At 72.2% G+C, this 112,668-nt stretch carries 101 protein-coding genes, 2 tRNA genes, 3 pseudogenes and 1 riboswitch (2 of these 107 running past the window's edge); of the genes and pseudogenes, 41 read left to right on the plus strand and 65 right to left on the minus strand.

The window, feature by feature from the left end:
- Both ACIP93_RS05480 and ACIP93_RS05485 read left to right on the plus strand, forming a co-directional pair.
- Positions 1 to 781, plus strand: partial view of a helix-turn-helix transcriptional regulator gene (locus ACIP93_RS05480; RefSeq protein ID WP_401756004.1) — the 3' portion only. It extends 299 nt beyond the left edge of the window; the window shows 781 of its 1,080 coding nt (coding positions 300–1,080); its start codon lies beyond the left edge, outside the window; it ends in the stop codon at positions 779 to 781.
- A 409-nt stretch (positions 782 to 1,190) separates the two neighbouring features.
- The gene (locus ACIP93_RS05485) at positions 1,191 to 4,529 is read left to right on the plus strand and encodes an RHS repeat-associated core domain-containing protein (RefSeq protein WP_401756007.1); all 3,339 of its coding nucleotides are present in this window, start codon (positions 1,191 to 1,193) and stop codon (positions 4,527 to 4,529) included.
- Positions 4,530 to 4,962: 433 nt separating this feature from the next.
- On the opposite strand, the gene ACIP93_RS05490 is transcribed toward ACIP93_RS05485, so the two are convergent.
- Positions 4,963 to 5,352: a hypothetical protein gene (locus ACIP93_RS05490; protein ID WP_401756010.1), complete on the minus strand. Its 390-nt coding sequence runs from the start codon at positions 5,350 to 5,352 to the stop codon at positions 4,963 to 4,965.
- A 588-nt stretch (positions 5,353 to 5,940) separates the two neighbouring features.
- On the opposite strand from ACIP93_RS05490, the gene ACIP93_RS05495 reads away from it, so the two are divergent.
- Positions 5,941 to 7,218, plus strand: a complete 1,278-nt coding sequence (locus ACIP93_RS05495; protein ID WP_401756012.1) for a hypothetical protein — start codon at positions 5,941 to 5,943, stop codon at positions 7,216 to 7,218.
- Positions 7,219 to 7,240: 22 nt separating this feature from the next.
- Here ACIP93_RS05495 and ACIP93_RS05500 read toward each other — a convergent pair whose 3' ends face one another.
- From ACIP93_RS05500 to ACIP93_RS05540, 9 genes are all read right to left on the minus strand, one after another.
- Positions 7,241 to 7,447 carry a DUF397 domain-containing protein gene (locus tag ACIP93_RS05500; RefSeq protein WP_401756015.1) on the minus strand — a complete coding sequence of 69 codons (207 nt, stop codon included), beginning with the start codon at positions 7,445 to 7,447 and terminating at the stop codon, positions 7,241 to 7,243.
- Positions 7,444 to 7,665, minus strand: coding sequence for a Scr1 family TA system antitoxin-like transcriptional regulator (locus ACIP93_RS05505; protein WP_401756018.1), 222 nt, complete (start codon positions 7,663 to 7,665; stop codon positions 7,444 to 7,446). Before ACIP93_RS05505 ends, ACIP93_RS05500 begins: the two co-directional genes overlap by 4 nt.
- 88 nt (positions 7,666 to 7,753) lie before the next feature.
- Positions 7,754 to 8,620 (minus strand): GNAT family N-acetyltransferase, encoded by an 867-nt coding sequence (locus ACIP93_RS05510; RefSeq protein ID WP_401756020.1) that lies wholly within the window; start codon positions 8,618 to 8,620, stop codon positions 7,754 to 7,756.
- Positions 8,621 to 8,696: 76 nt separating this feature from the next.
- Complete coding sequence (locus tag ACIP93_RS05515; RefSeq protein ID WP_401756023.1) at positions 8,697 to 9,275, minus strand: hypothetical protein; 579 nt, start codon at positions 9,273 to 9,275, stop codon at positions 8,697 to 8,699.
- A 93-nt stretch (positions 9,276 to 9,368) separates the two neighbouring features.
- Positions 9,369 to 9,956, minus strand: coding sequence for a Clp protease N-terminal domain-containing protein (locus tag ACIP93_RS05520; RefSeq protein WP_345229147.1), 588 nt, complete (start codon positions 9,954 to 9,956; stop codon positions 9,369 to 9,371).
- Positions 9,956 to 10,165: a helix-turn-helix domain-containing protein gene (locus ACIP93_RS05525; RefSeq protein ID WP_345228470.1), complete on the minus strand. Its 210-nt coding sequence runs from the start codon at positions 10,163 to 10,165 to the stop codon at positions 9,956 to 9,958. Before ACIP93_RS05525 ends, ACIP93_RS05520 begins: the two co-directional genes overlap by 1 nt.
- Before the next feature lie 537 nt (positions 10,166 to 10,702).
- Positions 10,703 to 12,115, minus strand: a complete 1,413-nt coding sequence (locus ACIP93_RS05530) for a glycoside hydrolase family 5 protein (protein WP_401756026.1) — start codon at positions 12,113 to 12,115, stop codon at positions 10,703 to 10,705.
- Positions 12,116 to 12,196: 81 nt separating this feature from the next.
- On the minus strand, positions 12,197 to 13,162 hold the full coding sequence (locus ACIP93_RS05535; RefSeq protein WP_401756029.1) for a zinc-binding dehydrogenase: 966 nt from the start codon (positions 13,160 to 13,162) through the stop codon (positions 12,197 to 12,199).
- 277 nt (positions 13,163 to 13,439) lie between these two features.
- Entirely contained in the window at positions 13,440 to 14,645 is a 1,206-nt protein-coding gene (locus ACIP93_RS05540; protein ID WP_345228473.1) for an NADP-dependent malic enzyme, read from the minus strand.
- Between the two features lie 676 nt (positions 14,646 to 15,321).
- On the opposite strand from ACIP93_RS05540, the gene ACIP93_RS05545 reads away from it, so the two are divergent.
- The 3 genes from ACIP93_RS05545 to ACIP93_RS05555 all read left to right on the plus strand — a co-directional run bounded on the left by ACIP93_RS05545 (position 15,322) and on the right by ACIP93_RS05555 (position 18,525).
- On the plus strand, positions 15,322 to 16,284 hold the full coding sequence (locus tag ACIP93_RS05545) for an ABC transporter substrate-binding protein (protein WP_345228474.1): 963 nt from the start codon (positions 15,322 to 15,324) through the stop codon (positions 16,282 to 16,284).
- Positions 16,285 to 16,804: 520 nt separating this feature from the next.
- A complete protein-coding gene (locus ACIP93_RS05550) occupies positions 16,805 to 17,746 on the plus strand; it encodes an amino acid ABC transporter permease (protein WP_380837321.1) in 942 nt (313 codons plus the stop codon).
- Positions 17,743 to 18,525 carry an amino acid ABC transporter ATP-binding protein gene (locus tag ACIP93_RS05555; RefSeq protein ID WP_401756034.1) on the plus strand — a complete coding sequence of 261 codons (783 nt, stop codon included), beginning with the start codon at positions 17,743 to 17,745 and terminating at the stop codon, positions 18,523 to 18,525. Before ACIP93_RS05550 ends, ACIP93_RS05555 begins: the two co-directional genes overlap by 4 nt.
- Before the next feature lie 118 nt (positions 18,526 to 18,643).
- On the opposite strand, the gene ACIP93_RS05560 is transcribed toward ACIP93_RS05555, so the two are convergent.
- On the minus strand, positions 18,644 to 19,429 hold the full coding sequence (locus ACIP93_RS05560) for a class I SAM-dependent methyltransferase (RefSeq protein ID WP_401756036.1): 786 nt from the start codon (positions 19,427 to 19,429) through the stop codon (positions 18,644 to 18,646).
- Between the two features lie 83 nt (positions 19,430 to 19,512).
- On the opposite strand from ACIP93_RS05560, the gene ACIP93_RS05565 reads away from it, so the two are divergent.
- Positions 19,513 to 20,142 (plus strand): CGNR zinc finger domain-containing protein, encoded by a 630-nt coding sequence (locus ACIP93_RS05565; RefSeq protein ID WP_345228477.1) that lies wholly within the window; start codon positions 19,513 to 19,515, stop codon positions 20,140 to 20,142.
- Here ACIP93_RS05565 and sodX read toward each other — a convergent pair.
- Positions 20,046 to 20,498 (minus strand): nickel-type superoxide dismutase maturation protease, encoded by a 453-nt coding sequence (gene sodX / locus ACIP93_RS05570; protein ID WP_345228478.1) that lies wholly within the window; start codon positions 20,496 to 20,498, stop codon positions 20,046 to 20,048. The two genes, ACIP93_RS05565 and sodX, sit on opposite strands and share 97 nt — an antisense overlap.
- A gap of 155 nt (positions 20,499 to 20,653) precedes the next feature.
- Here sodX and sodN point away from each other — a divergent pair, with 155 nt between their 5' ends.
- The gene (gene sodN / locus ACIP93_RS05575; RefSeq protein WP_189820622.1) at positions 20,654 to 21,049 is read left to right on the plus strand and encodes a superoxide dismutase, Ni; all 396 of its coding nucleotides are present in this window, start codon (positions 20,654 to 20,656) and stop codon (positions 21,047 to 21,049) included.
- 289 nt (positions 21,050 to 21,338) lie between these two features.
- Complete coding sequence (locus ACIP93_RS05580; protein WP_401756041.1) at positions 21,339 to 22,880, plus strand: DUF2079 domain-containing protein; 1,542 nt, start codon at positions 21,339 to 21,341, stop codon at positions 22,878 to 22,880.
- Positions 22,881 to 22,914: 34 nt separating this feature from the next.
- Here the strand turns inward: ACIP93_RS05580 and ACIP93_RS05585 are convergent, their stop codons facing one another.
- Both ACIP93_RS05585 and ACIP93_RS05590 read right to left on the minus strand, forming a co-directional pair.
- Positions 22,915 to 23,091, minus strand: a complete 177-nt coding sequence (locus tag ACIP93_RS05585; RefSeq protein WP_345228480.1) for a hypothetical protein — start codon at positions 23,089 to 23,091, stop codon at positions 22,915 to 22,917.
- 149 nt (positions 23,092 to 23,240) lie between these two features.
- Positions 23,241 to 24,221, minus strand: coding sequence for a LysR family transcriptional regulator (locus tag ACIP93_RS05590; RefSeq protein ID WP_345228481.1), 981 nt, complete (start codon positions 24,219 to 24,221; stop codon positions 23,241 to 23,243).
- A gap of 240 nt (positions 24,222 to 24,461) precedes the next feature.
- Here ACIP93_RS05590 and snpA point away from each other — a divergent pair, with 240 nt between their 5' ends.
- Entirely contained in the window at positions 24,462 to 25,088 is a 627-nt protein-coding gene (gene snpA / locus ACIP93_RS05595; protein WP_345228482.1) for a snapalysin, read from the plus strand.
- A gap of 119 nt (positions 25,089 to 25,207) precedes the next feature.
- On the opposite strand, the gene ACIP93_RS05600 is transcribed toward snpA, so the two are convergent.
- The 3 genes from ACIP93_RS05600 to ACIP93_RS05610 all read right to left on the minus strand — a co-directional run bounded on the left by ACIP93_RS05600 (position 25,208) and on the right by ACIP93_RS05610 (position 27,213).
- The gene (locus ACIP93_RS05600; protein ID WP_401756046.1) at positions 25,208 to 25,960 is read right to left on the minus strand and encodes a DUF6304 family protein; all 753 of its coding nucleotides are present in this window, start codon (positions 25,958 to 25,960) and stop codon (positions 25,208 to 25,210) included.
- Positions 25,961 to 26,035: 75 nt separating this feature from the next.
- Positions 26,036 to 26,623 carry a dihydrofolate reductase family protein gene (locus ACIP93_RS05605; RefSeq protein WP_401756049.1) on the minus strand — a complete coding sequence of 196 codons (588 nt, stop codon included), beginning with the start codon at positions 26,621 to 26,623 and terminating at the stop codon, positions 26,036 to 26,038.
- Between the two features lie 5 nt (positions 26,624 to 26,628).
- Entirely contained in the window at positions 26,629 to 27,213 is a 585-nt protein-coding gene (locus ACIP93_RS05610; RefSeq protein ID WP_401756052.1) for a dihydrofolate reductase family protein, read from the minus strand.
- A 123-nt stretch (positions 27,214 to 27,336) separates the two neighbouring features.
- Here ACIP93_RS05610 and ACIP93_RS05615 point away from each other — a divergent pair, with 123 nt between their 5' ends.
- Positions 27,337 to 27,918 (plus strand): TetR family transcriptional regulator, encoded by a 582-nt coding sequence (locus ACIP93_RS05615; RefSeq protein ID WP_345228486.1) that lies wholly within the window; start codon positions 27,337 to 27,339, stop codon positions 27,916 to 27,918.
- Between the two features lie 91 nt (positions 27,919 to 28,009).
- Here the strand turns inward: ACIP93_RS05615 and ACIP93_RS05620 are convergent, their stop codons facing one another.
- From ACIP93_RS05620 to ACIP93_RS05630, 3 genes are all read right to left on the minus strand, one after another.
- Positions 28,010 to 28,615: a GNAT family N-acetyltransferase gene (locus ACIP93_RS05620; protein ID WP_345228487.1), complete on the minus strand. Its 606-nt coding sequence runs from the start codon at positions 28,613 to 28,615 to the stop codon at positions 28,010 to 28,012.
- A gap of 163 nt (positions 28,616 to 28,778) precedes the next feature.
- Complete coding sequence (locus ACIP93_RS05625; RefSeq protein ID WP_401756056.1) at positions 28,779 to 29,831, minus strand: family 2 encapsulin nanocompartment cargo protein polyprenyl transferase; 1,053 nt, start codon at positions 29,829 to 29,831, stop codon at positions 28,779 to 28,781.
- Between the two features lie 105 nt (positions 29,832 to 29,936).
- Complete coding sequence (locus ACIP93_RS05630; RefSeq protein WP_345228489.1) at positions 29,937 to 31,355, minus strand: family 2B encapsulin nanocompartment shell protein; 1,419 nt, start codon at positions 31,353 to 31,355, stop codon at positions 29,937 to 29,939.
- Positions 31,356 to 31,563: 208 nt separating this feature from the next.
- Between ACIP93_RS05630 and ACIP93_RS05635 the strand changes: the two are divergent.
- From ACIP93_RS05635 to ACIP93_RS05650, 4 genes and pseudogenes are all read left to right on the plus strand, one after another.
- Positions 31,564 to 31,989, plus strand: a pseudogene (locus tag ACIP93_RS05635) (RrF2 family transcriptional regulator); the annotation flags it as partial.
- 209 nt (positions 31,990 to 32,198) lie between these two features.
- A pseudogene (locus ACIP93_RS05640) lies at positions 32,199 to 33,362 on the plus strand (FAD-binding oxidoreductase).
- A 132-nt stretch (positions 33,363 to 33,494) separates the two neighbouring features.
- A complete protein-coding gene (locus ACIP93_RS05645) occupies positions 33,495 to 34,085 on the plus strand; it encodes an N-acetylmuramoyl-L-alanine amidase (protein ID WP_345228491.1) in 591 nt (196 codons plus the stop codon).
- 285 nt (positions 34,086 to 34,370) lie between these two features.
- Positions 34,371 to 35,261 (plus strand): pyridoxal-phosphate dependent enzyme, encoded by an 891-nt coding sequence (locus ACIP93_RS05650; RefSeq protein WP_345228492.1) that lies wholly within the window; start codon positions 34,371 to 34,373, stop codon positions 35,259 to 35,261.
- Between the two features lie 19 nt (positions 35,262 to 35,280).
- Here the strand turns inward: ACIP93_RS05650 and ACIP93_RS05655 are convergent, their stop codons facing one another.
- Positions 35,281 to 36,873: a Na+/H+ antiporter gene (locus ACIP93_RS05655; RefSeq protein ID WP_345228493.1), complete on the minus strand. Its 1,593-nt coding sequence runs from the start codon at positions 36,871 to 36,873 to the stop codon at positions 35,281 to 35,283.
- Positions 36,874 to 36,942: 69 nt separating this feature from the next.
- Between ACIP93_RS05655 and ACIP93_RS05660 the strand changes: the two genes are divergently transcribed.
- The 3 genes from ACIP93_RS05660 to ACIP93_RS05670 all read left to right on the plus strand — a co-directional run bounded on the left by ACIP93_RS05660 (position 36,943) and on the right by ACIP93_RS05670 (position 38,902).
- A complete protein-coding gene (locus ACIP93_RS05660; RefSeq protein ID WP_401756061.1) occupies positions 36,943 to 37,203 on the plus strand; it encodes a UBP-type zinc finger domain-containing protein in 261 nt (86 codons plus the stop codon).
- A 197-nt stretch (positions 37,204 to 37,400) separates the two neighbouring features.
- Positions 37,401 to 37,814, plus strand: coding sequence for an anti-sigma regulatory factor (locus ACIP93_RS05665; protein ID WP_345228495.1), 414 nt, complete (start codon positions 37,401 to 37,403; stop codon positions 37,812 to 37,814).
- Positions 37,811 to 38,902 carry an RNA polymerase sigma factor SigF gene (locus tag ACIP93_RS05670; RefSeq protein ID WP_401756064.1) on the plus strand — a complete coding sequence of 364 codons (1,092 nt, stop codon included), beginning with the start codon at positions 37,811 to 37,813 and terminating at the stop codon, positions 38,900 to 38,902. Before ACIP93_RS05665 ends, ACIP93_RS05670 begins: the two co-directional genes overlap by 4 nt.
- 88 nt (positions 38,903 to 38,990) lie before the next feature.
- Here ACIP93_RS05670 and ACIP93_RS05675 read toward each other — a convergent pair whose 3' ends face one another.
- Complete coding sequence (locus ACIP93_RS05675; protein WP_401756067.1) at positions 38,991 to 39,533, minus strand: hypothetical protein; 543 nt, start codon at positions 39,531 to 39,533, stop codon at positions 38,991 to 38,993.
- An 87-nt stretch (positions 39,534 to 39,620) separates the two neighbouring features.
- On the opposite strand from ACIP93_RS05675, the gene ACIP93_RS05680 reads away from it, so the two are divergent.
- Positions 39,621 to 40,592 (plus strand): diacylglycerol kinase family protein, encoded by a 972-nt coding sequence (locus tag ACIP93_RS05680; RefSeq protein ID WP_345228497.1) that lies wholly within the window; start codon positions 39,621 to 39,623, stop codon positions 40,590 to 40,592.
- Between the two features lie 316 nt (positions 40,593 to 40,908).
- Positions 40,909 to 41,166 (plus strand): WhiB family transcriptional regulator, encoded by a 258-nt coding sequence (locus ACIP93_RS05685; RefSeq protein WP_004937597.1) that lies wholly within the window; start codon positions 40,909 to 40,911, stop codon positions 41,164 to 41,166.
- A gap of 191 nt (positions 41,167 to 41,357) precedes the next feature.
- Here ACIP93_RS05685 and ACIP93_RS05690 read toward each other — a convergent pair whose 3' ends face one another.
- From ACIP93_RS05690 to ACIP93_RS05700, 3 genes are all read right to left on the minus strand, one after another.
- On the minus strand, positions 41,358 to 42,824 hold the full coding sequence (locus tag ACIP93_RS05690; protein WP_345229150.1) for a PAS domain-containing sensor histidine kinase: 1,467 nt from the start codon (positions 42,822 to 42,824) through the stop codon (positions 41,358 to 41,360).
- Between the two features lie 271 nt (positions 42,825 to 43,095).
- Positions 43,096 to 43,701 (minus strand): TetR/AcrR family transcriptional regulator, encoded by a 606-nt coding sequence (locus ACIP93_RS05695; protein ID WP_401756070.1) that lies wholly within the window; start codon positions 43,699 to 43,701, stop codon positions 43,096 to 43,098.
- 54 nt (positions 43,702 to 43,755) lie between these two features.
- Positions 43,756 to 44,835, minus strand: a complete 1,080-nt coding sequence (locus tag ACIP93_RS05700) for an SIS domain-containing protein (protein WP_401756995.1) — start codon at positions 44,833 to 44,835, stop codon at positions 43,756 to 43,758.
- A gap of 258 nt (positions 44,836 to 45,093) precedes the next feature.
- On the opposite strand from ACIP93_RS05700, the gene nagB reads away from it, so the two are divergent.
- Positions 45,094 to 45,879 (plus strand): glucosamine-6-phosphate deaminase, encoded by a 786-nt coding sequence (gene nagB, locus ACIP93_RS05705; protein ID WP_401756073.1) that lies wholly within the window; start codon positions 45,094 to 45,096, stop codon positions 45,877 to 45,879.
- Between the two features lie 113 nt (positions 45,880 to 45,992).
- On the opposite strand, the gene ACIP93_RS05710 is transcribed toward nagB, so the two are convergent.
- From ACIP93_RS05710 to ACIP93_RS05725, 4 genes are all read right to left on the minus strand, one after another.
- Positions 45,993 to 47,507, minus strand: a complete 1,515-nt coding sequence (locus tag ACIP93_RS05710; protein WP_401756076.1) for a glycoside hydrolase family 3 protein — start codon at positions 47,505 to 47,507, stop codon at positions 45,993 to 45,995.
- A gap of 6 nt (positions 47,508 to 47,513) precedes the next feature.
- Entirely contained in the window at positions 47,514 to 48,344 is an 831-nt protein-coding gene (locus ACIP93_RS05715) for a carbohydrate ABC transporter permease (protein WP_401756079.1), read from the minus strand.
- Entirely contained in the window at positions 48,341 to 49,324 is a 984-nt protein-coding gene (locus ACIP93_RS05720; RefSeq protein WP_345228501.1) for a sugar ABC transporter permease, read from the minus strand. Before ACIP93_RS05720 ends, ACIP93_RS05715 begins: the two co-directional genes overlap by 4 nt.
- Positions 49,325 to 49,462: 138 nt before the next feature.
- On the minus strand, positions 49,463 to 50,743 hold the full coding sequence (locus ACIP93_RS05725; RefSeq protein WP_345228502.1) for an extracellular solute-binding protein: 1,281 nt from the start codon (positions 50,741 to 50,743) through the stop codon (positions 49,463 to 49,465).
- 370 nt (positions 50,744 to 51,113) lie between these two features.
- Between ACIP93_RS05725 and ACIP93_RS05730 the strand changes: the two genes are divergently transcribed.
- The 6 genes from ACIP93_RS05730 to ACIP93_RS05755 all read left to right on the plus strand — a co-directional run bounded on the left by ACIP93_RS05730 (position 51,114) and on the right by ACIP93_RS05755 (position 58,902).
- Positions 51,114 to 51,899 carry a GntR family transcriptional regulator gene (locus ACIP93_RS05730; protein WP_345229152.1) on the plus strand — a complete coding sequence of 262 codons (786 nt, stop codon included), beginning with the start codon at positions 51,114 to 51,116 and terminating at the stop codon, positions 51,897 to 51,899.
- A 176-nt stretch (positions 51,900 to 52,075) separates the two neighbouring features.
- Positions 52,076 to 54,304 (plus strand): carbon starvation CstA family protein, encoded by a 2,229-nt coding sequence (locus tag ACIP93_RS05735; protein WP_401756083.1) that lies wholly within the window; start codon positions 52,076 to 52,078, stop codon positions 54,302 to 54,304.
- Positions 54,301 to 54,519 carry a YbdD/YjiX family protein gene (locus tag ACIP93_RS05740; RefSeq protein ID WP_345228504.1) on the plus strand — a complete coding sequence of 73 codons (219 nt, stop codon included), beginning with the start codon at positions 54,301 to 54,303 and terminating at the stop codon, positions 54,517 to 54,519. Before ACIP93_RS05735 ends, ACIP93_RS05740 begins: the two co-directional genes overlap by 4 nt.
- An 89-nt stretch (positions 54,520 to 54,608) precedes the next feature.
- Positions 54,609 to 55,142 carry a GNAT family N-acetyltransferase gene (locus tag ACIP93_RS05745; RefSeq protein ID WP_401756087.1) on the plus strand — a complete coding sequence of 178 codons (534 nt, stop codon included), beginning with the start codon at positions 54,609 to 54,611 and terminating at the stop codon, positions 55,140 to 55,142.
- A 72-nt stretch (positions 55,143 to 55,214) separates the two neighbouring features.
- Positions 55,215 to 55,356, plus strand: a riboswitch (cobalamin riboswitch).
- A 145-nt stretch (positions 55,357 to 55,501) separates the two neighbouring features.
- Positions 55,502 to 57,886 carry a ribonucleoside-diphosphate reductase subunit alpha gene (locus tag ACIP93_RS05750; RefSeq protein WP_345228506.1) on the plus strand — a complete coding sequence of 795 codons (2,385 nt, stop codon included), beginning with the start codon at positions 55,502 to 55,504 and terminating at the stop codon, positions 57,884 to 57,886.
- Entirely contained in the window at positions 57,886 to 58,902 is a 1,017-nt protein-coding gene (locus tag ACIP93_RS05755; RefSeq protein WP_401756092.1) for a ribonucleotide-diphosphate reductase subunit beta, read from the plus strand. The genes ACIP93_RS05750 and ACIP93_RS05755 overlap by 1 nt, the downstream gene beginning before the upstream one ends.
- 177 nt (positions 58,903 to 59,079) lie before the next feature.
- On the opposite strand, the gene ACIP93_RS05760 is transcribed toward ACIP93_RS05755, so the two are convergent.
- From ACIP93_RS05760 to ACIP93_RS05780, 5 genes are all read right to left on the minus strand, one after another.
- On the minus strand, positions 59,080 to 60,384 hold the full coding sequence (locus tag ACIP93_RS05760; RefSeq protein ID WP_401756095.1) for a sensor domain-containing protein: 1,305 nt from the start codon (positions 60,382 to 60,384) through the stop codon (positions 59,080 to 59,082).
- Complete coding sequence (locus ACIP93_RS05765; RefSeq protein WP_401756098.1) at positions 60,381 to 61,718, minus strand: FtsX-like permease family protein; 1,338 nt, start codon at positions 61,716 to 61,718, stop codon at positions 60,381 to 60,383. Before ACIP93_RS05765 ends, ACIP93_RS05760 begins: the two co-directional genes overlap by 4 nt.
- Entirely contained in the window at positions 61,712 to 62,506 is a 795-nt protein-coding gene (locus tag ACIP93_RS05770) for an ABC transporter ATP-binding protein (RefSeq protein WP_401756101.1), read from the minus strand. Before ACIP93_RS05770 ends, ACIP93_RS05765 begins: the two co-directional genes overlap by 7 nt.
- A 73-nt stretch (positions 62,507 to 62,579) precedes the next feature.
- Positions 62,580 to 63,227 (minus strand): response regulator transcription factor, encoded by a 648-nt coding sequence (locus tag ACIP93_RS05775; RefSeq protein ID WP_345229153.1) that lies wholly within the window; start codon positions 63,225 to 63,227, stop codon positions 62,580 to 62,582.
- Positions 63,228 to 63,303: 76 nt separating this feature from the next.
- Positions 63,304 to 63,483, minus strand: coding sequence for a hypothetical protein (locus ACIP93_RS05780; RefSeq protein WP_345228511.1), 180 nt, complete (start codon positions 63,481 to 63,483; stop codon positions 63,304 to 63,306).
- Positions 63,484 to 63,564: 81 nt separating this feature from the next.
- Here ACIP93_RS05780 and ACIP93_RS05785 point away from each other — a divergent pair, with 81 nt between their 5' ends.
- Complete coding sequence (locus ACIP93_RS05785) at positions 63,565 to 64,533, plus strand: helix-turn-helix domain-containing protein (protein WP_345228512.1); 969 nt, start codon at positions 63,565 to 63,567, stop codon at positions 64,531 to 64,533.
- Positions 64,534 to 64,686: 153 nt separating this feature from the next.
- Here the strand turns inward: ACIP93_RS05785 and def are convergent, their stop codons facing one another.
- The 8 genes from def to ACIP93_RS05825 all read right to left on the minus strand — a co-directional run bounded on the left by def (position 64,687) and on the right by ACIP93_RS05825 (position 72,226).
- Positions 64,687 to 65,319: a peptide deformylase gene (gene def, locus ACIP93_RS05790; protein ID WP_345228513.1), complete on the minus strand. Its 633-nt coding sequence runs from the start codon at positions 65,317 to 65,319 to the stop codon at positions 64,687 to 64,689.
- Positions 65,320 to 65,398: 79 nt separating this feature from the next.
- A complete protein-coding gene (locus tag ACIP93_RS05795; protein ID WP_345228514.1) occupies positions 65,399 to 66,382 on the minus strand; it encodes a hypothetical protein in 984 nt (327 codons plus the stop codon).
- A gap of 104 nt (positions 66,383 to 66,486) precedes the next feature.
- Positions 66,487 to 67,728 (minus strand): HD domain-containing protein, encoded by a 1,242-nt coding sequence (locus tag ACIP93_RS05800; RefSeq protein ID WP_380837197.1) that lies wholly within the window; start codon positions 67,726 to 67,728, stop codon positions 66,487 to 66,489.
- Positions 67,725 to 69,158, minus strand: a complete 1,434-nt coding sequence (locus ACIP93_RS05805; RefSeq protein WP_401756108.1) for an HD-GYP domain-containing protein — start codon at positions 69,156 to 69,158, stop codon at positions 67,725 to 67,727. The genes ACIP93_RS05800 and ACIP93_RS05805 overlap by 4 nt, the downstream gene beginning before the upstream one ends.
- A gap of 171 nt (positions 69,159 to 69,329) precedes the next feature.
- Positions 69,330 to 69,671, minus strand: a complete 342-nt coding sequence (rsrA, locus tag ACIP93_RS05810; protein ID WP_345228516.1) for a mycothiol system anti-sigma-R factor — start codon at positions 69,669 to 69,671, stop codon at positions 69,330 to 69,332.
- On the minus strand, positions 69,668 to 70,336 hold the full coding sequence (locus ACIP93_RS05815) for a sigma-70 family RNA polymerase sigma factor (RefSeq protein WP_189821317.1): 669 nt from the start codon (positions 70,334 to 70,336) through the stop codon (positions 69,668 to 69,670). Before ACIP93_RS05815 ends, rsrA begins: the two co-directional genes overlap by 4 nt.
- Before the next feature lie 239 nt (positions 70,337 to 70,575).
- Entirely contained in the window at positions 70,576 to 71,208 is a 633-nt protein-coding gene (locus ACIP93_RS05820; RefSeq protein WP_401756112.1) for an alpha/beta family hydrolase, read from the minus strand.
- A gap of 196 nt (positions 71,209 to 71,404) precedes the next feature.
- Entirely contained in the window at positions 71,405 to 72,226 is an 822-nt protein-coding gene (locus tag ACIP93_RS05825; RefSeq protein ID WP_345228518.1) for an SOS response-associated peptidase, read from the minus strand.
- A gap of 50 nt (positions 72,227 to 72,276) precedes the next feature.
- Between ACIP93_RS05825 and ACIP93_RS05830 the strand changes: the two genes are divergently transcribed.
- From ACIP93_RS05830 to ACIP93_RS05845, 4 genes are all read left to right on the plus strand, one after another.
- A complete protein-coding gene (locus ACIP93_RS05830) occupies positions 72,277 to 72,999 on the plus strand; it encodes a M50 family metallopeptidase (RefSeq protein WP_345228519.1) in 723 nt (240 codons plus the stop codon).
- Between the two features lie 52 nt (positions 73,000 to 73,051).
- Complete coding sequence (gene aroA / locus ACIP93_RS05835; protein ID WP_345228520.1) at positions 73,052 to 74,395, plus strand: 3-phosphoshikimate 1-carboxyvinyltransferase; 1,344 nt, start codon at positions 73,052 to 73,054, stop codon at positions 74,393 to 74,395.
- A 17-nt stretch (positions 74,396 to 74,412) separates the two neighbouring features.
- Positions 74,413 to 75,429, plus strand: coding sequence for a ribosome small subunit-dependent GTPase A (gene rsgA, locus ACIP93_RS05840; protein WP_401756997.1), 1,017 nt, complete (start codon positions 74,413 to 74,415; stop codon positions 75,427 to 75,429).
- A gap of 111 nt (positions 75,430 to 75,540) precedes the next feature.
- Positions 75,541 to 75,864, plus strand: coding sequence for a multidrug efflux SMR transporter (locus ACIP93_RS05845; RefSeq protein ID WP_345228522.1), 324 nt, complete (start codon positions 75,541 to 75,543; stop codon positions 75,862 to 75,864).
- A 40-nt stretch (positions 75,865 to 75,904) separates the two neighbouring features.
- On the opposite strand, the gene ACIP93_RS05850 is transcribed toward ACIP93_RS05845, so the two are convergent.
- Positions 75,905 to 76,468 (minus strand): TetR/AcrR family transcriptional regulator, encoded by a 564-nt coding sequence (locus ACIP93_RS05850; protein WP_401756117.1) that lies wholly within the window; start codon positions 76,466 to 76,468, stop codon positions 75,905 to 75,907.
- Between the two features lie 94 nt (positions 76,469 to 76,562).
- On the opposite strand from ACIP93_RS05850, the gene hisN reads away from it, so the two are divergent.
- On the plus strand, positions 76,563 to 77,363 hold the full coding sequence (gene hisN / locus ACIP93_RS05855) for a histidinol-phosphatase (protein WP_345228524.1): 801 nt from the start codon (positions 76,563 to 76,565) through the stop codon (positions 77,361 to 77,363).
- A gap of 181 nt (positions 77,364 to 77,544) precedes the next feature.
- Positions 77,545 to 77,949: a CBS domain-containing protein gene (locus ACIP93_RS05860; protein ID WP_345228525.1), complete on the plus strand. Its 405-nt coding sequence runs from the start codon at positions 77,545 to 77,547 to the stop codon at positions 77,947 to 77,949.
- Between the two features lie 82 nt (positions 77,950 to 78,031).
- Here ACIP93_RS05860 and ACIP93_RS05865 read toward each other — a convergent pair whose 3' ends face one another.
- A complete protein-coding gene (locus ACIP93_RS05865; protein WP_401756121.1) occupies positions 78,032 to 79,507 on the minus strand; it encodes a catalase in 1,476 nt (491 codons plus the stop codon).
- A gap of 149 nt (positions 79,508 to 79,656) precedes the next feature.
- On the opposite strand from ACIP93_RS05865, the gene ACIP93_RS05870 reads away from it, so the two are divergent.
- Positions 79,657 to 80,070, plus strand: coding sequence for a Fur family transcriptional regulator (locus tag ACIP93_RS05870; RefSeq protein WP_345228527.1), 414 nt, complete (start codon positions 79,657 to 79,659; stop codon positions 80,068 to 80,070).
- A 145-nt stretch (positions 80,071 to 80,215) separates the two neighbouring features.
- Here the strand turns inward: ACIP93_RS05870 and ACIP93_RS05875 are convergent.
- The 4 genes from ACIP93_RS05875 to ACIP93_RS05890 form a co-directional block, all read right to left on the minus strand.
- Positions 80,216 to 80,289, minus strand: a tRNA-Met gene (locus ACIP93_RS05875).
- A 65-nt stretch (positions 80,290 to 80,354) separates the two neighbouring features.
- Positions 80,355 to 82,250 (minus strand): tetratricopeptide repeat protein, encoded by a 1,896-nt coding sequence (locus tag ACIP93_RS05880; RefSeq protein WP_345228528.1) that lies wholly within the window; start codon positions 82,248 to 82,250, stop codon positions 80,355 to 80,357.
- A 163-nt stretch (positions 82,251 to 82,413) separates the two neighbouring features.
- Positions 82,414 to 82,487, minus strand: a tRNA-Met gene (locus tag ACIP93_RS05885).
- 53 nt (positions 82,488 to 82,540) lie between these two features.
- Positions 82,541 to 85,462: a UPF0182 family protein gene (locus ACIP93_RS05890; protein ID WP_345229155.1), complete on the minus strand. Its 2,922-nt coding sequence runs from the start codon at positions 85,460 to 85,462 to the stop codon at positions 82,541 to 82,543.
- 166 nt (positions 85,463 to 85,628) lie between these two features.
- Here ACIP93_RS05890 and ACIP93_RS05895 point away from each other — a divergent pair, with 166 nt between their 5' ends.
- Positions 85,629 to 86,210: a PPA1309 family protein gene (locus ACIP93_RS05895; protein ID WP_345228529.1), complete on the plus strand. Its 582-nt coding sequence runs from the start codon at positions 85,629 to 85,631 to the stop codon at positions 86,208 to 86,210.
- Positions 86,211 to 86,234: 24 nt separating this feature from the next.
- Here the strand turns inward: ACIP93_RS05895 and ACIP93_RS05900 are convergent, their stop codons facing one another.
- The 4 genes from ACIP93_RS05900 to ACIP93_RS05915 form a co-directional block, all read right to left on the minus strand.
- Positions 86,235 to 87,323: a PDZ domain-containing protein gene (locus tag ACIP93_RS05900; protein WP_345228530.1), complete on the minus strand. Its 1,089-nt coding sequence runs from the start codon at positions 87,321 to 87,323 to the stop codon at positions 86,235 to 86,237.
- A gap of 152 nt (positions 87,324 to 87,475) precedes the next feature.
- On the minus strand, positions 87,476 to 87,646 hold the full coding sequence (locus ACIP93_RS05905) for a hypothetical protein (protein ID WP_345228531.1): 171 nt from the start codon (positions 87,644 to 87,646) through the stop codon (positions 87,476 to 87,478).
- Positions 87,647 to 87,808: 162 nt separating this feature from the next.
- Entirely contained in the window at positions 87,809 to 88,282 is a 474-nt protein-coding gene (locus tag ACIP93_RS05910) for a molybdenum cofactor biosynthesis protein MoaE (protein WP_401756127.1), read from the minus strand.
- Positions 88,283 to 88,431: 149 nt separating this feature from the next.
- Positions 88,432 to 89,580: an SDR family oxidoreductase gene (locus ACIP93_RS05915; RefSeq protein WP_345228533.1), complete on the minus strand. Its 1,149-nt coding sequence runs from the start codon at positions 89,578 to 89,580 to the stop codon at positions 88,432 to 88,434.
- A 191-nt stretch (positions 89,581 to 89,771) separates the two neighbouring features.
- Between ACIP93_RS05915 and ACIP93_RS05920 the strand changes: the two genes are divergently transcribed.
- Entirely contained in the window at positions 89,772 to 91,226 is a 1,455-nt protein-coding gene (locus ACIP93_RS05920) for a zinc-dependent metalloprotease (protein ID WP_401756130.1), read from the plus strand.
- Complete coding sequence (locus ACIP93_RS05925) at positions 91,223 to 91,753, plus strand: NUDIX hydrolase (RefSeq protein WP_401756133.1); 531 nt, start codon at positions 91,223 to 91,225, stop codon at positions 91,751 to 91,753. Before ACIP93_RS05920 ends, ACIP93_RS05925 begins: the two co-directional genes overlap by 4 nt.
- Positions 91,754 to 91,816: 63 nt before the next feature.
- On the opposite strand, the gene ACIP93_RS05930 is transcribed toward ACIP93_RS05925, so the two are convergent.
- From ACIP93_RS05930 to ACIP93_RS05945, 4 genes are all read right to left on the minus strand, one after another.
- Entirely contained in the window at positions 91,817 to 92,572 is a 756-nt protein-coding gene (locus ACIP93_RS05930) for an AIM24 family protein (protein WP_401756136.1), read from the minus strand.
- 16 nt (positions 92,573 to 92,588) lie between these two features.
- On the minus strand, positions 92,589 to 93,269 hold the full coding sequence (locus ACIP93_RS05935) for an AIM24 family protein (protein WP_345228537.1): 681 nt from the start codon (positions 93,267 to 93,269) through the stop codon (positions 92,589 to 92,591).
- Between the two features lie 14 nt (positions 93,270 to 93,283).
- Positions 93,284 to 94,984: a TerD family protein gene (locus ACIP93_RS05940; RefSeq protein WP_401756139.1), complete on the minus strand. Its 1,701-nt coding sequence runs from the start codon at positions 94,982 to 94,984 to the stop codon at positions 93,284 to 93,286.
- A gap of 144 nt (positions 94,985 to 95,128) precedes the next feature.
- Positions 95,129 to 95,671 carry a M48 family metallopeptidase gene (locus tag ACIP93_RS05945; protein WP_401756142.1) on the minus strand — a complete coding sequence of 181 codons (543 nt, stop codon included), beginning with the start codon at positions 95,669 to 95,671 and terminating at the stop codon, positions 95,129 to 95,131.
- A 382-nt stretch (positions 95,672 to 96,053) separates the two neighbouring features.
- Here ACIP93_RS05945 and ACIP93_RS05950 point away from each other — a divergent pair.
- Positions 96,054 to 97,194, plus strand: a pseudogene (locus ACIP93_RS05950) (ThiF family adenylyltransferase).
- A gap of 87 nt (positions 97,195 to 97,281) precedes the next feature.
- Positions 97,282 to 98,697 (plus strand): ABC1 kinase family protein, encoded by a 1,416-nt coding sequence (locus ACIP93_RS05955; RefSeq protein WP_401756145.1) that lies wholly within the window; start codon positions 97,282 to 97,284, stop codon positions 98,695 to 98,697.
- Between the two features lie 19 nt (positions 98,698 to 98,716).
- On the opposite strand, the gene ACIP93_RS05960 is transcribed toward ACIP93_RS05955, so the two are convergent.
- The 5 genes from ACIP93_RS05960 to ACIP93_RS05980 all read right to left on the minus strand — a co-directional run bounded on the left by ACIP93_RS05960 (position 98,717) and on the right by ACIP93_RS05980 (position 102,683).
- On the minus strand, positions 98,717 to 98,953 hold the full coding sequence (locus ACIP93_RS05960; protein WP_401756148.1) for a hypothetical protein: 237 nt from the start codon (positions 98,951 to 98,953) through the stop codon (positions 98,717 to 98,719).
- Positions 98,954 to 99,090: 137 nt separating this feature from the next.
- On the minus strand, positions 99,091 to 99,420 hold the full coding sequence (locus ACIP93_RS05965; protein WP_189820681.1) for a hypothetical protein: 330 nt from the start codon (positions 99,418 to 99,420) through the stop codon (positions 99,091 to 99,093).
- Positions 99,417 to 99,785 carry a WhiB family transcriptional regulator gene (locus tag ACIP93_RS05970; protein ID WP_345228543.1) on the minus strand — a complete coding sequence of 123 codons (369 nt, stop codon included), beginning with the start codon at positions 99,783 to 99,785 and terminating at the stop codon, positions 99,417 to 99,419. Before ACIP93_RS05970 ends, ACIP93_RS05965 begins: the two co-directional genes overlap by 4 nt.
- 172 nt (positions 99,786 to 99,957) lie before the next feature.
- Positions 99,958 to 100,308, minus strand: coding sequence for a hypothetical protein (locus tag ACIP93_RS05975; protein WP_401756152.1), 351 nt, complete (start codon positions 100,306 to 100,308; stop codon positions 99,958 to 99,960).
- Between the two features lie 191 nt (positions 100,309 to 100,499).
- Positions 100,500 to 102,683: an ATP-dependent DNA helicase UvrD2 gene (locus tag ACIP93_RS05980; protein WP_345228544.1), complete on the minus strand. Its 2,184-nt coding sequence runs from the start codon at positions 102,681 to 102,683 to the stop codon at positions 100,500 to 100,502.
- 178 nt (positions 102,684 to 102,861) lie between these two features.
- Between ACIP93_RS05980 and ACIP93_RS05985 the strand changes: the two genes are divergently transcribed.
- A complete protein-coding gene (locus tag ACIP93_RS05985) occupies positions 102,862 to 103,119 on the plus strand; it encodes a glutaredoxin domain-containing protein (protein WP_345228545.1) in 258 nt (85 codons plus the stop codon).
- Between the two features lie 176 nt (positions 103,120 to 103,295).
- Here ACIP93_RS05985 and nudC read toward each other — a convergent pair whose 3' ends face one another.
- The 4 genes from nudC to ACIP93_RS06005 all read right to left on the minus strand — a co-directional run.
- Entirely contained in the window at positions 103,296 to 104,231 is a 936-nt protein-coding gene (gene nudC, locus ACIP93_RS05990) for an NAD(+) diphosphatase (RefSeq protein ID WP_401756999.1), read from the minus strand.
- Between the two features lie 190 nt (positions 104,232 to 104,421).
- A complete protein-coding gene (locus ACIP93_RS05995) occupies positions 104,422 to 105,819 on the minus strand; it encodes a dipeptidase (protein ID WP_401756156.1) in 1,398 nt (465 codons plus the stop codon).
- A 10-nt stretch (positions 105,820 to 105,829) separates the two neighbouring features.
- Positions 105,830 to 109,576: a UvrD-helicase domain-containing protein gene (locus ACIP93_RS06000; RefSeq protein ID WP_401756159.1), complete on the minus strand. Its 3,747-nt coding sequence runs from the start codon at positions 109,574 to 109,576 to the stop codon at positions 105,830 to 105,832.
- Between the two features lie 76 nt (positions 109,577 to 109,652).
- Positions 109,653 to 112,668: the 3' portion of an ATP-dependent helicase gene (locus ACIP93_RS06005; RefSeq protein ID WP_401756162.1), read on the minus strand. Its footprint extends 539 nt past the window's final position; the window shows 3,016 of its 3,555 coding nt (coding positions 540–3,555); its start codon lies beyond the right edge, outside the window; the stop codon is at positions 109,653 to 109,655.

Genomic DNA, 112,668 nt, shown 5'->3' on the forward strand with positions numbered 1-112,668 from the left:
CGAGCTCGCCGCCGAGATCCGCGACGACGTACGGAGCGCCGCGGGCGACCTGCGCCGCGAGATGAAGGCCCAGGCCGCGGCCTCGGGCGCCTCCGCCGCATCGGGCAAGGAGTCCGGGGGCGACTGGGGCAACGGCCCCTGGGGCGACAAGGAGGCCTGGCGGCTGGCCAAGGAGGAGATGCGCAAGGCCCGCCAGGAGTGGAAGGAGCAGGCCCGCCGCGCGAAGGACGAGAGCCGCCGCGCCCGCCACGACGCGCAGGAGGCCCGCCGGCAGGCCAAGGAGACGACGGACCGGGCCCGCGAGCAGATGCAGCAAGCGGCCCGCCGGGTCGAGGAGCAGGTCCGCGAGCACGTGTCGCGCGGCGACTGGCCCTCCGCGGTACGGGACGGACTGGCCGAGATCGAGAGGGAGTTCAGCCGCGCCTGGGGCAAGGACTTCGGCCGCTTCGGCAAGGGCGGCCACGACGCCCCCAAGGAGTCCCCGGACATCACGGTGGAGCGGGCCGACAAGACCGCCCCGCCCTCCGGCGACGTCTGGGAGGACGCCGTCCGCGAGGACGCCCCCGCCTCGGCCCCCCTCCCCGACTGGGCCCACGAGGACGCCAAGCCCGGCACGGACCCGGCCCGCGAACTGGACCGCCTGCTGGACCGCTTCCGCGACGACATCCGCGACACGGCCCGCGACCACGGCGTGACCTCCGCCCAACTGGCCGACGCCCGCGCCCGGCTGGCGGGCACGGCGGCCCACATCGGCCGCCTGTTGCGAGGTACGCAGAAGTAACGGCCCCCACCACACAACTGGCCCACCCATGCCACTCCCGCACCCCGGAGCAAGACCGCTCCGGGGTGCGGGCTGTCAAAAAGTAGGACACTTCCTCAAGAAAGCGTCCCACTCCTCACGTGCATGGCACTCCCCACCAAAAGGTTCTCGGCAGCAAATTCCCCCCGCACACCCGAAGGCACATACAAGCCAATCCTCTCCCCGCCACCACCTGCGCCCTTTCTCGGAACCCCCGCTTCCGTCCCGAGATGTCAGGACTTACCCCTCCAAGAGAAGGGGCTGATTCTTGCGCGCATGTGTTCGAAAGATGGGGGCAGGGCGCACACATCCGTGAGGGATCTGTGTGAACGTGTGCGCCTCCGGTGGTCATTGGGACCGCCGGTATCTGACTTTCCGTGGGGGGAAGTTGATGCAGAAGCACACCCCTGCCCGTGCGCAGGTACGGGCCAGACGCACTCTCACCGTGGCCCTGGCGGTCCTGGCCCTGGGCGCGGGAGCGCTCCCGACCGCCATGGCGGACCCGGTGGAGCCGCCGCCGGTCCCCGCGAACTCGGTCTGGGGCAAGACCACCACCAAACTGCCCGTCCCGCCGGTCAAGGTGGGGACGAACAAGGCTCCCGCGCCGGTCGCGGAGGCGGCCCCGTCGAAGGACCGCGCCGCGTGGCGGGCGGCACAGAAGCAGCGCTCGCGCTCCTCGCAGAAGGCCCGCCTGGCCGCCCCGGCCGCGCCTCTGCTGGCGGAGATCCCCCAGGGACAGGGCGCGGTCCCCTGGCACAAGATCTCCGACTTCCGCATCACGGACGCCCTGGTCGCCCGGGTCAACTACTCGACCGGCAACCTGATGCTCGCCGCCACCGACTTCGACGTGCCCGGCGTGGGCCAGTCCCTCCAGCTCACCCGTACGTACAACTCGATGGACGCCCCGTGGGGCAAGGTCTCCCAGCGGTGGTGGCAGGGCTGGGAGCGGTACGCGCAGGTCAGTGACACGGAGTTCGCCTGGTTCGACTCCACCGGCGCCTCGGTCCGCTTCACCAAGAAGGCCGACGGCACGTACACGACCCCGGCCGGTTACTCGAAGGACCTGACGAAGAACGCGGACGGCACCTTCACCCTCACCGACCGCAAGTCCGGCTCGAAGGACACGTACAACGCGGGCGGCACCCTGACCAAGGTCACCGACCGCAACAACGGCACGATCACGGTCACCCAGCACGACGAGGGCGCCGAGCACAAGGGCTTCAAGCTCACCGAGACCCGCTCGGGCCGCTCGGTCGACCTGGTCAAGACGGACGCCTCGCAGTGGCAGGCCAAGGACCACACGGGCCGCACCGCCGTGTTCGACCTCAACCCGGCCGGCGACCTCGCGAAGACCACCGACACGGCCGGCAAGTCCACGTCCTTCGAGTACGACGCCTCGCGCCGTCTCACCCGGATCACGACCCCGGACGGCCGGGTCACCAACTTCGGTTACGACGCGCAGAACCGCGTCACCTCGATGCAGCGGGCCACGGCCTTCAACGGCGACGCGCACACGGGCCCGACGTACTCGTACGCCTACGAGACCGGGAAGACGAAGGTCACCGACCCGGAACAGCACACCACCACCTACGAGCTGAACAAGGACGGCGGCGTCACCAAGACCACCGACGCCCTGGGCCACTCCCGCTCGACGTCCTACGATGCGAACCACAACGTCAAGACGGCCACGGACGCCATGGGCACGGGGACGACCCCGGGCAATGAAACGGTCTACGGCTGGGACGCCCGCAACAACCCCACGTCCTCCAAGCTGCCGACCGGTGCCACCGCGCTGGCGGGCGGGTATACCACGAAGTCGGGCATGGACCTGCCCGGCAACCAGGAGACCCCGGACGGGGAGAAGACCAACTACACGTACGACGCGGCGGGCAACACCGAGTCGGTGGCCGTCACGGGCACCGGCGGCGGCACGGAGAAGTACACGTACAACAAGGGCACCCCGACCTGCGGCGGCTTCGAGGGCCAGCGCTGCACGCTCACCGACGCGCGTGGCAAGGTCACGAAGTTCCAGTACGACGCCAAGGGCAATCTGACCGAGGTGACCCCGCCCGCACCGCTGGGCAAGACGACCTACACCTACGACGCCCTCGGACGCATCGAGACGATGACCGACGGGCGCGGCGTCAACGCGGTCTACAGCTACGACAACCGTGACCGCATCACCGAGGTCTCCTCCTCCACGACCACGGTGCGCTACGTCTACGACGGTGACGGCAACCTCTCCCAGCGCACGGACGACGGCGGGCTGATCAAGTACGCCTTCGACCCGCTCTCGCGCGAGACGGTCCGCACCCTCCAGGACGGCTCCCAGACCGAGCTGACCTACACCCCGGCCGGCAACGTCGACACCTACAAGGACCCGGCGGGCCTGACCGACTACACCTACGACGCGGCGAACCGCCTCACCGCGCTGAAGGACCCGGCGGGCAAGACGACGACGTACGCCTACAACAACAACGACAAGCGCACCAAGACCACTTACCCCGGCGGCACGGTCCAGGACACCACCCTGGACAAGTCCGGCCGCCCGACCCTGATCAAGGCAACCTCGCCCAAGGGCACGCTCACCAACACCTCGTACACGTACTCCTACGTCGCCGGCACGGCGACCAAGGACGGCACGAAGATCCGCACCTCCACCGACGGCGTCATGGGCCTCGCCAAGACCTACACCTATGACAGCGCGGGCCGCTTCTCCTACTCCGAGGAGAAGAAGGGCACCACCCTCGCCGCGTCCTACCAGTACTGCTACGACGCAGCGGGCAACCTCACCTCCCAGGGCTCCGCGAAGGGCTGCCCCTCCGGCATCGCCCTGACCTACAACGACGCCTCCCAGCTCATCTCGCGTGCGGGCTCCACCGCGGGCTGGGGCTACGACAAGGCGGGCAACGAGACCGACGGCGCCAGCGGCGTCGAGCGGGCCCGCACGGGCGGGGTCTGGTCGGATCACTCGCAGCAGACCTCGGTGACCGTGGCCGGGAAGAAGTACACGGGCCTGTACGGCTCGACCGACCAGTCCGAGCGCCTCTTCTACGGCGACACCACGCTGCACAACGGCCCCCTCGGCCTGGCCGGAAAGACCGACCCGACCGGCGACATGGGATTCAACCGGGAAGCTTCGGGCACCCTCAACTCCATGACCACCGGCGGGAAGTCGTACTACTACCTCACCGACGCACTCGGCTCCGTCCTGGCCCTGGCCGACGAGACCGGCGCGAAGGTGAACGAGTACCGCTACAGCCCCCGCGGCGTCGACGGGGTCTTCACCGAAAAGGTCCCCCAGCCCTACCGCTTCGCGGGCGGCTACCAGGACCCGACCGGGCTCTACCACTTCAAGGCCCGCTACTACGACCCCCGCATCGGCCGGTTCACCTCGCCGGACCCCTCCGGCCAGGAGAAGAACCCGTACCTGTACGCCGAAGGCGACCCCGTCAACCGCATCGACCCCTCAGGCCTGCTGAGTCTGGGTGACGTGGTGGGGGCCGTAGCAGGAACGGTGGCCTCCACTCTCTTGGACGGCGCTTTCGGTCCCGTCGCCGGAGGCGCAGCGGGAGGGTGCATCGGAGGAGCTATCACAGCGGCCATCGACGGAAAGAACATTGCGCAATCCTGCGTCGAGCAGGGGGCGCTGGGAGCAGTAACAGGTGGGTTCGGAGCCGCTGCAAAGGCGGGCAAGGCAGCCTTTGCAGCGAAGGCTGCCAAGAAGTAAGACGTTGAACCAGCAGATCTGAAGCTGTGGGTGGAGGACGCTCCTCCACCCACAGCCGGCAGAAAGGTTATAGGTGGAGAATTATTCGGCACGACTAGCAGTATTCATCGGTGGACTCGTCGTTTTCGGGCTGATTGTATGGCCCATTCTCACGTGGATGCAGGGGCAGGCGTACGGGCTGAGACTGACTGTCGGAGTCATCCTGCTGCTCGTCCTTCTGGGATATATGTTCGCAGGAGGGATTTGGGCGAACAAGGGAAAACGTTCCACCTGATGAGTACCAGACAGTCTGAGGAATCGCGACGGCCCTACGGTCCTTTCGGAGAGCCGTCGCGGTTTTCGGCGCGGTGACTCGGCAGGTCCACGAATTAGACACAATCGGCTCCTTCCTGGTCATGACCAATGAGACCGGCGGGAAGGAGAACGAGTACCGCTACAGTCCCCGCGGCGTCGACGGTACCTTCACCGCGACGCCGAAGACGACCCCGTCCACCGCGCCGCCCCGGATGGCCTGCTTCCGGAGTTCATCAGCATGGCCGCCAGCACACTTGGAAACGCCATGGACGTGCACGAACCTTGCGAACATCGCCAGATCGTCAATTGATCCATCAGCCCCAAGAGGAGCAACCACTTCCTGGAGGAAAACATGCGGCTGGCTGATTCGATGCAGAACTTCGCGTACCGCGGTGCGGATCTCCTGCCGACATGGCTGCTTCTCACCATCCTTGGTGCAGTCGTGGTGATGATGATCGTCATTGTGGTGCGTCGGAGAAATGGCCGGCCTTAACTGACGATTTCCGGGCCCCACGCCCAATGTTTTCACTGACGCCGATAATTCTTTCGGTAGGTTTGTTGGTGGCGGCCAGGAAGAAGGATCGGGCGGGTCGATTATTCGGTACGTGCCCTGCGGAATGTGGAGAGGTTCAGCCAGGTGTGCGTTGAGGAATAGGACACTTTGCCAGGAAGGTGTCCTATTCCGCGCGAGCGTCGGATGTTCGTCCCACGTCGCACGGCTCGACCGGCCAGGCCGAGCATCTCTGCTGCGGTGACACCGCTCAGAGCCACACACTTCGCGATCGGCCGGGTCAGGGTCGTACGACTAATTCACCCTTCAAAGCGAGCCGTTGGCGGATGCGATGGACCGGCATTCCGCCGTCCTGCCTTCATGTGTCCCAGCCGTTCAAGAGCGAGAACATGGAGGACTCCTTGGCAGGATGGAAGAGTGTTGCGGTCGGCCTGATGGCGAGATGCGTACCCGCCACCTGCTCGGCTGTCGGCGGCCTGGCGGAGAAGACCCAGGGGCGGTACTGGACCCCGCCCCTCAACCCCTGCTGATTCACCAGCGTCACCTCCTTCCGTCCGGCACCCGCGACACCGGTGCCGGGCGTTTCTCCTGCTCAGGGAAGCCCCCGTGATCGAAGCCTCCGTCAACGCACTGCCCGGTGTGACCGTCTTCTTCCTCGTTCTGGCGGTACTCGTCGGCCCGCCCGCCGCCTTATGGGCCCGCGCCCGGGGCCGGTCCGCGCTCCTCGCGTCGGCGGCGGCGGTCCTGCTCGCCGGCGCGCTCGCGGTCACCCTCGCACCGGGGCGCAACACCGCTCCGGTGGAACGGGTGTGCGCCACCGGTACCTCCCTGCACGGCGCGCTGCAGACGGTCCCGGGACAGCTCAACGCGGTGATCTTCCTGTTCCCGTGCCTGCTGCTCGTACTCGCCACCCGACGTCCGCTCACTTCTCTCGGCGTCACCTGCCTGGTCGTTCCCGGCGTGGAGGCCGCTCAGGCGCTGCTGCCGCTCGGGCGCAGTTGCACCTTCATCGACCTCGGCCTCAACTGCCTTGGTGCTGGGGCAGGTTGGGGCGCTGGTGCGCTTCTCCTCGTGGTACGTGATCGGGCCGGGGCCTTCCCCCGTTCCGAGGTCGTACGAGGCGCGGCCTTCACCGCGGGCGGGGCCCTGGCCGTACTGGCACTCTTCCACAGCGCGATCACCCCCGTCGCGGGCCTCTCCGACGGCCAGGACCTGACCCCCGCCCAAGCCGACTGGGCCCGGGCGACCTCCACCGCCCTCTTCGGACCGCAGGCCCGCGTCATCAACGTCCAGCAGACTCCGCAGCTCGGCGAGCAGCCGTTGCGGATCGCCGTCTACACCGACAAGGGCCGCACCGAGCTGGACTGGGACCACCGCAGGATCTTCTCGGCCGAGTCCTACGATCACCAGGGCACCCGGGGCTCGCTGAACGTACGTCAACTGCGGGCATGGGCAGCGGAGTTCGGTTCACGCTGGTTTCCCGGGCAGACGCGCGGGCTCCAGCCCCGGGTCGAGCCTCTCGGCCCGGGCAACGGCCCCGTGCTGGCCAGCTACCGGCGTTACCGCCACCACGTCCTGATGCCGATGCGCCTCGACTTCACCCTCGCCCGGAACGGGAACCTCATGGCGCTCACCACCCGCTTCGCCTCCGACCCCGCCCTCCCCGCCCCGCGCCTCAGCCGCGCCGAGGCGCAGCGGCGTGCGGAGGCGGCGAGTGGGCGGACCGCCGTCGGTCCGGGCTTCCTGCTGGCCGAGCAGGTGGGCGGTCTGTGGCGTCCGCTGTGGCTGGTGAACGTCGGTACGGGCGGCAGGGCCGAGCGGGCGGTACGGGTGGACGCGGTGACCGGTGCGGTTGTCGTGCCCGACCCGCCCCGTGACTACTGAGCCGGGCTCGGGACGGTGCGCGCTAGCGGAAGGTGTCAGCCTTCACCGCGGTGAGGAATTCGCCCCAGGCGGCGGGGTCATGGAACTGGGTGTCCCGGGCACGGTCCTCGGTGTCCCATACGGCCCGGCCTCCGTCGGCCGTCTGCGCGACCTCCACGCATTCGTCGGCAGAGGCTCCCCCGGAGTGGGTCGACTTCGCGAAGGGGGTGACGATCTGCTGTTCGCTCACGTTTCCTCGTTCTCCGTGGCGATGCCGTTCATCAACTGCCGGATGAAGGTGAGACTCCTGTCCGGCGTCAGGGCCGCCGACCGCAGCGCCTCGTGGGCGTGCAGGTAGCCCGCCATGTCCTCGTGGTCTTCGAGGTTCACGCTGTTGGCCATGGTGTCCTGCACGACGGCCTCCGGGGCCGTACCCAGCGACGCGGGGTCGCCGAGATCGCCGCGCACGTCGGACTTCGGTGCGAGGACTCCCCTACGTCAACCGAGATTGAGGTCAAGTGCCAGCCGGGGTCCCCGCAGGGCCGCCGCCTGACGGTCAGGCGGGCCGGACGATGTCCAGTCGTTCGGGCGACGGCTCGTATCCGGCGGCCCTGTACGTGGCGGCGGCGCCCGTGTTCGAGCCCTCGGCGGCGACGAGCGCGCTGCACGCGCCCATCTCGCGCAGCGCCGCCGCGGCGGCGACGCTGATCGCCCTCCCGTGGCCGCGGCCGCGATGGTCGGCGTGCACGCCCATCGGCTCCAGCAGGCCGGGCTTTCCGGGGCCGGCCGACCAGACCGTCGCCGCGGCCACCGCATTGTCCTGGTCGTCGTAGCCGATCAGGCAGCGGGCGTCGGCGTACACCGGTCCGGCCGCCAGGACGTGCCAGACCTCCTCGGTGAACATCGGGCTGCCGAAGGCCGAGCGGTGCACCGCGGTCCGTGTCGCCGCCGTCCGCGGGCCGGCCACCTCGATGCGCAGCCCGGAGTCCTCCACCGGAGCGGTGAGGTCGCGGCGCAGCGGCGTCCACGGTGCGCCCGGATTCCAGCCCGCCTCCAGGAGGACCTCGCGGAGCAGGGCTCCGGTGGGGACCTCGAGACCGGCCTCTCCGGGCGGGAGCACTCCGCGCCCCGGGTCGCTGAAGTCCGCCAGCAGTTGCCGCGCCAGAGCCTCGTCCTGCCGCAGGTCCGGCGCGGTCGTCAGGCGCAGCACATCGGGGCCGTCCAGGTATCCGACGGCGACGATCCGCCCGTCCGCGCTCCAGGTACGGACGGCGGCGGCCACCTTCTCCGCGCCCAGCGCCCACGCCCAGCCGAGGTCTCCCGGGTGGAGCTGGAACGGCGTCCGGTCGTCCTGCCAGGCGCGGAGCGCGTCCACGGCTTCGGTCAGTCCGTCGACACCGGGTTCGTTCACAACGATCGTCATGACTCCGCACCCAACATCACCGGGACGCCCCGCGGCACCCGGTTTTCTCCGGCCGGCCGGCGCGGGAGGGTGTGCTCTAGGCGCACTGCCAGAGGAAGCGGCCCTCGCCTCCGTCCGGGGACAGGAACGCGTAACCGATGCCCGCGTCACCGAAGTCGACGTCCACCGGCAGGGCCGTCGCGTCGAGCTGGACCAGCAGGGTCCATGGTTCCCCCGCTTCCTCCCCCGGTGTCTCCTCGCCCTGGAGCCACAGGGGCTCCACGCCCGGACCGCCGAGGAACTGCCAGGTCTCCCCGTCCTCGTCCGGCTTTCCCGGTACGGCCAGGTGGTCGTCCCCGACGGAGGGGCCGGAGGTCAACTCCCGTACGCCTGCGACGAAGGGCGGCATCCGGCCGCCCGGCTGCACGACCACCGCGTTCTCCCCGGCGTCCGGGGCGAAGGTGTCCGAGGCGTCCCCGGTCATGAAGACGTACGCCAGGCGGTCGCCCGGCAGCTCGAACTGGCCGATGAATTCCATCGGTTCGCCGGACTCCGCGGAGAGCGGCCACTGGGGGGCGTCCAGCCACACCGGCCGGCCGCCCACCTTCGTGACCGGCTCCGCGACCGCCCGGCCCGCGGGCACGAACTCCACCGGAACCGGAACCGGATCTGCCACCACCACGAACCTCCCGCAAAGCGACGAAACGAGCGTTGTCGACCGACCATAGCGGTCGGGTCCGACAACGCCCGTTCCGAGCGGGTGGCGAGGCTACTCGCCGTCGCTCCCGAACATCACCCGCTCCACGTCCCCGTACCCCGCCCCGAAGTCCGTCAGGGCCTCCGAGACGACACCCGGGCGCACCGTCAGCGCCAGGAGGAGGTGCTCTTCGCCGATGTACTTGTCGCCCCGGCCCAGCGCCACCCTCAGCGACTGCTCCAGCACCTTCTTCGCGCCCGGGGTGAACGGCCGGTGGTCCAGCAGTGCCCGCCTGCGCCGCGTCCGGGGGCGGCGGGCGGGTTCGGCCTCGGGGGCGCCCGGGCCGAGCACGCCCGGCCCGTGCGTCTCCTCGACCTTGGCGACGATGGCGTCCACGTCGATCCCGAGGCCGGCGAGTGCGTCCGTGTCGGCCTTCGACATGCCGCCCCTGCGGCGGGCCGCCGCCAGTGCCGCTTCGATGTCGGTGCGGCGGTCGCGCACGCCGAGCGCCGTGAAGGCGAAGTAGGCGCGGCCTTCCGCCGTGTCGAGGAGGGAGAGGAGGAGGTGTTCCTCGGTGACCTGGGGGTGGTCGAGCCGCTCGGCCTGGGCGACCGCGCCGGTCACCGTACGGCGGGCGCTCTCCGTGAACCGTTCGAACATCATCGACCCCCATGCTTCTTGTGCACGGCCTGCTTGCTGACGCCCAGTTCGGCGGCGATCTCCTGCCAGGACCAGCCCTGGTTGCGAGCGCCCCGTACCTGTACGGCCTCCAGTTGCTCCAGCAGGCGTCGCAGGGCGACGACTGCGCGGAGCCCGACCTTGGGGTCCTGGTCTCCCGCCCTGGCGGCGAGATCGGTTGCTTCGCTCATATCCGTCAATGTACGTTGACGATCCTCTCCCGTCAACCCCAATTGACAAGCCACCCCGCACCTTCCTTCCGAGCCTCCTTGGCGTCGTCCCCCTCCCCTTGGGCGGTGGGGCCGCCCTTCCCGTTTCCCCCGCCCCCTTGGGCGACGGGGCCGCCCCAAGGGGGCGAGGGGGGCACCCCCTGCTCGAGCGAAGCCGAGAGCTTGGGGGAGGGCGGGCAAGGGGGCGGCCCCTTCCGCTCCCGGCCCACCCGGGTACCGCCCCCTGCGCAAGCGCCTGCGCCGGACGCGCGACCCTGCCAGAGCTGTGAATCCAACCCCGGTACCGGACGCCTCAGCCTCGTTCTGCTCAGGCAGAGAGGCCCCGGGCCCGCCCCTTTCCCTAAAGCGCTCGCCGCGCGGCCAAGGGGAACGGTTCCGTGCAGGTGCGTCGTGGCTGGTCGCGCAGTTCCCCGCGCCCCTGAACGGGGCGCATCGCCGGGTAAGCCCGTGCGGGTGCGTTGGGGTTGGGGGCGTCGACGGTGTGCGGGGGCGCGGTGGTTATCGCTTCTGGACGGTCACCGTGACCTGGCCGCCCGGGAGGCCGTGCACGCGTACCCGCTCCGCCCGGCCCGGCGCGACCCCCCGTGTCGCCGTCCAGCCCCGGCCGCTCACCCGGACCCGCCAGCCCCTCGCGTCCGGCGGCACCGAGATCTCCGCGCCCGCGCCGCCGCGCGCGGACGGCTCGTAGGAGAAGGTGTACGTACCGTTCACGTACGTCTCCGAGCGCGTCCGGCCCGCGACGGCCGCCGCGTACGGGGCCGCGGTCTGCTGCTTGTGGCCGCGCAGCCTGCCCGACGCGTCGACCGCGCAGTAGCCGCCGCCGTAGCACCAGACGTAGCCCGCCCAGCCGGAGCTGTAGCGGCTGAAGGAGGCGAGGGCGTCGCGGTAGAAGGCGCCCATGTTCGGGCCGTCGTTGTTCAGGGGGCCCCACTCGCCGACGACGACCGGGACGCCGTACCGCTTCGGGTACTGGGTGACGGCGGCCTCGTAGCGTTCGATCCAGCCGTCGGCCGGGTCGTAGTCCGCGCCCGCCTCCATGGCGGTGTTGTAGAAGTGCGGCGCGTACACGACCTTCTTCTTCGGGTCCTTGATCCGGCCGAGGCCCGTCGGCACGCCCTCGCCGACGATCGGGGTCGGTTCGACGAACAGCCACTTCTTCGCGTCCACCGAACGGACCGCCGCCGCGAGGCGGTTGTGCATCGGGGTGATCTGGTCGCGTTCGATGCGGCGGGCGGCCGTGGGGAGGTCCTCGCCCTCCTTGAGCTCGCCCATGGGCTCGTTCAGGAAGTCGTAGCCGAAGACGGCGGGGTGGTCGCCGAAGCGGTCGGCGAGCAGCCGCCAGACCTTCGCCTGCGCCTGCTGGAGGTCCTCGTCCTCGTAGAGGTGGGTGAACGCGCGCTGCACGGCGGGCTGGAAGTACTCCGAGAACCAGTCGTCGGGGTTCGGGGTGAAGGGGAGGCCGTCCGTGCGGGTCGCCCATTCCGGGATGCCGCGGTGCCCGAAGGCGGGGCCGAAGACGTCCTGGTGGCCGTCGAGGAGGACCTTCACCCGGTACTTGTGGGCCCAGCCCAGGATGCGGTCGACCTTGCGGAGGTACGCCTCGCTGTACCTGCCGCGCACCGCCTCGATGTCGTCCCAATAGACGAGCAGGCGCGCGAAGTTGAAGCCCTGCGCGCTCATGTCGCGGAAGTGCTTCTCGGTGACGAGGGTGAGGGCCTGGTCGCCCCGGTTGGTCTTGTCCTCGACGTTCCAGCCGCGCAGGGTGATCGTGCGGCCCCGGTCGTCGGTGAGCCGGGGGACGGCGGGCTCGGCCGCCGGCTTCCGCTCCGCCGCGTGCGCGGCGGGGCCGGCCAGCAGGGCCGCACAGCTCGCACCGACAACAAGGGATCTTCCGTACGTGCTGCTGCGCATGGGGGCACTCCTCGGCCGTCCGGCGTCGCCGGTCACTCGCAAGTCAGGTGCCGGCGATCCAAACAGTGCCCCCGGGGACTCTCAAGACCCGGTGAGCACAATCTTTCCGAAGAGTTCGCCGCCCGCCATCCGCTCGAAGCCCTCCCGGGCGCGGTCCAGCGGCAGGACCCGGTCGATCACGGGACGTACACCGGTGGCCGCGCAGAAGTTGAGGAGGTCCTCCAGCTCGTCCTTCGACCCCATCGTCGAGCCGACGACCCTCAGCTCCAGGAAGAAGATCCGGTTCAGCTCGGCGTTGGACGGGGTCTGCCCGCTGGTCGCGCCCGAGATGACCAGTGTGCCGCCCGGGCGGAGGGACTTGACGGAGTGCGACCAGGTGGCAGCCCCCACCGTCTCGATGACGGCATCGACCCGCTGCGGCAGCCGCGCGCCCGGCTCGAAGGCGTCCACCGCGCCCAGCTCCACGGCCCGCTTCCGCTTGGCCTCGTCGCGGCTGGTGGCGTACATCCGCAGACCGGCGGCCTTCCCGAGGACGATCGCGGCGGTGGCGACGCCGCCGCCCGCGCCCTGCACCAGGACCGCGTCGCCGGGGCGCACGCCCGCGTTGGTGAACAGCATCCGGTACGCCGTCAGCCACGCGGTGGGCAGGCAGGCGGCCTCCTCGAAGCTGATGCCGCTCGGCTTGGGGAGGACGTTCCAGGTGGGCACGGTGACGCGCTCGGCGAAGGTGCCCTGGTACTTCTCGGTGAGGATCGAGCGCTTCTCGTACGGGCCGACGCCGTGCCCGGTCTCCCCGATGACGGAGTGGACGACGACCTCGTTGCCGTCCTCGTCGATACCGGCGGCGTCGCAGCCGAGGATCATCGGGAAGGCGTCCTCGGTGATGCCCACCCCCCGCAGCGACCACAGGTCGTGGTGGTTGAGGCTGGCGGCCTTCACTGTCACGGTGGTCCACCCGGGCCGCGCTTCGGGCTCCGGGCGCTCCCCCAGCTCCAGGCCGTTCAGCGGCTGGTCACGGTCGATGCGGGCTGCGTAGGCGGCGAACATGGGGTGACGATAGGCCCCGTCGGGGGCCCGGCGGAACCGCTCCCGGGTGTGACCCGCGCCGCGTCGCGCCGCTCCGACCGTCCTCGTCCGCCGTCGTCCGGCATCGTCCGTCTTCATCCGCTGTCGTACGGCGTCGTCCGCTGTCGTACGGCGTCGTCCGCCGGGCTCGCGTGCTCTCCGCCCGGGCGGCCCGCCCGCCGTGCCCCCCTGCGCGGACACGGGCCGCGCCCGTGCCCCCCGCACCGGGGACACGGGCGCGGCCCATAACGTAACGCGGCTAGCGGCGCGCCACACCCTCCGCGCGGGCGGCCGCGGCGACGGCGGCCGTGACCGCCGGGGCGACGCGCTCGTCGAACGGGGAGGGGATGACGTAGTCGGCGGCGAGCTTGTCTCCCACGACGTCGGCCAGCGCGTTCGCGGCGGCGATCTTCATGCCCTCGGTGATCGTCGTCGCGCGCACCTGGAGGGCGCCCGCGAAGATGCCCGGGAAGGCGAGGACGTTGTTGATCTGGTTCGGGTAGTCCGAGCGGCCCGTGGCCACGACCGCCGCGTACTTGTGCGCGATGTCGGGGTGGACCTCGGGGTTCGGGTTGGCCATGGCGAACACGCAGGCGTTGGCCGCCATGGAGGCGACGGCGGGCTCGGGGACCGTACCGCCGGAGACGCCGATGAAGACGTCCGCGCCCGCGAGGGCGGACTCCAGGGAGCCGGACAGGTTCGCCTTGTTCGTCAGCTCGGCCAGCTCGCGCTTGACCGGGGTGAGGTCGTCCCGGTCGCGGCTCACGATGCCCTTGCGGTCGGCGACGGCGACGTCGCCGAGGCCGGCCTCCAGGAGGAACTTGGCGATGGCCACGCCCGCCGCGCCCGCGCCCGAGATGACGGCGCGCAGGTCGCTCAGCGAGCGGTTGGTGAGGCGGGCCGCGTTGCGCAGGGCGGCCAGGGTGACGACGGCCGTGCCGTGCTGGTCGTCGTGGAAGACCGGGATGTCGAGGGCTTCCTTGAGCCGGTCCTCGATCTCGAAGCAGCGGGGAGCCGAGATGTCTTCGAGGTTGACCCCGCCGAAGGACGGGGCGAGGCGGACGACGGTCTCCACGATCTCGTCCACGTTGGTGGTCGCCAGCGCGATCGGGACGGCGTCGACGCCGCCGAACTGCTTGAAGAGGATGGCCTTCCCCTCCATGACCGGGAGGGACGCCTCCGGGCCGATGTCACCGAGCCCGAGGACCGCCGTGCCGTCGGTGACGACGGCGACGACGTTCGACTTCCAGGTGTAGTCGTTGACCAGGTCCGGCTGCTCCGCGATCGCGGTGCACACCTTGGCGACACCGGGCGTGTAAGCGAGGGACAGGTCGTCCTTGTCGCGCACGGGGACGGTGGCCTGCACGGCCATCTTTCCGCCCCGGTGGAGCGCGAAGGCCGGGTCGAAGGGCTCATCCAGCCCTGCGCCCGTGCCGGTCTCGGAATTGACGATCTCCGCTGCCATGTTCTTCAGACCCCTTAAGTCTTCATCAGTTGAGGGTGGCCACTCCTGGTTGAGGAGGGGTGGGCGGGTCCGCGTCCGCGCCCTGTCAAGGGGGGCAGGTCCGCTCCGTGAAGAGCGGTCGGCCCCGCCCCGGCCAGGGGGAGGTGCGAACGCGCGGGCGCGCCGCACACGCGCCCTGGGCCCCGGATGAGGGGTGTAAGGATCCTTCTTACCGGACCGAACGCACCGACGACGAGTCCGATTCCGGGTCGGCCGCCCCGCTGTGGCCGATCGCGAGTGCGGCGCGAGGAGGTCTGGGGGGACTCGTACCGCCATGTCGGACAAGTTCCGCGGAAGTCCAGGACATGTCCTGTTCTGCGACTTCTTTTGTGTCCGCATCGCGAGACTTGCCGCAGTTTCTCCGGCTGTACGGCCTCTGCTCCGCAGAAGGTCCGGCCTTCAGGTACCGGCCTGTTGAGGTTCGGGGATCACCCGTTATCTGATTTTGACATGGCCAGCCCCCTTCATGACCGGGTCCGAATGGCAAGATGCCGACATCACACCTGGTCGCGTCCGGGTCGTGCCACCCAGAGCCGCGTGCTCAGCCCTCGCGACCTGCCCGAATTCGTCCGGGCACCAGGCGTCCGGGGAAGACCCGGCCGCCCGCACGCTCACCCTCGTCTGCCGGAGGACCCCCATGACCGCTCGCACCCCCCGCCGCTCTGCCGCACGTTCCCGCATGGCCGCGGTCGGCGCCCTCGCGGTCGCCGGAGCCCTGGTACTGACCGGCTGCGGCGACCAGACCAAGGCCAAGGAGCCCGCCGCGGGCGGCGGCGACGGCAAGACCTCCGGGGCCCCGCTGGCCAACCTGCTGCCCAAGGAGATAGCCGCCAAGGGCGTCATCAAGGTCGGCTCCGACATTTCGTACGCCCCGGTGGAATTCAAGGACAAGGACGGCAAGGTCGTCGGCATCGACCCCGACATCGCCGCCGCCCTGGGCAAGCAGCTCGGGGTGAAGTTCGAGTTCCAGAACGGCGACTTCGACGCCCTGGTGACGGGTCTGCGCGCCAAGCGCTACGACATCCTGATGTCGGCGATGACCGACACCAAGGACCGCCAGGAGGGCATGGAGAACGGCAAGAAGGTCGGCGAGGGCGTCGACTTCGTGGACTACTACACCGCCGGCGTCTCCCTGTACACGCAGAAGGGCAAGTCCAACGGCATCAAGACGTGGGACGACCTGTGCGGCAAGAAGCTCGTCGTGCAGCGCACCACCGTCTCCGAGGACCTGGCCAAGACCCAGTCCGAGAAGTGCGAGAAGGGCGGCAAGGGCGCCATCAAGATCGAGGCCTTCACCAACGACCAGCAGGCCCAGACCCGCCTGCGCTCGGGCGGCGCGGACGCCGGTTCCTCGGACTCCCCGGTGACGGCGTACGCGGTGAAGACCTCCGGCGGCGGCAACGACTTCGAGAAGGTCGGCGAGGACGTCGACGCGGCTCCGTACGGCATCGCGGTCTCCAAGCAGAACAAGGAGCTCACGAAGGCCATCGAGGCGGCGCTGAAGGCGATCATCGCCAACGGCGACTACAAGAAGGCGCTCGCGAACTGGGGCGGCGAGGGCGGCGCGATCACCGAGGTCAAGGTCAACGGCGGTTCCTGACCGTCGACGCGCGGGGGCGGTGAGCGGGTCGGGTCCGGGCGGGGCGCGGGTTCGAACCGGGCGCGGGTCCGGGCCAGGGTCCATCGGGCGCCCGGAGCTCGTCGCGTGAGCGACTTCGGAACGGCTTCGGAGCAAGCTTCGGAACGGCTTCGGACGCGTTACGGAGCAGGCTCCGGAACGTGCTACGGAGCGGCCGCGCGGATCGGGCCCGCCGAGGCCGGCCTCCCGGCCCCCGCCGGCCGGACCCGGCGTCCCGGTTCCGGTGACCGGAGCCGGCCGTTCCGGACCCGGCCTGACCGGAGCCGACCGCTGCGGACCCGGCGTGACCGGTCCCGGCCGACCCGGACCGCGCGTCCCGGGTCCCAGGGCCCCGGCCCCCGCGTTCCGTCGGCCCGGATCTCCCGCCGCCCACGACCCGGCACCGCCCGCGCCCCCCGCACCCCCGCACCACCCCGCGATCCCCGTACCACCCGCCCAACGTCCCGTTCGGCGCTGAGAGGCACAACCTGTGACAGCTGACATGAACAAGAAGGGCCCCGAGGACTCCATACCGTCCCCGGGCGGCCCGGCCACCACCCCCGTGCCGCTGAAGGCGATCCCGGTCCGGCACTACGGGCGGTACGTCTCCGCGGTCGTCGCGCTCGCCCTGCTGGCGGCGATCGTCTCCGCGTTCGCCGGGGGCAGGATCAACTGGGGCGCGATCCCGGACTACTTCTTCGACGACCGGATCCTCAGCGGCATGGGCCAGACCCTGCTGCTGACCTTCCTGTCGATGGCGATCGGCATCGTCGGCGGCATCCTGCTCGCCGTGATGCGCCTGTCGAAGAACCCGGTGACCTCCTCCATCGCCTGGTTCTACATCTGGTTCTTCCGCGGCACGCCCGTCCTCGTACAGCTGATGGTCTGGTTCAACCTGGGCCTGGTCTTCGAGTACATCAACCTGGGTCCGATCTACAAGGACTACTGGTCGGTCTTCATGACCCCGCTGCTCACCGCGCTCCTGGGCCTCGGCCTGAACGAGGCGGCGTACATGGCGGAGATCTGCCGGGCCGGTCTGCTCGCGGTCGACGAGGGCCAGACGGAGGCGTCGCACGCGCTGGGCATGACCCACGCGAAGACGCTGCGCCGGGTGGTCATCCCGCAGGCGATGCGGGTGATCGTGCCGCCGACGGGCAACGAGGTCATCAACATGCTGAAGACGACCTCGCTCGTCTCGGCGGTCCAGTTCGCCGAGCTGCTGCGCCAGGCGCAGGACATCGGGCAGACCTCGGGCGCGGCGGTGGAGATGCTCTTCCTCGCGGCGACCTGGTACCTGATCCTGACCACCCTGTTCTCCATCGGCCAGTTCTACCTGGAGCGGTACTACGGGCGCGGCTCCAGCCGTGCGCTGCCGCTCACCCCGTTCCAGAAGGTCAAGGCGAACCTGGCCTCGCTGGGCAACCGCGCGGGAGCAATGCGATGACCACGACGAAGAATTCCACCGTCCCGATGGTGAAGGCCGAGGGCGTGCACAAGTCCTTCGGCGCCGCGCACATCCTCAAGGGCATCGACCTGGAGGTGGCCCCGCGCGAGGTGTTCTGCCTGATCGGCCCGTCCGGCTCCGGGAAGTCGACCTTCCTCCGCTGCATCAACCACCTGGAGAAGGTCAACGCGGGCCGGCTGTCGGTCGACGGCGAGCTGGTCGGCTACCGGCAGAAGGGCGACAAGCTCTACGAGCTGAAGGACAGCGAGGTCGCCCGCAAGCGGCGCGACATCGGCATGGTCTTCCAGCGGTTCAACCTGTTCCCGCACATGACGGCGATCGAGAACGTCATGGAGGCGCCGATCCAGGTCAAGGGCGAGACGAAGGCTGTCGCCCGGGCCCGCGCCGAGCGCCTGCTGGACCGCGTCGGGCTCTCCGACAAGGCGAGGAACTACCCCTCGCAGCTCTCCGGCGGCCAGCAGCAGCGCGTGGCGATCGCCCGCGCGCTCGCCATGGAGCCGAAGCTGATGCTCTTCGACGAGCCGACCTCCGCGCTCGACCCGGAGCTGGTGGGCGACGTGCTGGACGTGATGCGCGGCCTCGCCGAGGACGGCATGACGATGATCGTCGTGACGCATGAGATGGGCTTCGCCCGGGAGGTCGGCGACTCGCTGGTCTTCATGGACGAGGGCGTGGTCGTCGAGTCCGGCCACCCGCGCGACGTACTGACCAATCCGCAGCACGACCGGACGAAGTCGTTCCTGTCGAAGGTGCTGTAGCGCTCCGCCGGTGCCGGTGTGCGAGGAGGGGCGGTGCGGGACCGGTCCCGTACCGCCCCTCCTCGCTGGTCCGACACGTCACCTGCGCGACCCGGGCGGCCCGGGCGACGCGCCCGGCCTACTTGACCGCCAGCACCAGCGCGTCCGACGGCGACGCCCACACCGCCCGCGCCTCGGCGAAGCCGGCCGCGCGCAGGGTGGAGGCGTGCCACTCCGCCGAGGGGGTCTCACCGTCCGCGTGCTCACCGAAGACGGCGAACCGTTCGGCGGTCGGGGCGGCCAACTCCGGGTCGGAGGCCGCCAGGCGCCACCAGCCCGCCCAGTCGGTCACGCCCGCGTCCCCCTTCGTGCGCTCCATGAGCGCGTGCCGCTGCGCCCGCTCGGCGGCGTTGATGCGCGGGGTGGTGAGGTCCTTCATGCGGTCCGCGTTCATGAACACCCCGCCCTCGCGCACGAGTTCGGCGACCTGTCCGTAGAGGGTCGCGAGCGGGCCGAGCCTCAGCCAGTGCAGGGCGGTGGCGGTGAGCACCGCGTCGTACCGGTCGTACGGCACCTTGTCCCGCCACGCCGGGTCGGTGAGGTCGGCGCTCACGAACTCCGCGCGGGAGTCCCCCGCGAAGGTGCCGCGGGCGATGGCGAGCAGCGCCGGGTCGAGGTCGACGCCCGTACTCCTCGCGTCCGGGAACCGCTCCAGCAGCCTGCCCGTGATACTTCCCGTACCGCATGCGAGGTCGAGCACCCGGGCCTCGCGCCCGACGAACGCCTCCACCATGTCGAGCATGACCCGGAACCGCTCCTCACGGTCCGGCATGTACCACTCCTGCTGCCGGTCCCAGCTCGCCTGCCACTCGCCCCAGCCCTGCGGAATCCGCCCCGCGTCCGCCCCGTCCACCACGAGAACCACCCCTCCGTAATACCCTAGCTTGATAATCGCCCATTACTTTGAGCGCTCGCATCGAGACTAAACCGCCCCGGTAAGGACTACAAGTGGAACTGGCCTATTACGCGGACTACGCCGTGCGCCTGGTGAACACGGAGGAACCCGCCCGCAACAAGGACACGCTCACCTCCGTCGAGGCGGTCCGCGAGCTCTTCGGCTCCAGCCAGCAGGCCGCCCGCCGGGCGACCGACGCCGACGTGACCCGTTTCCGCTCCGTACGCACCCGGCTGCGCGCGATCTTCGAGGCGGCCGACACGGGCGACGAGACCCTCGCCGTGGACCTCCTCAACTCCCTCCTGCTGGAATTCCCGGTGAGCCCGCAGATCTCCGGCCACGAGACCCGTACCTCCGACGGCCGTCCGGACTGGCACATGCACCTCGCCGACCACCCGTCGAACGCGACCGCGGGCTTCGCCGCGACGGCCTCGATGGGCCTGGCCTTCCACGTCACCGAGTACGGCCCGGACCGCCTCGGCCTCTGCCAGGCGGCGCCCTGCCGCAACGCCTACCTGGACACCTCCACCAACCGCTCCCGCCGCTACTGCTCCGACCGGTGCGCCACGCGTGCGAACGTGGCCGCCTACCGCGCCCGCAAGCGCCTGGAGAGCGACCGGTCCGCCCACACCGGCCGCACCGCTCCCGCCAGCCACGACAGCACCACCCCCACCGACCGCTGACGCCCGGCCCGCACGGGCCGGTACCGCGCCCGCACCCGCCCGAGCACCAGGGCGGGCGGCACCACCCCGAACGCCCGGGAGTCCGAGACCTCCTCGTCCTGGTTGTCCCCGAGCACCCACCACCCCCCTTCCCTGCGCTCCACCGCCCTCTTCACCACCAGCAGGTCCTGCCGCAACGGATGCCTCAGCACCACCACGTCACCCGCCCGCACCGCGGCGCCCCAGTGCACCAGCACCTGGTCCCGGTGCCGCAGCGTGGGCACCATGGACAGCCCGGTCACCTCGGCCCTCCCGAACGGCAGCAAGCTCGCGGGCAGCCCCTGCTCGCGCGGCTGCCCCTGCCCGTAGTCCGCCATCTGCGGCACCTCCTCGTCCCGATCCCTGACCGCCCCCGGTCCCATACTGACCCCGGACTTTTGACGTAGGCCCATGGGGGCACTCGCGAAAAGCCACCTTCCACGGAGTAATCTCCCCTCTTGAGAAGACGATCACGAGGAAGGATGCGATTTACATGCTCTCCCGCCTGTTCGCCCCCAAGGTCAAGGTCAGCGCGCACTGCGACCTGCCCTGCGGCGTGTACGACCCCGCCCAGGCCCGCATCGAGGCCGAGTCGGTCAAGGCCGTCCAGGAGAAGATGGCCGCCAACGACGACGCGCACTTCCAGGCGCGCGCCGTCGTCATCAAGGAGCAGCGCGCGGAGCTCGCGAAGCACCACGTCTCGGTGCTGTGGAGCGACTACTTCAAGCCCCCGCACTTCGAGAAGTACCCGCAGCTGCACCAGCTCGTCAACGACACCCTGAAGGCCCTCTCGGCCGCCAAGGCGTCCACGGACCCGAAGACCGGCGAGAAGGCCCTTGAGCTGATCGCCGAGATCGACCGGATCTTCTGGGAGACCAAGAAGGCCTGACGCCTCCCCTCGCCGGCCGGGTTCGCGCCCGGGCCCGGCCGTTTCCCGACCGCACCCGGTCCGCCGTCCGCCCCTCGGGGCGGGCGAGGCGGGCCGGGTGCGGTCGTTCCGGGGCCTTCGGGCGCCGAGCCCGGGGCGACGGCCCGCCGCACCTGGCACCCCGGGGGCCGGGCTTGGGGGCCGTCAGGGCGTGGCCTTAGGTTTGCCGGGGGTGAGGCGGGTCCGGGCACGGGCCGCCTCCAGCAGGAGTCCGGGAATCCCACCGCCCGGCCGAGACACGCAGCCGGACGTGGAGAGGATCGTCGTGGAGTCAGCGGTACGGAGCCCAGGGACCGGACGCATACCGGGGCCCCGGGCCGGGGACGGCCGGGGGGCGCGGGTGCGTGCCGCGCTGCGGACCCGGCTGCCCGGGGCGCGGGCCCTGGGCTGGTCCCTCACCGGGGTGTTCTTCGTGCTCTACTCGGTCGTCGCGGTCCTGCGTCACCGGCAGGGGCTCAACGGCGGCTTCGACATCGGGATATTCGAGCAGGCGGTGCGGGCGTACGCGCACGGGCGGGCGCCGGTCGTGGAGCTGAAGGGGCCCGGGTTCAACCTGCTCGGGGACCACTTCCATCCGATTCTGGTGCTGCTCGCGCCCTTCTACCGGGTGTTCCCGAGCCCGTACACCTTGCTGGTGGCACAGTCGGCGCTGCTCGCGCTCGCCTGTTGGCCGCTGACCCGATGGGCGCACCGCGCCGTCGGGCCGGTGGCCGCGCTCGTGGTCGGGTGCGGGGTGGGGGCCTCGTGGGGGATCGTCTCGGCGGCGGCCAAGGACTTCCACGAGATCGCGTTCGCGGTGCCGATGCTGGCCTTCGGCGCGGTGGCGCTGGGGCAGCGCCGGTGGTGGGCCGCGGTGCTGTGGACGGCGCCGTTGCTGCTGGTCAAGGAGGATCTGGGGCTGACGCTGGCCGCGGTGGGGGCGTACATCGTCTGGCAGGCGGTGCGCGGCGGGCGCAAGGACGCTCCGCTCGGGCTCGGGGTGGCCGTGATGGTGCTCGGGGTCGTCGGCAGCGCGGTGGAGATACTCGTGCTGCTTCCGGCGGTGAACCCGAGCGGCGCCTTCGCGTACTGGGGACAGCTGCCCGGTGAGGAGGGGGCGAGCGGCGGCGGACCGCTGTCGCTGGCGCTGGGGCTGGTGTGGCCGCCGATGAAGTGGCTGCTGGTGTTCATGCTGGCCGCGCCCGTCGCCTTCGTCGGGGTGCGCTCGCCGTTGCTGCTGCTGTGTGCGCCGACGCTGGGGTGGCGGTTCCTCGCGGGCAACGAGCACTACTGGACGCCGGGGTTCCACTACAGCGCGATCCTGATGCCGGTGCTCTTCGCGGGCTTCGTGGACGTGCTGAGCCGGCGCAAGGACCTGCTCCCGGCCCCGCGCAGACGGCGTGCGCTCGGCTTCTGCGCCGCCTTCACCGCCGTGTGCGCCGCCGTCTACCCGCTGCACGACCTGGTACGGCCGTCCGCCTGGCGCACCCCCGGGCACGTCGCCGTCGCCCGGCAGGTCCTGGAGCGCATCCCCGACGGCGACACCGTCGCCTCCTCCAACCGGCTGGCCCCGTTCCTCACCTCGCGGACCACGGTCAGTCTCGTCTGTTACGGGACCGGGCCCGACCCGAAGTCCCTGCCGACCGGCCTTCCGGCGCACCCGCCGCGCTGGGTGGTCTTCGACAGCACCGATCCGACCGTCAAGGTGCCGTGCCCCGTGGAGCGTTCGCGGCACATGCTCGGGCTGTACCGGCAGCACGGGTACGTCGAGGTCGTGCGCCAGGACGGGATCACCCTGCTGCGCAGGCCCTGACGTACGGAGCGCCGGGCCCCGGCGCGCGGCCGGCTCAGCGGGCCGGGGTCCGCCCGGTCACGCGCGCCGCGCACAGGCCCACCAGGGCGCAGGCCCCGCCGACGGCGAACCCCTCCTGCCACGTCCGTCCCATCAGGTCGTGCTGGAAGACCGCCATCAGCTCCACCAGCACGGCCAGCCACATCAGCAACCGCATTCCATTCGCCTTCATGACACTCGCGGCTACCCCGCACCCGGCGGGATCAACGGGCCGGGCGGGAGCGGGAAGTTCTCCGTCGAGCCGCGCATGACTCCGCCGGAGGCCGGGCACCTGCCTGTACGAGGGCCCCGCCACGTTCCCCCGTCGTGGCGGGGCCCCGTTCACGTACGCGCGGCGCCCACCCCGGTCCACGCCCCCACCAGCGGGCTCCCCGCCCGCTCCAGCCACTCCCGGTACCCGTGCGCCCGCAGCGCCGCGTCCCGGTAGGCGGCCTCCAGGTCGGCGTAGAGCAGCGGCAGTTCGGGGAGTCCCGGGCGGGCCGCGAGCAGCAGGCGTACGCCCAGGGGGTCGCCCCGCAGCGGGCGGATGGCCATGTCGTCGCGCGGGCCCGAAGTGGGCTGGCAGGGGGCGACGGCCTCGCCGATGACGATGAGGGAGGAGGCCGTGAGGTAGTCGCCGTGCAGGAGCGGCGGGTCGAGGCCCGCCTCGTTGAGGACCCGGCGCAGGCCGTCGCGTTCGCCGTCGACGCTCGGGTCGACCATCCAGCGGTCGCCCGCGAGGTCGGCGAGGTCCACGACCGGGGACGCGGCGGCGGGGTGGTCGAGGGAGAGGCAGACGAACTGCGGCTCGCGGTCCAGGAGGACCCGAAACTCCAGTTCGGGCGGCAGCCGCAGCGGGCAGCCCTCGACCTCGTGGACGAAGGCGACGTCCAGGGCGCCGGCGGCGACCATGGCGAGCAGGGCCTCCGCGGAGACGTCGACGTGCAGGGTGGGGTCGGCGTCGGGGAGTCTGAGTCTGAGTCTGCGCAGCCACAGCGCGACGACCCGGCTCGCGGTGGAGCCGATGCGCAGGACGGGACCGGAACCGAGCGCGCGGGCGGACTCGGCGCGCATCTCGGTGATGAGCTCGCTCATGCCGTCGACCAGGGGGCGGGCCCGGCTCAGCAGGGACTGGCCGAGCGGGGTGGGGCGGCAGCCGGTGCGCCGGCGGGAGAAGAGCTGTGCGCCGACCGCGTTCTCGATGCGGCGCAGTTGGGTGGTGAGGGAGGGCTGGCTCATGCCCAGGGCGCGGGCGGCCTTGTGCAGGCTGCCCGCGTCGGCGATCGCGACGAGTGCACGAAGGTGGCGGACTTCGAGCTCCATGGGGGCGAGAGTAGAGCGGAGGCACCCCGGACACCAGAGGTTCCCCTTCCGTTTGGACCCCCGACTGGCTCGATTCGACCGTCCGCGGGGCGGCGGGCGGCAGGGTGATGTCATGGCGCTATCGGCGGTTGACATCATGCGCGGCCCGCTCCCGCTCCCCCACACTCTCCCCAGTCCCATCCGATCCCCACCAGCACCCGGTCCCGCCGGGTCACCGGACAGCAGGGAGAACCCCCCACCATGAGACACCCCCGTGCCTTCTTCGCCGCCGCTCTGGGCCTCGGCCTGGCCGCCGTCGGCGTGGCGCCCGCCGCGAACGCCACCGCACCCGCCCCGGCGGCGTCGAGCTACGTGGCGTACCAGCAGTCCCCGGAGAACGCGGCGGCCACCAAGGCCTTCCAGGAGGCCGTGTGGAAGGAGGTGCGCAAGCAGCGTGCCGCCAACCCCGGCATCCAGGTCGTCACCGTCCGGTACAACGCCTCCAGCGCGCCCACCTTCCGGACCCAGATAGCCCGTTCCACGCAGATCTGGAACAGCTCGGTGAACAACGTCAAGCTCCAGGAGTCCACCACCGGGGCGAGCTTCTCGTACCGCGAGGGCAATGACTCGCGCGGCTCGTACGCCAGCACGGACGGGCACGGGCGCGGCTACATCTTCCTGGACTACCGGCAGAACCAGACCTACAACTCCACCCGTGTCACCTCCCACGAGACCGGACACGTCCTGGGCCTGCCGGACCGCTACTCCGGCCCGTGCAGCGAGCTGATGTCGGGCGGCGGCCCCGGCCCGTCCTGTCAGAACGCCGTCCCGAACGCCACCGAGCGCGCCCGCGTGGACCGCCTCTGGGCGAACGGACTCGCCGGCTGACCTGCCGCGCGGCCGCGTCCGCGCTTCGGCGTCGCTCACGTGGAGACGCCCGTACGGTCGCTTTCCCGACCGTACGGGCGTCTTCGCGCGCCCGCCGCGACGAGGAGCGGCGGGGCGGCTCAGGCCGTCGAGGCCCGCGGTGGCTGGAAATCGCCCTGCACGGGCAGCAGTTCCACCCGTGGCGGCGGGAAGGGGCCGCGGTTTCCGGTGCCCGGTCCCTCGGCGGGCCTGCGCTCGAAGTCGGGGCAGCGGTGGGTCTCCTGGACGGGACCGGAGCTGCGGTCCCAGATGCCGAGGAGGGCGGCGGCGTCCCCGGCCTCGCGGTAGGCGTCCTTGGCGTCCCGGAAGCAGGCCAGGCCGCCGAAGAGGCCGGGGCCGGACGCCGGGTAGTAGTCGGAGAAGGCGCAGGAGAGACAGGACTTGAGGTAGGAGCCCTCGGGGAGCTGCCGCTGGATCTCGGCGAGGGCGCCCTCGAAGTCGTTCTCGGCGTGGCCGGAGGTGAACAGCGCGCCGTCGAAGTGCAGGGCGAGGGCCAGGTGCAGGCGCTCCGGGTCGCCGTCGGGCGCGCCGGGGGCCGGGCGGCCCAGCGAGAGCAGGCAGCGCAGGGCGGCACGGTGCACGATGCCGTCGTCGTACACCGGCATCGGTATGTCCCACTCCAGGACGCAGCCGCACAGCGCGCCCGCGGGGGTGAGGGTGAAGGCGCCCTCGTCCGGGGGGACTTCGGGGTCGGGGAAGAGGCCGGTGAAGGTCTCGCCGGTGAGCTCGTGCCCCCGGATGCGGGCGCGCAGGCGCCGCCCGTCGGTGCTGAGGGTGAGGGCTTCCGTACCGGCGCGATCGCGGTACCAGCCGACCCATGACTCTCCTGTCATGGGCGGGACTTTAGTGCGTCCGGGGGACCCGCCGATCAAGGGCGGCCACCGCGGGGTGGCCGCCCCGGGGCCCGGTCACCGGATCTTGCGGTACGTCGAGACGATCGCGCCGTTGTCGAAGCTGCGGACGGACGTCAACTCGTAGCGGCGCAGGGCGAATCCGGCGGACGCCATGGGGATTCCGGAGCCGACGAGGACCGGGTAGGTCTTGATGACCAGCTCGTCGATCTCCTCGACGAGCTGCCCGGCGATCTCTCCGCCGCCGCAGAGGTAGATGTCGAGCTCGCTGTCCTCCGCCTTCAACTCCCGCACCTTTTGCACCAGATCACCCTGGATCAGCTCGATCGCGGGGTCGGGGGACTCGGTGAGGCTGCGGGAGGCGACGTACTGGCGCAGGTGCGCGTACGGGCTGGTGATGCCCATGTCGTACGCGACCTGGTTGCTCCTGCGGCCCTGGACGACGGTGTCGAAGCGGGTCAGCGGGGCGTCCGCGATGCCCAGGTGCGCACGGCCGAACGCCGGGACGGTGTCGCCGTACTCGCCGAGCAGGAAGGCGTGGAAGTCGCCGGACGCGAACTGTTCGAAGAACGAGCCGTCGCCGGTCTCCGGGTGGCCGATGAAGCCGTCGATGGAGGTGGCGATGTAGTAGATCAGCTTGCGCAAGCGGGTCAGCCCTTCAGCCGGAAGTAGGTGAGCACGACGGTGCCGTTGTCGAACGTCCGCGTGGAGTCGAGCGAGAAGGAGTGCACGCCGAACGCGGCGGTGAAGACGCGGACGCCGTCGCCGAGGACGACCGGGTAGACCTTGAGGACGAGTTCGTCGATCTCGTCCAGGAGCTGGCCGGCGACCTCAGCGCCGCCGCCGAGGTAGATGCCGAGCCCGCCCTCCTCGGCCTTCAGCTCCCGCACCTTCGCGACCAGGTCGCCGGAGATCAGCTCGACCGCCGGGTCGGGGGACTCGGCGAGGCTGCGGGAGACGACGTACTGGCGCAGGTGCGCGTACGGGCTGGTGATGCCGATGTCGAGGGCGGCCTGGTAGGTGGTGCGGCCCTGGATCATCGTGTCGAAGTGCGTGTTGGGCGCCGCGTCGGCGCCGAGCGCGGCGCGGACGTGCGTGGGCAGGCACTCCGGGTAGGCGCCGACCAGGAAGTCCTTCAGGAACTCCTCGCTGATCGGATAGGCGTCGATCGAGAGGTCCGGTGCGGCGATGAAGCCGTCGAGGGACATGCCGACGTAGTACGTGAGCTTGCGCAAGCGGGGTCCTCTTTCCAAGGGGTCGTGGTGGGCCTGCTGCCGCAACCACGACAGCTATAGTGCTTCAGGTGTAGTGGTTGCGCAAGCCTTTCGCGGTACGAGATCTGAGAAGGAAGAGAACCCATGGCCAGGAACCCCGAGCGCCGAACCGCCCTGCTGGACGCCGCCATTGACGTACTCGCCGACGAGGGCGCCCGCGGGCTCACCTTCCGCGCCGTCGACGCGCGCGCCAGGACCCCCACCGGCACGGCCTCCAACTACTTCGCCGACCGGGACGCCCTGCTCGCCCAGGTGGCGGTGCGGGTCAACGAGCGCATGACGCCCGACCCGGCGCACGTGGCACGCCTGATGGCCCCCGAACCGTCCCGGGAGCTGATCGTGGACCTGATGCGGGACCTGGTGCGCCGGGTGGTCGCCGAACGCTCCGGATATCTGGCGATGCTGGAACTGCGGCTGGAGGCCACCCGGCGGCCCGCGCTCCGCGAGGAGCTGAACCGGACCGTCCGGGAGACCTTCGACGACAACCTCCGGTTCCACCTGGAGGCCGGCCTGCCGGGCGACGCCGACGACATGCGGGTCCTCTACCTGGCGATGTCCGGCCTGCTGGTGGAGCACTTCACGCTGCCGGAAATGCTCTCCGACACCCCCGAGGCGCTGGACGAACTGGTGGCGGTCACGGTGGAGCGGATCTTCCCGGAAGCCTGATCCGCTCCGGCCTGATCCGCCCTGACGACTTGGCCCGCCCTGGCGGCTTGATCCGCCCTGGCGGCTTGATCCGCTCCGGCCGCTTGACCCGCTAGAGCCGCGGCTCCGTCTGCGGGTCGCGCCACATCGGGTACATCAGCGGTCCCCCGTCGGGCAGCCGCAGCGGCTCCCCCAGGTCCGTGAAGCCGCTGCGCAGATACAGCTCGCGGCTGCGCGCGCTGCTGGCCTCCAGGTAGGCGGCGGTGCCCTCCCGGTCGCAGCGCTCCAGCACCGGCACCATCAGCGAGGAGCCGAGGCCCTCGCCCTGCCGCTGCGGGTCCACACCGATGATCCACAGATACGCGTGTTCCCGGTGGTGCGGGTGGTTCGCCGCGGTCAGCGCGCCGACCGTCTCGATGCGGTCGTTGTCCGGGTCGACGGCGGCACGCAACTGCGCGGGCCCGTCGTCGGGTTCCGGTTCGCCCTCGGGCGTGGGCAGCCACATCGCGACGGCCGACAGGTCCTCGGTGACGTCCACCCAGCCGTGCTCCAGGCACAGGTCGAAGAAGGCCCCCATCATCTGCGCGTGGACCCGGTCGTAGCGCGCCGGGTCCGGGAAGATCCAGTTGCTCACCGGGTCGTCCCGGAAGGAGTCGTCCACCACGCGCAGCACCGCGTCGCGGTCCGCCTTCGTCGCCTGCCGTATCCGTACGCCCATGATCGTCTCCGTGTTCCGCGCCCGCTCCGCTGTGGCGGACGTACGTGCTCAACGTACGTCCATGATCGCAGAGTTGGGGGTGCGGGGCGGGGCCCGCCGACGAATTCCGGCGGGCCCCGCCCCGTACGCGAAACCCCTCCGCCGACGGACTCTCCCCCTCCGGTCAGCGCGTCCTGCGCGTCACGAACTCGGCGAGCGCGAGCAGGTCGTCGGCGGCGGCCAGGTCCGGGACCGCCCGCGAGAGGTGGTCCACCGCCCTGGCCATGCGGTCGGCGGCCTGGCTCTGCGCCCAGTCCCGGCCGCCGGCCCGTTCCACGGCGTCGGTGGCCAGACGCACCGTGGCGGCGTCCATGGCGGGTGCGCGGTAGAGCTCCGCCAGTTCGGCGGCGGCCGGGGAGCCGGAGGCCATCGCCGCCACGACGGGCAGCGACTTCTTGTGCGCGGCCAGATCGGCGCCGGCCGGTTTGCCGGTGTGGGCGGGGTCGCCCCAGATGCCGATCAGGTCGTCGATGAGCTGGAAGGCGAGGCCGGCCTCGCGGCCGAAGGCGTCCATCGCCTCGACCTCCTCCGGCGCGGCCCCCGCGTACAGCGCGCCGATCGCGCACGCGCAGCCCAGCAGGGCACCGGTCTTCGCCTCGGCCATGGTCAGGCACTCGGCGATGGTGACGTCCTGCGGCGCCCGGTTCTCGAAAGCGCAGTCGGTCTGCTGGCCCGCGCACAGCTCGATGACGCAGGCGGCGAGCCGGGCGGAGGCCGGCTGGGCGGCCGGGTGCGGGTCCTCGGCGAGCACCCGCAGGGCCAGTGCGCACATCGCGTCGCCCGCGATGACCGCGTCCGGGATGCCGAACACCGTCCAGGCCGTGGGCCGGTTCCGGCGGGTCGGGTCCTCGTCGATCACGTCATCGTGCAGCAGGGTGAAGTTGTGCGCCAACTCCACCGCGGCGGCGGCGTGTTCGGCCTCGCCCGGGTCGCCGCCGAGCGCGTGCGCGGCGGCCAGGACGAGGGCGGGCCGGATCGCCTTGCCCGCGTGCGCCTGCGTCGCCGTGCCGTCGGCCCGCTCCCAGCCGAAGTGGTAGCGGGCGATCCGGCGGAGCTGCCCCGGCAGCGAGTCGACCGTCTCCCGCAGCCGCGGGTCGACGGCGGTCCTGGTACGGGCGAGGAGTGCGGCGGCCCCCTGCGGGCCGCCCGTGTCGCCTGCCGCCCGGGTCGTGGTCATCGTCAATGCCAACTCCCTCCGTACCGGGGGGCGCCGGCGCTCCCGCGCGACCGCGCCCCCGTCCTCCCCTTACCCCCTCGGGCCGTCCCCTCCTCCCGCCGGCGGTCAGTGCCAGCGGCCGATCTCGACGTTCTCCAGCACGCCCAGCGCGTCCGGCACCAGGACGGCGGCCGAGTAGTAGGCGGTCACCAGGTAGGAGATGATGGCCTGCTCGTCGATGCCCATGAAGCGCACCGAGAGGCTGGGCTCGATCTCGTCCGGCAGCCCGGTCTGGTGCAGGCCGACGACGCCCTGCTCCTCAAGTCCCGTACGCATGCACAGGATCGAGGTCGTCCGGGCGTCGGTGACCGGGATCTTGTTGCACGGGAAGATCGGGACGCCGCGCCAGGCGGGGATCTGGTTGCCGCCGATGTCGACGCTGCCGGGCACCAGGCCGCGCCGGTTGAACTCGCGGCCGATCGCGGCGATGGCGCGCGGGTGGGCCAGGAAGAACTTGTTGCCGCGCCGCCGGGAGAGGAGTTCGTCCAGGTCGTCGGGGCTGGGGACGCCGTCGTGCGGCTGGAGGCGCTGCCCGTAGTCGCAGTTGGCGAGGAGGCCGAACTCCTTGTTGTTGATCATCTCGTCCTCCTGCCGTTCGCGGAGGGCCTCGACGGTGAGCCGCAACTGCTGCTCGGTCTGGTTCATCGGCTGGTTGTAGAGGTCCGCGACCCGGGTGTGGACCTTCAGGACGGTCTGCGCGACGGAGAGTTCGTACTCGCGCGGAGCGGCGTCGTAGTCCACGAAGGTGTGCGGGACCAGGGCCTCGCCGACGTGGCCCGCCGACAGGTCGATGGGGGCTTCGCCGAACTCGTTGGTGCGCCGGCGCGGCAGGTCGCGGACGGCCGCGAGATGGCCGCGCAGGGACTCCGTGCGGTCCGCGAGCGTCAGGACGTCGTTCCTGGTCAGGGCGAGGACCGTGCACGCGGTGGCGGCCTTGGCGGTGTATCCCCAGGTGGCGTCCTCCTCAACGAGGGCCTGGTCGCCGAAGTAGGCGCCGTCCGCGAGGACGCCGAGCACCTGCTCCTCCTCGTAGGGGCCGGAGCCGATCTTCTCGACGCGGCCGTGCGCCAGCAGGTACACGGTGTCCGCGCTGTCGCCCTCGCCGGCGATGACGTCCCCGGGGGCGAACTCGCGCTGCTCGCAGCGCTGCGCCAGCTCGTGCAGCACGTCCTGGTCGTCGTACGTCCGCAGGGCGGGCAGCTCGCCCAGCTCGCCCGGGATGACGGCGACCCGGCTGCCGGTCTGCACGAACTCCACCCGCCCGTCGCCGACCGCGTAGCTCAGCCTCCGGTTGACCCGGTAGGCGCCGCCCTGGACCTGCACCCAGGGGAGCATCCGCAGCAGCCAGCGGGAGGTGATCTCCTGCATCTGCGGCGCGGACTTGGTGGTGGTCGCCAAGTTCCGCGCGGCGGCCGTGCCGAGACTCTGCTGCGGCTGCGGCTGCACTTGCTGATCGCGGACTTCGGGACCTGCCTCGACCGACATCTGACTTCCTCTCACGGCATCTGTGCTGACCTGCGGCAGAAGCCTTTCAGCACGGCCCGTGGCGGCGCCATTACACAAAAGAGTGTGACTAGATCACCGGCGAAGGGGGAATCCCGCGCGCCGGGTTGACCGGGCGGGACGGCCGGGGCGCGCGGAACGTCCGCACGCCTGAGTCGCATCCGAAATGCAACTCACTCAGCGTGACGTCATGCGGCTGACGAGATTCACCGACCTGGCACCGCGCGTGCTGATGCGCCTGGCCGTCGAGAAGGACGGACCGCCCACCGCCCGGGAGGTGGCGACGGCCATGGAGATCCCGTGCACGCACACCGCCAAGGTGGTCTTCCCGCTCCAGCACCTGGGCCTGGTCGAGGCCCGCCGGGGCCGCGGCGGCGGGCTCGCGCTCACCGCGGCGGGCCGGACGGCGTCGGTCGGCACGGTGGTGCGGGAGCTGGAGGGGTCCGGCGACGTCGTCGACCGCGAGGGCGGGACGGCGTACCCGCCGCGGTCGGCGTGCAGCCTGCGCGGGGCGCTGCGGCAGGCCCAGGAGGCGTTCTTCGCCGCGCTGGACCCGCTGACGGTGGACACGCCGACCGGCGCGCCGACGGGGCCGCTGCTGCTGGGCCTCTCGGCGACTCGCCGGGCGGACCGAGCCGCGCGGGCCCCGCCCGCACCGGCCATTTCCGGCCGTTTCGGAGACGTACGACCCGATGGCGTACGACCCGATGACGCAGGACCCGTCGGCGTGCGGCCCGGTGACGACCCATCAGCCGCGGCCGACGTCTTTCGCCCCGCCTTTGACTACGACTCTCATATACCAATGAGCCTCGCGAGGAGCCCGCCATGCTCTCCCCCGCCGCCACCGCGACCGTCCGCGCCACCCTTCCCGCCGTCGGCGCGGCGATCGAGGACATCACCGCGCTCTTCCACGACAAGCTCTTCGCGGCCTACCCGGAGCTGCTGCGCGACCTCTTCAACCGGGGCAACCAGGCGGCCGGCACCCAGCGCCGGGCACTCGCCGGGTCGGTCGCCGCCTTCGCGGCGCACCTCGTGGACCGGCCCGACGGGCGGCCGGACGCGATGCTCTCCCGGATCGCGCACAAGCACGCGTCACTGGGAGTGACGGCGGGCCAGTACCGGGTGGTCCACCAGCACCTCTTCGCGGCCCTCGCCGAGGTGCTCGGGGACGCGGTGACGCCCGAGGTCGCGGCGGGCCGGGACGAGGTGTGCTGGCTGACGGCGCACGCGCTGACCGCCGTCGAGGACCGGCTGTACGCGCAGCACGGCGTCCTGAAGGACGACACCTGGCGGGACTGGGAGCTGGCCGGGCGCACCGAGGAGACGGCCGAGGTCGCCGTCTTCCGACTGCGGCCGGCGGACGGGGGCCGATGCCCGCCGCCGAGCCGGGCCAGTACGTCTCCGTGCAGGTGGAGCTCGCGGACGGGGCGCGGCAGATCCGCCAGTACAGCCTCTCCTCGGCACCGGCGCCGCACTGCGCTCGATCGCCGTCAAGCGGATCGGCGACGGCGAGATGTCGTCCCACCTGCACGCGCACGTGCGCGAGGGCCACCGGCTGCGGGTCTCCGCGCCGTACGGCGACCTGGTCGTCGCCGACGGCGACGCGCCCCTCCCGTCGGCCTCGGCGGGCATCGGCTGCACTCCGATGAGCGCGACACTGGAGCACCTGGCGGCGACCGGGCACGGCGCCCCGGTGACGGTGGTCCACACCGACCGCTCCCCCGCCGCCCACCGCTGCGCGCCGACCACGGGCGGCCGGCCGAAAAGCTCCCGGCGGCCACGGCCCACTTCTTCTACGAGCACCCGGAGCCCGGCCACCCGGCCGACCGCACCGGCCCGGTGGACCTCTCGGGCGTCGAGTTCGCCCCCGGCACCCGCGCCCACCTCTGCGGACCGCTGCCGTTCATGCGGGCGGTGCGCGCCCGGCTCCCCGCCAAGGGCCTGCCCGCGGCGGACGTCCACTACGAGGTGTTCGGCCCCGACCTGTAGCCGGCGACGACCTGAGGGACGCCTGGGATGTCCGGAACGGCTCGCACACCGTGCGAACGGGCTGTCACGGACGGTGATCTTCCGGTACAAGCGGTAGGAGCGATTCCGTTCTGATTCCGTACGGAGGCCCCCATGGCCCGCCCCCTCTCCGCCGACGCCTTCCTGTCCGCACTGCGCGCCGAGGGGGTGACCGTGGTCGAGGTCGGCAACTGGCGCACCCACAACCGGCACGGCCACGGCCCCTGGGGCCCGGTGCACGGCGTGATGATCCACCACACGGTCACCCGGGGCACCGCGGCGACGGTCGCCCTGTGCCGCGACGGCCACGCGAACCTGCCGGGCCCGCTCTGCCACGGGGTGATCGCCAAGGACGGCAGGGTCCACCTGGTCGGCTACGGCCGGGCCAACCACGCGGGCCTCGGCGACGACGACGTCCTGCGCGCGGTGATCGCCGAGAAGCGGCTGCCCCCGGACAACGAGGCCAACACCGACGGCAACGCCCGCTTCTACGGCTTCGAGTGCGAGAACCTCGGCGACGGCAAGGACCCCTGGCCGGCCGCCCAACTGGAGGCGATCGAGCGCGTCTCGGCGGCGATCTGCCGCGCCCACGGCTGGGGCGCGGCCTCGGTGCTGGGCCATCTGGAGTGGCAGCCGGGCAAGGTCGACCCGAGGGGCTTCAGGATGGACTGGATGCGGGGCCGGATCAGGGACCGGCTGAAGTGACCCGCGGACCGGGGGGAGGACGGCTGCGCAGCAGCCCCTTCCAGCGGCGCGGGGAACTGCGCGACCGGCCACGACGCACCTGCACGGCCCCGGGACCACCCGCCCCCGCACGGTCCCGGGACCGCCGCCCCTCCGCACGGGCCCGGGACCGCCCACAACGCATCCGCACGGACTCACGACCAGCCACGACGCACCCACCGGACCCGCGACCCGCCCGCACAGAACCGGGACCAGCCACGCCCCCCGGCCCCCTCACCCGGACGGGACCCGCAGGACAATGACCCGGTGCCCCCCGACCTGCGCCCCCGCCTCCCCTCCCCCCTGACCCCCGTCCGGGACCCCCGCTTCGACGGCCACGGCGTGCGCCTCCTCCTCAAGCGGGACGACCTGATCCACCCGGACCTCCCGGGCAACAAATGGCGCAAGCTCTCCCCCAACCTCCGCGCCGCCGCGGGCCGCCCCCTCCTCACCTTCGGCGGGGCCTACTCCAACCACCTGCGCGCCACCGCCGCCGCCGGCCGCCTGCTGGGCATCCCCACCGTCGGCGTCGTCCGCGGCGACGAGCTCGCCGCACGCCCCCTCAACCCGTCCCTCGCCCGGTGCGCGGCGGACGGCATGCGGCTGCACTTCGTCTCCCGTACGGACTACCGCCGGCGCCACGACCCGGCGTACCTGGCCGCGCTCCTGCCCGCCGTCTCCCTCCCGGACCTCCCCGAGCCGTACGTCGTTCCCGAGGGCGGCAGCAACGCCCTCGCCGTCGAGGGCTGCACGCGGCTCGGGCGGGAGCTGCACGGGGTGACGGACGTGGCGGCGGTGGCCTGCGGCACCGGCGGCACCCTGGCCGGGCTCGCGGCGGGCCTGGCCCCCGGCCAGCGGGCGCTCGGCGTCCCGGTCCTCAAGGGCGGCTTCCTGGAGCAGGAGGTCGTACGCCTCCAGGAAGCGGCCTTCGGCGGACGGCGGGGCGAGTGGTCCCTCGCCGACGGCTTCCACTGCGGCGGCTACGCCCGCACCACCCCGGAGCTGCTCGCCTTCGCCGACGACTTCGAGGCCCGGCACGGTCTGCCGGTCGAGCGCCTGTACGTCGCCAAGACGCTGCACGCCCTGACCGTCCTGACCGCACAGGGCGCGTTCCCGCCCGGCACCCGGCTGACGGCGGTCGTCACCGGACGCCCGTAGAACCGGACGGCAGGAGTCCTCACTCCTCCTCCCGCCACCCGGCCGCCTCCTCCAGGTCCAGCCGCCGCAGCAGGGTGCGCAGCATCTCGTCGTCGATCCGGCGGGTGTCCCGCAGCTCCACGAAGACCGCCCGCTCCGCGTCGATGAGCTCCCGGGCCACCCGGCGGTACGTCTCGTCCGCCGACTCCCCGGTCTCCTCGTTGACCGCCCCGAGCCGCTCCCACACCGCGTTCCGCCGCCGTTCCAGCACGGTCCGCAGGCGGTCCTCCAGGGGTTTCGGCAGGGCGTTGGCCGGGTCCGCCAGCAGCTCCCGCAGCCGTGCCTCGGCCGCCGCCGACGCCTCGTTCTGCGCCTGCGCCTCCGCCAGGGTCGCCGCGTACCGGTCCCGCCCGGTCACCTTCAGCGCGCGGATCAGCGGCGCCAGCGTCAGTCCCTGCACGCCGAGCGTGCCGATCACGGTCGTGAAGGTGAGGAAGAGGATCAGGTTCCGCCCCGGGAAGGGCTCCCCCTCGGCCGTCAGCGGGATCGAGAAGGCGATCGCGAGCGACACCACGCCCCGCATGCCCGCCCACCCCACGATCAGCGGCGCGGCGACGGTGGTGTCCGGCTCGCGCGTCCTGATCCGCTCCGACAGCCACCGCGGCAGGTACGTCGCCGGGAAGACCCACACGAACCGCACCACCACTACCAGCAGGAACACCACGACCGCCCACCAGAGGACCTCCTTGCCGCCGTACGGTCCCAGCCCCGCCAGCACCACCGGCAGTTGCAGCCCGATCAGCGCGAAGACGGCCGACTCCAGCACGAAGGACACCATCTTCCACACGGCCGCCTCCTGGAGCCGCGTCGCGAAGTCCACCTGCCAGGAGCGGTGGCCGAGGAAGAGGGCGACCACCACGACCGCGAGCACCCCGGACGCGTGCACGTACTCGGCGGCCGCGTACGCGACGAAGGGGATGAGCAGCGACAGCGTGTTCTGGAGGATCGCCTCCTTCAGCCGGGTCCGCAGCCAGTGCAGCGGCACCATGAGCAGCAGCCCCACCCCGACCCCGCCGACCGCCGCCACCAGGAACTCCTGCACGCCCGCCGTCCAGCTCGCCCCCTCCCCGACCGCCGCCGCGAGGGCGACCTTGTACGCGGTGATGGCGGTGGCGTCGTTGACCAGCGACTCCCCCTGGAGGATCGCCGTGATCCTGGGCGGCAGCCCCAGCCTGCGGGCGACCGCGGTGGCCGCCACCGCGTCCGGCGGCGCGACCACCGCCCCCAGCACCAGCGCCGAGGCCAGCGGCAGCCCCGGAACGAACAGATGAACCAGCCACCCCACCAGCACGGTCGCGAACAGCACGTACCCGACCGACAGGAGCGCCACCGGCCGCAGGTTCGCCCGCAGGTCCAGGTACGAGCTCTCCAGCGCGGCGGTGTGCAGCAGGGGCGGCAGCAGCAGCGGCAGCACGATGTGCGGGTCGAGGGTGTACGCGGGCACCCCCGGCACGAAGGACGCGGCGATCCCCACCGCGACCAGCAGGAGCGGCGCGGGCACGGGGGTGCGCCGGGCCAGCCCGGCGACCGCCGCGCTCACCGCGATCAGCGCCAGCAGCGCGGTTGCGTCCATCGGCTCGGGGCCCGTCCCTCCGGTTCGGCGTCACGTCGTCCACCCATGACGTCATGAACAATGGTCTCCATGAACGCATGCCCGCACGTCGAAGAGCTGCCGCGGCCCGCCCCCGAGCCGCTCGGCGACACCTGTCCGGAGTGCCTGGCCACCGGCACGCACCCGGTACAGCTGCGCCTGTGTCTGAGCTGCGGTCACGTGGGCTGCTGCGACTCCTCGCCGGGCCGGCACGCCACCGCGCACTTCGAGGACGCCGGCCACCCGGTGATGCGCAGCTTCGAGCCGGGCGAGAGCTGGCGCTGGTGCTTCGTCGACGGTTCGATCGTCTGAGACGTGGGTAGCTCAACCCCTCGTCGGTGGCGTCCAATTGGGCCCCGCACACCCCTAGCCACTGTCCGTGCGCATGGGCTTACCATGTGTGACATCTCGCCGGGCAGGGGGTCCGGCGACACGGAGCGGCGGATCGCGATAGCGTCACCGGCGATAGACGTGAACGACGTACCGCTTGTGCCACCTTGGAGGTGAGGGTGTCCCCTATCGCAGGCGAGCCCGGGAACCAGGACTTCGTGGAGGTCCGGCTGCCCGCTGCGGGTGCCTACCTGTCGGTGCTGCGTACGGCCACGGCCGGCCTCGCAGCGCGTTTGGACTTCACCCTCGACGAGATCGAGGACTTGCGCATCGCGGTGGACGAGGCGTGCGCGATCCTGCTCCAGCAGGCCGTGCCCGGCTCCGTCCTCAGCTGTGTGTTCCGGCTGGTGGACGACTCACTGGAAGTGACGGTCTCGGCGCCCACCACCGACGGCCGCGCCCCCGAACGCGACACGTTCGCGTGGACGGTGCTCTCCGCGCTCGCCGGCAAGGTCGACGCGACCGTCGCCGACGACAAGACGGTCAGCATCAGTCTGTACAAACAGCGCGGCGCGGGGCCCGGTCCGGTATGAGCGGGGACGGGCCGGTGCGGGACGAGGAGCGCAGCAGGCGGGCGCTGAACGGGATTCCTGAGCAGCAGGCCCGCCCGCACCCGGCGGAAGAGGCTCAGGCGGCAGAGCGGGCGGCGGACCAGATGAGCGACGACAGGCGCGACACCGAGAAGCGCGACAGCGGGCACCGCGACGAGAACACCTCGCAGGAGGTCCACTCCGGCGGCGGGACCGCCGGGGCGGCCCACGCCGGGGTGTCCGAGCCGCACGCCGGGACGACGGACGCGTCCGAGCCGCATTCCGGCGCACCGGACGCACCCGAGCCCCACCGGGAGCGCGCCGAGGCCCCCGACCCCCGGGACCGCTCGGGGGCGCGGCTGCTCTTCGTCGAGCTGCGCGGGCTGCCCGACGGCTCCCCGGCCAGGGCCGAGCTGCGCAACCGTCTCGTACGGATGCACCTGCCGCTGGTCGAGCACCTGGCGCGGCGCTTCCGCAACCGCGGGGAGCCGCTGGACGACCTCACCCAGGTCGCCACGATCGGGCTGATCAAGTCGGTGGACCGGTTCGACCCGGAGCGCGGCGTCGAGTTCTCGACGTACGCCACTCCGACGGTCGTCGGCGAGATCAAGCGGCACTTCCGCGACAAGGGCTGGGCGGTACGGGTCCCCCGCCGCCTCCAGGAGCTGCGGCTCTCGCTGACCTCGGCGACGGCGGAGCTCTCCCAGCAGCACGGCCGCTCACCGACCGTGCACGAGCTGGCGGAGCGCCTGGCGATCTCCGAGGAGGAGGTCCTGGAGGGGCTGGAGTCCGCCAACGCGTACTCCACGCTGTCCCTGGACGTCCCCGACACGGACGACGAGTCCCCGGCGGTCGCCGACACCCTGGGCGCGGAGGACGTGGCGCTGGAGGGCGTCGAGTACCGCGAGTCGCTGAAGCCGCTGCTGGAGGACCTGCCGCCGCGCGAGAAGAAGATCCTGCTGCTGCGCTTCTTCGGCAACATGACCCAGTCGCAGATCGCCCAGGAGGTCGGCATCTCCCAGATGCACGTCTCCCGGCTGCTGGCCCGCACCCTGGCCCAGCTCCGCGAGAAGCTCCTGGTGGAGGAGTAGCCGGTCCGTCGCGCACGGACCGTGCGGAGCGGGGCCCGCCCGGCGCTCAGGCGCCGCCGCGGGCCCCGTTCGCGTTCCCCGGGGCGGCTCAGGCGCCGCGCGGGCCCCGCTTGATGCCCAGGGCGTCCACGACGGCCGGGTTCAGCAGCAGCACCAGCGAGACGACGGCGACCGCGCCGAGCAGGATGCCGGCCGGGATCGAGAAGGCGCCGTCGGTGGTCATCAGGGTGTAGGCGACCGGCAGCGCCATGAGCTGGGTGATCACGGCGGGCCCGCGGCTCCAGCTTCGGCGGGTCCGCAGCCCGTTCGCGGCGACCAGCGGCAGCACGGCGAGCGCGACGAGGGTCAGCCCGCCCATCTCCGCCTGCTCGGGCCGGTCCGGAGTGCCCAGCAGCCCCATCACCAGCAGGTACAGCCCGACGGCGACCAGCGCGAGGCCCTCGGCCGCCACCAGCGCGGCGGCGGCCCCCAGGCGCGCGGGCCGGGGCTCGCGCGGGTGCGGCACGGCCGGCGAATCGGGCAGCGGCTGCTCGTCCTCGGCCGGGGGCCGGGCCGGGGGCCGGGTCCCGGACGGGGCGACCGGCTTGCGCGCGGACTTCGCGGCGGATTTCCGTACCGACTTTTTACTCACTCCTGCAGGGTAACGAGACACCCCGTGACCCCGTACTCGAACCCCTCGCTCCGAGCTTCCCCTCCCCGCCCCGGTAACCTGCACCGCATGCGCGCACTTCTCGTGGTCAATCCGGCAGCAACCACCACCAGTGCCCGCACCCGGGACGTCCTGATCCACGCCCTGGCCAGCGAGATGAAGCTGGAGACGGTCACCACCGAGTACCGCGGGCACGCCCGCGACCTCGGCCGGCGGGCCGCCGACAACGCCGACACCATCGACCTGGTGGTCGCGCTCGGCGGCGACGGCACCGTCAACGAGGTCGTCAACGGACTGCTGCACGCGGGCCCCGACCCCGAACGCCTGCCCGGATTCGCGGTCGTCCCCGGCGGTTCCACGAATGTCTTCGCCCGCGCGCTCGGCCTTCCCAATGACGCCGTGGAGGCGACGGGCGCGCTTTTGGACGCGCTGCGTACCGGAAGCGAACGCACAGTGAGCCTCGGCCTCACAAAAGGCGTACCGGGAACGGAGGACGAAGCCGTCCCGGAACGCTGGTTCACCTTCTGCGCCGGTCTGGGATTCGACGCCGGCGTCATCGGCCGGGTCGAACAGCAGCGGGAGCGCGGAAAGCGCTCCACGCACGCCCTCTATCTGCGCCAGGTGGTCCGCCAATTCCTGGAGGAACCCCACCGCAGACAGGGTGTGATTTCTCTGCAGAGGCCCGGTGAGGACCCGGTGACCGACCTGGTTCTGGCGATAGTCTGCAACACCTCCCCCTGGACCTACCTGGGGAATCGCCCGCTGTACGCCTCCCCGGAGGCGTCTTTCGAGACCGCCCTCGACGTGCTGGGCCTCAGCCGTCTTTCCACTCCGGCGGTCACCCGGTACGCCACGCAGTTGCTCACTTCCACCCCGGAGCGCGGCCCACACGGGAAGCACGCCGTGACCCTCCACGACCTGACGGACTTCACCTTGCATTCGAAGGTGCCACTGCCCCTTCAAATGGACGGCGACCACCTCGGGTTGCGTACGAGCGTCGCGTTCACAGGCGTTCGCCGTGCACTGCGTGTGATTGTGTGAGTGGAAGGGCCCAAAGTCCTTTATCTCGAACGTACGGACTGCCATCCACCCCATGGAAGTACGGCTGTGACCTAGCCGACACCGAGGAATCAAAAAAAACTTTCCGGAAGGGGTTGTATCCGCCGACGAGGTTTGCGAGTCTCTTCATGGCGATCGGGACGGCCCGCAACACCGGCCTCCCTGAGAACCAGAATCCCTCCTCACACTCAGGACCACAACCAGTGTTCGCTGGAAGTCGGCCCTTCCCCTGTGAGGGGATTCGTGAAAGCGTTCACATTCACAAGCAACGTGCATGTCACAAGGAGAGGTAGCAGCCATGGACTGGCGTCACAACGCCGTTTGTCGTGAGGAAGACCCGGAGCTGTTCTTCCCCATCGGCAACACCGGTCCTGCGCTGCTGCAGATCGAGGAAGCCAAGGCCGTCTGCCGCCGCTGCCCCGTCATGGAGCAGTGCCTGCAGTGGGCGCTCGAGTCCGGCCAGGACTCGGGTGTCTGGGGTGGCCTCAGCGAGGACGAGCGCCGCGCGATGAAGCGCCGCGCCGCTCGCAACCGGGCGCGCAACGCGACCGCCTGAACCACCCTGCTTCGAGCCTGAGCTCGGCGGCGCATACAGCGCGTATGCAGTCACCGCCCCCGAAATCGCAGCGCGCAGTACCCCCCAATGCGCAGTAACGCGTGAGCAGTTGAGCCCCGGACCGTCACCTCGGTCCGGGGCTCTTCGCTGTCGTGGCAGGCCGCGCCCGCCGTCGGTCCGGGGCGCGGGGGCTACTTCTGCGGCCGCACGGGGACGTCCAGGACCACGCGCGTCCCGCGCTCGGGGCCGCGGACCATGTCGAAGGTCCCGCCCAACTCGCCCTCCACCAGGGTCCGCACGATCTGGAGCCCCAGGTTGCCGGCCTTCTTCGGGTCGAAGCCCTCGGGCAGACCCCGGCCGTCGTCCAGCACGGTGAGCAGCAGCCGGGCCTCGGCGGAGGTGCCGCCGCGCACGGCGGAGACCTCCACCGTGCCCTCGTCGCCGGGGGCGAAGGCGTGCTCCAGGGCGTTCTGCAGGACCTCCGTCAGCACCATGGAGAGCGGAGTGGCGACCTCCGCGTCCAGGATGCCGAAGCGGCCGGTCCTGCGGCAGGTCACCTTTCCGGGCGAGATCTCCGCGACCATGGCCAGGACGCGGTCGGCGATCTCGTCGAACTCGACGCGCTCGTCCAGGTTCTGGGACAGCGTCTCGTGGACGATCGCGATCGAACCCACGCGCCGCACGGCCTCGTTGAGGGCCTCGCGCCCCTGGTCCGAGTCCATCCTGCGGGACTGGAGTCTCAACAGGGCGGCGACCGTCTGGAGGTTGTTCTTCACCCGGTGGTGGATCTCCCGGATGGTGGCGTCCTTGGTGATCAACTCCCGCTCGCGGCGGCGCAGTTCCGTGACGTCCCGGCAGAGCACCAGGGAGCCGATCCGGGTGCCCTTGGGCTTGAGCGGGATGGCGCGGAGCTGGATCACTCCCCCGCTGCCCTCCACCTCGGTCTCCCGGGGCGCGTACCCGCTGGCCAGCTTGACCAGGGCCTCGTCCACCGGGCCCCGGGAGGGCGCGAGCTCGGCGGTGGCCTGGCCGAGGTGATGGCCCACCAGGTCGGAGGCGAGGCCGAGGCGGTGGTAGGCGGAGAGCGCATTGGGACTGGCGTACTGGACGATCCCGTCGGCGTCGAGCCGGATGAGCCCGTCCCCCACCCGCGGGGAGGCGTCCATGTCGACCTGCTGCCCGGGGAAGGGAAACGATCCGGCGGCGATCATCTGGGCCAGGTCGGAGGCGCTCTGGAGGTACGTCAGCTCCAGGCGGCTCGGCGTACGGACCGTCAGCAGGTTCGTGTTGCGGCCGATGACGCCGAGCACCCGCCCCTCGCGCCGCACGGGGATGGACTCGACCCGGACCGGGACCTCCTCGCGCCACTCCGGGTCGCCCTCGCGCACGATGCGGCCCTCGTCCAGGGCGGCGTCGAGCAGCGGGCGGCGGCCGCGCGGGACCAGGTGGCCGACCATGTCGTCGTGGTACGAGGTGGGACCGGTGTTCGGGCGCATCTGCGCCACGGAGACATAACGGGTGCCGTCGAGGGTCGGGACCCACAGCACGAGGTCGGCGAAGGACAGGTCGGAGAGCAACTGCCACTCCGAGACCAGCAGGTGGAGCCACTCGAGGTCGGACTCGCTGAGGGCGGTGTGCTGGCGTACGAGATCGTTCATGGAGGGCACGCGTCGAACATACCCGTAACCTGTGGGACAACCGGCGGTGCGCAGGCGTAGACAGGGGTTAGTGGTCTAGTCCACAATGGCCGGGCAAAGCTTCATCCTCCCCGCACAGGAGGGTGAAACCGAGGGACGCGCGCTCTCTGCCCTGACTGCGCCCGCCCCTCCTGACGGCCGGAGGCACCGCACACCGCCGGCCGATGCAACTCCGGGCTGCGGTGCCGGGCGGGCTGAGGGTCCCGCCGGGCGCCGTGGCCCGCGGGTGTCTCTACGGCCCCTCCTCGGGCGGCCAGGCGCGCATCGCCAGTTCCGCCACCGCCTCCAGCTCCGCCCGGTCCGCCCCGTCGCGAGCCTGCTGCGACATGCCCTGGAGCACGGCGCCCGAGAAACGGGCCAGGGCCTCGGGGTCGGTGCCGGACGGGAGCCGGCCGGCCGCCACGTCGGCCCGGACGCGGGAGGCGAAGGCGGCGATGTTGGCGTTGCGGCGGGCCCGCAGGGACTCCTCGACCTCGGGGGTCGTGCAGTTGGTCGCGGCGGTGATCACCAGGCAGCCACGGGGGTGGGCGGGGTCGGTGTACTCCGCCGCCGCCTCGTGGAGCAGCCGGCCGACGGCCGCCCGTGCCGTGCCCTCCTCCTCCAGGGCACGGGCGCCGAAGGCGCCGTGGGTGGCGGCGTACCGGGCGACGACCTCCGCGAAGAGGGCCCGCTTGTCGCCGAAGGCGGCGTAGAGGCTGGGGGCGGCGATGCCCATCAGGCGCGTGAGGTCGGCGACCGAGGTCGTCTCGTACCCGCTCTCCCAGAAGGCCAGGGTGGCCTTCTCCAGGGCCGCCCCCCGGTCGAAGGACCGGGGCCGGCCGCGCTGTCCGGTTGCCATGCCGGGATTCTATAGCGTCCGCTAGCTATTTCAGCGCCCGCCGGGTGTCTCCGGTCAGCGGGTCTCGGTGACCTTGGCGAGGGCCCGGGGGGCGTCGGGGTCCTGGCCCCGGGCGAGGGTCACCTCGTACGCGAGGAGCTGGAGGGGGAGGATGTCCAGGACGGGCTGGAGTTCCTCGGGGACGGACTCCGTGGGGACGGCGAAGCCCGAGGACGCCTGGGCGACCTGGGACGCGGGGCCGACCACGAAGAGGTCGGCGCCCCGGCCGCGCAGCCGGTCCAGGACGGGCTGGAGGGCCTCGCCGCCCCTGCCCGAGGTGACCACGGCGATGACCGGGGAGATGTTGTCGACCATGGCGAGCGGGCCGTGCAGCAGGTCGGCGCCGGAGTAGGAGAGGGCGGGGATGTAGCTCGTCTCCATGAGCTTGAGGGCGGCCTCCTTGGCCGTGGGGTAGCCGTAGCCGCGCGAGGTGATCACCATGCGTTCGGCGAAGCGGTAGCGGGCGGCCAGGGCGCGGACCTCCTCCTGGCGGGCCAGGATTCCCGCGGCCAGGTCCGGCAGTCCGGCGGCCGTCGCCGTGCCGTCCCGCGACTGGAGGCCCTGGACGAGGAGGTAGAGGCAGAGGAGGGAGGCCGTGTAGGTCTTCGTCGCGGGCAGGGCCCTCTCGGGGCCGGCCAGGACGTCGATGTGGTGCTCGGAGACCGCCGCGAGGGGGGAGTCGGGGTTGTTGGTGACCGCGAGGGTCAGGGCGCCGGCCTCGCGGGCCGCGCGCGTGGAGGCCACCAGGTCCGGGGAGCCGCCCGACTGGCTGACCGTGACGACCAGGACGTCGCGCAGGGAGGGGCGGGCGCCGTAGGCCGTCGTGGTGGACATGGAGGTGAGGCCGCAGGGCAGTCCGAGCTGGATCTCCAGCAGGTACTTGGCGTACAGGGCCGCGTTGTCGGAGGTGCCGCGCGCGGTGAGGAGCACGAAGCGGGGGCTCTTGGCGGCGATCGCCTGCGCCGTCGCGAAGATCCGCGGGGCCGCCTCGTCCAGGATCCGGCGCAGCACGGCCGGCTGCTCCGCCGTCTCGGCGGCCATCAGGCGGCCCGGGCGCTCCGCGAAGGGGGCCGTTGGGAGGGAGGGGACGCTCATCCCCTGCGCCGGTCGTTCCACGGGCGACATGACGGACCTCCCGGACCTGCCTGGCACGGCTGCTCGAGGTGACGGATGCTCGGGGCCAGTCGACCATGGGAGTCCACGGGGCCGCCAGTGGAAGGACGGTGCGGACCCGCGGAAGACCGGGTGCGCGGACCTCCGCTCTGCTAGATTGGTCTATACCACAGATCGTCCGGCCCCGCAGGACCTCGGCGGACGGTCTCCGCACTCCCACACAGACAGGCAGGCATCAGCGTGGAAGTTGTCATCGTTCCGGACGCCAGGGCGGGCGGCGAGCTCATCGCGCAGAGCATCGTGGACCTGCTGGGCGGCAAGCCCGACGCCCTGCTCGGTGTCGCCACCGGTTCGTCCCCGCTGCCCATCTACCAGGCCCTGGCCGCCAAGGTGGCCGCCGGTGAGGTGGACGCGTCCCGGGCCCGGATCTGCCAGCTCGACGAGTACGTGGGCCTGCCCGCCGGACACCCCGAGTCCTACCGCGCGACCGTCCTGCGCGAGGTCGTGGAGCCGCTGGGCCTGACCGAAGCGTCCTTCTTCGGCCCCGACGGGTCCGCCGAGGACGTCCAGGCCGCGTGCGAGGCGTACGACAGGGCGCTCGGCGAGGCCGGCGGCGTCGACCTCCAACTGCTGGGCATCGGCACCGACGGGCACATCGGCTTCAACGAGCCCTGCTCCTCGCTCGCTTCGCGCACCCGGATCAAGACGCTGACCCAGCAGACCATCGACGACAACGCGCGCTTCTTCGACGGCGACACCGCCCAGGTCCCGCGCCACGTCATCACCCAGGGCATCGGCACCATCCTGGACGCCCGCCACCTGGTCCTGCTGGCCACCGGCGAGGGCAAGGCCGAGGCCGTCGCGCAGACCGTCGAGGGCCCGCTCTCCGCGCTCGTCCCGGCCTCCGCGCTCCAGCTCCACCCGCACGCGACCGTCGTCGTCGACGAGGCCGCCGCCTCCAAGCTGAAGCTGGCTGACTACTTCCGGCACACCTACGCCAACAAGCCGGTGTGGCAGGGGCTGTAACCACCGCGAGTACGCACGGAAGGCCGGGCCCCCGCGGGGGGGCCCGGCCTTCCGGGTGCTCCGGACACTGCTCTCCGCGCCCTCCGGGTGCGGGTCTTCCGGTGCGGGAGGGCTCAGCGGCCGGTGACGGCCTCCGCCGCCGCCGCGCCGCAGACCCGGGCCGCACCGTGCGTCGCCACATGCAGCGCGCCGCGCGGGGTCGCCTGGGGGACGCCCATCTCGACCACGACCGTGTCCGGGCGGGCCGCGAGGAGCGCGTCCAGGGCGGCCGCCATCCACGGGTGACGGTGTTCGTCCCGTACCACCGCGACGATCCGGCGGCCGCCCGCGGCCGTCACCACGGCCTCCGCCGTGCCCGTCTCCGCCGTGAACGTGCCGGTCGCGGTGCCCGGGAGCAGGCGCGCCAGGTCGGCGGCGACGCCCCACGGGGTCTCGTCGCCCACCGCGATGTTCGCGACCGGGGTGAAGGCGGCGACGTACGGAGCGGACATGACGGGAGTGGCGCCCGGCGCGCGAGTGACGGTGACGGCACGGCGGGCGGCGACCAGGCCGATGGTCTCGTTGCCGGGCGCGGTCCCCTCCTGCACTTCCGCGCCCGGCCCCGAAGCCTCGCGGGCCGCCGACGTCCACGAGGCGAGGGAACGCACCCTCGCCGCCGCGTCGGCCAGCCGCTCCTCCGGCAGTTCACCGGAGCGGACCGCCGCCACCAGCGCGTCGCGCAGGCGCAGCACGGTCTCCTCGTCGGCGAGGCCGCCGCCGACGCAGATCGCGTCGGCGCCCGCGGCGATCGCCAGGACGGAGCCGCGCTCGATTCCGTACGTCGCGGAGATGGCCCGCATCTCCATGCCGTCCGTAATGATCAGCCCCTGGTAGCCCAGCTCCTCCCGGAGCAGACCGGTCAGGATCTGCGGGCTGAGAGTCGCGGGACGGGTGGGGTCGAGCGCAGGGAGAAGAATATGCGCACTCATGACCGATTTGGAACCGGCGGCGATCGCGGCCCGGAAAGGCACCAGCTCACGGGCGTGCAGTGTGGCGAGGTCCACATCGATGCGGGGCATGTCGTGGTGCGAGTCGACATTGGTGTCGCCGTGCCCCGGGAAGTGCTTGGTGCAGGCGGCGACCCCGGCGGCCTGGAGGCCCTCGACGTACGCGGCCGTGTGCCGGGCGACGAGCGCCGGGTCCGCGCCGAAGGACCGTACGCCGATGACCGGGTTGCCCGGGTCGGAGTTGACGTCGGCCGACGGCGCCCAGTTGAGGTTCACCCCGCACTCGGCCAGGCGTCGGCCCAGCTCGCGGGCGACGTCACGTGTCAGGTCCACGTCGTCGACGGCGCCGAGGGCGAGGTTGCCGGGGAAGGAGGAGCCGCCGCGCACTTCGAGGCGGGTGACGTCGCCGCCCTCCTCGTCGATGGCGACCAGCACGTCCTCGCGCTCGGCGCGCAACTGGGCGGTGAGGGCCGCGAGCTGCTCGGGGGAGGCGATGTTGCGCCCGAACAGGCCGACGGACGACAGCCCCTCACCGACGCTGCGCAGCAGCCAGTCGGGGGCGGAGGTGCCGGTGAAACCGGGCTGGAGGACGGCGAGGGCGTCCCGGGTGACGGTGTCCGTGCGGGTGATGAGCGTCGTCATGGGTGCTTATCCCTTCACCGCGCCGTCGGTCAGACCACTGACCGCCTTGCGCTGGAGGAAGACGAAGAGGATCAGGATCGGGATCGCGAAGAGCGAGGACGCCGCCATCGTGGCACCCCAGTCGTCGCCGAACTGGGTCTGGAACTGGGTCAGCCACAGCGGCAGGGTCTGGAACTCGGCCTGCTTGTTCAGGACGAGCACCATGGGGACTTCGTTCCAGGCGGTGATGAATCCGAACAGCGAGGTCGACATCAGGCCGGGGGCCAGCAGCGGCAGGATCACCTTGACGAAGGCCTGACGGCGGGTGCAGCCGTCGACCATCGCGGACTCCTCCAGCTCCTTGGGCACGGCGGCGACGAAGCCGCGCAGCGTGAGGAGGGTGAAGGGCAGCACCATGACCATGTAGAAGGCGGTCAGCGGGATCAGGCTGTTGAGCATGTCGGCGTCGCGCACGATGAAGTAGATCGCGATGACCATGACTTCCCAGGGCGCCATCTGCGCCACCATGAAGCCGATGATGAAGCCGCGCCGCCCCTTGAACCGCATCCGGGCGAGGGCGAAGGAGCCGGCCAGGGCGAGGATCAGGGAGAAGACGACCGCGAGGATCGTGACGGTGAGCGAGTTGCGCACCATGGTGCCGAAGTTCTCGGCGTCGATCGCGGTCTTGAAGTGCTCGAAGGTGATGTCCGTCGGGAACCAGACGGGCGTCTCGGAGACGATGTCCGGCGTCTTCTTGAAGGCCGTCGCGAACATCCAGTAGACGGGGAAGACGAGGCCAATAACGAGCAGGACCGCCGTCGCGTTGGGCCAGATGCGGCCGGGCAGGGAGCGCTTCATCGCTCGTCCTCCTCTTGCTTAAGAACGATCCGCAGGTAGTACGCGGTGAGCAGCAGCAGGATCAGGATGGTCAGGACGGAGATCGCCGAGCCCATGCCGAAGTGCTGGTTGCCCATGCCCTCGATGTAGGCGTAGACCGGCAGGATCTCGGTGAGCCGGTCCGGGCCGCCCGCGTTGATCGCGTACACCTGGACGAACGCCTTGAAGACCCAGATGATCTCCAGGAACGTCGTCGCGAAGAGGAAGGGCTTCAGGAACGGCAGGGTGACCTGGGTGAAGCTCTTCCAGGCGCCGGCGCCGTCCAGCGCGGCGGCCTCGTACAGCTCCTTGGGGATGGTCGTGCTCGCGGCGTACAGGTTGAGCGCCACGAAGGGGATCGACTGCCAGACGATCAGAACCATGATCACGAAGAACGTGGAGAGCTGGCTGCCGGTCCAGTTGTAATCAGCCATCGAGTGGAAGCCGAGTGCGTCCAGCACCCAGTTGACGACGCCGAAGCGCTGGGCGAACAGCCACTGGTAGACGGTGGTCGCGGCGACGACGGGCATCGCCCAGGCGAGTACCAGGCCGATCATCAGGACGACCCGCATGCGCTTGCCGAGGCGAACCAGCAGCAGGCCGACCAGGGTGCCGATCACCATGATCAGCACGACGTTGGCGGCCGTGAAGGCGATCGAGCGCCCCGTGACGTTCCAGAACTCCTCACTGCTGAGGACGTCACCGTAGTTGTCGGTGCCGTTCCACTCGGTGAGGTGCTGGATCAGCTGCCTCATGTTGAGGTTCTGGAACGAGATGAGGACGTTCTTGACCAGGGGCCAGCCCAGGAAGACCAGGACGGCTGCCACCGGGGGCAACAGCAGCAGATAAGGGGTGAGCGATCCCGCTCTGCGGGGCTTCCTGCCCGGATCGGCCGGCTCGGACCCGGCCCCCTTGAGGATCTCCGTCGGACCGGAGGGCGGTCGTTCGGTCTGCACGGTCATGCTCGCCATCTCTTCCTAGGCGCACTGCAGGACGCAGTGAGGGCACTGCGGGACACAGCCGGGCGGGGAGACACACGGCTGACTGCCGGGTTCCGGCCCCCTCGGTGCCGCGGAGGGGGCCGGAACCCGGCAGGAGGGTTACTGCTTCTGCGCGAGGCGCTTGTTGAGCTCGGGCTCGACCTGCTTGGCGGCCTCCGCCGGGGTCTTGCCGTTCAGGACCGCCGTCAGGTAGGTCTTGATCGGGTTCGGGTTGTTCTCGACCGCGGCCCACTCCGGGATCAGCGGCGTGGTGCCACCGAACTTGGCGGACGGCGCGGCGGCCTCGGCGACCGGGTTGCCGGTCAGGTTGGAGTTGAGCGACTCCTTGTTCGGGATGACGCCGGACTCCTTGGCGAGCGCGCCCTCGAACTTGTCGGACAGCGCGAGCTTCAGGAACTCCTTGGCGAGCTCCTGCTTCTTGCTGCCGGCGGCGACGGCGAAGTTGGAGCCGCCGAGGAACACGCCCTCGGGCTTGTCGGCGGTCTCACCGGGGATGGTGAAGTAGCCGATCTCCTTCTCGATGGCCGGGTTGGCCTTGATGGCGGTGCCGGCCTCCCAGCCCATGCCGATGAAGGCGCCGGTCTTGCCCTTGGCGAAGACGTCGGCCTGCTGCGGGGTCGCCTCGTCCTTGTCCTTGGGGGCCTTGGAGTAGGACTGGTACTTCTTGTACAGCTCGGCGGCCTCGCCGATCTTCGGGTCGGCGAGGTTGGAGACCCACTTGTCGCCGTCCTTCTTGATCAGGTCCGCACCCTTGCCGATGGTGAGGCCGTCGAAGAAGTACCAGTTCTGGCCGGGCAGGTAGAGCGGCTCGGCCGCGCCCTTGGCCTTGATCTTGTCGAGCGCCTTGAAGAAGTCGTCACGGGTCTTGGGGACCTCGGTGACACCGGCCTCCTTGAAGACCGACTTGTTGTAGACCACGACGCGGTTGGCGAACCACCACGGGGCGGCGAACTGCTTGCCGTCGACGACCGAGGCCTTGTTGAAGTTCTCGGCCCAGTCCGCGCCGATCTCCTTCTTGAGGTCGTCCAGCTCCGCGAGACCGCCGGTCTTGGCGTACGCGGCGGTCTGCGTGTTGCCGATCTCGAAGACGTCGGGGGGGTTCTCCTCGGACAGGGCGGTCGTCAGCTTCTGCTGGATGCCCTCCCACTTCTGGACCTCGAACTTGAGCTTCGCGCCGGTCTTCTTCTCGAACTCGGCGGTGAGGTCCTTGGTCCAGTTCGGCGGGGTCGAGCCGTCCATGGCCCAGACGGTGAGCGTCTCGCCCTTGAACCCGTCGGCACCGGCCTTCTTGCCGCCGTCCTTGGTGTCCGAGCCGCCACACGCCGCAACGCTGACCAACATGCCGGCGACGCCAATCGCCGCGATGAGCTTGCGCTTCATTACGCCACTCTCCTGCTCAGGGATGCCTGCAACCCCCTGCCCACCGCGAGGACAACGCACGAAGTACGGCCTGTGGGACTGGGACCTGGTCTTTAATGGTTTAGACCAGTAGCTGGAGCTTGGCCTAGACCTTTTGGGGTGTCAAGGGTGTGTCAGACCACTCGTCGGGTCCGTTATCGGACCGACACCTCGCCCCGCGCGGGACCGTACAACAGCCCCTGTGTCCACGGCGTTCCCACGCGTCGCGGTGTATAAGAAGGAATCGCGCGGAGCCCGAGCCCCGCGCGGCGGACCGTGCCACCATCCATGTGAGCCGCGACAGACGGAGGAGCCGGTGACGGCAGCAGCGCAGGAGCCGGAAGGGCGGACCATGATCACCGACGGGGGACGCACGGAGACCAGCACGGGGGGCACGGTCACCGAGCCGGCGGCGCCCGCCCGCACCGCCCGCGTCCCGAAGTACTACCGCCTCAAGCGGCATCTGCTCGACATGACCGAGACCCTCCCCCCGGGCACCCCGGTGCCGCCGGAGCGGACGCTGGCCGCCGAGTTCGACACCTCGCGCACCACCGTCCGCCAGGCCCTCCAGGAGCTGGTGGTCGAGGGGCGCCTGGAGCGCATCCAGGGCAAGGGCACCTTCGTCGCCAAGCCGAAGGTCTCGCAGTCCCTCCAACTCACCTCGTACACCGAGGACATGAGGGCCCAGGGCCTCGAACCCACCTCCCAGCTCCTGGACATCGGGTACGTCACGGCCGACGACACCCTCGCCGGACTGCTGGACATCACCGCCGGCGGCCGCGTCCTGCGCATCGAACGCCTCCGCCTGGCCAGCGGCGAGCCGATGGCGATCGAGACGACCCACCTGTCCGCCAAGCGGTTTCCGGCCCTGCGGCGGTCACTGGTGAAGTACACCTCGCTCTACACCGCGCTCGCCGAGGTCTACGACGTACGCCTCTCCGAGGCCGAGGAGACCATCGAGACCTCCCTCGCCACCCCCCGCGAGGCGGGGCTGCTCGGCACGGACGTCGGGCTGCCGATGCTGATGCTGTCGCGCCACTCGCTCGACAAGGACGGCGAGCCGGTGGAGTGGGTCCGCTCGGTCTACCGCGGCGACCGCTACAAGTTCGTGGCCCGCCTGCGGCGCCCGAACGACTGACGGCCGGGCGCCCGTCGCCCCCGGGGGCCGCCGGTCGACAGTGGTACCCCCGCTGACCTGCGGTGGTCGGGCCGTGTCCGTACCGATATGCGGACAGGGGGTTACGCGGCCCGGTCGCAGCCCCTAGATTTCGCGCACGTTGTGACAGTGAAGATCGCGCGAGGGGACGGATCGCCATGGCAGAGCCGAGACCGACAGCCGAGACCGAGCAGGCCGGGTCGCCCCCGGGCCCCGCCCGGCGGAAGCTGTCGCCCAAGTCCGTGGCGATCTGGACCCTGGTCGCGATCGCCGGCGCGGCGGGCTGGGCGGTGCTCGCGCTCTCCCGCGGCGAGGACGTCTCGGCCGTGTGGATGCTGGCCGCGGCCCTCGGCTCGTACGCCATCGCCTACCGCTTCTACTCCAAGTTCATCGCCCACCGCGTACTGAAGGTCGACAAGACCCGCGCCACCCCGGCCGAACTCAACGACGACGGCGTGGACTTCCACCCCACCGACCGCCGGGTGCTCTTCGGCCACCACTTCGCGGCCATCGCGGGCGCGGGCCCGCTGGTCGGGCCGGTGCTGGCGGCCCAGATGGGGTACCTGCCGGGCACCATCTGGATCGTCGCGGGCGTGATCTTCGCGGGCGCGGTGCAGGACATGGTGACGCTGTTCTTCTCGACGCGTCGCAACGGCCGTTCGCTCGGCCAGATCGCCCGGGACGAGATCGGCCCGGTCGGCGGCGCGGCGGCGCTGATCGCCGTGTTCGCGATCATGATCATCCTGCTCGCGGTGCTCGCACTGATCATCGTGAACGCGCTGGCGGAGTCCCCCTGGGGCGTCTTCTCCATCGGCATGACCATCCCGATCGCCCTCTTCATGGGCGTCTACCTGCGCATCCTGCGGCCCGGCCGGGTCACCGAGGTGTCTTTGATCGGCGTCGCGCTGCTGCTGCTCGCGATCGTCGCGGGCGGCTGGGTCGCCGAGTCCTCCTGGGCGGAGACCTTCACGCTGGAGCCGGGCACGCTGGTCATCTGGATGGTGGTCTACGGGTTCCTCGCCTCGGTGCTGCCGGTGTGGCTGCTGCTCGCGCCGCGCGACTACCTGTCGACGTTCATGAAGGTCGGCACGATCGCGCTGCTCGCGGTGGGCGTGCTGATCGCGCTGCCGACGCTGAAGATGGACGGCATCACGCAGTTCGCGACCAGCGGGACGGGTCCGGTCTTCGCGGGCTCGCTCTTCCCCTTCGTGTTCATCACCATCGCGTGCGGCGCGCTCTCCGGGTTCCACTCCCTCATCTCCTCGGGCACCACCCCGAAGATGATCCAGAAGGAGACCCAGATCCGCACGATCGGCTACGGCTCCATGCTGATCGAGTCGTTCGTCGCGATCATGGCGCTGATCGCCGCCTGCATCATCGACCCGGGCCTCTACTTCGCCGTCAACGCGCCCGCGGGCGTGGTCGGCGACACCGTCCAGGCGGCCTCGCAGGCGGTCGGGAACCTCGGCTTCACCATCACCCCCGAGCAGTTGGCGCAGGCCGCCAAGGACGTCGAGGAGGCCAGCCTGCTGCACCGCACGGGCGGTGCGCCGACCTTCGCGCTGGGTCTGTCCGAGATCTTCTCGGCGGCCTTCGGCGGGGCCGCGATGAAGGCCTTCTGGTACCACTTCGCCATCATGTTCGAGGCGCTGTTCATCCTGACGACGCTGGACGCGGGCACCCGGGTCGGCCGCTTCATGCTCCAGGACATGCTGGGCAACGTCTACAAGCCGTTCAAGAACGTCAGCTGGAAGCCCGGCGTCTGGATCGCCAGCGCGATCGTCGTCCTGGCCTGGGGCTACTTCCTGTGGGTCGGCGTGCACGACCCGCTGGGCGGCATCAACCAGCTCTTCCCGCTGTTCGGCATCGCCAACCAGCTCCTCGCGGCCGTGGCGCTCGCCGTCTGCACCACCCTCCTCATCAAGTCCGGGCGTCTCAAGTACGCCTGGGTGACGGCCGTTCCGCTGCTGTGGGACGTCGCGGTCACGCTCACCGCGAGCTGGCAGAAGATCTTCTCCGCCGACCCCAAGGTGGGCTTCTTCGCCCAGCGCGACGTCTACCAGAGCGCCCTCGACAAGGGCCTCGACAAGGTCGGACTCGCCAAGAACCGCGAGCAGATGGAGACCATCGTCACCAACTCCACGGTCGACGGCGTCCTGTCCGTCCTGTTCGCGGTGCTGATCCTGGTCGTCCTCTTCGAGGCCTGCCGCGCCTGCCTGAAGGCGGTCCGCAACCCGGCCGGGGTCGAGCTCAGCGAGACCCCGTACGTCGAGTCGAAGCTCGTCGCCCCGGCCTCCCTGTTCGCCACCAAGGAGGAGAAGGCCGAGCTGGCCGCCGCGGGCCTGGGCCCGGACGGCCGCCCGCGCAAGGAGGAGAGCACGGTATGACCACGGGCGCGGTGCGCACGGCAGGGCTGCGGCACTGGCTGTCCCGGCTGCGCTGGTACGTCCGCGAGGTGACCGGCGAGGCGGCGTACGACCACTACGTCGCCCACGCCCGCGCGCACGACCCGGACGCCGCGGTCATGACCCGCCGCGCCTTCGAGCGCAGCCGCACCGACGCCCGCGAGGGCGACCCCCGCGACGGCTTCCGCTGCTGCTGAACCGGTCGGAGCGACCGCGGTACGGCCCGGTGTCCCGCCCCTCGACACGGGGTGGGACGCCGGGCCCCCGCCGTTGCACACTGCCCGGCATGGACATGCGCATCCGCATCGCGGAACCCCCCGAATACCCGGCCGTGGGCGAGATCACCGCCCGCGCCTACCTCGACGACGGCCTCCTCGACGGCGGCGAGGACAACACCTACGCGACCACCCTGCGCGACGCCGCCTCCCGCGCCGCGAAGGCCGACCTCCTGGTCGCCGTGGACGCCGACGACACCCTCCTGGGCACCGTCACCTATGCTCCCCAGGGCAGCCCGCTCCAGGACATCGGCGTCCCCGGCGAGGCCGAGTTCCGCATGCTCGCGGTCGCACGGGCGGCCCGGGGGCGCGGGGCGGGCGAGAGCCTCGTGCGGGCCTGTGTCGCCCGCGCACGGGCCGAGGAAGGGGTCGTCCGGCTGGTGATGTCGACCCAGCCGACGATGCTGGGGGCGCACCGGATCTACGAGCGCCTCGGCTTCGTACGGACGCCCGAGCGGGACTGGCAACCGGTGCCCGGACTGGGCCTGCTGACGTACGCACTGGCGCTCCAGCCCGGTGCGCGCGGGGGCTCAGGATCCCGGTGAAACGGGGCCCGTACCCCCTTTAGCCGGGGAAGCGCAACGGCGCGCGACACAACATGTGGTGGGTTCCCCAACGGGGACCCACCACATGTATGCTCGTCCTCGCTGTCGCCGCAGGGGAATCCGGTGAGAATCCGGAACTGTCCCGCAACGGTGTGTCATGTACGCATTTGCGTACCGCCAAGTCCGAGGACCTGCCGACGGTGTGATCCGGCTCGACCGAACCGGATTCCGATACGTCCGGGCTTCGAGGATGAGCCGGTGGACGCCAGGCGACGTGCGCCCTTCTTCCGGGGCGGACGCCTGCTCGCGCGCCCCCGCTCCGCCCCGTGGCCCCGCGCCGAGCGAGGGAGAGCCCCCACGTGACCATCGCGCCAGTCGACCCGGCCACCGCCGAGCAGAGTCAGGACAGTCAGGACGCCCCCGGCACCGCGCTGCTGCGCACCCTGACCGACCTGACCGCCGACCTCACCGACACCGACCCCGGCCGGGTCGCCGCCGCCGCCCTGCGGGGGCGCAACGCGCGCTCGGACGCCGCCGAGCTCCGGGAGCTGGCCACCGAGGCCGCCGCAGGGCTCATCTCCGAGGACCCCGCCTACTCGCGCCTCGCCGCGCGCCTGCTCGCCCGTACGATCCGGGACGAGGCCGCCTCCCAGGGGGTGGGCTGCTTCTCCGGGTCCGTCGCCGTCGGCCACCGCGAAGGGCTCATCGCGGACCGTACGGCCGAGTTCGTCGCCAAGCACGCGGCGGCGCTGGACGAGCTGATCGACCTCGAGGGCGACGACCGCTTCGAGTACTTCGGCCTGCGCACGGTCTACAGCCGCTACCTGCTGCGCCACCCCATCACCCGTCAGGTGATCGAGACCCCGCAGCACTTCATGCTGCGCGTGGCCTCCGGCCTGGCGGCGGACGACAGCGAGCGGGCTCTCGCCGAGGTCGCCTCGCTGTACCGGCTGATGAGCCGTCTGGACTACCTGCCGTCCTCGCCGACGCTCTTCAACTCCGGCACCCGCCACCCGCAGATGTCGTCCTGCTACCTCCTCGACTCCCCGATGGACGAGCTGGACTCGATCTACGACCGCTACCACCAGGTCGCGCGCCTGTCCAAGCACGCCGGCGGCATCGGTCTGTCGTACTCGCGCATCCGCGCCCGCGGCTCCCTGATCCGCGGCACCAACGGCCACTCCAACGGCATCGTCCCGTTCCTGAAGACGCTCGACGCCTCCGTCGCGGCCGTCAACCAGGGCGGCCGCCGCAAGGGCGCGGCCGCCGTCTACCTGGAGACCTGGCACGCGGACATCGAGGAGTTCCTGGAGCTCCGCGACAACACCGGCGAGGACGCCCGCCGCACCCACAACCTCAACCTCGCCCACTGGATCCCGGACGAGTTCATGCGCCGCGTGGACCAGGACGGCCAGTGGTCGCTGTTCTCCCCCGCCGACGTCCCCGAGCTGGTGGACCTGTGGGGCGACGACTTCGACGCCGCCTACCGCAGGGCGGAGGCGCAGGGCCTGGCCAAGAAGTCCCTGCCGGCCCGCGAGCTGTACGGCCGCATGATGCGCACCCTCGCGCAGACCGGCAACGGCTGGATGACCTTCAAGGACGCCTCCAACCGCACCGCCAACCAGACGGCGGAGCCGGGCCACACGGTCCACTCCTCCAACCTGTGCACCGAGATCCTCGAAGTCACCGATGACGGCGAGACGGCCGTCTGCAACCTCGGCTCGGTCAACATGGGCGCCTTCGTCCTGGACAGCGGCGAGATCGACTGGGACCGCCTGGACCGGACGGTCCACACCGCCGTCACCTTCCTCGACCGCGTGGTGGACATCAACTTCTACCCGACCGAGCAGGCCGGCAACTCCAACTCCCGCTGGCGGCCGGTCGGCCTGGGCGCGATGGGCCTCCAGGACGTCTTCTTCAAGCTGAAGCTCCCCTTCGACTCCCCGGAGGCGGCGGCGCTCTCCACCCGCATCGCCGAGCGGATCATGCTCGCCGCGTACGAGGCGTCCTGCGACCTCGCCGAGCGCAGCGGACCCCTCCCCGCCTGGGAGAAGACCCGCACCGCGCGCGGCGTCCTGCACCCCGACCACTACGGCGTCGAGGTCACCTGGCCGGAGCGCTGGGAGGCGCTGCGCGCCCGCGTCGCGAAGACCGGCATGCGCAACTCGCTCCTGCTGGCCATCGCCCCGACGGCCACCATCGCCTCCATCGCGGGCGTCTACGAGTGCATCGAGCCGCAGGTCTCCAACCTCTTCAAGCGCGAGACCCTCTCCGGCGAGTTCCTCCAGGTCAACTCCTACCTGGTGCGCGACCTCAAGGAGCTCGGCGTCTGGGACGCCCAGACCCGTGAGGCGCTGCGCGACGCGTCGGGCTCGGTCCAGGGCTTCAACTGGATCCCCCAGGAGGTCCGCGACCTCTACCGCACCGCCTGGGAGATCCCGCAGCGCGGCCTGATCGACATGGCCGCCGCCCGCACCCCGTACCTCGACCAGTCCCAGTCGCTCAACCTCTTCCTGGAGACGCCCACCATCGGCAAGCTCAGCTCGATGTACGCGTACGCCTGGAAGAAGGGCCTGAAGACGACGTACTACCTGCGCTCGCGCCCCGCCACCCGGATCGCCCGCGCCGCCGGCTCGCAGACCGCTGCCGCCGCCCCCGTCCCCCTCCCCGTGCAGCAGACGACCGACGCCGAGGCGCTCGCCTGCTCCCTGGAAAACCCCGAGTCCTGCGAGGCCTGCCAGTAATGAGCACCAACAGCGAAAAGAACCTGCTCGACCCCGGCTTCGAGCTGACGCTGCGCCCGATGCGCTACCCGGACTTCTACGAGCGCTACCGGGACGCGATCAAGAACACCTGGACCGTCGAGGAGGTCGACCTCCACTCGGACGTCGCGGACCTCGCGAAGCTGACGCCGGGCGAGCAGCACATGATCGGCCGCCTGGTCGCGTTCTTCGCCACGGGCGACTCGATCGTCTCCAACAACCTCGTGCTGACCCTGTACAAGCACATCAACTCCCCCGAGGCGCGGCTGTACCTCTCCCGCCAGCTCTTCGAGGAGGCCGTGCACGTCCAGTTCTACTTGACGCTCCTGGACACCTACCTCCCCGACCCGGACGACCGCGCCGCGGCCTTCGACGCGGTCGAGGAGATCCCCTCCATCCGCGAGAAGGCGCAGTTCTGCTTCAAGTGGATGGACTCGGTCGAGAAGATCGACCGCCTGGAGACGAAGGCCGACCGCCGCCGCTTCCTGCTCAACCTGATCTGCTTCGCGGCGTGCATCGAGGGCCTGTTCTTCTACGGCGCCTTCGCGTACGTCTACTGGTTCCGCTCGCGGGGCCTGCTGCACGGCCTCGCGACCGGGACGAACTGGGTCTTCCGGGACGAGACCATGCACATGAACTTCGCGTTCGAGGTCGTGGACACCGTCCGCAAGGAGGAGCCGGACCTCTTCGACGACGAGCTGGAGCAGCAGGTCACCGACATGCTGAAGGAAGCGGTCGCCGCGGAGCTCCAGTTCGGCCGCGACCTGTGCGGCGAGGGACTGCCGGGCATGAACACGGAGTCCATGCGCGAGTACCTGGAGTGCGTCGCCGACCAGCGCCTGGAGCGCCTCGGCTTCCCGAAGGTGTACGGGTCCTCCAACCCGTTCTCCTTCATGGAGCTCCAGGGCGTCCAGGAGCTGACGAACTTCTTCGAGCGCCGGGTCTCCGCGTACCAGGTGGCCGTCGAGGGCACGGTCGGCTTCGACGACGACTTCTAGCCGAGGGCCGCACCCCGGGGCGGGGGGGACGCGGGACCGCGCCGTGACGGCACAGGGCTGTCGCGTGTCCGCATCCCCCCTGCTCCGGGGCGTCCTCACCGTGCCGCTCCCCCACTGGCCGAGGTGAAGCCGTCAGAGGCGGAGCTGTCAGAGCTGAAGCCGTCAGAGCTGAAGCCGTCAGAGGTGGAGCGGCATCTCCAGCACGACGGAGGTCGTGCCGGAGGCCGGGCTGTCGACGCCGAGCGTGCCGTCCACCGCCGCCAGCCGCTCCCGCAGCCCCGACAGCCCGCTGCCCCTGCCGAGCCCGGCGCCTCCGACGCCGTCGTCGTGGACGGTGATCCGCAGCTTCATCCCCTTGGGCTTCCTGATCCTGGGCTTCTTCCCCCTGCGCTCCTCGCCCACGACGCGGACGTCCACCGACGCCCGGGTCGCTCCGCTGTGCTTGGCGACGTTGGTGAGCAGCTCCGCCACGCAGAAGTACGCGACGCGCTCGACGGCCGGGTCCGGCTGCTGCTCCACGTCCACCCGCAGGGACACCGGCACCCCGGCCCGGCCCGTCAACTGCGGCAGGGCGTCCAGCAGTCCGCGGTCGAGCGCGGCGGGACTGATCCCGTCGATGAGGCGGCGCAGTTCGGCGATCGCGTCGTCGGTCTGGGCGCGGGCCCGGGCGACGAGCGTGCGGGGCCGCTCCCAGGGCGCGTCGCCGGTCGCCTCCCGTACGTCGTCGGACAGCGCGTCGGCGGTCAGGGACAGCGTCATCGCGAGCGCGACGAGCTGCGCCTGGGTGCCGTCGTGCAGATCGCGTTCGACCTGGCGCAGGCCGCGGTCGCTCTCGGCCAGGGCCGCGCCGCGCGCCCGTTCCAGGGTCCGCACCCGCAGTTGGGAGGCGCTGGGGCCGAGCAGGGCGCGAGCCAGCGAACGGTGCAGCCGCGCCCACGCACGGAACACCACAGGGCCGAGCACCAGCACGGCCAGCGCGAACAGGACCGCGGCGGCCACGACCCACCACTCCTGGCCGCCGGCCGACGCCCACACCGCCGACCAGACGCCGAACAGCGGCAGCCCGAGCGCCACCACGAGGCCGAGCAGGTCGAGCGGCAGTCTGAGCAGCAGATAGAGCAGGCCGCGCCACGCGGTGACGTCCGACAGACTGCCGCGCACCCAGGCGATCGTGCCGTCGGCCGCGGGCGGGGGCGCGGGGCTCTCGACCACCTCGTCGAGCAGCACCCGGACCAGCCGCAGGTGGACCCGGACCAGGTGGCGTGCGCCCCGCAGCCCGAGCGCCAGCAGCGGCAGCCCGACCAGGGTGAGCGCCAGCAGGCCGCCGACGTACAGGACCAGCAGAACGTAGGCGGCGCCCAGGAGCGAGAGCGGCAGAGCGGCGGCGAGGTATCCGGCGGCCCGGAGCGCCGGGCGGCGCGGGGCGCCGGGAGCGCCGGCCGGAGTTCCGCCGTCCGCGTCGCGGAGGTGATGTTCCGTCACTGCGCGGCCGCCTCGGAGGTGTTCAGCCGCGAGGTGGCCCGCGCCCCGGTGGCCAGCACGGTCAGCACGGTCAGCGCCACCGCCCCGAGCACCACGGGGCCGAACGACCCGAGCGGCACCACCGGCAGCGCGCTGCCCGTGGCGGCCAGCGCGAACGCGCAGCTCATGGGTGCCGCGACCAGCAGCCCGAGCAGCACCCCCGCCCCCGCGGTCAGCACCGCCTCACTGCCGAGCATCCGCATGAGCTGCCGCCGCGTCGCCCCGGTCAGGGCGAGCAGGGCGTACTCGCGCCGCCTCGCGGCGGTCAGCGAGACGAGCGTGTTCACCGTGGCCACCGCGCCGAAACCGGCCAGCATGGCGAGTTCCACCCCGCGCAGCCAGACGTCGCTCTCGGCCTGTGCTCCCGGCGGGGCGACCTGCTGAAGGGTGCCGGTGACGGCGGCGAAGGTGGTGGAGAGCCCGACCAGCAGCGCGATCGGAATCAGCGCGGACGACAGCCGGTGGGCGTTCCCCCGGAGGTTCTGCGCGGCGAGCGCGCCCCCGCCGTCACCCCGGTGCCGGGCGCCCGCCAGCCGGAACGGCAGACCGAGCAGCGCCACGGCGGGCCGCGCCAGCGCGGGGCCGAGCAGCCCGGCCACGATCATGCAGAGCAGCGAGCCCAGCAGCGCCGACTGCGCCGCCTTCTCCACCGGTTGGCGGGCCGTGAGCAGCAGGAGGGGCACGGTCCCCCCGAGGGCGAGCACCCCGGCGAGCCCGCGCAGCAGGCCCAGCCGGTCCGCCCCGGCCGTCCGCGCCATCGCCGCGGCGGGCCGGTCGACGACCGTCCGACGGGCGGCGATCTTCGACGCACCGGCCCCGACGAGCAGCGTCACCGCCGTCCCGGCCAGCGGGGGCCACGGCGACCACGGCACGACCGCGTCCACCGGAGCGAGGTCCCGGGCGGCCAGCTCCGCCAGGAACCAGCGCGCACCCCAGCCGCCGAGCAGCCACCCGGGTGGCGAGACGAGCAGGGCCAGCAGCAGCACCTCGTACCGGACCAGCCGCTTGACCTGCACCGGCGTCGCTCCGCTGGTCCGCAGCAGCACCATCTCCCGGGCCTGCTGCCGCACCGAGAACGACAGGGTGTTGGCCACCACGAACAACGCCATCAGCATCGCGATCTCGCCGAACGCCCCGCCGATCATCGCCAGCCGTTCGTCACCGCCCCCGTCGGCCGCCGTCAGGACGAGCGAGCCGAACAGGGTGATCACGGCGACCGTCAGCAGCAACGCCACGGCCGGCCCCGCGAAGGAGGCGGGCCCGGCCCGCAGCCCCCCGAGCGCGAACCTCAGCACGCCGGGCCTCCCAACTGTCGCGCGATCCGGGCGGCGGACGGCCGCACCAGGTCCTCGACCAGCACCCCGTCGGAGAGGAACAGCACCCGGTCGGCGAAACTCGCCGCCACGGGGTCGTGCGTCACCATCACACACGTACGCCCCTGCTCCTCGACGCCCGTGCGCAGCAGCCCCAGCACCTGCAGGCCGGTCGCCCGGTCCAGGGCGCCGGTCGGCTCGTCCGCGAACAGGACCCGCGGCCGGGCGTACAGGGCGCGGGCCACCGCCACCCGCTGCTGCTGGCCGCCGGAGAGCCGCCCCGGCCGCTCCTTGCCCCGCCCGGCGAGCCCCACCTGCGCGAGTGCCCCGGCCACCGCCGCCCGGTCGATCCGCTCGCCCGCGAGCCGGGCGGGCAGCGCCACGTTCTGCTCGACCGTCATGGCGGGCAGCAGGTTGTACGCCTGGAAGACGAAGCCCGCGTCGGCCCGGCGCAGTCGCGCCAGCCGCCGCTCGGACAGTCCGGTGATCTCCGTGGACCCCCAGTGGACCGTTCCGGACGTCTGCCGGTCCATCCCCGCCACGCACTGCAGCAGGGTGGACTTGCCCGATCCGGAGGGGCCCATCACCGCGGTGAAGCTGCCCTCCGCGAAGACGACGTCGACGCCGCGCAGGGCGTGGACGGCGTCGCGGCCACGGCCGTACGAGCGGCGCAGGTTCTCGGCACGGAGCCGCAGCCCCGGACGCGGACTCGGCTCCGGCGGGCCCGGTGCGTGCGGGGGACGGTCGGGGACTTCGGTACGGATCGGCATGGGTCAATTCTTGGCCGCGCGGCCCGCGCGGACCACGGGGGTACCGCCCGTCCCGGAGGTTCGGATATCCGCCCTACCCCCGGGGCCCGACCTCCTGCAAGTACGTCACCACGGCCTTCACCCTGCGGTTGTCCGCGTCGGTCGCCGGCAGGTCGAACTTGGTGAACACGGAGGCCACGTGCTTCTCCACCGCCCGCTCCGAGATGACGAGCAGCCCGGCGATGGACCGGTTCGAGTGCCCCTGGGCCATCAGGTCCACCACCTCCCGCTCCCGGGGGGTCAGCCGGTCGAGCGGCCGGGTCCCGTTGTTCAGCAGCCGGCTGACGATCACCGGGTCGAGCACCACCCCGCCGGCCGCGACCCGGCGCAGCGCGTCGACGAAGTCGGCGGTGGCGGAGACGCGCTCCTTCAGCAGGTAGCCGACGCCCGCCGGGTCGCCCGCCAGCAGCCGGGCCGCCCAGGAGGTGTCGGCGTGCTGGGAGAAGACCAGGACGCCCAGCCCCGGGTGCTCGGAGCGCAGTCGCACGGCGGCGCGCATCCCCTCGTCGGTGTGGGTGGGCGGCATCCGGATGTCGACCACGGCCACCTCGGGAAGGTGGTCGGCCACCGCGGACAGCAGCCCGTCCGCGTCGCCCGCGGTGGCGACCACCTCGCAGCCGCGCGCGGTCAGCAGCTCCACCATGCCTTCCCGGAGGATGACCGAGTCCTCGGCGATGACCACCCGCACTGTCCGCTCCCGCCCTCGCCCGCCGTCCGCCGTGCCCTCATTCAACCAGCAGGCCGACGGCTCCGGCGTTTCAGGCGGCACGCCCGAACCCGGTGCGGGCGTGCCGCTTCACCTCCTCGGCGGCGCGGGCCTCCGCCGCCCGGCGGAGCTGACGGTCGACGGTGAGGTCCCGGGCGTGCCCGATGAGCGAGGGAAGTGCGAGAAGGACGGCGACGAACGCCACGGCCAGGAGGTCCAGGAATGTGTTCATGCCTCAACTCTGCTGCTGCGAGGCCGCTTTGATGAGTGGCAGGACTGTCACCATTCATCGAATTACTGCCACACTGAGGACATGCTGAACAACGTGGCCGTCGCCCTCGTCGACGGCGTCAACCCCTTCGAACTCGGCGTGGTCTGCGAGGTCTTCGGCATCGACCGCAGCGACCAGGGCCTGCCCGTCTACGACTTCGCCGTCTGCGCCGTACGCCGGAGCGAACTGGCCACCCGGTCCGGCTCGTTCACCATCAACGTCGCCCACGGACTCGACCGGCTGGAGGAGGCGGACCTGATCTGCGTCCCCGCCGACCAGCACTGCGCGTCCCGCACCTACCCGGAGGAGCTGCTGGCCGCGCTGCGCCGGGGCGTCGAACGCGGGGCGCGGGTGCTGAGCGTGTGCACGGGCGCGTTCGTCCTGGGCGCGGCGGGACTCCTCGACGGCCGCCGCTGCACCACGCACTGGCGGCACGTGGACGAGCTGGCCCGGCGCCACCCGCTGGCCCGGCTGGAGCCGGACGTGCTGTACGTCGACGAGGGCAGCGTGATCACCTCGGCGGGCACGGCCTCGGGCATCGACGCCTGCCTGCACCTGGTGCGGCAGGAGAACGGGCCCGAGGTGGCCAACACCATCGCCCGGCGGATGGTCGTGCCGCCGCACCGGGACGGCGGGCAGGCCCAGTACATCGAGCGCCCGCTCACCCACGGGCCCTGCGACACCGTGGGCGAGGTGCTGGTCTGGATGGAGCGCAACCTCGAACGGGAGGTCACCGTGGAGGAGCTGGCGGCGAGGGCCCACATGTCGCCGCGCACGTTCGCCCGGCGCTTCCAGCAGGAGACGGGGACGACTCCGTACCGCTGGCTGCTGCGGCAACGGGTGCTGCTGGCGCAGGAGTTGCTAGAGGCGACGGACGAGACGATCGACGTGGTCGCCGGCCGTACGGGCTTCGGCACGGCGGCCGGGCTGCGGCACCACTTCCTGCGGACGCTGGGGACGACCCCGCACGCGTACCGCCGGACCTTCCGGGGCCCGGCGCGGGCCGCGTGAAGGGACCCGCGCGCCGGGGCCCCGCGGTGCGCCGCAGCGCCGACCTCGTCCAGGAGGTCCTGCCCGGTCTGCGGCCCCGGCCGTGAACGGGGCACAACGGCCGGTGCCCGGCCGCTCCTTCGAGGGGCCGGGCACCGGGAGGACGACCGGGCACTAGTCGTTGGGGACCGTCTCGTAGCGCGGGGTGCCCTCTTCCATCTGCTTGAGGGCGGCCTTGCGCTCGCGCTTGGAGAGGCGGTCGATGTAGAGGCGGCCGTAGAGGTGGTCCGTCTCGTGCTGGAGGCAGCGGGCGAAGTAGCCGGTGCCCTCGACGGCGATCGGCTTGCCCTGGGCGTCCTGGCCGCGGACGACCGCGTAGTCGGGGCGGGCCAGCTCGGCGTAGGCGGTGGGGACGGAGAGGCAGCCCTCGTTGGAGTCGTCCAGGACCCGGCGCTCGGCGGGCAGCTCGTCCAGGACCGGGTTGACCACGACTCCGGTGTGGCGCACGCCGTCGTCGTCGGGGCAGTCGTACACGAAGACCTTGAGGTCGACGCCGATCTGGTTGGCGGCCAGGCCCACCCCCTCGGCGGCCTTCTGGCTGGCGAACATGTCGTCGATGAGGGAGGCCAGCTCGTCGCCGAACTCGGTGACGTCCCGGCACTCGCGGTGCAGCACCGGGTTGCCGACGACCGTGATGGGCCGGGCGGTGCCGCGCTCGCGGTGTGCCAGCTCGCGCGCCTCGCAGTCCTCCGTGTCCACCACGAACTCCGTACCGACCTGCTCGTCGACCTGCTGCTGTTGCGCCATGTCCGCCGTACGCCTTCCTCAAAACTCAGGTGGGGTTGTTGCCCGTACAGCGTACGCGGCCGACTCGGCGCCCGAGGTCTCAGCAGACCTCTTCGAGGTCCCGCCACTCCCGGCTGTCCGGGCTGTCGGCGACCCACCCGTCGAGCAGCCCGCGCACCAGTTGCGGCGGCGCGGCCAGGCCGCACTCCCGCTCGGGGACCCAGAGGTCGCCGTTGGTGCGGTGGCCGAGCGGGCCGGGGTGGCCGGGTTCGGAGTGGTCGTGCGGGTCGAGGTGCTGTTCGCCGTCGCCCTCGTCGGAGGGCATCCGGGACTCCGAGCAGGAGCGGCACAGCAGGCGTACCGACGAGGACCAGTCCTCGGCGGCGAATCCGGCGTCCGCGGCCAGCCGCTCCAGGGCGTCCCGGTCGGCCTCGGTGGCGGCCTCCAGGAGGACCACCCAGGTGGGGACCGGGGAGGGGGCCCACAGCTCGATCTCGTCGAAGACCGGGAAGGAGGGCCCGGCGGCCGTCACCCGCTCGCCGTGCGGCACCCCGTCGTGCAGGACGACCTCGCCCCAGCGCCGCCCCGAGGAGGGAAGCGGAATGGACAGCACCTCGATGCGGGCGGGGTCCAGCCTGCGCCCCCACACCACTTCTGCCTCGCCCTCGGGCGAGAGCCGGACGGCCGCGCTGCCCAGCTCCATGCCGACCGGTTCGCCGCTCTCGGTGGGGGCGCCGGGCACCTTGAGCCCGTACGCCTGCCAGGCGCGGCGGGCGAGCGGCCAGTCCTGGAGGGCGGTGGCGGCGATGCCGACGTTCCACCAGTCCGGGGCGCCCTCCTCGCGGTCGAGCAGGGCGACGGCCCGCAGGCCGGCGGCCCGCGCCTGGTCCCAGTCGTGCCGGAACTTGTGCAGCAGCGCCAGATTGAACCAGGACTCCGAGAGCCAGGGTTCGAGATCCGCCGCACGCGTCAGCAGCGCTCCCGCGTCCTCGTACCGACCGTCGCCGATCAGCGTGAACGCGCGGTCGGTGGCCTGCCGCCACGAGGCGGAGGGCCGATGCCGTACCTTCCCGAAGATCCTCACGATTCCCGCCTGCCGGTTGGCTCCCTCCCCTGCGCGTCTCCGCTGTCAGGGGCTCTCTTCGCATCCAACCATGCCCGGTCGGAGGCCCGCTCATTACCCACTGGTTACCCCGGTGGGGACAGGGCGACTCCGAGCGCGCGATCCTCCCGTCGCAGGACGCGGGCCAGGGATTCCACGACCTCGCTCTGGTATTCGCGCCCGGTGTCCAGCCGCAGGCGTTCCAGCGCGCTCAGCGGGCCGCCCAGCCCTCCTCCGCATTCCCCCGAGAGGTCGTCGTACGCGTTGACAGTACGGACGATTCTGGCGGCGAGGGGCTGCTCGCGGTACGGATCGGCCTGCCGCTCCACGACTGCGGCGACCTCCGCCGGAACTCCGGTCCGCCGCACGACCGCGCCCCCGAGCAGGGCGATGCGGCGCTGCTCGTCGGCGGGGAGCGAGGCGGTGGCCCCGGCGGGCACCGGGTCGACGAGGGAGAGCTGGCCGATGTCGTGCATGAGGGCCGCGTACTCCAGCACGGTCACCTCGTTCCCCGAGAGCCCCAGCTCGCGGCCGACGGCCGCCGCCAGCGCGGCCACCCGGTGGGCGTGCCCCGGCCGGGTGTACCCGGCGATCTCGGTGGCGCGGGCGAGCGAGGCGATGGTCTGCCGGTAGGTGTCCCTGACCTCCCCGTACCGCCGGAAGGACAACTGGGTGAGCAGCAGCGGCACGCAGAACACGGGCAGCGCCCACAGCCCCACCACGCCCACCGCCAGCGCCATCACCACGCCGGTCGCGCACACGGCCGAGCCGATGCCGCGCAGGGCGCGCAGCTCGTCCCGCAGGAGCGGCCCGTACGGATGCCCGGTCCTGGCCCTGGTCAGTGCGGCGCCGAGCACGGCCTCGCAGAGCCCGGTGAGCGCGAGCAGCACCGCCAGGAGGAGCGCGTACAGCGTGCCGTGCCCGATGAGGCCGTCGACGACGCCGGAGTTGTAGGCGGGCTGGAAGAGGACCGCCGCGAACCCTCCGACCAGCACGCGCCGGGCGCAGCGGTCGGCGTCCGGGCGGCCCCGGCGGGCCAGCACGCCGAGGGCCGCCCCGGCGGTGCTGACGACGACGACCTGGGAGACCCCATGGGCGGTGGTCTCGCCGCCGCAGTGCCCGAGCAGGGCGTACGCGAGGGTGCCGGCGGCGCCGAGCGGCGCGGCCTCGCCGCCCCGGTGGGCGAGTTCGCCCAGGCAGACGAGCAGGCCGAAGGCGAGGGCGGCGGCGGGCTCGTCGAGGCCGTCCCGGACGAGGAGGACGAGGGCGAGAAGGACCCAGAGGAGGGCGGCCGCGCGCACGGCGAGGACGACCGGAGGCTGCTTCACCCCTTCCCCCCGGACACGTCCAGGCCCTCCGGCAGGTGGGGGGCGGCCCCGGCCGGTTCCGCCGAGGAACGTGGCCGGGCGGGGGCGGGCAGGGGCAGCGGCCGGGGTCCGGCGGCTCCGCGGGAGGGGTCCGGGCCCTCGGCCCGGGGCGGCTCGGCAGCCGTTTCGCCGGCGGTCACCTCGGGGTTCCAGCCCTCCCGGTCCAGCGCGGCGACCAGGGCGTTCACCATGCGGGCGTCGAACTGCGTGCCCGCACACCGCTCCAGCTCCGCCAGGGCCTCGGGCACCGGGCGGGCCCGCCGGTAGGAGCGGGTCGAGGTCATCGCGTCGAAGGCGTCCGCGACGGCCACCACCCGTGCGAACTCCGGGATGCGCTCGCCGGAGAGGCCGTACGGGTAGCCGCTGCCGTCCATCCGTTCGTGGTGGTGCAGGATCGCCGCGCGGGCCTCGCCCAGGAAGCCGATGCCGCGCACCATCTCGTGCCCGTACTCCGGGTGCAGTTCGATGACCCGGCGTTCCTCCGGGGTCAGCGGCCCGTCCTTGCGCAGGATGCGGGTGGGCACGCCGAGCTTGCCGACGTCGTGCAGGATTCCGGCGAAGCGCAGGACCTCCCGGCGTTCCTCGTCCATGCCGAGTTCGGCGGCCATCATGGCGGAGGCGCGGCCGACCCGTTCGCTGTGGCCGCGGGTGTAGCGGTCCTTGATGTCCACCGCCTGGACGAGCGCCCGGATGGTGGACCGGTGGGCGTCGCGCTCGCGCTGGTACTGCGTGAAGACCCAGCAGGACAGGTACATCGGCAGCAGCACGAAGAGGGCGGCGACCGGACCGTACGGGCTGCGCCACAGGACGGCCATCATCAGCCCGGCGAGGCCGTGCACGCAGTGCGGGGCCAGCGAGCGCGGGAAGAGGCCGCGCCAGGCGGTCCGTACCGGCATCCTCTCCGCGGTGACCAGGATCCCGCCGTCCAGCGCCGTCAGGACGGCGCAGAAACCGAGGACCGCCACCCCGGCGGGCACCAGCACCCCCGGGAAGCCGCCCGCCCCCTCGCCCCACCAGGTGCGCAGGGACGACGCCGTCCACACGGCGACGGACAGCTCCGCCGCCCGCCACACCCGCCGCACCCCGCTGGGCCTGCGCCACACCCGCCCCAGCAGCGCCCCGGGCAGCACGGCCAGCGCGGCGGCGGACGGCGGCAGCAGGAAGACGGCTGCCAGCGGTACGGGGAAGAAGGCGCCCGGATCGACGGAGACGGAGTGCCCGACGAACGGGCAGCGGGGCAGCAGTTCGCAGACCGCGTAGAGGACGGCGAGCAGGGCGACGGCGTCCCAGGGGGCCCGCGCCAGGCCGCTCGCGCCGGACAGGACGCACCCTCCCGCGAGCAGCACGGCGCAGGAGAGGTAGACCCGCGCACCCGCCGGCAAGGCTCGCACCCGCTCCCCCGCAACCTGTTCAGCTCCGCTGCCGAAATCGTGCGCCAGGCTAGCGAGCCGGGGGGCCGGAAAAGCGCGAAGGCCGCCGGTTCCCCCCAACGGGTGACGGGGAGGGCCGGCGGCCCGCGGTGGCGTCGTTCCGCCCCGGGCCGGCGGCCCGCGGCGGTTCTGCTACTTCTTGGCCTCGGAGGCGACGTCCGCCGGAACCTCGGACGGCATCAGGTCCGGCGCCGCCACGTCCTGCTCGGGCACGGCCTGGCCGGCACGGATCAGGTCGATCCGGCCGAGCACCTTGGACCGCAGGTCGGCGGGGACGTCGTCGGAGCCGCAGCAGCGCTTGACGAGCTTCTTCACGGCCTGCTCCAGGCCGTACTTCTCCAGGCACGGCGAGCACTCCTCGAAGTGCTCCTCGAACTTGGTGCACTCGCCGTCCGGCATCTCTTTGTCGAGGAACTCATAGAGATGGTCGAGCACCTCTGAGCAGTCCGTCTCGTGCGGATCTCCGCAGCTCATGAGCCCGAGCCTTTCCCGTCGTTCGACTCTCCGGAGGCGGAGGAGGCGCCCGCGGGCACCAGTCCGCGCTCGCGTGCGTAGTCCTCCAGCATGCCGCGCAGCTGGCGGCGGCCCCGGTGCAGCCGGGACATGACCGTACCGATGGGTGTCCCCATGATGTCCGCGATTTCCTTGTAGGCAAACCCCTCGACATCCGCGAGATACACCGCGATGCGGAACTCCTCCGGGATCGCCTGGAGGGCGGACTTGACGTCCGAGTCGGGCAGGTGGTCCAGCGCCTGCGACTCGGCGGAGCGCAGTCCGGTCGACATGTGCGACTCGGCGCGGGCCAGCTGCCAGTCCTCGATCTCCTCGGAGGCGCTGCGCAGGGGTTCGCGCTGCTTCTTCCGGTAGGAGTTGATGAACGTGTTCGTGAGGATCCGGTAGAGCCAGGCCTTGAGGTTCGTGCCCTCGCGGAACTGGTGGAAGGAGCCGTAGGCCTTCGCGTAGGTCTCCTGGACCAGGTCCTCGGCGTCGGCGGGGTTGCGCGTCATGCGCAGCGCCGCCGAGTACATCTGGTCGAGGAAGCCCAGCGCGTCCCGCTCGAAGCGCGCGTTGCGCTCGGCGGTGGTCTCCTCCGCGTGGCCGGCATCGGTCCCTGCGTCGGTCCCTGTGACCGGACCCACCTCCTTCAGCGCCGTGGCGGACCCGAACGCGGACCCGCTCGACTCGGAGGATAGACGACTACCCTGCTTGCCCGCCGCCCGAGCGGCCGTGGCCGCTGCCCCGGAGATCACCGTCCACTCCAGGTCGGAGGCCTGCGGGCGGCGTGGGCAGATGGTGGAACCCATGCGGCGAACTCCCTCTTGTTTCTGCGTCGGACGCAGGTGACAACAGCGGTCCGGCGCCGCGCATTCCCGGGGGGTCAGCGGAGTGAGCGGGTCCACTCCAGGACGGCGTCCGTGAGGACGCCGAGGACCTCCTCCTCGGTGCGGCCCGCCCTCCCGGGGACCTTGAAGCCGTGGTCGGCGTGCGGGACTTCGGCGAGAGCGAAGTCACCCCCGGGGAACTCTTCGGGTTTGCCGAAGGGGTCGTTCCCTCCTTGTACGACGAGGGTGTCGACCCCGGTCCCCAGGAGCTCGTCCCGGCGCGACTTCTCGGGCCGGCCCGGGGGGTGCAGGGGGAAGCTCAGGGCGAGCACGGCGCGGGCGCCCAGGTCCCGGGCGGTGCGGCAGGCGACCCGGGCCCCGGCGCTGCGTCCGCCGGCGACGACGGGCAGGCCGGGCCCGCGGAGTTCCGGCCACAGGCCGCGCCAGGCCAGGTCGAGGGTCTTGGGGGCCGGGGCCAGCTTCTTGCCGGCGACGCGCCAGGGCTGCTCGACGAGGACGACGGTGACGCCCTCCGGGGGCAGGGCCCGGGCCAGGGCCTGGAGGTCCCGGGCCTCGATGCCGCCGCCGGCGCCGTGGCCGAGGGCGAGTACGGTGCGGGGGTTCCGGGCCCGGTGCCAGTGGAGCCTGGCGGCTCCGGCGTCGGTCTCCACGGTGACGACGTGATCCATCCGCCCATCCTGCCGGTTCCGGGCCCGGACCCCGGTTCCCGCGCGGGTGCGCCGTGGCCCCGTCCCGTGCGGGGCCGTTCGTGGTCCCGGTCCCCGTGCGGGTGCGTCGTGGCCGGTCGCGCGGTTCCCCGCGCCCCTGACGGCACGCGCTCCGGGCAGCCGTCCCCCGCCCCGGCACCGGCCGGGCCCGTACCCCTCAGAAGAGCGTGGCGACCTCCGGGCCCGCCAGCTCCTCCACCAGCTCCGGACCGTTGTTGCGGACATTGCTGACCGCCGTCCCCACCGGGTACGCCCGCACCGCCCCCGCCCCCGGCGGCACCAGCAGCCCCCGGGCCTCCTCGACCTCCGTCACGGAAGGGTCCAGCCACGCCCGCCACTTGTCCGGCGTCAGCATCAGCGGCATCCGGGGGTGGATCTCCGCCAGCGACGACGGGCCGCCCTCCCCCGCCGGGCCCCCGGCCAGCGGCGTCGTCTCGGCCTCGGTCGTGACCACCGAGCAGGTCGCCCACCAGGCCCGGGGGTGCTCGTCGGGGAGGGTCCGGTCGCGCCAGAACTCGTAGATCCCGGCCAGCGCCATCACCGAACCGTCGGCCGGCGTCACGAAGTAGGGCTGCTTGCGGGGGCGCTTCTTCTTGCCCTCCTCCTCCAGGCCCCGCTCGGCGGCGCCCGTCACCCACTCGTAATAGCCGTCCGCCGGCACGATGCACCGCCGCGTCGCGAACGCCCGCCTGAACGACGGCTTCTCGTGGATCGTCTCGGCCCGCGCGTTGATCATCCGGGCGCCGCCCTCCGGCGTCTTCGCCCAGGACGGGACCAGGCCCCACTTCAGCATCCGGAGCTGACGAACCGGACGCGGGTCCTCGGCGTCCTTCACGGCACGTTCGAGAATCACCGGCACCGTCTTCGTCGGCGCCACGTTCCAGTCCGGGACCAGGCTCTCGGCCGGGTCCCACTTCTGCACCTCGAAAATTCCGGCGAGGTCTTCGGCCCCCCGGCTCACCGCGTAGCGTCCACACATACGTGCCACACTGCCACGCCCGTACCGCCAGCAAGGAGCCGTCCGCAGAAATGAACGTCCTCGCCGCCCCCGAGCTCGGCACCCTGTGGGACCGGCTCACCGGCACGCAGCCCGATCCCGAGCGCTGGCTCCTGTACGCGACGGCCGCCCTGGCCCTCATAGCCGTGGTGCCGCACCCGCTCTGGCGGCTGTCCCGGAACGCCGTCACCATCGCCCACGAGGGCGGCCACGGGCTGGTCGCCCTGCTCACCGGCCGCACCCTGACCGGCATCCGGCTGCACTCCGACACCAGCGGGCTGACCGTCAGCCGGGGCAGGCCCACCGGCATCGGCATGATCCTCACGGCCGCCGCCGGGTACACCGCGCCGCCCCTGCTCGGCCTGGGCGGCGCGTGGCTGCTGGCCGCCGACCACATCACGCTGTTCCTGTGGCTGGCGACGGCGCTGCTGCTGGCGATGCTGGTGATGATCCGCAACGCGTACGGGGTCCTGACGGTCGTCCTCACCGGCGCGGCCTTCGTGCTGGTCTCCTGGCTGACCGGACCCGACGTGCAGGCCGCCTTCGCGTACACCGCCGTGTGGTTCCTGCTGCTCGGCGGCGTGCGGCCGGCCTTCGAGCTGCAGTCCAAGCGGCGGCACGGCGGGGCTCCCGACTCCGACGCCGACCAACTGGCCCGGCTGACCCACGTGCCGCCGCTGCTGTGGCTGGGGATGTTCCACGTGGTGTCGGTGTGCGCGCTGCTCGGCGGAGGGCGCTGGCTGCTCGGTCTGTAGTCGCCGGTCACGGGGCCGGGAGCCGTGGCGGGTACCCACTAAACTCGGCGGCATGACCGAAAGCGCCGTGCACCCTGCCCTCTGGCCCGCCCCCCATGCGACCGGGGCCGTCGACGCGACGGTGACCGTGCCCGGCTCCAAGTCGGTCACCAACCGTGCGCTCGTCCTGGCCGCCCTCGCCGCCGAGCCGGGCTGGCTGCGCCGCCCGCTGCGCTCCCGCGACACCCTGCTGATGGCGGAGGCGCTGCGGTCGATGGGGGTCGGCATCGAGGAGACCGTGTCGTCCAGCTCCTCCGTCGCGGGCGGTCCCGTGGGCTCCGGCGAGGCCTGGCGGATCATCCCGAACGGGCTGCGCGGCCCGGCGACCGTCGACGTCGGCAACGCCGGCACGGTGATGCGCTTCCTGCCGCCGGTGGCCGCCCTGGCGGACGGCCCGATCCGTTTCGACGGCGATCCGCGGTCGTACGAGCGTCCGCTGGGCGCCGTCATCACGGCGCTGCGCGCGCTCGGCGCCCGCATCGACGACGACGGCCGGGGCGCGCTGCCGCTGACGGTGTTCGGCGGGGGCGCGCTGGACGGCGGCCGCGTCGAGATCGACGCCTCGTCCTCCTCCCAGTTCGTCAGCGCGCTGCTGCTGTCCGCGCCGCGCTTCAACCAGGGGGTGGAGGTACGGCACGTGGGCTCGACCCTGCCGTCCCTGCCGCACATCCGGATGACCGTCGACATGCTGCGCGCCATCGGGGCGCAGGTCGACACCCCCGAGTCCGGGGGCGAGGCGAACGTCTGGCGGGTCACCCCCGGCGCCCTGCTGGGCCGCGACCTCGTCGTCGAGCCCGACCTGTCCAACGCGCAGCCCTTCCTGGCCGCCGCCCTCGTCACCGGCGGCCGCGTCACCGTCCCGGACTGGCCCGAGCGCACCACTCAGCCCGGCGACGCGCTGCGCGAGATCTTCACGGCCATGGGCGGCACGTACGAACTGACCGAACGCGGCCTGACCTTCACCGGCACCGGCTCGGTGCACGGCATCGACTGGGACCTGAGCGAGGTCGGCGAGCTGACCCCGGGCATCGCCGCCGTCGCCGCCCTGGCCGACTCCCCCTCCACGCTGCGCGGCGTCGCCCACCTGCGGCTGCACGAGACGGACCGGCTGGCCGCGCTCACCAAGGAGATCAACGGGCTCGGCGGCGACGTCACCGAGACCGCCGACGGCCTGCACATCCGGCCGCGCCCGCTGCACGGCGGCACCTTCCACACGTACGACGACCACCGCATGGCGACGGCCGGTTCGATCATCGGCCTCGCGGTGAAGGGCGTGGAGATCGAGAACGTGGAGACGACCGCGAAGACCCTGCCCGACTTCCCGGCCATGTGGTCCGACATGCTCGCGGGCAACTGACGGGCCGGGCGAAGACGATGCGCCGCTACGGCAAGAACCCCGACGAGGACGACATCCGCGTCCGGCCCAACCGCAAGGGCAACCGCCCCCGCACCCACATCCGGCCCAAGCACGAGGACGCCCGCGAGGGCATGGTCCTCACCGTGGACCGGGGCCGGCTGACCTGCCTGGTCGAGGACCGCCAGGTCATGGCGATGAAGGCCCGCGAGCTGGGGCGCAAGGCGGCCGTCGTGGGCGACAAGGTCATGATCGTCGGGGATCTCTCGGGCGCCAAGGACACCCTCGCCCGCATCGTCCGCATCGAGCCGCGCACCTCCGTGCTGCGGCGCACGGCCGACGACGACGACCCCTTCGAGCGGGTCGTCGTCGCCAACGCCGACCAGCTCGCCATCGTCACCGCCCTCGCCGACCCGGAACCGCGCCCCCGCATGATCGACCGCTGTCTGGTGGCAGCGTACGACGGGGGTCTGACACCGCTCCTGGTCCTCACCAAGTCCGACCTGGCCCCGGCCGACTCACTGCTCGAGATGTACGTGCCGCTGGGCGTCCCGTACATCGTCACCAGCCGCGAGGAGCTGGAGAACGGCGCGGCGAGCGAGGTGGTGCGCGACCACCTGGACGGCCGGATCACCGCCTTCGTCGGTCACTCGGGCGTCGGCAAGACGACCCTGGTCAACACGCTCGTCCCCGAGGAGCGGCGGCGTACCACCGGGCACGTCAACGCGGTCACCGGACGCGGCCGGCACACCACCACCTCGGCGCTCGCGCTGCCCCTCGCGGGTGAGTCCGGCTGGGTGATCGACACCCCGGGCGTGCGGTCCTTCGGACTGCACCACGTGGACCCCTCGCGCGTCATCCACGCGTTCCCGGACCTGGTGCCGGGTACGGAGGAGTGCCCGCGCGGCTGCACGCACGACGACCAGGCGGTGGACTGCGCGCTGGACAAGTGGGTGTCGGACGGGCACGCGGACCCGGCCCGGCTCTTCTCGCTGCGCCGGCTGCTGGCCACCCGGGAACGGCGCGACGGGGACTGAACCGTGGGCGCTCCCCGCGGCGTCCCTCCGGTAAAGGCATAATCGCACCGAGCGAGACGAAGCAGTCACCGAACCGGGTCCGCGGACCCGGGCTGACGCGGGAGGCACACAATGGCGTGGCTGCTGGTGGTGGTCGCCGGAATCCTGGAAACCGGTTTCGCGGTCTGCCTGAAGCTCTCCCACGGGTTCACCAGACTCTGGCCGACGATCGCCTTCGCGGCCTTCGCGCTGGGCAGCTTCGGGCTGCTCACGCTGGCGCTGAAGCGGCTGGACGTGGGTCCCGCGTACGCCGTCTGGACGGGGATCGGGGCGACCGGGACCGCCATCTACGGCATGGTCTTCCTGGACGACGTGGTCTCCACCCTGAAGCTCGTCTCCATCTCCTTCGTCATCATCGGCGTCATCGGCCTCCAGCTCTCCGGCTCCTCGCACTAGCACCGCGGGCACACGTCCACGGCTTCCCCGGCCCGCCCCCTCACAGCAGCCCCCGCACGACCTCCCCCACCCCGCCCGGTCCCGGGGCGACCACCCACGACACCGCCACCCGCACCGCCGCCTCGCACGCGGTCGGCGTCCCCGCCCCCGCCGCCGCCACCCGCACCCGTACGGCCTCCACCAGCTCCGCGGCCCCCGGCGCCCCGGCGTCCGCCCGTCGCTGCGCCGCCCCCGCGGCCCCTGCCGCCGGCCCCCGGGCCGGTCGCCCCGACGGCAGCCGGTCCGACCAGCAGTCCGTCACCAGCGCCCGCACCAGCACGCTCGCCCGCGCCGCCCGTACGATCCACTCCGCGACCCCGGCCAGCCGGTCCGCGTCGGAGCCGGTGCGGTCGGCCAGCACCCGGTCGACGCCCGCCAGGAAGCCGTCCGCCTCCCGCCGCACCAGCGCCCGCGCCAGCCCCTCCTTGCTGCCGAACTCGTTGTAGAGGGTCTGCCGGGACACCCCGGCCGCGGCGGCCACGTCGACCATCCGTACCGCCGTCCAGGACCGCGCCGCCAGCGATGTGCAGGCGGCGTCCAACAGGGCTTCTCGCGCAGTGGGCATGGCCTCGCCTCCCGGCTGCCAGCGTTGACGGCCCGTCACGCACTGTCAAGACCGCCCGCGCGGCGCCCGACCCGCTGCCGCTACTGTGGCGCCCATGCCCGACTATCACGATGACCTGCGCCTCGCCCACGTCCTGGCCGACGCCGCCGACGCCGCCACCATGGAGCGGTTCAAGGCCCTGGACCTCCAGGTCGAGACGAAGCCGGACATGACCCCGGTGACCGAGGCCGACAAGGCGGCGGAGGAATTGATCCGCGGACAGCTGCGGCGCGCCCGCCCGCGCGACGCGGTCCTCGGCGAGGAGTACGGCCTGGAGGGCGACGGCCCGCGCCGCTGGGTGATCGACCCCATCGACGGCACGAAGAACTACGTGCGCGGCGTCCCGGTCTGGGCCACCCTCATCTCGCTCATGGAGGCGGGCGAGGGCGGCTACCGCCCCGTCGTCGGCGTGGTGTCCGCCCCCGCGCTCGGCCGCCGCTGGTGGGCCGCGAAGGGCGCGGGCGCCTACACCGGCCGCAGCCTGACCTCCGCGACCCGCATCCACGTCTCGAAGGTCCCCGAGATCGCCGACGCGTCCTTCGCGTACTCCTCGCTGACCGGCTGGGAGGAGCAGGGCCGCCTCGACGGCTTCCTCGATCTCACCCGGGCCTGCTGGCGCACCCGTGGCTACGGCGACTTCTGGCCGTACATGATGGTCGCCGAGGGCTCGATCGACATCTGCGCGGAGCCTGAGCTCTCGCTGTGGGACATGGCCGCGAACGCGATCGTCGTCGAGGAGGCCGGCGGCAGTTTCACCAGTCTGGACGGTGTCCCGGGCGTCGACGGCGGCAACGCCGCGGCCTCCAACGGCCTGCTCCACCCCGAGCTCCTCGGCTACCTCGACCGGCGCTCCTGAGCGGCATGAGGGGCGTGTGACGAGATTTTGCGCGCCCCTCAACTTGCCTCTACCTCCCTCTTGTTGACCCCCGGCGTCCCTGCGACTCTGAAAGCTCCCTCACTTGTGAACTTGTGAATCCGTTCCCGTTGCGCAGCGCGCGGCGGGGCCGCTGGTCCACACCCAGGAGGTGGCTTCTCCCATGCTCGTACGCGACGCCATGAGCACGATGGTCCTCACCATCGGCCCCGCCCACACCCTCCGCCAGGCCGCCCGGCTGATGTCCGCCCGTCACGTCGGCGCGGCCATCGTCCTCGACTGCGACACCAGCGGTCCGGGCATCCTGACCGAGCGCGATCTCCTCAACTCCGTCGGCGCGGGCCAGGACCCCGACCTGGAAACGGTCTGCTCCCACACCACCACCGACGTCGTCTTCGCCTCCCCCTCCTGGACCCTGGAGGACGCCGCCGACGCCATGGCGCACGGCGGCTTCCGCCACTTGATCGTGCTGGACGAACGGGGCGAGCCGGTCGGCGTCGTCTCGGTCCGCGACATCATCCGCTGCTGGGCCCCGAGCCGCCGCCACCCGGCGTCACTGGCGGGCTGAGGCCCGTACCGTACGGAAAAGGCCGGTGGGCCGGACCCCCAGGGGAATCCGGCCCACCGGCCTCACACCGTGACGCCGACGCCTACGCGGCGCGCAGCTCGCGCACCGCGGCCTCCAGGCGCTTGCCGAAGTCGGCGTCGGCCTGGCGGAAGTTGTGCACCGCGCGCTCGGCGATGTCCTCGCGCGAGACCTTGGAGATGAACCCGGCGAGGTTGTCGATCAGCCGGTCCTTCTCGTCCTCCGTCATCAGCCGGTAGAGGTTGCCCGCCTGCACGAAGTCGTCGTCCTCGGCGTGGCGGGGGGTCTCGTGGTTGCCCGTCGGACCGGTGACCGCGACCGGCTGCCACAGCGGCCGGCCGGTCTGCGCCGGGCCGCCGAAGCTGTTCGGCTCGTAGTTCTTGGCGCCGTCGTGGCGGCCGTCGTAGAGGTGGCCGTCACGGGAGTTGGTGCGCGCCTCGGTGGCGTGCGGGCGGTTCACCGGCAGGTGGTCGGCGTTGATGCCGACGCGGTAGCGGTGCGCGTCGCCGTACGCGAACAGGCGGCCCTGGAGCATCTTGTCGGGGGACGGGCCGATGCCCGGCACGAAGTGCGCGGGGCTGAAGATCGACTGCTCGACCTCGGCGAAGACGTTCCGCGGATTGCGGTTGAGCTCCAGCCTGCCGATCTCGATCGGCGGGTAGTCCGCGTGCGGCCACACCTTGGTGAGGTCGAACGGGTTGAAGCGGTACGTCGCCGCGTCCGCCGCCGGCATGATCTGCACCTGCACCGTCCAGGACGGGAACTCGCCGCGCTCGATGGACTCGCGCAGGTCGCGCTGGTGGCTGTCGGGGTCCATGCCGGAGAGCTGGTTGGCCTCCGCGGTGGTGAGGTTCTTGATGCCCTGGTCGGTCTTGAAGTGGTACTTGACCCAGAAGACCTCGCCCGCCTCGTTGTTCCACTGGTACGTGTGCGAGCCGAAGCCGTCCATGTGGCGGTAGGACGCCGGGATGCCGCGGTCGCCGAAGAGCCAGGTGACCTGGTGGGTGGACTCCGGGCTCAGGCCCCAGAAGTCCCAGACGTTGTCGGCCTCCTGGGAGCCCGTGTACGGGTCGCGCTTCTGGGTGTGGATGAAGTCGGGGAACTTGATGGCGTCCCGGATGAAGAACACGGGGGTGTTGTTGCCGACGAGGTCGTAGTTCCCCTCCTCCGTGTAGAACTTCACCGAGAAGCCGCGCGGGTCGCGCACGGCGTCGGCGGAGCCGAGGTTGCCCGCGACGGTGGAGAAGCGCAGGAAGGTCTCGGTCTGCTTGCCGACCTCGGAGAGGAACGCGGCCCGCGTCCACTGCGAGACGTCACGGGTGACGGTGAAGGTGCCGTACGCCCCGGCGCCGCGGGCGTGCACCACGCGCTCCGGTATGCGCTCGCGGTTGAAGTGCGCGAGCTTCTCCAGCAGCGCCTGGTCCTGGACGAGGACCGGCCCGCCGATGCCCGCGGTCTCGCTGTTCTGGTTGTCGGCGACCGGCGCGCCGGCCTCGGTGGTGAGCGGCCCCTGGGTCGTCACGTGCGCCTCCTGCGTCATTCCCGCAAATCCTGTCCCTTGTTCGCCCCGGCCTGTCCGCCTTGGCTCTCGCTGCACCCGATCCTACTCTGGACTTTGTCCAAGTCAAACAACCATCCAACTCCACATCGATTCGGGACTACGGTCCCCGTCCTGTTAGGCTGGAGGACATGAGCGACCTTTTGGAACGACTGCGCACACGCGGCTGGCGCATGACGGCGCAGCGCCGCGTCGTGGCCGAGGTCCTCGACGGGGACCACGTGCACCTGACCGCGGACGAGGTGCACGCCCGCGCGGTCGACCGGCTGCCGGAGATCTCGCGCGCCACGGTCTACAACACGCTGGGCGAGATGGTCTCCCTGGGCGAGGTCGTCGAGGTCTCCACGGACCGCCGCGCCAAGCGCTACGACCCGAACGCCCACCGCCCGCACCAGCACCTGGTGTGCGCGAAGTGCGGCGCCATCCGCGATGTGCACCCCTCGCGCAACCCGCTGTCCGACCTCCCGGACACGGAGCGCTTCGGCTTCACCATCTCGGACGTGGAAGTGACCTACCGGGGCATCTGCCCCAACTGCGCCCCGTAGCCCGCGCCCCCGGCAGGGGCGCGGGGAACCGCGCGCGCAACCCGTCACGGGCCGCGCGGCCGAGCGCTTCGGGTGACGGCGTGCAGGAACTGAAAAACGGCCGAAGGCCCGGAACTCTGACGAGTTCCGGGCCTTCGGCCTCTAGTAGCGGGGACAGGATTTGAACCTGCGACCTCTGGGTTATGAGCCCAGCGAGCTACCGAGCTGCTCCACCCCGCGTCGGTAGACCCAACCCTACACCGCGCCCCCGACCAGCGCAAATCCGTTTCCCGCCCGCCCGCCGCTCACGCCGTCAGCTCTTGGTGCAGCGCGTCCCGCAGCCGGGCCGCCCGCTCCGCCACCTCGGCGGGCCCCAGCTCCACGGCCCGTACGCACCACCGCTCGCCCTCGTCCAGCTCGCCCCGCCGCGCCGCCAGCAGCGCCAGGCGCAGCGCCGCCCGGCCGTGCCCGGCGTGCGCCGCCCGCGTCCACCACAGCTGCGCCTCGGGCTCGCGGCCCTCGCGCGCCAGCAGCAGCCCCAGGTTGAAGGCGCCCCCGAGACTGCCCGCCTCGGCCGCCTCGCGGTACCAGCGCGCCGCGGCCTCCGCGTCGCCGCGTCCGGCGGCCAGCATCCCGACCCGTACCTGCGCCCGGCGGTGGCCCTGCTCGGCGGCCCGCTCGTACCACTCCTCGCACTCGGACTTCTCGTCCACCGGCTCGCCGAGCACGGGCGGCCCGGCGGGCGGGCGGCGCGCGTCGAGCAGCATCCCGAGCCGGAAGGCGCCCTCGGCGCTCCCGCCGCCCGCGGCCCGGCGCAGATGGGCCTCGGCGTCCTGCTCGTCGCCCTCGCGCAGCAGCGCGATGCCGACCTGGAGGGCCGCCTCGGTGTGCCCGGCGGCGGCCGCCCGCTCGTACCACTCGAAGGCGCCCTGCTCGTCGCCGCGGCCCGCGTACAGGATGCCGAGGTTGAAGGCGGCGTCGACGCTGCCCGCCTCGGCGGCCTTGGAGAACCAGGGCTCGGCCCCCGCCGCGTCGCCGCCCTGCATCAGCAGGATGGCCAGCGCGTTCGCCGCCTCCCGGTGGCCCGCGTAGGCGGCGCGCCGGTACCACTGCTCGGCCTGCGCGGTGCGCTTCTGGGCGGCGCACAGCAGCCCGAGGTTGTACGCCCCGTTGATGTCACCGGCGTCCAGGGCGGCCCGGTACCAGCGCTCGGCGGTCTGCTGCTCGCCCCGGGCCGCGTGCAGCGCGCCCAGCGCGTTGGCGGCGTTGCCGTCGCCCTCCTGGGCGGCGCGCAGCCACCACACGGCGGCGCTCTCCTCGTCGCCGGCGTCGCGCAGCAGGAAGCCCAGCGCGCAGGCGGCGCGCGGCTCGCCGTCCTTGGCGGAGGTCAGGTACCAGCGCCCGGCCTCCTTGAGCTCGCCGCGCGCCTCCAGGATGACGCCCAGGTGGAGGGCGGCTCTGCGGTGCCCGCGCGCGGCGGCCTGGCGGTACCACTGCTCGGCCTCGACGGCGGGCGGCTTCTCGCCGGGGGCGGCGGAGGAGGTGCGGAGCATCCGGGGGTCGGTGTCCCAGGTGATGCCGCGCCGGTTGGCGACGTCGGCGGCGGGACCGTCGCCCGTGGGGGTGCCGGCCCGCCGGTCCAGCAGCCGTGCCAGGCGGTACGAGGCCTCCCGGTGCCCCTGTTCGGCGGCGGCCCGCAGCCAGCGCTCGGCGCCGACGTCGCCCCGGTGCTCCAGGAGGTCGGCGAGGGCGTACGCGCCCAGCGCGTGGCCGTGCTCGGCGGACTGGCGCAGCCAGTACTCGGCGGCGGGCTCGTCGCCGCGCTCGCGGTAGTGGCGGCCGAGCGCGTGGGCGGCGGCGGAGGACCCGGCGACGGCGGCGACGCGCCACCATCCGGCGGCCTCGTCGGCGTATCCGCGCTGGTGCAGCAGGACGCCCAGGTTGTTGGCGGCGGACCGGTCCCCGGCGGCGGTGGCGGCGCGCAGGTGGGGTTCGGCGCCGTCGAGGTCGCCGCGGCGCAGCAGCAGGGAGCCGAGCACGCTCATGGAGGCGGTGTCGCCGTTGGCGGCGGCCTGCCGGTGGCGCAGCTCGTACTCCGCCGTGGCGGTGTCCGTGTCCGCCGTGACGGTGTCCGTGCCTTCGTCGGCCGTATCAACCTGCCCTGTCTCCAACAGAGTTGCCCTGTCCCCCATAGTTTTCATCGTCGCACCACCCGCAACCCGGGTACACCTGGTATACCGCAGCCCGTGAGGTCACTTCAGCGTTTTGTCGACATGCCCACAGGGCGACAAGTCAAACACATCTGGGGTACGGACATGCGAAGAGGGCCCGAATCCTCAATGGATTCGGGCCCTCTTCCTTCAGTAGCGGGGACAGGATTTGAACCTGCGACCTCTGGGTTATGAGCCCAGCGAGCTACCGAGCTGCTCCACCCCGCGTCGTTGTTCTGCAACCGTACCACGACGCGGGAGGGAGCCTTTCCGGCCTGCGACTACTCGTTCTTCGCGGGCTCCTGCGGGTCCTTCTGGTCGGGCGCCTTCGGGTCGTCCGAGGCCGGGGGCGCCGCCTTCTGGGCGTCGGCCGCCCGCTGGAGCGCCTCCTGGAGCTTCTCCTGCGCCTTGCCGTACGCGACCCAGTCCTGCGGGGTCTTCTGCAGCGCCTTCTGGCCCTCGTCGTACGCCGCGGTGGCGTCCGCGATGGCCTTCTGGAGCGCGGCGGAACCGGTGGCCGGCGGCTTGGTGGTGCCGTCGCCCTTGTCCGGCGGGGTCTCCGCGCCCTTGTCGCCGAAGACCTCGTTGAGCGCCTCGGGCAGGCTGTTCTTGAAGACGGTCTCCTTGCCGTAGGACACGGCGACCCTCTTGAGCAGCGGGTACTGGGCGCTGTTGCCCTCCGCGTACACCGGTTCCACGTACAGGAAGCCGTCGTTGAGCGGGATCGTCAGCAGGTTGCCGTACTCGATGTTGGAGTTGGCGCCCTTCATGTTGCGGACGAACTCGGCGACGTCGGCGTTGCCGTTGAGGCGGCTCTGCACCTGCTGCGGTCCCGGCACGTCGCCCGTGACCCGCAACAGCCTTATCGTGCCGTAGCTCGGGCTGGAGGCATCCGCGTCGACCGCCATGAAGCCCCCGAGGTTGGGGCGCCCGTTGGGCGTGAAGGTCGTCGTCAGGGAGAAGTTCTGCTCCTTGTCGCCGGGCATCTTCAGGCTCAGGTAGTACGGCGGGACCGCGCCCTTGGCGTCGGTCGTCGGGTCGTCCGGGACCTGCCAGGCGTCGGAGCCGGCGTAGAACTGCTTGGGCTCCTCGACGTGGTAGCGGGTGAGCAGCTCGCGCTGGACCTTGAACATGTCCTGCGGGTAGCGCAGGTGCTCCTTGAGCTGCGCGGGGATCGCGCTCTTGTCCTCGACGGTGCCCGGGAACGCCTTCTTCCAGGTCTTGAGGACCGGGTCCTTCTCGTCCCACTCGTAGAGCTTGACCGTGCCGTCGTACGCGTCGACGGTCGCCTTCACCGAGTTGCGGATGTAGTTGACCTGGTTCTGCTGGGCGACGACGGCGCGCTGGTTGGTGGTCAGCGAGTCGGTCGTGGTGTCGCCGAGCGTGGTGCGCGAGGCGTACGGGTAGCCGTTGGTCGTGGTGTACGCGTCGACGATCCACTGGATGCGGTCGCCGATGACCGCCGGATAGGCGTCGCCGTCGATGGTCAGCCAGGGGGCGACGGCCTCGACGCGCTGCTTGGGCGTGCGGTTGTAGAGGATCCGCGAGCCCTCGCCGATGGCGCCGGAGTAGAGGATCTGCGGCTCGCTCATGGTGACGGCGTAGGCCGCCCGGTTGAACGGGTTCGAGAGGTTGACGCCGCTGTCGCCCCGGTAGCTGGTGGTCTTGGTGGGCTCGCCGTTCTTCTCGTAGTCGAGCTCCTGCTGCGGGCCGCCGACGATCGAGTACTGCTCGGTCTTCTCGCCGTAGTAGATCCGCTGCTCGTACTTGGCCTTCCCGGAGAGGACGCCCTCGGACGGCAGGCCGGACTCGGTGAACTCCGGGCCGCCCTCGGTGTCCGTGTTGATGGACGTGCCCTTGGCGGTCACCGCACCGTAACCGTGCGTGTAGTAGAAGTGGTCGTTGATCCAGTTCCGCTTCGGGATGCCCTTGAGGTCCAGCTCGCGCAGGCCGATGACGGTGTCCTGGCCGTTGTAGCGGTCCACGTCGAGGGTCTGCGGGAACTGGTAGTACTTCCGCTCCTGCTGGAGCTGGCGGAAGGTGGGCGAGACCACGTTCGGGTCGAGCAGGCGGTAGCTGGCCGCCGTGTCGGCGTCCTTGCGCAACTGCGCGTTGTCGACGCTGTCGTTCGAGCCCTTGTAGTCGGTGACCTTGGCGCCGGCGATGTCGTACGCCTTGCGGGTCGCGTCGATGTTCTTCTTGATGTACTCCGCTTCCTTGGCCTGCTCGTTCGGCTGGACCTGGAACTTCTGCACGATCGCCGGGTAGAGGCCGCCGATCAGGATCGCGGAGAGCACCATCAGGCCGAAGCCGATGACCGGCAGCTGCCAGGTGCGGCGCCACAGCGTCGCGAAGAACAGCACGGCGCAGATGACGGCGATGCAGAACAGGATCGTCTTCGCCGGGAGATAGGCGTTGGCGTCGACGTAGCGCAGGCCCGTCCAGTTGCCGGTGGCCTTGAAGTCACTGGACTTCACGGCCAGTCCGTACCGGTCGAGCCAGTACGCGACGGCCTTCAGCGCGACGAACACGCCGAGCAGCACCGACAGGTGCCCGGTCGCGGCGGCGGTCGCGCGCGCGCCGGGGCTGGTGAGCCGCAGCCCGCCGTACAGGTAGTGCACCAGCGCGGCGGCGACCAGGGAGATCACCGCGGCGGCGAACCCGAAGCCGAGCAGGAAGCGGTACCAGGGCAGGTCGAAGGCGTAGAACGCCACGTCGAGCCCGAACTGCGGGTCCTTCTGCCCGAACAGCTCGCCGTTGATCCACAGCAGCCAGGTGCGCCACTGTCCGGCGGCGGAGGCGCCCGCGATCAGCCCGACGAGGGCGGTGATCGCGATCAGTACCCACTTCTTGTACGGGGCCAGGCCCATCCGGTAGCGGTCGAGGCTCTGCTGCTCCATCGACATCGCGCTGAGCGGCGGCCGCAGCCGGTGCGCCAGCCAGACGTTCACGCCGACGGCGGCGGCCATGAGGAGACCGAAGACGGCGAACAGCCCGATCTTGGTCCACAGGGTGGTGGTGAAGACGGAGGAGAACTTGACCGACCGGTACCAGAGCCAGTCCGTCCAGAACCCTGCGAACATGACGAACGCCATGGCCAGGACGGCCAGGACCCCCAGTGTCATGAGCAGGGTCCGGGCACGCCGGGAGGGCCGGCCCACTCTGATCCGTGGCCCGGTCGGGCCTCCGCCGCGGTCCGGCATCTGGAAAGCCAACGTGCGCACCTCGAAGTTCGCTGTGTTGTTTGCGGTGTCTAGCGGGTCTAGCAGGTGTCTCCGGAACCCGCGAGGGCAGGACCCGTACCTATGCAACTTACTGAAGCTTTACTCAGTTCCCGCTTTGGGGGCCGAAGGAGGCAGGATATTCACCATGTCCAACTCCTCCCCCTCAGACCACACCCCTCCGATGCCCGCTCCGGGCACGCCGATGGCCGCCTCGCCGCTCACCCGGGCGGTGCTGGAGATCGACGAGTACGCCTCCGGTCTCGGCTGGGACAAGCCCGCCCGGCTGTTCGCCCTGGTGGACACCGCGAAGCTGCGCAAGCAGGAGCCGGGGCTCGCCAAGCAGCTCGGCATCGAGCCGGGGCAGGCGGCCGGCTACACGCCGATCGAGCAGGCGGAGATCCCGCGCGGCAAGGCGCTGGACGAGTTCCTCGGCACGATCGCCTGGCCCGACCAGGTGACCGGCTGCGCGCTCACGGTGGAGCGCCTGATGCTGCCGCCGTCGGCGGAGGCGTCGGTGCCCGAGGGCATGAAGGGCAAGCAGCTCACCAAGTGGGTGGCCGCGCACCCGGACCGGCAGGAGGTCCGGATGACGGTGGCGGTGCTGCGCGGCGGGGCCCGCGAGTCGGCGATCCGGCTGCGCGAGAAGGACTCGCCGAACGAGGTGCTGACGGGGCCGGACCTGGTGCCGGGGCTGGCGGAGGCGCTGGCGGCGACGTTCGAGTCGTAACCCCGGCGGTCCGGCCGGGGCGGGTCAGCCTGTCGTGCACCGCGGCAGGCTGGACCGGTCTCCCCTGCTGATGCCGTTCATCGCCTTCATGGCGTCGTCGAGGGTGTCGACCTTGACGAGGGTGAGGCCCTCGGGCACGTCGGCGGCGGCCGTCGCGCAGTTCTCCTTGGGCGTCAGGAAGTACTCCGCGCCCGCCTTGCGCGCCGCGACGGTCTTCATCTGGATGCCGCCGATCGGGCCGACCTTGCCCTTCTCGTCGATCGTGCCCGTGCCGGCGACGAACTTTCCGCCGGTCATGTCGCCCTCGGTGAGCTTGTCGACGATGCCGAGCGAGAACATCAGCCCGGCGCTGGGGCCGCCCACGTCGGCCAGCTTGATGTCGATGGTGAACGGGAAGGTGTGGTCGGTCCCGGCCTGGATGCCGACGATCGCCCTGCCGTTGTCCTCGGCCTTCTTCGTGGTGACGCTGACCTTCTCGGTCGTCGTGGGCTCCTTGTGCGCCTTCTCGGCGGCCTCGGCGTCCTTGACCGGCACGATGGTGAAGACGACCGTCTCCCCGGGCTTGCGCTTGGTCACCAGCTTGGCCACGTCGCCCGGCTCCTCGACCTTCGTGCCGTCGACCTCGCGGATGACGTCGCCCGCGTGCAGCTTGTCCTCCGCGGGGCTGTCCTTGACGACGCTCGCGACGACCACCCGGGTGGCGACGGGGATCTTCAGCGCCCGGAGGGCGGCCACCTTGGCGCTCTCCTGGGACTGGCTGAACTCCTCGGCGTTCTCCTGGGTGGACTGCTCCTCGGTCTTGCCGTCCGGGTAGAGCGTGTCGTGCGGCACCACGATGCTGTCGTGGGCGAGCCAGCCGTACACCGTCTCGGCGAGGTTCATCCGGTAGTCGGCGCCGGTGACGCGGACCGTGGTCATGTTCAGGTGACCGGTCGTCGGATACGTCTTGCGGCCCGCGATCTGGAGCACCGGCTCGCCGCCCGCCTCGCCCAGCGTGTTCACCGTCGGGCCCGGGGACATCTCCGCGTACGGGACCTTGATGAGGACACCCGCACAGAGCAGCGCGATGAGAACGAGGGTGGAAGCGAGCATCGTCGCAGTGCGGCGTGGCATGGAACGACAGTACGGGACGGGTGCGCACGTGCACCGCTGGGGCCGGTCCGTACGGGGCGCAGCGGCGGCTCTCGCGTACGAACGGCGGAGCGGGGCCGTCTCCGGCGGGGCGCCGGGTGGGGGGCCCTCAGGGGCGCGTGGGCGCCGGGGCGTCAGGCGGCTTCTGAACCGGAACGCGGTTTCTGCATGGCTTCGCGGAACTTCTCGTAGCCCGCCAACTCGGCGACATCACCGGTTGTGCGATCGCGGGCGGCCCAGCTTCCCCATATCGCAGCCCCTATGGCTGCGAAAAGCGGAATCAGCAACCAGGCAAGTGCAGCCATTTCCGACCTCCCGACCCAGTGAGCGACCGCTGGACAATCCCGAGCGATCGCAGCCAGCCGATCAGCAGATTAACCATCCGCTGCTCCAACGCTCCGCCCCGGGGTCGGGTTACGCAAATCGGGGCGGTTGACGGCGTCCGTGTTTAGAGCGCGGAGTTGCGGCTAACAGGCTCCGACCCATTCCTCCGTGCCGTCGGAGAACTTCTGGTGCTTCCAGATCGGCACGTCGTGCTTGAGGTCGTCGATGAGCATGCGGCAGGCCTCGAACGCCTCCGCCCGGTGCGGGCAGGACACGGCGACCACGACCGCGAGGTCGCCCACCGCGAGATCGCCCACCCGGTGGACGGCCGCCAGCGCCCGGACCGGGTACTTGGCGACGACCTGCTCGGCCACCCTGCGCATTTCCGCCTCCGCGGTGGGATGGCAGGAGTAGCCCAGCGCGTCGACGTCCGCGCCGCCGTCGTGGTTGCGCACGGTGCCGACGAACAGGGCGGTGCCGCCCGCCGCGTCCTCGCCGACGGCCCGGAAGACCTCGTCCAGGGAGAGCGCCGTGTCGCGGATGGCGAGGAGGCGGATCGGGTCCTGCGCCGCCTGTTCGCCCGGGTGGGTGCTGATGGTGCTGGGAGTGCCTGCCATGCCCTCCATCGTGCCGTACGCCACCGACAACGCGGTATTGCGTCATCGCCCGGCGCGGGCGGGCGGCCTCTGGAGCCTCCTACAGTTGCGCCCGGCACGGAGGCCGTGCCGGGCGCGGTGGCGCGACGGACGAAGGGCGCGTCGGGGCGTCAGATGCGGCGGCGGGCCTTGCGGGCGCGGCGCACCAGTGCGGCCGTGCCGAGCAGGGCGACGGTGGCGCCGGCGGCTCCGGCGGCGGTGGCGTCCTTGCGGCCGAGCCGGCGGCCGGCGACGGTGTGCCGTCCCTCCACCTCCTTGAGGAGCTCGGCGAGCACCTCCTCGTTGGTCCACCGCGGCCGCCAGCCCGCGTCGTGCAGTTGCGAGACGCTCACCACCCAGGGGTGCATGGTGTACGCCAGGTCGCCCGCCGGGGACGGGGTGAGGCCGATCCGGTGCAGGCGCGCGGCCGCGCCGAGCGCGACCGCCGAGGGCAGTTCCATGCGGCGGATGCCGCTGAGCTCCTCGACCTCCTCCTGCTCCAGCCAGCCGTCGCAGCCCACCGCGACCTCGCCCTCGACCTTCTCCAGGACGGCGTACTCCAGGGCGCTGACCAGGTCGTCCACATGGCAGAACTGCCAGGTGGGGCGGGAGCCGGCGGCGACCAGCAGGCGCGGCGACTCGAAGTAGCGGGTCAGGGCCGTGTCCGTGCCGCCGACCAGGACGGCGGGGCGCACGACCGTGACGTTGAGTCCGGGGTGGGCGCGCGGGGCGCGGCGGCCCAGGCGCTCCACCTCCAGGAGGTCGCCGACGCCGGTGGCCTCGGCGGTGGCGCGCAGTTCGGCGTCCTCGGAGAGCGGGACGTCGTTGTCGGGCAGGGCCCCGTAGACCATGGCGCTGGTGCACAGGACGACCCGGTGCACTCCCGCGGCGGCGGCCGCGGTGAGCACCGTCTGCGTGCCGCGCACGTTGTAGGCGGTGCGGGCGGCCGGGTCGGTCTCCAGGTCGAGGTCGAGCGCCAGGTGCACGACGACGTCCGCGCCGCGCAGCTTCTCGGCGATGGCCGGGTCGCGCACGTCGAGGATGTGCCACTGCGCCTCGGACACCTCGCCGCGCCGCTCGTCGATCGCGACGACCTGCTTGATCTCGGCGGACTCGGCGAGGCGGCGGGTCAGGTGGGCGCCGACTCCGGAGGCGGCGCCGGTGACCGCGACGACCGGGCCGCGCGCGGGGCCGCGCGACGGTGGGGTGGGGGTTGACGGGTTTCGCGCTGCGCGAACCTTGGGATCTGTTGCGCGAACCTGCGGATCTGGGGAACTCACCGGGCGTCTCCAGCGGTTGTCTTCAGTACGTACGCGAGTTGGCGCGTACGGACCAGGTGGCGTCCATCCTGCCGCAGGCCTTGAGCCGGCGGAGCACCGAGCCCGGAACCTGTTCGGGTGTCTACGCTGGGTGCAGAAGCCGGGCAGCCGCCGCCGGCCAACTCCGGCGGCCCTACGAGCCGAGGAAACCCGTGAGTGACACCCCATTCGGATTCGGCCTTCCGCCGGAGGAGCCGGAGGACGGCGACGGCAAGAAGAAGGACCCTGCCGGTGGTGGGCAGGGTTCCGGCGGTCCGCAGAACCCCTTCGGGTTCGGCGGTCTGCCCGGCATGGGCGGCATGGGCGGTGACAACCCGTTCGCCGCGATGTTCGGTTCGATGAACCCCAACGACCTGGGCGCCGCCTTCCAGCAGCTCGGCCAGATGCTGAGCTACGAGGGCGGTCCCGTGAACTGGGACATGGCCAAGGACATCGCCCGGCAGACCGTCGCGCAGGGCACCTCCGACGGCACCAAGGACGCCAGCGTCGGTCCGGCGGAGCGTTCGGCCGTCGAGGAGGCCGTGCGGCTGGCCGACCACTGGCTGGACGGCGTGACCTCGCTGCCCTCCGGTGCGACCACCGCGGTGGCGTGGAGCCGCGCGGAGTGGGTCGAGGCGACCCTGCCCGCGTGGAAGCAGCTCGTGGACCCGGTGGCGGAGCGCGTCGGCGCGGCCATGGGCGACGTGCTGCCGGAGGAGATGCAGGCCATGGCGGGCCCGCTGATCGGCATGATGCGCTCCATGGGCGGCGCCATGTTCGGCCAGCAGATCGGGCAGGCCGTCGGTGTGCTGGCGGGCGAGGTGACCGGGTCGACCGACATCGGCCTGCCGCTGGGCCCGGCCGGCAAGGCCGCCCTGCTGCCGCTGAACGTGGCGGCGTTCGGCAAGGACCTGAGCGTCGACGAGAACGAGGTCCGGCTGTACCTGGCGCTGCGCGAGGCCGCCCACCAGCGCCTCTTCGCGCACGTGCCCTGGCTGCGCTCGCACCTGTTCGGCGCGGTCGAGGGGTACGCCCGCGGGATCACCGTGGACACCTCGAAGCTGGAGGAGGCGGTCGGCGGTCTCGACCCGTCCAACCCCGAGCAGCTCCAGGAGGCCCTCCAGCAGGGCATGTTCCAGCCGGAGGAGACCCCGGCGCAGAAGGCGGCCCTGGCCCGTCTGGAGACGGCGCTGGCGCTGGTCGAGGGCTGGGTGGACGCGGTGGTGCACGAGGCCGCCAAGCCGCGCCTGACGTCGGCGGACGCGCTGCGCGAGACGCTGCGCAGGCGGCGTGCCACCGGTGGCCCCGCCGAGCAGACCTTCGCGACGCTGGTGGGCATGCAGCTGCGGCCGCGCCGCCTGCGCGACGCCGCCCGGCTGTGGGCCTCGCTCACGGACGCGCGGGGCCACGAGGGCCGCGACGGGCTGTGGGAACACCCGGACATGCTGCCGACGGCCGCCGACCTGGACGACCCGGACGGTTTCGTGCACCGCGAGCAGATGGACTTCTCCGAGCTGGACAAGATGCTCGGCGAGGCCGCGAACGGCTCCTCCCCCCAGGAGAAGCCCAAGCTCACGAAGGACGACGAGGGCAACGAGGGCGACGAGGGCAACGAGGGCGCCAAGTGACCCTGCACGACGACGCGGTCCTCGTCCTTGAGAAGTACGGGGACCAGGCAGAGCTGCGACAGCAGTACCTGGACCACCTCGCGGCGCACCCGGACGGGATGTGGAAGGCCTGCACGGCCGGCCACCTCACGGCCAGCGCGCTGGTGGTGGACGCCGAGCGCGGCCGGGTGCTGCTGACGCTGCACAAGAAGCTGAAGATGTGGCTCCAGATGGGCGGTCACTGCGAGAGCGGCGACGCCACGGTGGCGGACGCGGCGCTGCGCGAGGCCACCGAGGAGTCCGGCATCAAGGGTCTGACGCTGCTTCCGGGCGGCCCGGTCCGCCTGGACCGGCACCCGATTCCGGCGCCCTGCCACTGGCACCTGGACGTGCAGTACGCGGCGATCGCCCCGGCGGGCGCGGTCGAGGCGATCAGCGACGAGTCGGACGACCTGCGCTGGTTCGCCTACGACGAGGTCGCGGACGTGGCCGACGAGTCCGTCGTACGGCTGGTGGAGCGGACGCGGGCGGCGCTGGCGGCGCAGTAGTCCTCCGTACACGTGAGTAAGGGGCGGTCTCCAGGAGGCCGCCCCTTACTTCGTGCCCTGGTGCTAGTTCCAGGCGTTGTTCTGGTTCTGGCCGTGCGCGCCGTGCTGGCCCACGCCGTACTGGGCGGCCATGCCCTGGCCGATCACCGCGTTCTGCGGCGGCATGACCTCGCTGGGCTGGACCAGGACGATGCCCTGCCCGAGGAAGCTGAGCTCCCAGCCCTCTCCGGTGTTGCCGCGCCTGCGCCGTACCCCCGAGGAGTGCGTCTGCGCCTGCATCTGCACCCGCAGCGACGCCGACCAGGCGACCACCGCGTCCGCGTCGGCGCTGACGTACCGGTCGGGCGTGACCTGCATCAGCAGCGGCTGCCCCGAGGTCATCAGGGCGACCTTGCCGCGGCCGGAGATGTTCATCTGGAACTTGCCGGAGCCGGAGATGCCGTACTGGCTGTCGACGGCGACGACCTCGGTGTGCAGCGCCGAGTCCAGGGCCAGGACGTAACCGCTGTCGACGGTGAGGCCGTCCTGGTCGACGTCCACGACGTGGATGTACTGGGCGAGGTTGGCCAGGAAGACGGTGCCCTGTCCGGAGCAGCGCATCAGGTCCAGGCCCTCGCCGGTGTTGGCGCGGGCGCGCTGCTGCTGCTGCGAGACGTACTCGCCGTCGAACTCCATCAGCCCCTGGTAGGCGACCATGCTGCCCTTGCGGGCGAGGACGTCGTCGTGGCCGGTCAGGGCGACCCGCAGGAGCTGCGGGTTCTGCGCGGTGTAGCGCTCGGTGGACTGCACTTCGGTGTGGCCGAAAAGCGGGCTCTGCATGATGTCCGTGTCCCCTTCAGTTCCTGACCCGCAGGCGGTCCGAGCTGTCCTCGCTGGGCTGTACGACGACGACGCCCTGGCCCGAGAAGGCCATCTGGTACGCCTCGCCGCTGCCGCGTCCGATCAGGGAGGACGCCTTGAAGCTGCGCTTGCCCTTGACCTTGAGGTTCGGGGACCAGGCGACCAGGGCGTCCGGGTCGACGTACGTCTCGTCCTCGCCGCGGCCGCAGTCGACGACCAGGGGCGCGCCGCGCGAGGTGAGGGCGACCCAGCCGGTGCCGGTGACCTTCACGTTCCACAGGCCCTGGCCGGCGAACTTGGCGAGGCCCTTGACCCGCTCGACGCCCCACTGGAGGGAGGCGTCGAAGGCGAGGAGGTTGGTGCCGTTGACGGAGAGGGCGTCGTTGGTGAGGTTGATGACGACGACGTCAGCGCCGTAGTCGGCGAGGTAGAGCAGGCCGTCGCCGGAGCACTTCATCAAGGGGGCGCCCTCGCCGGTGATCCACTGCGAGGCGATCTGGCGCACCGCCGGGGGGTTGGGCTCGTACTGGACGAAGCCCTCGTAGGCGACCATCGAGCCGGTGCGCGCGAACAGGTCCTGGCCGGAGACCATGGCGACCTTGAGCATGGAGCGGCCGTGGTTCTCCATGCGGGCGCTGACGGGGGTCGGGGCGAAGCCCGCGAGCTGCTGGTTCATTTCTTCGGGCTCCCTCAGACCTCGTACGGCTGGACGACGATGAAGTTTCCGGGGGCTCCCCGGAACTGCAGGTTCACGGTCTCTCCGCTGTGGCCGGGGAACGCCTGGCGGCGCAGCCGGACCTGGCTGGAGACGATCACCTGGGACGCCGCCGACCAGGCCACGATGGCGTTGCTGTCGGCGAAGGTGGTGGGCGTGACCGGCAGGACGACCGGGACGCCCTGGGTCTTGACGACGACGGTGCCGGTGCCGTGGAACAGCATCGTGAAGAGCGCGCCGCCGGGGATGCCGTGGCCCTCGATGCGGCGGACCTCGTGCTGGAGGGTCTCGTCGAAGGCGAGGACGTTCTCGGCGGAGACGCAGATGCCGTCGCCCTGGAGCTCGATGGGGTGCAGGTGGGCGGCGCTCTCCGCGAAGAAGACCTGGCCGGCGCCGGTGCAGCGCATGAGCTGCATTTCCTGCCCGGTGGCGTTGCCGATGACGCGGCCCTTGAAACCGGCGCCCTTGTAGCTGAACTCGACCTTGCCCTGGTACATCACCATGCTGCCCTGGCGGGCGAGCACGGCGGTGCCGTTGTTGCCGAGGTCGACCCGCATGAGCTGTTCGTTCTGCGGCGTCCAGCGCTGCCCGGTGGGGGTCTCGCGGAACTTCTGCAGGGCGGCCTGGAGGCCGGGGGCCTGCGGGATTCCCTGGGGCGGGATGCCCTGGGGGATGCCCTGCGGGGGGATGCCCTGCTGCTGGTAGGGCTGGTGGTGCTGGGGCGGGTACTGCCCGCCCGGCTGCTGTTGTCCGTACGGTCCGGGGGCGGCCGGTGCGCCCTGCGGGTAGCCGTACTGGCCGCCCTGGCTCTGTCCGGGGACCGGCTGGCCGTAGCTCTGGGGCGGCTGGGGCGCCTGCGGGGCGTGCGGCGGTTGGCCGTAGGGCTGCTGCGTGTGCAGCGGGGCGGCGATGGTCTGCGCGGCGTGCACCGGGGGGACGGCGGGCGCGGGCGCGGGGGGCGGGGTGCTGCCCTGGGGCGGCGGGGTGAACTGCGGGGCCGGCGCCTGGGGCACGGGCGCCGGGGCCGGGGCCTGCGGGGCGGCCGGGGCGCCGAAGGCCGGGGCCGGGGGCGGACCCGCCTGGGCCGGCGGGGCGAACCCGGGAGCGGCGCCCTGCTGCGGCACCGGGGCCGCGGGCTGCTGCTGCTCCTCCTCGACCTCGCCGCCGAAGTTCTTCAGCAGCGCCTCCAGGCCGCCGTCGAAGCCCTGGCCGACGGCGGCGAAGCGCCACACGTCCTTGAGGTAGAAGTCGCCGAGCATCACCGCGCGTTCGGTGCTGAACTCCGAGCCGTTGAACGAGTACCGGACGACTTCCTCGCCGCCCGCCACGACCCTGATGTACCCGGGGGACACCTGCGACATCTGTCCCGCGCCGTCGATGGTCGCGGTGAACGACAGCTTGTGGATGTGCGCCGGGATCCGGTCGAGCGTGACGCGGAACGACTCCGTGTCGCCGGCCTGCGCGCCCAGGAGCTGGATGGACTCCTCGGGGGACTTCGGCTGGTTGAAGAAGACGAAGTACCGGTCGTCGGTCAGCTGCTCGTTCGCGTCGAGGCCGAAGCAGCTGATGTCGAAGGTCAGCCCGGGAGCGCCGATCTGCACGCCTACGTACAGGTCCGTCCCCGCTGTGAGGTCACTGATCTTGGCCTTGTGGCCGCGCTGGAATTCCCTGGCCATACGTAACGACCGTCCCCCGTCCCGGATGTGGATGCGTCGCGAAGCAGGCTATCCGCAATCTCCGACAGTGCGGCGGGCCGGTACACAGTCGGTACAGATCACCGCAGGACGGCTACGTGCTTCGGCGGCGGACGGCGGCTGCCGTCACCGCTCGCGCGCGGTGGGCAGGTGGGGCAACCGGTCGGCGGCGGCCACCCCCTCGAGGTAGCCGCGGGCCCGCTCGGTGCGCGGGTATGCCTCCAGGAGCTGCCAGAAGCGGGAGCCGTGGCCGGGGACCAGGAGGTGCGCCAGCTCGTGCAGGAGCACGTAGTCGATGACGTACTCGGGCATCCCCTGGAGCCGGTGGGAGAGCCGGATGCTGCCCTCGGAGGGGGTGCAGGAGCCCCAGCGGGTGTTCTGGTTGGTCACCCAGCGCACCGAAGCGGGCCTGGCGCGGCCGTCGAAGTACTGGTCGGAGAGGTGGACGGCGCGTTCGGAGAGGTCGTCGTCGCCGAGGGCGCGCCTGCTCTCCTGGGCGGCCAGTTTGTCGAGCATCACGCCGACCCAGCGCTGCTCCTCGGCCTCGGACATGCGGGCCGGGATCAGCACGATGGTGCGGTCGCCCTCGCGGTACGCGGAGACGGTGCGGCTGCGCCGGGCACTTCTGCGGACCTCGACGGCGAGGCGGGGGGACGGGTCGACGGACACGCCCCGACGTTACCCGCTGTGCGCGGCGGGCGTCCCGCCTTGGCGGGGTTACGGCCGGATGCCGCGGTCCGCCGCCGCTCCTGGACGGATCGGGTCTGCGGCTCACGGATCGGCCGCGCGGCTCCCGGACGGCTGGCTCGGTCGCTTCCCCCCCATGGTCGGCTCGGTCGCTCTCCCAGGTCGGCCCGGCCGCTCCCCCATGGGCGGCTCGGTCACTCCCCCAGGCCGGCTCGGTCGCTCCCAGACGGCCTGTTCGTACGACTAACGCTCGGGCCTGTGGACAACTTTCGGCACGGATTTCCACCGGCGCGCATTCTGGTCCCAGTCGATCTCGCGGACCCGCCGCGGGAGGGGCGACGACGGGGAGTCAGGGGTGGGACCGATGCATCCGAAGGTGAAGCCCGCGCTGCGGCGGGCCTGGCGGGACCGGCAGAGCGTCCAGTTCGGGGTGACGTCCGCGCACGCGGTGCTGGTCGGCCCGGTGGACACGGCGACCGGCACGCTGCTCGGGCTGCTGGACGGGACGCGGGGCATGCCGCTGCTGCGTGCGGAGGCGCGGGCCCGGGGCCTGCCGGAGGAGCAGGCCGACCGGCTGGTGGCGCGGCTCGCGGCGGCGGGGCTGATCGACGACGTGGGGGGCGGGCGGTCCGGAGGCGGTGGCCCTGCACGCCAGGGCCGGGGAGGCGGACCGGCTGCGACCCGACCTGGCCTCGCTGAGCGTGGTGCATCCGGAGCCGGGCGGCGGGGCGCGGCGGCTGGCGGCGCGGCGCACGGCCCGGGTGCAGGTGCGGGGTGCGGGACGGGTCGGCGCGACGCTCGCCGCGGTGCTGTCGGCGGCGGGGGTGGGCCGGGTCGACGTGCTGGACGGCGGGTGCGTGGAGCCGTGGGACGTGGCCCCGGGCGGGGCGGGGACCGCCGCGGTGGGCATGCGGCGGGACGTCGTGGCCCGTCGGACGGTACGGGACTGTGCCCCGGGGCGCCCTCCCCGACAGCGGCCCGGGGCGGGACCGGACGCGGAGCCTCCGCTGTCGCTGGTCGTGGTGGCGCCCCGGGACGGGCTGGACGCCCATGTGCCGGACCCCGCGACGGCCGAACCCTGGATGACGGGCGGGGTGCCGCATCTGTACGCGGGGGTGGTGGAGGCGACGGGGGTGGTGGGGCCGCTGGTGCTGCCGGGCGGGACGGGGTGTGCCGGGTGCCTGGAGCGGGTGCGGGCGGAGCGCGACCCGGGGTGGCCGAGGATGCAGGCGCAGTGGCGTTCCGGGCGGCGGGAGGGGGTGCCGGGGTGTGACATCGCGCTGGCCACCGCGGTGGCGGGGCTGGCGGCCGCGCACGCGCTGGCTTTCCTGGACGGAGAGCTGCCGTCGAGTGCCGGGGCGCGGTGGGAGGCGGCGCTGCCGCTCCTGGACTGGCGGCGCGAGGAGCTCGCCGCGCACCGGGACTGCCCCTGCGGCGCAGGTCGGGAGGGGGAGGGGGACGCCCCCGGTGAGGGCTTGAGGCCGCACGACACAATGGCACCGTAGGCGCCGTCGGAAGTGCCGGGGAGAAGGCCGCGGAAGCGGGGGCTCCGGGGCAGGTGCGGCGCGGCTGTCTGGGATTTGGAGGGGCTCATGTCTGATCTTCCCCGGAAGGCGGTCACCCGTACCGCCAAGCTGGCCGCGTTGCCACTGGGCTTCGCCGGCCGGACCGCGTGGGGCCTGGGCAAACGGATCGGCGGGAAGTCGGCGGAGATCGTCGGGCGGGAACTGCAGCAGCGCACGGCGGAACAGCTCTTCAAGGTCTTGGGGGAACTGAAGGGCGGGGCGATGAAGTTCGGGCAGGCCCTGTCCGTCTTCGAGTCCGCGCTGCCGGAGGAGGTCGCCGGGCCGTACCGGGCGGCTCTGACGAAGCTCCAGGAAGCGGCGCCTCCGATGCCGACGAGCACGGTGCACAGGGTGCTCGACGAGCGGCTCGGCGAGGGCTGGCGGGAGCTGTTCCAGGAGTTCGAGGACAAGCCGTCGGCGGCCGCGTCGATCGGGCAGGTGCACCGCGCGGTGTGGCACGACGGGCGGACGGTGGCCGTCAAGGTGCAGTACCCGGGGGCCGGCGAGGCACTGCTGTCGGACCTCACCCAACTGGGCCGTTTCGCCCGGCTGTTGGGGCCGCTGATCCCCGGCATGGACATCAAGCCGCTGATCGCGGAGCTGCGCGACCGGGTGACGGAGGAGCTGGACTACGGACTGGAGGCGCGGGCGCAGCGGGAGCACGCGGTGGAGTTCGCCAGTGACCCGGATGTGGTGGTGCCGGACGTGGTGCACCAGTGCGACGAGGTGCTGGTGACGGAGTGGATCGACGGTGTGCCGCTGGCCGACGTGATCGCGGACGGCACGCAGGAACAGCGCGACCGGGCCGGGCAGTTGCTGGCCCGGTTCCTGTTCTCGGGTCCCGCTCGCACGGGGCTGCTGCACGCCGATCCGCATCCCGGCAACTTCCGGCTGTTGCCCGCGCGCTCCGGTGACGGGGGCGAGGCCGGCGACGCGGGGTCGTGGCGGCTCGGCGTGCTGGACTTCGGGACCATGGACCGGCTGCCGGGCGGCCTGCCGGAGACGATCGGCGAGGCGCTGCGGATGACGCTGGAGGGCGACGCGGAGGGGGTGTACGACATGCTGCGCCGCGACGGGTTCGTCAAGGAGGACATCGAGCTGGACCCCGGCGCGGTGCTGGACTACCTGCTGCCGATCATCGAGCCGGTCCAGGTCGAGGAGTTCACCTTCAGCCGGGGCTGGCTGCGGCAGCAGGCGGGCCGGATCGCCGACGTCCGCTCCCCCGCCCACCAGTTGGGCAAGCAGCTCAACCTGCCTCCCGCCTACCTGCTGATCCACCGGGTCACCCTGAGCACCATCGGGGTGCTGTGTCAGCTCGGGGCGACGGTGCGGCTGCGGGAGGAGCTGGAGGGCTGGCTGCCCGGATTCGTGCCGGAGAAGCCGGAGGAGGGGGAAGCGGAGGAGGGGCAGGCGGAGCCGGTGGAGCGGACCCGGGCGGAGTAGCGGCGAGGTGCGTCCCGCTTCACCACCAGGCGGGGTCGAGGCGGCCCTCGATCGCGCGGAGGTTGGCGCGGGCACAGCCGACGCAGTAGTGGCGTCGGCTGCCGTTCTCGACGGAGAGCGTCCAGGTCGGCGGGGGTCCCGGGGCACGCGCACCGCACTGGGCGCACACGGCGACTCCGCCGTCTGTGGAGCCCTCGGCATCGGCGGCGTCCGGTGCGGCGGGCCGGTCGGGGTCTGGCTGCTGTCGCGGAGTCACCTCGCGACGATAGCTCCGGCCGCGCGCGGCGTCTTCCCCGCACGTGTGTCCGGACGCGCCGTGGGGCCGGCCCTTCCGGCCGGCCCCACGGGGTTCTGCTCAGTGTTCCTCCGCGCACGTGCCCTTTCGGCGGTCTGTTACTGCATGACCGCCATGGCCAGCGCGCGGCGGGCGCGGAGCGAGACGCGCTCCGCGCGACGCTGCATGCGCCGGGCCGCGACCAGGCGCACGGCCTGGCGCTCGGCGTCGGCTTCCCGCCGACGCTCTTGCATATGGGCCCGGGCGAGGGCTTCTGGAATGAGTTGCATTTCGCGGGTCCTGTTCTGACGCGAGGCGTTCGCGCCGATGGTGCTTGCGGTGGAGGTCGCGGAGCCGGACGGCTCGTAGGTCGTGGGGGTCATCGGGTCCTGCTTCTGGGGATCGTGCGTGTGGGGGCGGTCGATGGGTCCTGTGCCGGTGATGTTCATGCGGCGACCGGGTTCTTGCGCGGACGGCCACGCGGGCGCTTGCGGGCGACCACCACGCCCTGGACGAACAGCTCCCCGCCCCAGACGCCCCAGGGCTCGCGGCGCTCCTTGGCCCCGGCGAGGCAGGCCTCGACCAGCGGGCAGGTGCGGCAGAGCGACTTGGCGTACTCGACGTCGGCCGGGGACTCCGCGAAGAAGACCTCCGGGTCGTACGAACGGCAGGGGACGGGCACGCCGAGGTTCTCGATGGCGTCGTCGAGCGCGGTGAGCGCGGTGAGGGGGGTCAAGGTCGGGTCCTCCGTGGAGCCGGGCGGCGGGAGCGGGTGGGAAGTCGGTACGGACGGGGCGTGCGTGTCGAGTTGCACGGTGGTGGATTCCTCGTCTGGTCGTTCCGGCTGGTTGGCCGGGTGGTGGCTGGTACCGGTGCTGCTTGGTCCCGAGGCCCCTTCGCTCCGTCCTCCCCGTTTCGGGAAAAACAGAAGGGCCGCGGATCCCGGGTGGGGTTCCGCGGCCCTGAAGGCGCCGGCCTGATCGTCGTCAGGCTGGATCGCTCCAGGGTTCGAGCCCACGGAAGGCCCACATCTTGTGGTGGTGCTGCGTCGTCGTCTGCTTGGTAAATCCGGCACCGGTCGCCGCGAACGCATAGGCCTGCGCCTGTGCCTTCGCTACTGCTGCCACCGGTGCCCCGGTCGGTCGCTCATTGCCGCCCTCGACGGTTCCCCGGACGGGGGCGATCGACAGCGGGGCGGGGCTGAGGGCGGGGACGCCAGACAGACCGGTGCCACGAAGCGAAGCGGCGGAGGAGGCGACGAGCAGGGAAGAGCCGAGGGTGCAGGCGGAGACGACGGAGCGATCGGTCATTTTGGTGAAGGTAATGAAGCTGGTCACTGGAATCGCCTCCTCTCGGCGTCTAGGGGTCCCGGCCGAAGCCGACACACACGTATTCGGATAAGTACAGCACAGAGACAGGGCTTCAGAGAAGAGCCGCTGTTCCCGTGGTTAAGAACCTATGGGGCTCCCCGGGAGAAGCGCAAACTATTTTTCCGACGAGTTCCTCCCGCCTTCCCGCCGCTCCCCGATCAGCCCGTCTGCCCCTCCTCGTCGAGCTCCTGACCTGCGCAGAGGGCGAGAACGGCCGTTCCGTACAACTTCGTCTTGCGGTGTCCCACCCCGGCGATCCTGGTGAGGTCGCCCGCGTCCTCGGGGCGGGCCTCGGCGATCGCCATGAGGGTCTTGTCGGTGAAGACGCAGTACCCCGGCAGCCCCACCTTCTTCGCCTGCCGTCCGCGCCAGCCGTGCAGCCGCTCGTACAGTCCCTCGTCCATGTCGGAGGGGCAGTCCTCGCAGCGCATCAGCTTCATCTCGCCGCCGTCGATGAGCGTCTTGCCGCACACCCGGCAGCGGACCGGTCCCCGGAAGGTCCGCACCGTGGTGCCGGGAGCGGCGCCCGTGACGCCCGGGGCACCGCCCGCGGCGGTCCGGGACACCTGGTGGCCCGAGCCGGGGCGCAGGCCCCTGAGGAAACGGCTGGCGAGCCGGGAGGGACGGCCGCCGGGCGAGCGGGCCAGCGCCCAGGACAGGCTGAGGTGGACCCGGGCCCGGGTGACGCCGACGTACAGCAGCCGGCGCTCCTCCTCGATCTGCTCCTCGGTCCTGGCGTACGTGATCGGCATCATGCCCTCGGTGAGGCCGACCAGGAAGACGGCGTCCCACTCCAGGCCCTTGGCGGCGTGCAGCGAGGCGAGGGTGACGCCCTGGACGGTGGGCGCGTGCTGGGCGGCCTTGCGCTCCTCCAGTTCGGTGACGAGGGCGGCGAGGGTGGCCCCCGGGGCGGCCCGGGCGAAGTCCTCGGCGAGGCGGACCAGCGCGGCGAGGGACTCCCAGCGGTCGCGGACGGCACCGGAGCCGGCTGGCGGGGTCGGTTTCCAGCCGTTGCCGCTGAGGAGGGCGCGGACCTGGGAGGGCAGGCCCTCGACGCCGTCGAGCAGCGCGTCGTTGCCGCCGAAGCGGGCGGCGCCGCGCAGGGCGTGGATCGCCTCGTTCACCTCGGGCCGCTCGAAGAAGCGCTCGGCGCCGCGCAACTGGTAGGGCACCCCGGCGTCGGCGAGGGCCTGCTCGTACACCTCGGACTGGGCGTTGACGCGGTAGAGCACGGCGATCTCCCCGGCGGGGACGCCCGCCGCGATCAGGTCGCGGATGCGCCGGGCGGTGCCCTCGGCCTCGGCGGGCTCGTCGCCGTACTCGCGGAAGACGGGGGCGGGGCCCTGCTCGCGCTGGGAGACGAGTTCGAGGCGGTTGTCGGCGGCGCGGCCGGTGGCCGGGGCCAGGACGCCGTTGGCGAGGTGCACGACCTGGGGCGTGGAGCGGTAGTCGCGGACCAGTTTGACGACGGTCGCCTGGGGGTGGCGGGTGCGGAAGTTCAGCAGGTGGTCGGGGGTGGCGCCGGTGAAGGAGTAGATCGTCTGGTTGGCGTCGCCGACGACGCACAGGCTGTCGCGCTCGCCGAGCCACAGTTCGAGCAGCCGCTGCTGGAGCGGGCTGACGTCCTGGTACTCGTCGACGACGAAGTGCTGGTACTGGCGGCGGAACTCGTCGGCGATGAGGTGCTGGTCCTGGAGGATGCCGACGGTCAGCAGCAGCACGTCCTCGAAGTCGATCAGCCCGCGCTCCCGCTTGAGCTGCTCGTACGCGGTGTAGATCTGGCTGATTTCCGCCGCACCGCGCGGGGCCGCGCGGTGGGCCTTGGCGACGGCGGCGGGGTAGTCGTCGGGGACGGTCTGGGTGACCTTGGCCCATTCGATCTCACTGGTGACATCGCGCAGCTCGCCCCGGTCCAGGCGGATGCCGAGACGCCCGGCGGCCTCCGAGACCAACTGGACCTTGCGCTCGATCAGCCGGGGCAGGTCACCGCCGACGACCTTGGGCCAGAAGTAGCGGAGCTGGCGCAGGGCGGCGGCGTGGAAGGTGCGGACCTGGACGCCGCCCGCGCCGAGCTGGCGGAGCCGGCCGCGCATCTCGCCGGCAGCGCGGGTGGTGAAGGTCACGGCCAGCATGCTGTTCGGCTCGAACGTGCCGAGCCGCACTCCGTAGGCGATGCGGTGCGTGATCGCACGGGTCTTGCCCGTCCCGGCTCCGGCGAGGACGCACACCGGGCCGTGCAGGGCGGTCGCGACCTGGCGCTGCTCGGGGTCGAGCCCGGCGAGCACCGCGTCGGCCGTCTCCGGGACCTGCGGGAAAAGGGAGGAGTGCGTTGCTGCTGTCACCCTGCCATGCTGCCAGGTCGGCCGGGGCAGCCGTGGTGGTTGTCCACAGGGGGTGCGGTGCAGTCGTACCAATGCGGCGGTGATGGTGGGAATGGTGCGGAGGTCGCGTACGTTCGAGTCACTGGGAGTACGGATCGGTGATGGATTCACCCCAGCCAAGCAGAGGAGCATGAGGGACATGTCGGGCACCGTGACGATGTACAGCACCACGTGGTGCGGCTACTGCCGTCGGCTGAAGAGCCAGATGGACCGCGAAGGCATCGCGTACAACGAGGTCAACATCGAGCACGACGCCGACTCGGCCGCGTTCGTGGAGAAGGCCAACGGCGGCAACCAGACCGTCCCGACCCTGCTCGTCGTGTCCGAGGCGGGCACCGAGTCGGTCATGACGAACCCGTCGCTGGCGCAGGTCAAGCAGGCGCTGGCCGCCGCCTGACCGCGCTTTCCGCCGGACCGATGACGACGGCCGCCCCGCAGGTCGCGGGGCGGCCGTCGTCGTGCGTACGGGACGGCACAGGCGGTGCGGCCCGAGGGCGGGACGGCACATGCCGTGCGGCCCGGGTGCGGGACGGGTGCGGGACGGCACAGGCGTCGGCCCGGGTGCGGGACGGCTCAGGCCGCGCGGCCCGGCTTCGGGAGCGGCTCGCCGTACCAGTGCTCGATGAGGCGGGCGGCGATGGAGATGCCGTACGGCGGCAGCACCTCGCCGGACGCGAAGGCGGCGGCCAGGTCCTCGCGGGAGAACCAGCGGGCCTCCTCGATCTCCTCGCCGTCGACGGTGATCTCCGAGCTGGTGGCGCGGGCCGTGAAGCCCAGCATCAGGCTGGAGGGGAACGGCCACGGCTGACTGGCCAGGTACTCGACCTCGCCGACGACGACGCCGGCCTCCTCGAAGACCTCGCGGGCCACCGACTGCTCGATGGACTCGCCGGGCTCCACGAAGCCCGCGAGGGTGGAGAAGCGGCCCTCGGGCCAGTGCACCTGACGGCCGAGGAGCGCGCGGTCCCGGTCGTCGGTGACCAGCATGATCACGGCCGGGTCGGTGCGCGGGTAGTGCTCGGCGCCGCAGGCCTGGCAGCGGCGGATGTGACCGGCGGCCGCGATGACGGTGCGCTCGCCGCAGCGGGAGCAGAAACGATGCAGCCGCTGCCAGTTCTCCAGCGCGACGGCGTGCACCATCAGGCCCGCGTCCCGGGGGGACAGCAGCAGGCCCGCCTCGCGCAGCCCGGCCGGGCGCGCGGACTGGTCCATGCGGCCGGGCAGGGTGTCCTTCTGGAGGGCGAAGTAGCTGACGCCGTCCTCGTCGGTGCCCAGGAAGTAGCGGTGGGTCTCGGTGAGCGGGGCCTCGAAGGCCGGGGTCATCACGAGTTCGGTGCGGCCGTCGGGGGTGTCGTCGATCAGTGCCTGGCCGCCGGAGACCACGAAGACCCGGGTCGAGGGGTGACTCCAGGCGGCCGCCAGCCAGGCCTCGTCGAGACGGTGGTGCGCGGCGCGGTCGATGCCGCTGGCGGCGGCCAGGGTGACCGGCCGGTCGAAGGCGGCGTTCATGCCGACGACACCGGCGCCGGCGCTCGGGCCGTCGGGGCTCGTGCTGTCGGCGCTCGGGCCGCCGTCGTTCGTGCCGCCGTCGCCCGTGCTGCTGCTGGTGCTCGTGGTGACGCCGTTGTCGGTGCTGGTGCTCACAGGTGCTTCCAACTCCCCCGGGTGGATCGGGATTCTGTTCTGCTCAGCGGTGCGGTCAGCGAAGGGGCTGCGCGGCGAGGTCGCCCCACAGGTACGCGGTGGTCTCGACGCCCTTGAGCAGCAGGTCCAGCTCGACCTTCTCGTTGGGCGCGTGCCAGCCGTCGGACGGCACGGAGACGCCCAGGAAGAGCACGGGCGCGCCGAGGACGTCCTGGAGGTCGGCGGCGGGGCCGGAGCCTCCTTCGCGGGTGAAGCGGACCGGCTGCTCGAAGGCCCGGCCCATGGCCCGTACGACGGACTGCAGCGCGGGGTGGTCGAGCGGGGTCAGGCAGGGGCGGGTGGCCGCGCCGAAGGTGATGTCGTACCGGATGCCGGCGGGGACGCGGGTCGCGATCCAGTCCCGTACGGCCTGCTCGATCTTGTCCGGGTCCTGGCCCGCGACCAGGCGGAACGACAGCTTCAGTTCGGCGGACGCGGGGACGATGGTCTTGCCGCCGGGGCCCTGGTAGCCGCCGCCGATGCCGTTGACCTCGGCGGTCGGGCGGGCCCAGACGCGCTCCAGGGTGGAGTAGCCCGCCTCGCCGTGGGTGGCGTGGGACTTGGCGGTACGCAGCCACTCCGCCTCGTCGAAGGGCAGCTCGGCGAAGAGCGCGCGCTCCTGCTCGGTGAGGGGGACGATGCCGTCGTAGAAGCCGGGGACGGTGATGCGGCCGTCCTCGTCGTGCAGGGCGGCGACCACGCGCGCGGCGACGGTGGCGGGGTTGGGCACCGCGCCGCCGAAGGAGCCGGAGTGGATGTCCTGGTCGGGGCCGCGGAAGGTGATCTCGCAGTCGGCCACGCCGCGCATGCCCGTGCACACGGTCGGGGTGTCCTCGGACCACATGCCGGTGTCGGAGACGATCACGGCGTCGGCGGCGAGGCGGTCCCGCTCGTCCTCGACGAGCGTGCGGAAGTGCGGCGAACCGGACTCCTCCTCGCCCTCGACGAGCAGCTTGAGGTTCACGGCGGGGGCGGTGCGGCCGGTCGCGGCGAGGTGCGCGCGCACGCCGAGGGTGTGGAAGAACACCTGCCCCTTGTCGTCGGCGGCGCCGCGCGCGTACATCCGGCCGTCGACGGTCGTCGGCTCGAAGGGCTCCGTGTGCCAGCCGTCCTCGCGGGCGGCGGGCTGCACGTCGTGGTGGCCGTAGACCAGGACCGTGGGGGCGTCCGGGTCCCCGGAGGGCCACTCGGCGAAGACCGCGGGGGCGCCGTCGGTGGGCCAGACCTCGACGGCCGGGAACCCGGTCTCCGTCAGCTTGGCGGCCAGCCACTCGGCGCTGCGCCGTACGTCCTCGGCGTGCTCGGGCCGGGCCGACACGGAGGGGATGCGCAGCCACTCGGCCAGGTCGGCCAGGAAGGCGGCGCGGTGCTCTTCGATGTACGTGCGGACGGCGCTGTCCGGGGTCTCGCTCATGGCCTTGAGCCTAACTCTCCGGGGGAGGTGCGGCGTCCGGTGCCCAGGTCACGGACTCCTCGGACGCCTCCTCGCCGGACAGGACGCGCTCCAGCTCACGGCGGCCGGGGAGGTCGCGGGGGCGGACGGTCTCGCCGCTGCGGACGTACAGGAAGGTGGCGAGGACCTCTTCCGGGCGCAGCCCGTGCAGCTCGGCCCAGGCCAGTCGGTAGATCGCGAGCTGGAGGGGGTCGGCGGCGCGGGTGCGGCTGGTCTTCCAGTCGACGATCTCGTACGTCCCGGTCGCCTCGTCGTAGTAGACGGCGTCGATCCGGCCCCGGACGACACGGCCGGCCAGGGTGAGGTGGAAGGGGGTCTCCGTGCGGTACGGGGTGCGGCGGGCGTACGGGGTGCGCTCGAAGGCCTCCTTGAGGGCGGCCAGGTCGCGCTCGTCGGCGATCTCGGTGTCGTCCTCGTCGCCGCCGGGCAGCTCCTCGGGGCCGAGCATCGGCAGGGGCAGCTCCTCGAAGCGGGACTCCACCCAGGCGTGGAAGCGGGTGCCGCGCCGGGCGGCGGGCTGCGGTGGCCGGGGCATGGGGCGGGCCAGCTCCTGGGCGAAGCCGTCGGGGTCCTCGGCCAGGCGCATGAGCTGGGTGGCGGACAGCGCGGGCGGAACCGGCACGTCGCGGGTGGTGGCGCGGGCGCGGCGCAGTTCGTCGGCGAGGGCGTCGAGGTCCCGGTCCCAGGAGTCGACGGCACGCGCCTCCTCGGGGGACAGCGCGGCGCGGGCCTCCTCGGGGCCGGGGAACTGCTCCTCGGGGCGGGGGGCCCGCTGCCCGGGGAGAGGGGTCCGCTCCTCCGGACCGCCGGGCTGCTCGTCGAGGTCGGGGGCCGGCGCCTCCTCGGGACGGGGGGTCCGCTCCTCCGGACCGCCGGGCTGCTCGTCGAGGTCGGGGGCCGGCGCCTCCTCGGGACGGGGGGTCCGCTCCTCGGGGTGCGGGCGCGCCTCCGCGCCCGGCGGCGGAGTGCCGCCCGGGGTGTCGTGCCCGGTGGCCCCGGTGTCCGGGCGTGCGGCGGCCCCGGAGTCCGGGCGCGGGGCGGCCTCCGGGGCGCGGTGGCGGGGCGGTCCGGGCTCCGGGCGGCGGGTCGACAGGGCGTCCCAGTCGGCGGCCTCCGCCTCTTCGTCCGGCGCCGGCGGCACGGGCCAGGCCTCCGGGTCCTCCGGGGCCTCCTGCGGAATCCAGTCGTCCCAGGCCGTGGGCTCCGGCACGGGAGGGGGCTCGGGGGCGCCGCGGAGGGCGTCCAGGTGGGCCAGGACGGTGGCCCGGGCCCGGCGGCGGCGGGCGAGGGCCTCGTCGTCCAGCGGCAGCGGCCAGGCCCGGTCGGCGGCGGACTCCTGGAGGGCCGGGTTCTCCTCGCCCTCCTCGGGCGCGTCCGCCCAGACCTCGATCTCGCCGGAACCGGCCGCGCAGTGCTCGTACAGGGCGGTGAGGAAGTCCGAGGGGCCGCGGGTCTTCTTCTGGTTCGGGCCCCACCAGTGGCCGGAGCCGAGCAGCAGGCGCTTGGGGCGGGTGAAGGTGACGTAACCGAGGCGCAGTTCCTCGGTGTGCTGGTGCTCCTTCATCGCCTCCTTGAACCGCTTGACGCCCTTGGCGTCCCACTCCTCGACGTCGGGCAGTGTCTGCGCGTCGCCGCGCAGGGCGTGCGGCAGGACCTGCGGCTGGGAGGTCCACGACTCGCGGCCGCGGTCGCTGGGGAAGGCGCCCTTGACCAGGCCGGGGGCGGCGACCACCGGCCACTCCAGGCCCTTGGACTTGTGCGCGGTGAGCACCTTCACGGTGTTCTCGCCGCCGGGCAGCGCGTTGTCGAGGCCCTTCTCGTACTGGGCGGCCGTGCGCAGGAAGCCGAGGAAGGCGAGCAGGGTGGCCTCGCCGTCGAGGGAGGCGAAACCGGCCGCGATGTCCAGGAAGTTGTTCAGGGTCTCGCGGCGGCGGGCGGCCAGCGCGTGCGGGGACGCGGAGAGCTCGACCTCAAGGCCCGTGGTGTGCAGGACCCGGTGCAGGACGTCCATCAGCGGGTCGGCGAGCGAGCGGCGCAGTTCGCGCAGCTCGCGGGCGAGGTGGGCGAAACGCACCCTGGCCTCGGACGAGAACGGCAGCCCGTCGTCCTTGGCCTCCGGCGACTCCAGGAAGGTGTCCAGGGCGTCCGCGAGCGATATCACCTCCGAGGGGTCGACCCCCTCGACGGCCTCCGCGAGCCTGCGGTCCGGGTCGTCGCCGCCGCTCCCCCGGTGCACCAGGAGGCGGGCGCGGCGGCCGAGGAGGGCCAGGTCGCGGGGGCCGATGCGCCAGCGCGGGCCGGTCAGCAGACGTACGAGGGAGGCGTTGGCGCCCGGGTCCTGGAGGACCTCGCAGACGGCGACCAGGTCGGCGACCTCGGGCAGGTGCAGCAGCCCGGAGAGGCCGACGACCTCGACGGGGACGTCCCGGGCGACCAGGGCGGCCTGGATCTCGGGGAAGTCGCCCGCCGTACGGCACAGGACGGCGATGTCCCCCGGCGGCGTGCCGGTGCGCACCTGGTGGGCGAGGGAGTCGGCGATCCAGGCGATCTCCTCCTCGTGCGTGCGCAGCAGGGCGCAGCGCACCGTGCCGGAGTGCTCGGCGCCCGGGGCCGCGCGCAGGGCCTCCACGCCCTGGTGCATGGCGCGCAGGGGGGCGGCGAGCGTGTTGGCGAGGTCCAGGAGACGGCCGCCGCTGCGGCGGTTCTCGCTGAGCGCGTACCGGTCGGCGGGGCGGCCGTCGGCGTGCGGGAAGTGCTCGGGGAAGTCGTCGAGGTTGGCCACCGACGCGCCGCGCCAGCCGTAGATCGCCTGGCAGGGGTCGCCGACGGCGGTGACGGGGTGTCCGGTGCCGCCGCCGAACAGCCCCGACAGCAGCAGCCGTTGGGCGACGGAGGTGTCCTGGTACTCGTCGAGGAGGACGACCCGGAACTCGCCGCGCAGGATCCGGCTCACCTCGGGCAGGGCGGCGAGCCGGGCGGAGAGCGCGATCTGGTCGCCGAAGTCCAGCAGGTCCCGGCTGCGCTTCTGGTCCTGGTAACGGGCGGTCAGCCCGAGCAGTTCCCGGCGGGCCTCGGCGGTCTCGGGCACCTTGCGCAGGTCGGCGTTGGAGAGGGCGGTGCCGGCGAGGGTGCGCAGCAGTTCCGTGTCGTACGCGTGCAGGGCCGCCGGTCGTACGAGGTGCTCGGCGAGCTCCGCGTCCAGGGCCAGGAGGTCGCTGACCAGGGTGGCGAAGGAGCGGGTGAGGGCGGGGTAGGGGCCGGGGGCCTCGCGGAGCACGCGGGCGGCGAGCTGGTAGCGGGTGGCGTCGGCGAGCAGGCGGGCGGAGGGCTCCAGGCCGATGCGCAGCCCGTGGTCGGTGAGGAGCTGGCCGGCGAAGGCGTGGTAGGTGGAGATGCGGGGCTCGCCGGGGGGATTGTCGGGGTCGATGGCGTCCGGGTCGGTGACCCCGGCGGCGATCAGGGCCTTGCGGACGCGCTCGGCGAGTTCGGCGGCGGCCTTGTTGGTGAAGGTGAGGCCGAGGACCTGCTCGGGGGCGACGCGTCCGGTGCCCACCAGCCACACCACCCGGGCGGCCATCACCGTCGTCTTGCCCGACCCGGCCCCGGCCACGATGACCTGCGGGGCGGTGGGCGCCGTGATGCACGCCAACTGCTCCGGGGTGAAGTCGATGCCGAGGAGCTCCTTGAGCTGCTCGGCATCGGTGATGGTGGTGGTCACCCCGAAAAGGCTAACCGGCGCCACGGACAACGCCCGCACAGGGTCGCCGGCCCGCGGTTCCGGCGGGAGGTGTCGCCTAGTCGACCACGTGCTTGCCCTCCGGCAGGGCGCTGCACGAGGCCCGGAAGGCGCAGTGGGCGCACTGGCTGCCCGTCTTCGGGGCGAACCGTTCGTCCAGGACCCGGCCGGCCGCGGTGGCGAGCAGGTCGCCGACCCACTCCCCCGCCAGCGGCGCCTGCGCCTGGATCTTGGGCAGGGACTCTCCGCCGTCCTTCTTGGCCGCGCCCTGCCGCAACTGGACGAGTTCCGCGCCGCCCGCCTCGGGGCGCCGGCCGCCGAAGACGTCGTCGACGGCGCCCTCGCGGACGGCGAGCTGGTAGACGGCGAGCTGCGGGTGGTGGACGACCTCGTCGCGGGTGGGCGCGGACTTGCCGGTCTTGAAGTCGACGACGTACGCCCGGCCCTGTCCGTCGGTCTCCACGCGGTCCATGGAGCCGCGGATGCGCACCTCGAACTCGCCGCCCGCCTCCAGGGTGACGTCGAAGCCGTGCTCGGTGGCGACGACGGTGCGCCCGCCCCGGTCGGTGACGTGCCAGGCCAGGAAGCGCTCCAGGGCGGCGCGCGCCTTCTCCTTCTCCTGGCGGGACTTCCAGGGCGCGTCGAAGGCGAGGGCGTCCCACACCGAGTCGAGGCGCTCCATGAGGACGGCCAGGTCGGCGGGGGTGCGCCCGGAGGCGACCTCGTCGGCGAGGACGTGCACGACGTTGCCGAAGCCCTGGGCGGCGGTCGCGGGGGCGTCCGCCTTGACCTCGCGGCCCAGGAACCACTGGAGGGAGCAGGTGTTGGCGAGCTGGTCGAGCGCACTGCCGGACAGCGCGACGGGCTGGTCGCGGTCGCGCAGCGGCACCGCGCTGTGCGTCGGCTCGTGCAGCCCCCACCAGCGGTCCGGGTGGGCGGCGGGCACCATCGGCTGCCCGTCCTCGTGGCTGAGCGCGGCGAGGCGGGCCAGCCGGCGGGCGGCGGCGTCGCGCAGCGCCTCGGTGGCGTTCGGGTCGACGGTGGTGGCGCGCAGCTCCGCCACCAGCGCGGAGACGGCGAGGGGGCGCCGGGGCCGACCGGTGACGTCCTTGGGTTCGACGCCGAGTTCGGTGAGGAAGCGGGAGGGCTGGTCGCCGTCGTCGGCGGGGGTCTTGACGGCGGTGACGACCAGGCGTTCACGGGCGCGCGTGGCGGCGACGTAGAAGAGCCTGCGCTCCTCGGCGAGCAGGGCGCCGGGGGTCAGCGGCTCCGCGAGGCCGTCGCGGCCGATCCGGTCGGCCTCCAGGAGGGAGCCCCGGCGGCGCAGGTCGGGCCAGAGCCCCTCCTGCACGCCCATGACCACGACGAGCCGCCACTCCAGGCCCTTGGAGCGGTGCGCGGTCATCAGGCGTACGGCTTCGGACCGTACGGTGCGCCTGCTCAGGGTGTCGGCGGCGATGTCCTGGGCATCCAGCTCCTCCAGGAAGTTGAGCGCGCCCCGGCCGCCGGAGCGCTCCTCGGCGCGGGCCGCCGTGTCGAAGAGGGCGCACACGGCGTCCAGGTCGCGGTCGGCGTTGCGGCCCGCCGCGCCGCCGCGCAGGGCGGCCCGCTCCAGGCGCGTCGGCCAGTTGGTGCCGTCCCACAGGACCCACAGGGCCTCCTCGGCGGTGCCGCCGCCTTCCAGGAGCTCGCGGGCCTTGCGCAGGAGCGCGCCCAGCACTTGGGCGCCGCGCGCGTAGGCGGGGTCGTGGGCCACCAGGCGCTCGGGCTCGGCGAGGGCGCGGGCGAGCAGGACGTCGGAGGGCGGCGGCACCTTGCTGCCCGCTTCCCGCTCCTCGTCGCGCAGGGCGCGCCCGAGGCGGCGCAGGTCGGCGGCGTCCATGCCCGCGAGGGGCGAGGCGAGGAGCTCGGCGGCGGTCTCGGCGCCGAGCCAGGAGGGGGCGGCCGGGGCCTCGCCCGGCCGCGTCACCGGGGCGGTGTCGGGCGTGTCCTCGGCGGGGGTGCGGGACGTGTCCTCCACAGCCGTGTCGGGCGTGTCCTCCACGACCGTGTCGGGCATGTCCTCCACGGCCGAGTCAGACGTGTCCTCGGCGAGGAGGTCAGGCGCGTCCTCCACGACACCGCCCGGCTCGTCGGCGGTCGCGCCCCCGTCCTGCCGCTCCCCCGTGAACGCCGTCACCGGCACCTGGGCCAGCGCCGCCTTCGCCACCGCCCGCAGGGCCGTCAGCAACGGTGTCACCGCCGGTTCGTGCCGCAGCGGCAGGTCGTCGCCGTCGATCTCCAGCGGCACCCCCGCCGCCGTCAGCGCGCGCCGCACCGACGGTATGGTCCGCCCGCCCGCACGCACCAGCACCGCCATCTCGCTCCACGGCACGCCCTCCTCCAGGTGGGCCCGGCGCAGGATGTCCGCCACGTTGTCCAGCTCGGCGCCCGCCGTCGGGTACGTGTTGACCTCGACCCTGCCGCCCTCGCGCACGGGAGCGAGGTCCCGGTGCGCCCGCACGGCCGCCGCCGGGAGCCGGTTGAGCGGCATCCTGCGGGTCAGCAGCCGGGTGGCGGCCAGCAGCGCGCCCCCCGAGCGGCGGGAGGTGGTGAGGACCTCCACGCGGGCCGGGCGGCCGTCCGTACGGCGGAAGGTGTGCGGGAAGTCGAGGATGCCGCCGACGTCGGCGCCGCGGAAGGCGTAGATCGACTGGTCGGGGTCGCCGAAGGCCACCAGGGTGCGCCCCTGCCCGGCGAGCGCGCGCAGCAGCCGGACCTGCGCGGGGTCGGTGTCCTGGTACTCGTCGACGAACACGGCGTCGTAGGCGGCGGCCAGCCGTCCGGTGCCCGCCTCGCGCTCGGCGAGCAGCACCGCGCGGTGCACCAGTTCGGCGTAGTCGAGGACGCCCTGCATGTCGAGCACGTCGAGGTACTCGGCGAGGAAGGTCGCGGCGGCCTGCCAGTCGGGGCGGCCGATCCGCGCGGCGAAGTCCCGCAGGGCCCCGGGGCCGAGTCCCAGTTCGCGGCTGCGGGCGATGACGGCGCGCACCTCGTCGGCGAAACCGCGGGTGGTGAGGCAGGCGCGCAGTTCG

It is taken from the genome of Streptomyces sp. NPDC088745 (genome assembly GCF_044751045.1).
Taxonomy (GTDB): domain Bacteria; phylum Actinomycetota; class Actinomycetes; order Streptomycetales; family Streptomycetaceae; genus Streptomyces; species Streptomyces cremeus.

Excerpts from the sequence above, each read along its gene's own strand:
- ACIP93_RS05770 (WP_401756101.1), bottom strand. The coding sequence starts at position 62,506 with ATGCCGATCCGTACCGAAGTCCCCGACCGTCCCCCGCACGCACCGGGC.
- aroA (WP_345228520.1), top strand. The coding sequence starts at position 73,052 with ATGACCGAAAGCGCCGTGCACCCTGCCCTCTGGCCCGCCCCCCATGCG.
- ACIP93_RS05780 (WP_345228511.1), bottom strand. The coding sequence starts at position 63,483 with ATGAACACATTCCTGGACCTCCTGGCCGTGGCGTTCGTCGCCGTCCTT.
- ACIP93_RS05540 (WP_345228473.1), bottom strand. The coding sequence starts at position 14,645 with ATGGCAGCGGAGATCGTCAATTCCGAGACCGGCACGGGCGCAGGGCTG.
- ACIP93_RS05655 (WP_345228493.1), bottom strand. The coding sequence starts at position 36,873 with ATGGACGCAACCGCGCTGCTGGCGCTGATCGCGGTGAGCGCGGCGGTC.
- ACIP93_RS05545 (WP_345228474.1), top strand. The coding sequence starts at position 15,322 with ATGACCGCTCGCACCCCCCGCCGCTCTGCCGCACGTTCCCGCATGGCC.
- ACIP93_RS05730 (WP_345229152.1), top strand. The coding sequence starts at position 51,114 with ATGATCACCGACGGGGGACGCACGGAGACCAGCACGGGGGGCACGGTC.
- ACIP93_RS05735 (WP_401756083.1), top strand. The coding sequence starts at position 52,076 with ATGGCAGAGCCGAGACCGACAGCCGAGACCGAGCAGGCCGGGTCGCCC.
- ACIP93_RS05785 (WP_345228512.1), top strand. The coding sequence starts at position 63,565 with ATGCTGAACAACGTGGCCGTCGCCCTCGTCGACGGCGTCAACCCCTTC.
- ACIP93_RS05670 (WP_401756064.1), top strand. The coding sequence starts at position 37,811 with ATGAGCGGGGACGGGCCGGTGCGGGACGAGGAGCGCAGCAGGCGGGCG.
- ACIP93_RS05555 (WP_401756034.1), top strand. The coding sequence starts at position 17,743 with ATGACCACGACGAAGAATTCCACCGTCCCGATGGTGAAGGCCGAGGGC.
- ACIP93_RS05740 (WP_345228504.1), top strand. The coding sequence starts at position 54,301 with ATGACCACGGGCGCGGTGCGCACGGCAGGGCTGCGGCACTGGCTGTCC.
- ACIP93_RS05615 (WP_345228486.1), top strand. The coding sequence starts at position 27,337 with ATGGCCAGGAACCCCGAGCGCCGAACCGCCCTGCTGGACGCCGCCATT.
- ACIP93_RS05715 (WP_401756079.1), bottom strand. The coding sequence starts at position 48,344 with ATGAAGCGCTCCCTGCCCGGCCGCATCTGGCCCAACGCGACGGCGGTC.
- ACIP93_RS05825 (WP_345228518.1), bottom strand. The coding sequence starts at position 72,226 with ATGTGTGGACGCTACGCGGTGAGCCGGGGGGCCGAAGACCTCGCCGGA.
- ACIP93_RS05525 (WP_345228470.1), bottom strand. The coding sequence starts at position 10,165 with ATGAGCGAAGCAACCGATCTCGCCGCCAGGGCGGGAGACCAGGACCCC.
- ACIP93_RS05720 (WP_345228501.1), bottom strand. The coding sequence starts at position 49,324 with ATGACCGTGCAGACCGAACGACCGCCCTCCGGTCCGACGGAGATCCTC.
- ACIP93_RS05485 (WP_401756007.1), top strand. The coding sequence starts at position 1,191 with ATGCAGAAGCACACCCCTGCCCGTGCGCAGGTACGGGCCAGACGCACT.
- def (WP_345228513.1), bottom strand. The coding sequence starts at position 65,319 with ATGGCGCAACAGCAGCAGGTCGACGAGCAGGTCGGTACGGAGTTCGTG.
- ACIP93_RS05625 (WP_401756056.1), bottom strand. The coding sequence starts at position 29,831 with ATGACCACGACCCGGGCGGCAGGCGACACGGGCGGCCCGCAGGGGGCC.
- ACIP93_RS05820 (WP_401756112.1), bottom strand. The coding sequence starts at position 71,208 with ATGGATCACGTCGTCACCGTGGAGACCGACGCCGGAGCCGCCAGGCTC.
- sodN (WP_189820622.1), top strand. The coding sequence starts at position 20,654 with ATGCTCTCCCGCCTGTTCGCCCCCAAGGTCAAGGTCAGCGCGCACTGC.
- sodX (WP_345228478.1), bottom strand. The coding sequence starts at position 20,498 with ATGGCGGACTACGGGCAGGGGCAGCCGCGCGAGCAGGGGCTGCCCGCG.
- ACIP93_RS05900 (WP_345228530.1), bottom strand. The coding sequence starts at position 87,323 with ATGCCACGCCGCACTGCGACGATGCTCGCTTCCACCCTCGTTCTCATC.
- ACIP93_RS05585 (WP_345228480.1), bottom strand. The coding sequence starts at position 23,091 with ATGAAGGCGAATGGAATGCGGTTGCTGATGTGGCTGGCCGTGCTGGTG.
- ACIP93_RS05700 (WP_401756995.1), bottom strand. The coding sequence starts at position 44,835 with ATGAGCGTCCCCTCCCTCCCAACGGCCCCCTTCGCGGAGCGCCCGGGC.
- hisN (WP_345228524.1), top strand. The coding sequence starts at position 76,563 with ATGCCCGACTATCACGATGACCTGCGCCTCGCCCACGTCCTGGCCGAC.
- ACIP93_RS05865 (WP_401756121.1), bottom strand. The coding sequence starts at position 79,507 with ATGACGCAGGAGGCGCACGTGACGACCCAGGGGCCGCTCACCACCGAG.
- ACIP93_RS05695 (WP_401756070.1), bottom strand. The coding sequence starts at position 43,701 with ATGGCAACCGGACAGCGCGGCCGGCCCCGGTCCTTCGACCGGGGGGCG.
- ACIP93_RS05630 (WP_345228489.1), bottom strand. The coding sequence starts at position 31,355 with ATGTCGGTCGAGGCAGGTCCCGAAGTCCGCGATCAGCAAGTGCAGCCG.
- snpA (WP_345228482.1), top strand. The coding sequence starts at position 24,462 with ATGAGACACCCCCGTGCCTTCTTCGCCGCCGCTCTGGGCCTCGGCCTG.
- ACIP93_RS05880 (WP_345228528.1), bottom strand. The coding sequence starts at position 82,250 with ATGAAAACTATGGGGGACAGGGCAACTCTGTTGGAGACAGGGCAGGTT.
- ACIP93_RS05530 (WP_401756026.1), bottom strand. The coding sequence starts at position 12,115 with ATGCGCAGCAGCACGTACGGAAGATCCCTTGTTGTCGGTGCGAGCTGT.
- ACIP93_RS05520 (WP_345229147.1), bottom strand. The coding sequence starts at position 9,956 with ATGTTCGAACGGTTCACGGAGAGCGCCCGCCGTACGGTGACCGGCGCG.
- ACIP93_RS05910 (WP_401756127.1), bottom strand. The coding sequence starts at position 88,282 with ATGGCAGGCACTCCCAGCACCATCAGCACCCACCCGGGCGAACAGGCG.
- ACIP93_RS05690 (WP_345229150.1), bottom strand. The coding sequence starts at position 42,824 with ATGAACGATCTCGTACGCCAGCACACCGCCCTCAGCGAGTCCGACCTC.
- ACIP93_RS05935 (WP_345228537.1), bottom strand. The coding sequence starts at position 93,269 with ATGAACCAGCAGCTCGCGGGCTTCGCCCCGACCCCCGTCAGCGCCCGC.
- ACIP93_RS05535 (WP_401756029.1), bottom strand. The coding sequence starts at position 13,162 with ATGTTCGCCGCCTACGCAGCCCGCATCGACCGTGACCAGCCGCTGAAC.
- ACIP93_RS05755 (WP_401756092.1), top strand. The coding sequence starts at position 57,886 with ATGAGCACCAACAGCGAAAAGAACCTGCTCGACCCCGGCTTCGAGCTG.
- ACIP93_RS05590 (WP_345228481.1), bottom strand. The coding sequence starts at position 24,221 with ATGGAGCTCGAAGTCCGCCACCTTCGTGCACTCGTCGCGATCGCCGAC.
- ACIP93_RS05745 (WP_401756087.1), top strand. The coding sequence starts at position 54,609 with ATGGACATGCGCATCCGCATCGCGGAACCCCCCGAATACCCGGCCGTG.
- ACIP93_RS05725 (WP_345228502.1), bottom strand. The coding sequence starts at position 50,743 with ATGAAGCGCAAGCTCATCGCGGCGATTGGCGTCGCCGGCATGTTGGTC.
- rsrA (WP_345228516.1), bottom strand. The coding sequence starts at position 69,671 with ATGAGCTGCGGAGATCCGCACGAGACGGACTGCTCAGAGGTGCTCGAC.
- ACIP93_RS05510 (WP_401756020.1), bottom strand. The coding sequence starts at position 8,620 with ATGACGATCGTTGTGAACGAACCCGGTGTCGACGGACTGACCGAAGCC.
- nudC (WP_401756999.1), bottom strand. The coding sequence starts at position 104,231 with ATGAACGCCGCCTTCGACCGGCCGGTCACCCTGGCCGCCGCCAGCGGC.
- ACIP93_RS05905 (WP_345228531.1), bottom strand. The coding sequence starts at position 87,646 with ATGGCTGCACTTGCCTGGTTGCTGATTCCGCTTTTCGCAGCCATAGGG.
- ACIP93_RS05955 (WP_401756145.1), top strand. The coding sequence starts at position 97,282 with ATGTCTGATCTTCCCCGGAAGGCGGTCACCCGTACCGCCAAGCTGGCC.
- ACIP93_RS05600 (WP_401756046.1), bottom strand. The coding sequence starts at position 25,960 with ATGACAGGAGAGTCATGGGTCGGCTGGTACCGCGATCGCGCCGGTACG.
- ACIP93_RS05830 (WP_345228519.1), top strand. The coding sequence starts at position 72,277 with ATGAACGTCCTCGCCGCCCCCGAGCTCGGCACCCTGTGGGACCGGCTC.
- ACIP93_RS05685 (WP_004937597.1), top strand. The coding sequence starts at position 40,909 with ATGGACTGGCGTCACAACGCCGTTTGTCGTGAGGAAGACCCGGAGCTG.
- ACIP93_RS05890 (WP_345229155.1), bottom strand. The coding sequence starts at position 85,462 with ATGCCGGACCGCGGCGGAGGCCCGACCGGGCCACGGATCAGAGTGGGC.
- ACIP93_RS05845 (WP_345228522.1), top strand. The coding sequence starts at position 75,541 with ATGGCGTGGCTGCTGGTGGTGGTCGCCGGAATCCTGGAAACCGGTTTC.
- ACIP93_RS05995 (WP_401756156.1), bottom strand. The coding sequence starts at position 105,819 with ATGAGCGAGACCCCGGACAGCGCCGTCCGCACGTACATCGAAGAGCAC.
- ACIP93_RS05620 (WP_345228487.1), bottom strand. The coding sequence starts at position 28,615 with ATGGGCGTACGGATACGGCAGGCGACGAAGGCGGACCGCGACGCGGTG.
- ACIP93_RS05965 (WP_189820681.1), bottom strand. The coding sequence starts at position 99,420 with ATGAACATCACCGGCACAGGACCCATCGACCGCCCCCACACGCACGAT.
- ACIP93_RS05940 (WP_401756139.1), bottom strand. The coding sequence starts at position 94,984 with ATGGCCAGGGAATTCCAGCGCGGCCACAAGGCCAAGATCAGTGACCTC.
- ACIP93_RS05680 (WP_345228497.1), top strand. The coding sequence starts at position 39,621 with ATGCGCGCACTTCTCGTGGTCAATCCGGCAGCAACCACCACCAGTGCC.
- ACIP93_RS05930 (WP_401756136.1), bottom strand. The coding sequence starts at position 92,572 with ATGCAGAGCCCGCTTTTCGGCCACACCGAAGTGCAGTCCACCGAGCGC.
- ACIP93_RS05660 (WP_401756061.1), top strand. The coding sequence starts at position 36,943 with ATGAACGCATGCCCGCACGTCGAAGAGCTGCCGCGGCCCGCCCCCGAG.
- ACIP93_RS05860 (WP_345228525.1), top strand. The coding sequence starts at position 77,545 with ATGCTCGTACGCGACGCCATGAGCACGATGGTCCTCACCATCGGCCCC.
- ACIP93_RS05895 (WP_345228529.1), top strand. The coding sequence starts at position 85,629 with ATGTCCAACTCCTCCCCCTCAGACCACACCCCTCCGATGCCCGCTCCG.
- ACIP93_RS05645 (WP_345228491.1), top strand. The coding sequence starts at position 33,495 with ATGGCCCGCCCCCTCTCCGCCGACGCCTTCCTGTCCGCACTGCGCGCC.
- ACIP93_RS05850 (WP_401756117.1), bottom strand. The coding sequence starts at position 76,468 with ATGCCCACTGCGCGAGAAGCCCTGTTGGACGCCGCCTGCACATCGCTG.
- rsgA (WP_401756997.1), top strand. The coding sequence starts at position 74,413 with ATGCGCCGCTACGGCAAGAACCCCGACGAGGACGACATCCGCGTCCGG.
- ACIP93_RS05870 (WP_345228527.1), top strand. The coding sequence starts at position 79,657 with ATGAGCGACCTTTTGGAACGACTGCGCACACGCGGCTGGCGCATGACG.
- ACIP93_RS05710 (WP_401756076.1), bottom strand. The coding sequence starts at position 47,507 with ATGACGACGCTCATCACCCGCACGGACACCGTCACCCGGGACGCCCTC.
- ACIP93_RS05550 (WP_380837321.1), top strand. The coding sequence starts at position 16,805 with ATGAACAAGAAGGGCCCCGAGGACTCCATACCGTCCCCGGGCGGCCCG.
- ACIP93_RS05985 (WP_345228545.1), top strand. The coding sequence starts at position 102,862 with ATGTCGGGCACCGTGACGATGTACAGCACCACGTGGTGCGGCTACTGC.